Source organism: Nocardioides sp. Z22_16 (genome assembly GCF_058134365.1).
Window position 1 is genome coordinate 169408 of record NZ_JBYTTI010000004.1, and the last position, 111624, is coordinate 281031.

The following is a 111624-nucleotide window of genomic DNA, read 5'->3' on the forward strand; positions in this document are numbered from 1 at the left end:
CCCACACCCGCCGCACCGACGGCCAGGGAGGTGAGAGGACCCACCACCGCGATCCAGAACTCCTCGCGCGGCGTCCGGGCCTCCCGGTCGACGGCGGTCATCCCGCCCAGGAAGTGGAGGGTGATCGAGCTCACCGGGTAGCCCAGGCGACGGGCCATCAGGGCGTGCGAGGCCTCGTGCATGAGGATGGAGAGGTAGAAGACCACGGCGAAGGCCGCCCCTGCCACGTACTTCCACGGGCCGAGCCCCGGCTCCACCTGCTCCACCCGGGGGGCCACCATCACCGCGATCAGGGCCGCAATCACGAACCAGGACGTGCTGACCAACACGTCCGCACCGGCGACCGTGCCGATCCGGAGGGTGCCCCGGGGGCGTGTCCGGGCGCGCTCGTCCCCGTCGGGGCGGCCTGGGGAAGGGTCGTACACGTCCCGACCCTAGCCGAGGGGTCGACGACCCACGTCCTGTCGGAGCTCTCGCCTAGGGTCGAACCCATGACCAGCATCCCTCTCCGGCCGACGCCGGGAGGTGACGTCCCGACCCTGGTCGACGGCGTGCGGGTCCTGGGCACGCTCTCCCCCAGCCGCGCCGGCGACTTCACGTCCTGCCCGCTCCGCTACCGGTTCCGCACCGTCGACCGGCTCCCCGAGGAGCCGTCGGCGGAGGCGACCCGGGGCACGGTCGTGCACCGGGTTCTGGAGCTGCTCTTCGACCTCCCCCCGCAGGAGCGCACGCCCGCGCGGGCGACCGCGATGCTGGCGCCGGCCTGGTCGGAGCTGCGCGAGCAGGAGCCCGGGCTGGACGCCCTCTTCGGCCTGGAGCCCGGCTCGGAGTCCGGCCCGGCGCTCGAGGCGTGGCTCGAGAGCTGCGCCGAGGTCCTGTCCCGCTGGTTCCGGCTCGAGGACCCCCAGCGGCTGGAGCCGGCGGAGCGCGAGGCGTACGTCGAGACGGTGCTCGACTCCGGCCTCCTGCTGCGCGGCTACATCGACCGCCTCGACGTCTCCGCCGACGGGCGGATCCGGGTGGTGGACTACAAGACCGGTCGGGCCCCGGACGAGCGGTACGAGGCGTCGGCGCTGTTCCAGCTCAAGTTCTACGCGCTCGTGCTCTGGCGCGCCCGGGGGGTGCTGCCCAGCGTCCTCCAGCTGGTCTACCTCGGCGACGGCCAGATCCTGCGCTACCAGCCCGACGAGGCCGACCTGATCGCCACCGAGCGCAAGGTCCTCGCCGTCTGGCAGGCGATCCTGGAGGCGACCCGCACCGGCGACTGGCGTCCCCGTCGCGGACCCCTGTGCCGTTGGTGCAGCCACCAGGACCTCTGCCCCGAGTTCGGGGGCACGCCGCCACCCGTCCCGGTCGAGGCCCTCAGGAGATCGCAGCCTCCTCCGGGGTGACTCCGTGCGGCCGGATCGTCCCGGCCGCGATCTCCTCGGCGAAGTGACAGGCCACCTTGTGAGCGCGGCCGGTGCCCTCGACGACGCGCAGCAGCGGACGCTCGGTGTCGCAGCGGGTCTCCTGCCGGAAGGGGCACCGGGTGTGGAATCGGCACCCCGGGGGCGGGTCGGCCGGTGAGGGCAGGTCCCCTTGCAGCAGGATCCGCTCCCGGCTCGCCTCCACCGTCGGGTCCGGCACCGGGACCGCCGACATCAGCGCCTTGGTGTAGGGGTGCAGCGGCTCGTCGTAGAGCTCGTCGGAGGGCGCCTGCTCGACGATCCCGCCGAGGTACATCACGGCCACCTCGTCCGAGACGTGCCGCACCACCGCGAGGTCGTGGGCGATCACCAGGTAGGTCAGACCGAGCTGCTCCTGGAGCTCCTCGAGGAGGTTGAGGACCTGGGCCTGGATGGAGACGTCGAGGGCCGAGACCGGCTCGTCGGCGATCACCAGCCGCGGCTCCAGAGCCACCGCCCGGGCGATCCCGATCCGCTGGCGCTGGCCCCCGGAGAACTCGTGGGGATACTTGCGGGCCGCGCTCGCCGGCAGGCCGACCTGGTCCAGCAGCTCACGCACCCGGGTCTTGGGGTCGAAGGCGATCGCGTGCGCGCGCAACGGCTCGGTCAGGATCGTCTCGACCGACTGTCGCGGGTTGAGGCTGGCCAGAGGGTCCTGGAAGACCATCTGCATGTCCTGACGGATCCGGCGCAGCCGCTCCCCCTTGAGGGAGGCCACGTCGGTGCCGTCGAAGAGGACGCGCCCCTCGGTCACCGGCGCCAGCCGGAGGATCGCCCGGCCCAGCGTCGACTTCCCGCAGCCGGACTCGCCCACCAGCCCGAGGGTGCGCCCCGAGGCGATCTCGAGGTCGACGCCGTCGACGGCCTTCACGGCACCGACCTGGCGGTTGAGGAGCAGCCCGTCCCGGATCGGGAAGTGCACCTTGAGCCCTTCCACACGGAGCAGCGGCTCGCTCATCGGATCTCCTCCTCGGCCGGTGCGGAGAGTGGGTTGTAGCAGCGCAGCAGCCGGTCCTCGGTGGCGAGCAGGGGCGGCGGCTCCGCCGTGCACCGTTCCACCCGGTTCTGGCAGCGCGGGGCGAAGGCACACCCCTCCGACCAGGGGATGGTCTGGGTCGGAGACCCCGGGATCGGCTGCAGGCGCGCGCCTCGGGGCGAGTCCAGCCTGGGGATGCTGGCGAGCAGCCCGCCCGTGTAGGGGTGGCGCGGCCGGGCGAAGAGCGGCGACCGCTCCGCCGACTCGACGATGCGACCGGAGTACATCACGTTGACCTGGTCGCAGAGTCCGGCCACGACACCGAGGTCGTGGGTGATCATCAGCAGGGCCGCGTCGGTCTCGGAGACCAGCTCCTTGAGCACCTCCAGCACCTGGGCCTGGATGGTCACGTCCAGGGCGGTGGTGGGCTCGTCGGCGATCAGCAGCTTGGGACCGCAGGCGAGGGCGATCGCGATGAGCACCCGCTGCCGCATCCCCCCGGAGAGCTGGTGGGGGTACTCCCCCACCCGCCGGGCCGGGTCGGGGATGCCGACCTGCTCCAGCAGCTCGACGGCCCGGGTCCGGGCCGTCCTGCGGCTCAGGTCCTGGTGCCGGCGGATCACCTCGGTCAGCTGGAGGCCGACCGGGATCACCGGGTTGAGGGAGGTCATCGGGTCCTGGAAGACCATCGCGATCTCCCGCCCGCGCAGGTGGGAGAGCTGCCGCTGCGACTGGGTGAGGAGGTTCTCGCCCTGGTAGAGCACCTCACCGCTGACGTGGACTCCTCGCGACGGCAGCAGCCCCATGACGGCCAGGGAGGTCACGGACTTGCCACTGCCGGACTCCCCCACCAGGCCGACGTGCTCGCCGGCGTGGATCTCGAAGGAGACCTCGTCGACCGCGCGGACCCGCTTCTGCCCCTTGAGGCCGAACTCGACGCTGAGGTTGCGCACCTGAAGCAGCGGCTGCTCGCCACCGGCGCGACGGGCTCCGGTCGGACGGGGGGCGGTGGTCGTGCTCATCGACGGCTCCTGGGGTCGAGTGCCTCGCGCAAGGCCTCACCGAAGAGGGTGAAGCCGAGCGCGGTGATCGCGATCGCGGCTCCGGGGAGGATCGCGAGCAGCGGCGCCACCTGGAACCTGTCCTGGGCCGCCACGAGCATCCGTCCCCACTCCGCCACCGCGGGGTCGGGCTGGCCGAGGCCGAGGAACGAGAGGGCAGCGACCTCGATGATGGCGGTGGCCAGGTTGAGGGTGGCCTGGACGATGGTCGGGCCCAGGGAGTTGGGGAGGACGTGCCCCATCACGATGCGGCGTCGCCGCAACCCGAGCGCGGAGGCGGCCAGCACGTAGTCGGAGCGGCCCTGGGCCAGCATCGACCCGCGCAGCAGACGCGCGAAGATCGGCACCTGGGCGACGCCGATCGCGATCATCACCGCGTAGGGGTTCTGCCCCAGGACGGCGGCGATGCTGACGGCGAGCAGCAGGCTGGGCACCGAGAGCATGATGTCGACCAGGCGCATCACGAAGGTGTCGATCCACCCGCCCACGCGTCCGCCCACCGACGCGGCCCCGCCGGCCAGGATGCCGAGCGCGGCACCGAAGACCAGACCGATCGCGGTGGCCACGATCCCGTAGAGGAGGGACTGCCGGGCTCCGTAGAGCATCTGGGTGTAGAGGTCGGACCCGAAACGGTCGAGGCCCAGGAGGTGGTCGTCGCTCGGGCCGGGCACGCTGGAGGGCGTCACCTGCCCGGACCACTGCGCGGTGCCGGGCTGGTACTTGGTCAGCAGCGGAGCGGCCAGCGCCACCACCACGAACGCCAGCACGATGACGGCACCCACGATCGCGCTGGGGTTGCGGCGTAGCCGTCGCCAGGCCGCGACCCAGAGGCCGACGCCGGGCTCGTCGTCGACCGCCACCAGGACGTCGTGGGTCGGCTCGGCGGGAGGGATGGGAATGGTCATTGCACACGCACCCGGGGGTCGATCACGCCGTAGGCGACGTCCACGGCGAGGTTGATCAAGGCGTAGATGACGGCGATGAAGAGGATGTAGCCCTGCAGCACCGGGTAGTCACGCTGCCCGATCGCCTCGAAGAGGTACTTTCCGATGCCGTTCCAGGCGAAGACGGTCTCGGTCAGCACCGCTCCGCTGAAGAGGAGGCCGGCCTGGAGGCCGATGGTGGTCACCACCGGCAGCAGGGCGTTGCGCAGCACGTGCCGGCGCGAGACCACCAGGGAGGCCAGGCCCTTGCTGTTCGCGGTGCGCACGTAGTCCTCGCTGAGCACGTCGGCCACGGCCGCCCGGGTGATCCGCACGATGATCGCCAGCGGGATCGTGCCCAGGGCGATCGCGGGCAGCAGGAGGTGGAGCACCGCGTCCCAGGCGGCGTCCCACTCCTGGGTCATGATCCCGTCGAGCACGTAGAAGTTGGTGATGTGGGTCGCCTCCATCCGGGCGTCCTGACGCAGGCTGGTGGGCAGGATCCCCAGCCAGTTGGCGAAGACCAGCTTGAGCAGGATGGCCAGGAAGAAGACGGGCGTGACGACGCCGACCAGCGAGCCGGAGACGATCGCGGTGTCCAGGAACCTGCCCTGGTGCCGGGCCGCGTAGTAGCCCAGCGGGATCCCGAGCACGACGGCCAGGAGCAGGGCCGCCAGGCCGAGCTCCAGGGTGCCCGGGAACTTCTCCAGGAAGCTCTCGACGACCGGCTGGCCGGTCTTGATCGAGCGCCCGAAGTCGCCGGTGAGCAGCGCCTTGACGTAGGTCAGGTACTGCTGGAGGAGCGGCTCCTCGAAGCCGTAGAGCTCGTTGACGCGCGCGATGCCCTCCGGCGTTGCTCGTTGGCCGAGCAGCGCCCGCGCGGGGTCCCCGGGCAGTGCCCGGACCCACGCGAAGAGCAGGATCGAGAGTCCGACGAGCACTGGCACCATCAGGGCCAGCCGCCGGAGGACAAAGCGCAGCATCACTCAGCCTTCCGCCCCGCAGAGCGGGGGCCAGGTGTTGTTCGTCAGTCGTCAGTCGTCAGTCGACGGTGACGGTGTTCCAGACCTCGTCGTTGACGGGGCTCTGCTGGTATCCCTCGACGTCGGCGCCGAAGGCCAGGGACGGAGCCGGGTGCGCGATCGGGATGGCCGGCAGGTACTCCATCACGTCGGCGTTGATCTCCTCGTAGAGGGGAGTCTGGTCCTCCACGGTGGGGATGCCCCGCGCCTCGGTGAGCTTGTCGAAGAGCTCCTGGTTCTTGAAGCCGAACTCGTCGCTCTCGGAGCCGAAGAAGACGCCGACGAAGTTGTCGGTGTCGTTGTAGTCGCCGGTCCAGCCGAGCAGGTGCAGCCCGTGGTTGGACGTGCCCTGGACCTTGTCGAGGTAGTCGGGGGTCCAGATGTCCGCCACCGGCTTGACCTTCAGGCCGACGGCCTCGAGCTGCGAGCGCAGGACGTTGAACGTGTCCTCCGGAGCCGGCATGTAGGGCCGCGAGACGCTCGTCGGGTAGTTGAACTCGATCGTGGTGCCGGTGGCGCCGGCATCCTCCAGGAGCTGCTCGGCCTTGTCCGGGTCGTACTCGTACTCGGTGACCTCGTCGTTCCACCCGTTCACGCTCTGCGGGATGAACTGGGTGGCGATCTCGGAGCCCTCGGGCAGCGAGGCCGCCGCGACGGCCTCCTTGTCGATCGCGTGCGCGATCGCCTGGCGGACCCGGATGTCGTCGAAGGGCTTCTGCTTCTGGTTGATGCCCAGGTAGAGGATGGTGAAGGGGTCGCGGGGCATGACCTGCATGCCCGCCTCCTCCAGCGGCTCGATGTCGGCGGGACCGATCAGGTCGGCGCCGTCCACGTCACCGTTCTGCACCGCGGTCGCGCGGGCCGCCGGGTCGTCGATCGCGACCACCTGGACGGTGTCGACCTTGGCCGTCTCGCCCCAGTAGTCGTCGTTGCGCTTGAGCGTGATGCGGTTGCCGCGGTCCCAGGAGTCGAAGACGAACGGACCGGTGCCGGTCGGGTGCGCGGTGGAGTACTCCGTGGTGTTGACGTTGGCGGCCGCGTCGTCCTGGTACTTCTCCAGGGCGGTGGGGCTCTGCATCGAGAACGCGGGCAGCGACAGGGCGGCGGTGAAGCCGGCGAACGGCTCCGTCAGCCTGACCTTGGCCTCGAGGTCGTCGGACGCCTCGCAGGACTCGTAGATCCCCTCGCCCTTCTTGTCGCCGGTCGCGAAGCCGCGGAAGAGCTTGGCGTAGTAGTAGGCGAAGTCGTCGGTCTGCACCGCCGCGGGGAAGTTGTACCAGCGGTCGAAGTTGGCGCAGACGGCCTCGGCGTTGAAGTCGGTGCCGTCGTGGAAGGTGACGCCGTCGCGGAGCTGGAAGGTGTACTCCAGCCCGTCCTCGGTGTTCTCCCAGCTCTCCGCCAGCAGCGGGGCGGGGTCCGGCGTGCCGGGCTCGGTGCCGACGAGACCCTCGAAGATCTGGCGGGCCACCCGGAAGGTCTCACCGTCCGAGGCGAAGGCGGGGTCGAGCAGCTTGGGCTCGGCCGCCCCGGCGAAGACGAAGGTGCCGCCGCCGCTTCCCTCGTTGCTCTCGTCGTCCGAGCGCTCGCTCTCGGCGCACCCCGTCAGCACCAGTGCCGCCGTCGCCAGCCCCACGGTCGCCAACCGCATTCTTCCCATGGATCTCATCTGCAACTCATCACCCTTCGCAAGTCGCGCCGGCCGAGCGGCCAGGCAGGGTCGCGACATTACTCAGAGCTGTGCGCGGCGTCACGCGGTGAAACACGCACCTGACGCAACGTTTCCAAACCGATATCAGCCAGCGAGTCCGCGAAGGTCCGTCCGGGCCCCGCCAGGATCGGCACGTGGTTGGGGACGCAGAGCACCCGGCACCCGGCGGCGACCGCGGAGCGGGCTCCGGTGTTGGAGTCCTCGATGGCCACGCAGTCGGCCGGGTCGACGGCGAGGGCTGAGGCCGCCCGCAGGTAGGGCTCGGGATGGGGCTTGCCCTGGGTGACCACGTCGCCGGTGACCACGGCGGCGAAGGTGTTCCGTGGGAGCCGTGCCAGGACCGGATCGACGAACCGCCGGTAGGACATCGTCACCAGGGCACAGGGCACGTGCGCCTCGGAGAGCTCGAGGAGGAGCTCGCGGGCGCCGGGGCGCCACGGGACCTCCTGCTCGACCCGGGCCACCACCCCGTCGAGCAGCTCCTCGACGATCTGCGCCGGCTCGAGGTCGATCCCCATGTGGGTGCGGATGTAGCGGCCGGAGTCGAGCAGGTCGTTGCCGACCAGGTTGAGGGCGTGCTCCTGGGACCAGGTCCCCCCGTGCCGCTCGGCCAGCTCGAACTCGCTGGCGATCCAGTAGGGCTCGGTGTCGACCAGCGTGCCGTCCATGTCCCACAGGACAGCCGCCAGCCGGGGCTCTCCCCCCTCAGGTTCCTGACCTGCGAAAACACCAGAATGTCCGGTACTCAGAATGCCCTCCGAAGAACTCCATGCGACGTTCCATGCGACGAACCACCTTAGAACGAAGGGGCGCGACATGCGCCAACGTCACGGTGCGACAGGCACGTCCCGACCCGTCAGACCCGTTGGGCGACACGGTCGGCGCACCTCGTCCGGGCTCCCTCAGTCCCCTGCCCGGGTCAGCTCCGCAGGCGTCCACGTCGGCCACTTCGCGGCCCCGACCAGGCGCCCGTACTCGTAGGTCGCGACGATCCGGAACGGCTTGTCGAGGCTGGAGTTGTCGTAGAACACCGCCCGGTCGACCTGGCTCCTGGCTTCGGCGATCAGCGCCCACAGGCGGTGGTAGCGGCCCCGGACCTTCTCCTCCGGCACCTGGTGCCCACCGGCCTCGGTCCTGTCCTCGACCCGTGCGACCGCGAGGTCCTCGGGAACCATGATCACGTGCATCCAGACGATGTAGCCGGCCTTGACGGCGCGGGCGACGAGCTCGACCTTGCTGGGGTGGCTGAACACGGTCTCGGTGATGAACGACTCCCGGCGGTCCATGAGCCGAAGGCGCTCCTCGGCTGCCAACCCGGAGACGGTGAGGGCCCGGAGCTTCTGCTCGTCCCGGTCTCCGGGCCACAGCTGCTCGGCCATCTTGTCGGCGTTGACGAACGGCAGGTGCGTGCGCGGGACCAGGACCTTCTCGGCCAGGGTGGACTTCCCTGCCCCGTTGGAACCAGCCAGGAGGTGCAGGACCGGGGTGCTCACCCGGCGGCGGTCTTGCGCGCGCCGGCGGTTCGCCCCTCGGGGGTCTTCCGTCCGCGGGCCTTCTTCGTCACCTGCCCGCCCCGCTCGAGGCGACGCGGCTGCTCCGCAGAGTCGACCGGGTCCTGGTGGTGGACGACGACACTCCCGTCCGGGCCCAGCTCGGAGGCCCGGGTGCGCCCCTCGGCCTCGAAGTCGGCGCGCAGGTCCAGGTTCGAGATGTCCTCGTCGATCCCCTCTCGCCAGGCCGTGCGCACGGCCGCCTGGTCGGTGTCGCTCACTTGGTCGTAGGAGAGCTGACCGGCCAGGACCCGGCTGATGTCACGCTGGGACAGAGCGCCGGAAGCCTCCAGCTCCTGCCCGAGCCGGGCCCAGTGCGCCAGCTGCTGGGCGGCGCTGCGGTGGGACCGCTCCCCCGCAGCTTGAGCCTCGGCGAACATGCCGGCGTCGAAACGGGTCGGTGTCGTCGCACCCATGGCGCTACCTCCGGGAAGAACGAGAGAACGAAAGTGTAGCAGTCTGCTACACCACCGCGTCTCTGTCCGCCCCCTAGTCCTCCGGGTCGTAGCCGAGGTTCGGCGAGAGCCAGCGCTCCGCCTCCGCCAGGGTCCAGCCCTTGCGCTCGGCGTAGTCGGCGACCTGGTCGCGGCCCAGGCGCCCCACCACGAAGTACTGGGACTGGGGGTGGGAGAAGTACCAGCCCGAGACCGCCGCCCCGGGCCACATCGCCATCGACTCGGTCAGCTTGATGCCGGTCCGCGTCTCGACGTCGAGCAGGCGCCACAGCTCGGCCTTCTCGGTGTGGTCGGGGCATGCCGGGTAGCCGGGCGCGGGACGGATCCCGGTGTAGCGCTCGGCGATCAGGTCCTCGTTGCTCAGCGACTCCGCCGGCTCGTGGCCCCAGAACTCGGTGCGGACCCGCTGGTGCAGCCGCTCGGCGAAGGCTTCGGCCAGCCGGTCGGCCAACGCCTCCAGCATGATGGCGGAGTAGTCGTCCAGCTCCTCCTTGAAGGCGAGGATGCGCTCGGCGACCCCGTGGCCGGTCGTCACCGCGAAGCCGCCGACGTGGTCGGCGAGGCCGGTCTCGCGAGGCGCCACGAAGTCGGAGAGCGCCCGGTTGGGCACCCCGCCGCGGTGCTCGCCCTGCTGCCGCAGGTGGTGCAGCACCGACAGCACCTCGGTGCGGGAGCCGTCGGTGTAGAGCTCGATGTCGTCGCCGACCGCGTTGGCAGGGAAGAAGCCGTAGACCGCGTGGGCGGTCAGCCACCCCTCCCCCACGATCCGGTCGAGCATCGTCTGCGCGTCGTCGTAGAGCCTGCGGGCGACCTCGCCGGTGGTGGGGTTGTTGAGGATGTCGGGGAACTTCCCCTTCATCTCCCAGGCGTTGAAGAACGGCTGCCAGTCGATGTACTCGCGCAGCTCGCCGAGGTCGTAGTCCTCCAGCACGTGGATGCCGGGCTGGGCCGGGGCGGGCGGCTGGTAGCCGTCCCACTCCACCGGGGTCCGGTTCGCCCGGGCCGCCTCGAGCGCCACCATCGGGCGGTCGTGCTTGGTCGCGTGGCGGGCCCGCAGCGAGTCGTAGTCGGCGGTGACCTCGGCCATCAGACGTTCACGCTGCTCGGGGTGGAGCAGCGCGGCCGCGGTGGGCACCGAGCGCGAGGCGTCCTTCACCCACACCACGGGGCCGTCGTACTTCTTGTCGACCTTGACTGCGGTGTGCGCCCGCGAGGTGGTGGCGCCGCCGATCATCAGCGGGATCTCGAAGCCGCGGCGCTGCATCTCGCCCGCGACCGTGACCATCTCGTCGAGCGAGGGGGTGATCAGGCCGGAGAGGCCGATCATGTCGGCGCCGATCTCCTCGGCGGTGTCGAGGATCTTCTGGGCCGGGACCATCACGCCGAGGTCGATCACCTCGTAGTTGTTGCACTGCAGCACCACACCGACGATGTTCTTGCCGATGTCGTGCACGTCGCCCTTGACGGTCGCCATGACGATCGTGCCGTTGGTGTCCTTGACCGTCGCGAGCGCCGGGTTGTCCAGCTTCTCCTGCTCGATGAAGGGGATCAGGTGGGCCACGGCCTTCTTCATCACCCGGGCCGACTTCACCACCTGGGGCAGGAACATCTTGCCGGCGCCGAAGAGGTCGCCGACGACGTTCATCCCGTCCATCAGCGGCCCCTCGATCACCTCGATGGGGCGTCCGCCGCGGGCGGCGATCTCCTGCCGAAGCTCCTCGGTGTCGCTCTCGGCGTAGGCGTCGATGCCCTTCACCAGGGCGTGCGTGATCCGCTCGCCCACCGGAAGGCCGCGCCACTCCTCGGCGGCCGCCTCGACCTGGTCGCCCTGCCGGTTGTGCTCCTCGGCGATCTCGAGGAGCCGCTCGGCCGCGTCGGGCCGGCGGTTGAGGACCACGTCCTCGATGCGCTCGCGCAGCTCCGGCTCGACCTGGTCGTAGACGATCAGGGCGCCGGCGTTGACGATGCCCATGTCGAGGCCAGCCTCGATGGCGTGGAGGAGGAAGACCGCGTGGATCGCCTCCCGGACCGGGTTGTTGCCGCGGAAGGAGAAGGAGACGTTGGAGATGCCCCCGGAGACGAGCGCCTGCGGCAGGGACTCCTTGATCCACCGGGCGGCCTCGATGAAGTCCAGGCCGTAGGAGGCGTGCTCCTCGATGCCGGTCGCCACGGCGAAGACGTTGGGGTCGAAGATGATGTCCTCGGGCGGGAACCCGACCTCGTCGACCAGGATCCGGTAGGCGCGCTCGCAGATCGCCTTGCGCCGGTCGAGGTTGTCGGCCTGCCCGTCCTCGTCGAAGGCCATCACGACCACGGCCGCGCCGTACTTGCGGCAGGCGCGGGCCTGCTCGACGAACGGCTCCACGCCCTCCTTCATGGAGATCGAGTTGACGATCGGCTTGCCCTGCACGCACTTGAGGCCGGCCTCGATCACCTCCCACTTCGAGGAGTCGACCATCACCGGGACCCTGCTGATGTCCGGCTCGGCGGCGAGCAGCTTGAGGAAGCGGTCCATCGCCGCGACGCCGTCGATCATCCCCTCGTCCATGTTGACGTCGATGACCTGCGCGCCGTTCTCCACCTGCTGCAGGGCCACCGACAGGGCAGTGTCGTAGTCGCCGTCCTTGATCAGCTTGCGGAAGCGCGCCGAGCCGGTGATGTTGGTGCGCTCGCCGACGTTGACGAAGAGGCTCTCGCGGGTGATCGTGAAGGGCTCCAGACCGGAGAGCCGCATCGCCGGCGCGATCTCGGGGACGACCCGCGGGGCCACCCCCTCCACCGCTGCGGAGATCGCCGCGATGTGCGCCGGTGTGGTGCCGCAGCAGCCGCCCACCAGGTTGACCAGGCCGGCCTCGGCGAACTCGCCCACCACCGCCGCGGTCTCGGCGGCCGCCTCGTCGTACTCACCGAACGCGTTGGGCAGTCCCGCGTTGGGGTAGGCCGAGACGAAGGTGTCCGCGATCCGGCTCAGCTCGGCGACGTAGGGCCGCATCTCCTTGGCACCCAGCGCGCAGTTGAGCCCGACCAGGAGCGGCTTGGCGTGCCGGACGGAGTGCCAGAACGCCTCGGTCGTCTGACCGGTCAGGGTGCGGCCGGAGGCGTCGGTGATGGTGCCCGAGATGACGACCGGCCAACGGCGTCCCTGCTCCTCGAAGAGGGTCTCCACGGCGAAGATGGCGGCCTTGGCGTTGAGCGTGTCGAAGATGGTCTCGATGAAGAGCAGGTCGGCGCCGCCGTCCAGCAGGCCCCGGGCGGCCGTGGTGTACGCCGCGACCAGCTGGTCGAAGCTGATGTTGCGCGCCCCGGGGTCGTTGACGTCCGGCGAGATCGACGCGGTACGGGTGGTCGGGCCCAGGGCTCCGGCGACGTAGCGCGGCCGACCCGGGTCGGCCGCGGTCACCGCGTCCACCGCCTCGCGGGCCAACCGGGCCGAGGCGTGGTTGAGCTCGTAGGCCAGCTCCTCCATGCCGTAGTCGCCGAGGGAGACGGCGTTGGCGTTGAAGGTGTTGGTCTCGATGATGTCGGCGCCGGCCTCGAGGTACTCACGGTGGATGGCGGCGATGAGCTCGGGCCGGGTCAGGGTGAGCAGGTCGTTGTTGCCCTGGACGTCGCAGGGCCAGTCCGCGAAGCGCTCACCCCGGTAGCCGGCCTCGTCCGGGCGGTCGCGCTGGATCGCGGTGCCCATCGCCCCGTCGACGACGAGGATCCGCTCGGTCATCGCCACCCGGAGCTCGTCGGTGGCGTCAGGGCGGTGCTGGACGAGCAGGTCTTCGGGCACGGTGCTCCTCGCGTCAGGCTTGCCGGTAGACGATCCACAGTATGGCGCGGTCCGCGGGCCGGACAGGTGTTCCGCATCCTGACATCCGCCGTGGGAGCGGGCGAAATCAGCGTCACCGCCTAGGCTGGGTGACGTGATCGAGATCGACGCCCTGACCGACCTGGTCGACCCCGTGGTGATTGCCGCCTTCGAAGGATGGAACGACGCGGGCGAGGCCGCCTCGGCGGTGGTGGCGCATCTCATCGAGGCGTGGGAGGCGACCGTCGTGGGCGCCATCGACCCGGAGGACTTCTACGACTTCCAGGTCAACCGGCCGGTCGTCGGCACGGACGAGAAGGGTCACCGCCAGCTCACCTGGCCCACCACCCGGATCGCGGTGGCCTCGCCCCCGGACCTCGAGCGTGACGTCATCCTGATCCACGGCATCGAGCCGAACATGCGCTGGCGGCAGTTCTGCGCCGAGCTGCTGGCGGCCTGCGACGACCTCGGCGGCCAGCTCGTCGTGACCCTGGGGGCCCTGCTCGCGGACACCCCCCACACGCGTCCGATCCCGGTCACCGGCACGGCCACGGAGCCCGAGCTGGTGGACCGCCTCCACCTGGAGCAGTCGTCCTACGAGGGACCGACCGGCATCGTGGGCGTCTTCCAGGACGCATGCTCCCGGCTCGACATCCCCTCGGTCTCCTACTGGGCGGCGGTGCCGCACTACGTCGCCCAGCCGCCGTGCCCCAAGGCCACGCTCGCGCTGATCGGCCAGCTCGAGGACCTGCTGGAGACCCGCATCCCGCTCGGCGACCTCCCCGAGGACGCCCGGGCCTGGGAGCGCGGGGTCGACGAGCTCGCGGAGGAGGACGAGGACATCGCCGACTACGTCCGCTCGCTGGAGGAGACCAGGGACACCACGGACCTCCCGGAGGCGTCGGGCGAGGCGATCGCGCGGGAGTTCGAGCGCTACCTCAAGCGACGCGACGACTCGGGCTGAGGCGCGCCGACCACAGCGCGAGACGGCTAGAGCGAGAGACCCAGCGCCGCGTCGAGCAGCTGGTGGACCGTGGTCGCCGCCGAGTCGTCGGTGGCGTCCGCGAGGCCGGCGGTGCCGAGGGTCGAGGAGACCCACTCGTCCACGAGCCGCACCGCCGTGGGGGCGTCCAGGTCGTGCGCCAAGGCCGCCAGGACGGCCTCGACCACGGGTGCGGCCGGCGCGCCGGCCCCCAGGGCGAGGGCCCGGCGCCAGCGCTCCAGGGTGTCCACCGCGTCCCACAGCTCGGTGTCGGTCCACTCCCAGTCGCTGCGGTAGTGGTGGCGCAGCAGCACCAGCCGGATGGCCATCGGGTCGACGTCGCTGTTGCGCAGGTGCGAGACGAAGACCAGGTTGCCGCGCGACTTCGACATCTTCTCGCCGTCGTAGGCGACCATGCCCGCGTGCGCGTAGACCTGAGCGAAGGGCTGACCCGTCGCCACGTGGGCCTCGCTGGCGCACATCTCGTGGTGGGGGAAGACCAGGTCGGAGCCGCCGGCCTGGACGTCGAACTGGCCCCCGAGGTACTCCTGCGCGATCGCGGTGCACTCGATGTGCCATCCGGGGCGCCCGGGACCGAAGGGGCTCTCCCAGGAGGGCTCGCCGGGGCGCTCGGCCAGCCAGAGCACGCAGTCGAGGGGGTCCTTCTTCCCCGGGCGCTCGGGGTCCCCGCCGCGCTCGGCGAAGGTCGTGAGCATCTCCGCGCGCTCCAGCCCCGAGACGCCCCCGAAGGCGGGGTCGGCGGTCACGGAGAAGTAGAGGTCGTCGTCGACCTGGTAGACCGAGCCGGTCCGGCGCAGCCGCTCCACGTAGTCGATGACCAGCGGGATGGACTCGACCGCGCCGACGTAGTGCTGGGGCGGCAGGACCCGGAGCGCCTCCATGTCGTGGCGGAAGAGGTCGGTCTCCCGCTCGGCCAGCGCCTGCCAGTCGATCTTGACCTTCTGCGCCCGCTCCAGGAGCGGGTCGTCGACGTCGGTGACGTTCTGCACGTAGGCGACGGGGTGACCCGCGGAGCGCCACGCCCGGTTGAGCAGGTCGAAGCCGACGTACGTCGCGGCGTGTCCCATGTGGGTCGCGTCGTAGGGGGTGATGCCGCAGACGTAGAGGCGGGCGGGCCCGTCGGGAGTGGTGGTGACCAGTGCGCCCGTGGCCGTGTCGTGCACCTGGACGGGTGGGCCCGTGACGGGCAGGACCGGAACCTCGGGGGCAGACCAGGCGCGCATGGCGGCAGCCTACCTAGAAGGGCGGCCACGGGATCGTCGGCCACCCCTCCTGGGGCAGGGGCATCGTGCCCGAGGCCAGGAGGCGGTCGGTCCGGCGGCAGGTCGCCTGCACCTCCTCGGCGGTCAGCAGGTCGAGCAACCGCTCGCCCAGGGCCCCGTCCAGCTCGTCGCGCAGGGCTGCCACCCGCTCCAGGTCGGGGCCGGGCACCGGGTCCCCTGCCCACCCCCACAGCACGGTGCGGAGCTTGTTCTCCACGTGGAAGCTGACCCCGTGGTCGACTCCGTAGCGGTGGCCCCCGGTCATGGCCAGCACGTGGCCGCCCTTGCGGTCGGCGTTGTTGATGACCACGTCGAAGATCGCCATCCGGCGCAGCGCGGTCGAGTCCTCGTGGACCAGGGAGACCGGGCGGTCGCGTCCGTCCACCCCGTCGAAGACGTGGAGGAAGCCCTCCGGCACGCGACTCTCCGGCACGATGTCGACCGCGTGCTGGTCCGGGTCCGGCTCCTGCCAGCGCTGGACCATGCCGGGCCCGTGGGGCCCGGAGCGCAGCAGGGTGTGCGGCACGACCTCCCAGCCCAGCGCGGTCGAGACGTCGTACGCCGCCACCTCACGGGCGGCCAGGGTGCCGTCGGGGAAGTCCCACAGCGGTCGCTCCCCGGCCACCGGCTTGTAGACGACGCGCACGCCGTCCACCTCGCCGACGAAGGTCGCGTTGGAGGCGGGCATCACCCGCCCGTGCAGGACGATCTCTCCCCCCTCCGGCACCAGGTCGGGTGGGTGGCCCGGAGGAGTCACGGTTCCCGGCGGCGGAACCCGTTGGCCCGGACGCAGAGGTGGCCGTCGGGGTCCACGGGGTTGCCGCAGAACGGGCACGGCGGCCGTCCGGCCTCCACCACCTGCCGGGCGCGGGCGCAGAAGGCGCGTGCCACTCCGCTGGCGATCCGGACCACGAGGAGCTCCTCCGGCTCGGGCTCCTCGAAGGACTCCTCGCCCAGTTCCTCGAGCTGTTCGGGCGAGACCACCGCGGCCTCGCTGAAGGGGAACACCTCGATCACGATGCGCTCGTCCCCCGGATCCCACGACAGCGTCATGGTGCCGGCCCGGAACTCCTCGTCGATCGGCTGCTCCAGCGGCTCGCTGTCCTCGAGGTCGACCGGCGCCACGGCCGGGATGACCGAGCCGCCGGCGGTGGCGGACATCAGCTCGTCCAGGAGCTCGTCGACGCGCTCGACCAGCGCCAGCAGCTGCTGCTTCTCCAGCGAGACGCTGACGAGCCGTGCACCCGCTCTGGCCTGGAGGAAGAAGGTCCGGTGACCGGGCTCACCGACCGTGCCGGAGACGAATCGCTCGGGAGGGTCGAAGGAGTGCACGACAGGCATGACCCCACCCTAGGGGCGGGCACCAGAGGGGGCCGACGGGCCCGCTCCCCCGCCCACCACGGCGTCCTCGGCGGGGACCTCCGCCGCGTCGCCGCGAGCCATCAGCCAGCCTAGGTCGCCGCCGTGGGTGTTGAGGCCCAGGGCGAAGGGCCGCCCCGCGGTGTAGCGCACCAGGCTCACCGAGGCCGGGTCCACGACGAGCCGCTGGAACTGGTCCAGGTGCATGCCCAGCGCATCGGCGAGGATCGCCTTGATCACGTCGCCGTGGCTCACCGCCGCCCACACGGCACCGGGCCCGTGCTCCCGCTCGACCGCGGCGTCGCGCTCACGGACCGCCGCGACGGCGCGGGCCGACATGGCCGCCATCGCCTCCCCACCGGGGAAGACCACGGCCGCCGGCTGGCGCTGGACGGTGCGCCACAGCTCCTCCTGGGCCAGCTCGGAGATCCGACGCCCCTGCCACTCGCCGTAGTCGCACTCGGTCAGGCGCTCCTCGTGGAGCAGGGCCGGCGGGCCACCCGGCGCCTCCGAGTCCTGGGTGCCCTCAGGGGCCGTCCGGGCCTGCGCGTGCGCGATCAGCTCCGCGGTCTGCACGCAGCGCTCCAGGGGGCTCGTCACGAGGGCGGCGAGCCGGACCCCCGCCAGTCGCCCGGCCGTGGCGAGCGCCTGCCGCTCGCCCTCCTCGTCGAGGCGGACGCCGGGGAGCCGACCCGCCAGCGTCCCGGAGACGTTTGCTGTGGTGCGACCGTGTCGCACCAGGATCACGGTGGCCATGGCTGGAGCCTAGTGGGGCTAGCCTCAGGGGTGTGATCGTGGACAACGCGGTGTATCGGGCGGGCCAGAGGATGGCGCACGACCTTGCGGTCGACGACGTCCTGGGTGTCGGCGCCGGCCGCCGCCCCGGAGACTTCCAGTGGGTCGGGCTCCACGAGCCCGACGACGCGGAGATGCAGAAGGTCGCCACCGCGTTCGGCCTCCATCCGCTCGCGGTGGAGGACGCGGTCAGCGCCCACCAGCGTCCCAAGCTGGAGCAGTACGAGAACATGCTCTTCCTGGTGCTCAAGACGTTGTGGTACGTCGACGAGCAGGACGCCGTGGAGACCGGCGAGATCGGGGTCTTCCTGGGTGCCGACTACGTCGTCACGGTGCGACACGGGGACGGCGCGGACCTCCAGGCCTCTCGACGCGACCTCGAGACCCGCGCCCAGGTCCTGGCCCACGGCCCCTCCGCGGTGATGTACGCGGTGTGCGACAAGGTGGTGGACGACTACGGGGCCGTCGCCTCGGAGCTGGAGATCGACGTCGACGAGGTGGAGGCGTCCGTCTTCTCCGAGGGACGGGCGGTGCGGGCAGAGGACGCGGCCCGGATCTACACGCTCAAGCGTGAGCTGGCCGAGGTGCGCCGCGCCGTCCTGCCGCTCCGGGAGCCGCTCCGTCAGCTCGCCGCCGGTCGCGTGCCGGGATTCCCGGAGGGCACGGCGCCCTACTTCCGCGACGTCGGCGACCACCTGCTCCGGGTCGGGGAGATCGTCGACACGCTCGACTCCCTGCTCTCGGGAGCGTTCGACGCCCATGTGGCCCGGATCTCGCTGCAGCAGAACGAGGACATGCGCAAGATCTCCGCGCTGGCGGCGCTGGTCGTGGTCCCGACCCTCGTGGCCGGGATCTACGGCATGAACTTCGAGCACATGCCCGAGCTGGGCTGGCGGTACGGCTACCCGCTCTCCCTGACGTTCATGCTCGTCGTCTCCACGGGACTGTTCGCCTGGTTCAAGCGCGTGGGCTGGCTGTGAGCCGTCCTCAGGGGGTGAGCACGCCCGTCGTCAGCAGGAGCAGGGTGGCTCCGCCGAGCAGCACCCGGTAGACCACGAACGGCGTGTAGGACCTCGTCGAGACGTAGCGGAGCAGCCAGGCGATGGCGGCGTAGCCGACCACGAACGAGACGACCGTGGCCAGGATGGTCGGCGCCCAGCCGTAGCTGTTGTGCCCGTGCGGGATCTCCTGGAGCTCGAAGATCCCCGCACCGACCACTGCGGGGATGGCGAGCAGGAAGGCGAACCGGGTGGCGGCCTCCCGCTCGAAGCCGAGGAAGCGGCCCATCGAGATGGTCGCCCCCGATCGCGAGACGCCGGGGATGAGGGCCAGGGCCTGGGCGCCGCCCATCAGCAGGGCGTCGCGCATGGTGAGGTTCTTGATCTTCTTGTCGTCCCGGCTGACCCGGTCGGCGATGCCCAGGATCACGCCCATCACGACGAGGGCGACACCGATGATCCACAGGTTGCGGAAGTCCCGCTCGATGACGTCCTTGAGGAGCACGCCGAGCACCACGATGGGCATGGAGCCGAAGATGATGAACCAGCCCATGCGGGTCTCGAGCGTGCCCCGGTGCTCGGGTTGGAAGATCGACCGCACCCAGCTGCTGCCGATGTTCCAGATGTCCTTGCGGAAGTAGATCAGCACGGCCAGCTCGGTGCCGATCTGGATGACGGCGGTGAAGGCCGCTCCCGGGTCGCCCCAGCCGAAGAGCTCGGGGAAGATCCTGAGGTGGGCGCTGCTCGAGATCGGGAGGAACTCGGTCAGCCCCTGGATGGTTCCGAGCACCACGGCCTTGAACAGATCCCACATGGAGGCACAGCCTAGGGCGCCGCTCCGTCCGGGCCCGCACCGCGTCCGGCGAGCCGCGCAGGCGGCCTCCCCGGGGCGTGACTAGCCTGTGCGCATGCAGCAGCGCTCGGTCGGTCGCACCGGCCTCCAGGTCTCCCGGCTCGGCCTCGGCACCATGACGTGGGGCCGCGACACCGACGAGCACGAGGCCCGCGACCAGCTCATCGCCTTCACCGAGGCCGGTGGGACCCTGCTCGACACCGCGGCCGGCTACGGCGACGGCGCGTCGGAGAGCCTGCTGGGGAGCCTGCTGGGCGACGTCGTGCGTCGCGACGAGGTGGTGCTGGCGACCAAGGCCGGCGTCTCCCGCCGCTCCGGGGAGCGCAACGTCGACACCTCCCGGGGTGCCCTGCTGACGACCCTGGACGCCTCGCTCCGACGTCTCGGCGTCGACCACGTCGATCTGTGGCAGGTCCACGTGTGGAGCGACGCCGCCCCCCTGGAGGAGACGCTGAGCGCCCTGGACACCGCGGTCTCCTCGGGCCGCGCCTCCTACGTCGGCATCTCCAACTACAACGGGTGGCAGAGCGCCCAGGCCGTCACCTGGCAGCGGGCGTGGCCCGGCCGGGCCCCGGTGGTCTCCACCCAGGTGGAGTACTCCCTGATGAGCCGCGACGTCGAGTTCGAGGTCCTGCCGGCGGCCCAGGCCCTCGGGCTCGGGGTCTTCCCCTGGTCTCCGCTGGGACGCGGTGTCCTGACCGGCAAGTACCGCACGGGCATCCCCGCCGACTCGGCCGGCGCGACCCCGCACTTCGCGGACCGGGTCGGCTCCTACCTCGACGAGCGCGGCCGTGGCATCGTCGAGGCGGTGGTCAGGGCCGGTGAGGGTCTCGGCTGGAGCCCCCTGGAGGTGGCTCTCGTCTGGGTGCGGGACCGCCCGGGCGTCACCGCCCCCTTGGTCGGTGCTCGCACCGCCGCGCAGCTCCACGACGTGCTGGGCACCGAGGAGCTGGCGTTGCCGCCCGAGATCGTCGCCGCGCTCGACGACGTGTCGGCGGACTGATGAGCCGCGCGCTGCGTCGCCCGCCACGCCCGGGGGTGGAGTGGGAGTTCGAGAGCCGGACCTACCCGCCGGAGGTCTCCCGCAACGCGGTACGACGGCTGCTGGTGGAGCGAGCCGAGCACGGCGGGTGGGAGCTGATGCGGGTCCGGATGACCCCCGACGGGACCCGCCGGGTGCTGCTGCGGCGCAAGATCATTCGTCAGGTCCGCCCGACCTTCTGGTGACGCCCACCGGCTTCGCGACGACCACCCGGTACTTCGTGTAGTGGAAGCGTCCGTTGGGGTAGACCACCCGGTCGGTGCAGCTGATCAGCACGAGCCGATGAGCACCGGTGGTGCGGAAGAAGCGCTGGGGCAGCTTGCCGGCCCGGTCGTACTTCTTCGTCTCCGACAGCTCGTACCGGTAGGTCTTCCCGCCGCTGCGCACGCTCAGGGCCTGCCCCTGCTCGGCACGGCGCAGTCCCCACAGGGCACCGGGTCGGTCGTACCAGTCCGACACGTGACCGGCGACCACGGTGGTCCCGATGGCGTCGCCGTAGCCCGCGGAACGGCGTAGCCAGGCGGTCAGCCGGACGTCGGCGGGCAGCTCCATGCGCCCGCGCGAGAGACCGGTCGGGACGACCTGCGCGCGCAGTCCGAAGCCGGACGCACGGATCGAGGCCTTCGAGACTCGTGCCGACTCCGGGTCCAGGAGGGTGCCGGAGAATCCACTGGGCACGACGGGCGGCTGGTACGACGGCTTGGCGACGGTCGTCGTCTCGGACTTCAGCCCGCACCGGGTCGTCGCCGACTCGTTGGCCGCCGTCGCCTGGGTGGTCACCTTCCAGGTGTAGACGCCGGGCGCCGCCACGCTCACCTTCGGGGTCTTCGTCCAGCCGGCGCGTGCCCGCCACGTGACGGTGCTCGCCAGGTTCGCCCGGCGGCAGGAGGCCGCCGCGCGGGAGGTGAAGGGTCCGTAGAGCCGGGCGACCGCGGGGACCGTGGTCCCGGCCGCCAGCCCCGTGACCCGGACCCGGTCGTGGAACCTCTCCCGCGGCTCGACGCGGCGCTCGGACGTCCGGGTCCGGACCCGCGGTTGGGCGGGTGCTCCGGCGTCCACCTGGACCACGGCACCGTCAGGCGGCGAGGACGTCGGGCCCCCGGTGACGTCCGCGCCCGTCGCGCGAGCCGTGTTCCGCAGGCCACCGCCCCGGAGGTCCGCGGCCGTGACCGTGTAGACGCTCGTGCAGACCACGCTGGCTCCCGGCGCGAGCTGGGTTGCCGCCTCGGGGCACGTCGGGGTCGGCAGGTCGCCGGTCCCCGTGAAGGCGTCCTCGGCGATCCCCACGCCGCTGATCGGGACATTCCCCGTGTTGGTGATGGTGAACGAGTAGGTCACCTGCTGCCCGGCCGTGGCGACGGTCGCGGGGCTGGCGGTCTTCTCCAGCACCAGCCCGGGGCTCTGGCCGGCGGTCACCGACACCGTGCTGGTGTTGTTGGTGAGGTCGGGGTCGCGGGGGAAGGAGCCGCTCCGGTCCGAGGTGGCGGTGTTGGCGAAGGTGCCTGCCTCGGGCACCCGCGCGGTGATGCGCAGCGTCGCCTGGACACCGGTCGTGGGCAGGTTGACGGGGGTCAGGTCGCCGATCGTCCAGGTGCCGGTGGTCGGGTCGTAGGCGCCCTGGGTGGCCGTGCTGTCGACATAGCTGAGTCCTGCCGGCAGCTGATCGGCGAGGCTCACGGCCTCGGCGGTGTCAGGGCCCAGGTTGCGGACACCGACGGTGAACGTCACTGTCCCGCCCACCACTGGGTTGGGATTGTCGACGGTCTTCTCCACCGCGACGTCGGCGACCGGCACGAAGAGCTCGGCGTCGTCGACGTTGTTGCCTGACTCCGGGTCCTCGACCCGGGACCCCTGGATCACGACCAGGTTGCGGTAGTGGCCCGCGGCACCGGTACTGGGCCGCACGGAGACGCGCAACGTCGCTGTCTCACCGGACTCCAGCCGCGGGATCGCCCAGATCCGCAGCCCTTCGTCGAAGGTGCCGACGTCGGCAGAGCTGTCCACGATGGTGGCGGAGATGATCGCCGGATCAGCCGCCGTGATGTCGTCGGTGGCGTTGGGGCCGTCGTTGGTCACCGTGACCGTGTAGAGCACGGTGTCCCCGGGCTGGGCCACCGCAGGCTGGACGTCCTTGTCGATCACGAGGTCGGCCTGCTCGACGAACGAGGGGGACGCGGAGTCGGAGTTGTTGGTCGGGTCCGTGTCGCGCTGGTCGAGGGCGCTCAAGGCGATCGTGTTGGTGCGCTGACCCACCTGGGTGCCGGTCGCACGGACCGTACGGGTGACGGTTGCCCCGACCGGGATGGAGTCGACGCTCCAGGTCCCGGTTGCCGGGTCGAACGTACCGTCGCCGTCGGAGGAGACGAACGTCAGCCCGTCCTCCAGCACCTCGGCGAAGACGGCGTTCGTCACGGCGGTGGCGGGCTGGTCCGCGACGGGGTTGTTGGTCGCGGTGAGGGTGAAGACGACGTCCTGTCCCAGCGGGATGTCTGTGGTCGAGCCTGGGCCCTCCGCGCGGTCCACGGACTTCGTCACGCCTACGTCGACGGCCGGGGCCAGGGTGCTCACGCTGGCGGTGGACTCGTTGTCTTCGGGGTTGGCGTCGTCCAGGTAGAGCGCGTCGACGACGGCCACGTTGATCTTCGTGCCCACCGTCTCGACACGCGCGGTGATCACGAGCTCCGCGCTGCCGCCGACCGCGAGGGTCCCCACGTCCCACCGGAGGGCCTGCACGTCCACCGTGCCCTGGGACGGCTCGGTGTCGAGGACGGTCACCCCCTCGACGCCAGTGTCGGTGACATAGACGTCCGGCACAGGGTCGGGGCCCCGGTTGGTGACGGTGACCGAGTAGGTGACGGTCTCCCCCACGACGGCTTCCTGCGGCGAGACCCCCTTCACGATCGCGAGATCCGCCTCGGGCTCGCGCACCACCACGCTGGTCGAGGCGGAGTTGTTGGCGCTGTTGACGTCGGTCGGCGAGACGGTGGCCAGGCTGGCCACGTTGGTGAACGTCCCCGGCGCGGTCGTGTCGAGCACGAAGTCGAACGTCGCGGAGCCTCCGACGGCGAGTGCCCCGACGTCCCACGTGTCGGTGGCCGGCGAGTAGGTGCCGGTACCGCCTGAGTCGGCCGGGCGGTAGAGCAGCCCCTGGGGCAAGGGATCGGAGAGGGTGATCCCGGTGCCCGGACGGGGGCCCAGATTGGTGACCGTCACGCGGAAGGTGACCGGCTCCCCAGCGGCCACCTGGTTGCGTCCCACCACCTGCTTGGTCACCGCGAGATCGAGCGCCTGGGGGTTCAAGGTCACGGTGGCGCTGTTGTTGGACTCGTCAGTGTCGAGCTGGACGAGCTCGGTCAGGCTCGCGGTGTTGGACACCGTGCTGTTGGTGTCGACCCGGGCCGTGATGGTCAGGGTGACGGCGTTCCCGACCGCCAGGGCAGGGATCGACCACCTTCCGGTGGCGGCGGAGTATGTGGAGGCCTGGGACCCCGCTGTCGACGAGGACACCAGGGTCAGCCGTCCGGCGGGCAGCTGGTCCTCGATGACGACCTCGGTCGCCGCCACCGGACCGTTGTTGGTCGCGGTGACCGTGAAGGTCACGGTGTCCCCCACCTCCGGGGCGGGGTCGTCGATCGTCTTCGTGACCGCGATGTCGGTGTTGACCCCGATCAAGGCCTGAGCCTCGGGCGACTCGACGTCCTGGCCGATCGGCGTGACACCGGTGGCGACGGCGGTGTTGACGATGTTGCCGGTCGGGCCGGCCCCCCCGGTGTCCACCCGGTAGCTTCCCGTGCAGCTCGTCGACTCACCCGGGGCCAGCACGTTCGACTCGCAGACCAGGTCGGCCGAGGCGATCAGGTCGTCGGTGACGGCGATGTTGGTCACCGTGGAGCCACCGGTGTTGGAGACGGTGTAGGAGTACTCGACCACCTGGCCGGCACTGTACGGCGGGTCCGTCACGACGTCCTTCGCCAGCGCGAGCCGGGACTCCAGCGGGACGGTCACCGTGGCCTCGGGCGAGGTGACGTCGTTCCCGCCTGGACTGACGGCGGTGGCCGTGGCGGTGTTGACCACCTCACCGGCCTCGGCATCGGCCGCGGTGACGGTGTAGGTGCCGCGGCAGACCGTGGTCGAACCCGGCGCCGGGGCGGGTGGCAGCGTGCTGCTCTCGCAGGTGATCGGTGCGGGGATACGGTCGTCGACGATCGAGAGCGTCGACAGCGTCTCGGTTCCGGCATTGGTCACCGTGTACTGGTAGGGGATCTGCGTGCCCACGGAGATCACGGCGGGCAGCGGGTCTCCGGTCCGGTCGACCTGCTTCTCGAGCTGAAGCGTGGGCAGCGGGTTGACGGTCTGCACCACGGCGTTGCGGATCAGGTGCACGTCGTTCTGGCCGCCGGTCGAACCGGAGAGACCGAACTTGTAGGTGGTGGGCAGGTCGCTCGGAGCCGGGATGTCGAGCTCGGTGATCCACGGCGAGGCAGGGTTTGACGGGTTGTACCGCACCTGGACGATCACTCGGGGGTCGGGCGCGGGGGTGACCTGGACGTTCACCTGACGCCACGAGGCCGCCAGCGTCCGTGCGCGCAGCGTCCCTCGGAGGGTGGTGCCCGGCCTGTCCGGGTCACTGGGGTTGGCCGGCGTGGTGGAGGCGAGATAGCAGTATCCCGTGGAGTCCTCCCCCGGACCCCGGACGGTGATCACGTTGGGAGCCACGGCACCCTCGGCGGTGGACGGAGAACGCTGATCGGCGGGACAACCCGCGCCGCGGTCCTCGCCGTCGTCGTAGTAGTTGCCGAAGGCGTCCAGCCCCACCCCGAGGATGCCGCCGACGATCCCGGGCTCGACCCCGGCCTCGGGTGTTCTGCGCTGGGCGTAGCCGAGGCTGCCGCCGGCACCGCCCGGATCGGTCAGGTCGGTGGAGCCGTCGACCAGGAAGAAACCGATCCCGTCGGCCCCCGTTCCCCCGTACTGGAACATGTCGAAGGTGATGGACACCCCGGCCGTCGCGGGGACCGGACTGTTGTAGAGGATGCTGCCGGCGCTCTGCAGACTCTCGTCCGTGAGCTGCAGGTAGCCGGGCGTGCCGATCGGTGGCACGCTGCCGACTCGCTGCCCCGAGCAGGTCGGTATCTGGGCGGCGCCCGACGGGGGGGCCGCCGTGGCGCCGGTGAGACAGGTCTCGCCCTGAACCGTCCAGGACGGATCGGACACTGACGAGCCGGTGAACGTCTCCGAGGCGATCGTGGTCCCGCCGGTGGGCGGGTCCGCCACCGCTGGCGTCCGCATCGCGGTGGGGGCGAGCGCCATCGCCACGGCCGTGATCACACAACTCATGGTCAGGGCGGTAGCTCGACGCAGGCGCGACATGGATCCTCCTCGGTCGGCGTCGTGCCGCCCTGTGGCGACTCGACGCGCCCTCCGAGTGTGCGGGGCAGAACCGCCCAGGGCCTAGGGCAATCCGGCCCGGGAGTCGACGACGTTCGGCCCTTGTCCCGCCGGTGCTCAGACCTCGTCGAGGAACCGGTCGAAGACGCGGGCCCCGAACTCGAGGGCGTCGACCGGGACTCGCTCGTCCACCCCGTGGAAGAGCGAGCCGAAGTCGAGGTCGGCCGGCAGCCGCAGCGGAGCGAAGCCGTAGGAGGACATGCCCAGCTTGCGGAAGTGCTTGGCGTCGGTGCCGCCACTCATCAGGTACGGCGCGACGATGCCGTCCGGGTCCTCGGCCAGGATCGACCGGGTCATCGCGTCCATCAACCGGCTCTCGGTGGGCGACTCCCAGGGCTGCTGGTGGCTGACGAACTCGCGGGTGACGTGCGGGCCGCACAGCTCGTCGAGGGTCGCGAAGAACTCGTCCTCGTAGCCGGGGAGGAACCGTCCGTCGACGTGCGCCGTGGCCTCGGTGGGGATGACGTTGACCTTGTAGCCGGCGTCGAGCATCGTCGGGTTCGCGGTGTTCCGGATCACCGCGCCGAGCATCCGGGTCGAGCTCTCGAACTCCTCGACGAGCGCCTCCGCGTTCTCCGGCGTCGCCTCGGTCCCCGCGATGTGGGCGACCGAGGCCAGCAGCACCTCCATGGCGGGGGTGAGCCGGACCGGCCACTGGTGGGCGCCGATCCGCGCGACCGCTCCTGCCAGCTCGGTGACCGCGTTGTCGTGGTTGACCATCGACCCGTGGCCCGCCGTGCCGCGGGCGCGCAGCCGCATCCAGGCCATCCCCTTCTCGGCGGCCTCGATCAGGTAGATCCGCTGCCCGCGCACCGTGGTGGTGAAGCCGCCGACCTCGCCGACCGCCTCGGTGACGCCCTCGAAGAGCTCGGGGCGGTCCCGGACCAGCACCTCCGCGCCCTGGTGACCGCCCGCCTCCTCGTCCGCGGTGAAGGCGAGCACGATCGGCCGTTCCGGGATCCGACCGGCCCGGACCCGGGCGCGCACCACGGAGAGGAGCATGGCGTCGAAGTCCTTCATGTCCACCGTGCCCCGACCCCACAGGTAGCCGTCGGCGATCTCGCCGGCGAACGGGTCGTGCGTCCAGTCCTCCGCGGCCGCCGGGACGACGTCCAGGTGGCCGTGGAGCAGCAGGGCGTCACCCTCCGAGCCGCCCCACCGGGCGACCAGCGACGTGCGCCCCGGCGCACCCTCGACGACCTCGCACGAGATGCCCACCTCGTCCAGAAGCGTGGCGACGTGCTCGGCGGCCTTCCGCTCCCCCGGCCCGGAGTCGTCCCCGTAGTTGGAGGTGTCGATCCGGACCAGGTCACGGCAGAGGTCGACCACCTCCGCGGCGGGATCGTGGTGCCGGTCCTCGTGCTGGTGCTCCTCGGGGCTGCGCATGGGCCCATCCTGACCGGCAGCCGGTCACGGACGTCAAGCCCGACCCCGATTGGGGCGATCGCAGCAGGTGTTGCTAATGTTTCCACGCACTCGTCCGGGTGGCGGAATTGGCAGACGCGCTAGCTTGAGGTGCTAGTGCCCGTATTAGGGCGTGGGGGTTCAAGTCCCCCCTCGGACACACAGGATGGGGAAGTTTCCCCGGACTTCTCGACGCGGAGGGCGGCCCACGGGCCGCCCTCATCCGTTTCCCCAAGAAAGTTGTCTGGACCACCGGGTGCAGCGACTGCGCCAGTGGAATCGACCAGCACGGTCCCCGGCGTGTCCAGCCAAGCAACTGCCGTCGGGGTGTCCATCGCACGCCGACGGGACAACCTCACCGCGTCCCTTCCGCGACTCGGAGCGGTGTCCGACGGGTCCGCGCTCGTGCGCCGCGTCGACATCGCTCCTCTGCCCGCTCCGCTTCCCGCTAACGCCGCGGGGGTGCGGTTTTCTTCCGCCCGCGTCGACAGCCACGCGCGGCTCACGGAGGCGCGGCTCTTCGCCCTTCTTGGGTGGGAGCCGAACGCGACGCTGGGCGCCCGGGTCGAAGCGCCCGGGCGCGTGGCCCTGTCCTTGGAGACGACCGGAGCGCCAACCATCGTCGCCCTCGATGACCGACGTCGGCTCTGCCTGTCCGTGGCGCTGAGGGAAGTGCTCGGCGCGGAACCAGGCTCCTCCGTCCTCATCCTGCCCTCCACCACCCCGGGCACCGCCGTCCTCGTCGGCGCCTCCGCCCTCCTCAACGCCTTAGGAGCCCCTCATGCAGCCGCATAGCCCCGACCATGTCGCCGCCATCCAGCAGATGATGGCGACGCTGCACGTGTCCCTCGCCGACCTCTCGGACGCCCTTCCGCCGCAACTGCAGGTCAACCGACCGACCATCTCGACCGTCAAGGAGTTCCACGCGGTCGTCCTGGGCCTGGCGACCGAGGGCCAGAAGCGCACTTACGGGAACCACTGGCGGAGCCTCGTAGAGGCGTACGGCGAGCGCCTCGTGCATGACCTTCGCAAGACCGAACTCGAAGGGCTGGTGCAGGCCGCCAAGAAGACCGCCCGTCGTCGAGCCAACTCCCGCGACGGACGAGGCGCCCAGGAGAACTGCGTCGCCGCCCTGCGGCACTTCTTCAAGAAGGCGGTTGACGATGAGTTGCTGCGCGACAACCCCGCGCTCAAACTGACCAAGCCGCGTCGGCACGCGAGCGACCGCAGGCCCCTCAAGCCAACTGAAATTGAGCAACTGCACCAGGTTTGCGCTACCACCGGCAACGACCCAAGCCTGGACACGTTGCTCTTCCGCTTCCACCTCGAGACCGGAGCACGGCGTGGCGGCGGGTTGGCTCTGCGGCTCATGGACCTGAACCACGAAGAGCAGACCGTGCTCCTCCGGGAGAAGGGCGAGACCCAGCGCTGGGTTCCGGTGTCCAGGACCCTTCTGCTGGCCCTGGTCGAGCACGCGCAGACACGCGGTGCGACAGACCCAGAGGACGTGGTGTTCCGCTACAAGCCCACACGGGGGGAGAACGTCGGCAAGCCGCTCACCTACCGCCGCTACGACAACCTCTACGCCCGTTGGCAGGCCGCCCTCCCCTGGGCCGACAAGGTCCACGTCTCCGGACACTGGCTTCGCCACACCGCGGTCGCGGAGGTTGAGCGCCTCGCTGGCTTCGGCGCCGCGCGCCGGTTCGCCGGTCATCGGGACGAGAGCGCTGCAACCACCCTGACCTACATCAGGTCGGACGAAGAGGCCGTGGCCGCCACCACAGCAATTCGCACGGGTGAGCCGCATCCGCTGGCACCGAAGGCCCTGCCGAGCATCCCCTCCACCCCGAACGCAGGCGAAGAGGATGCTCAGTAGAGGACTGGCGTGACCTAGGCATGGCCCCACTCGTCGGGGTCGTAGTCCGCGCGGTCCCACGGCCATGGCGGGCCCTCGGGAACGGCGGCGGCTGCGTCAAGAACTGCTCCGGCGGCCAGCGCAACCAGCACAGGCGCCCCTAGCGTCGCCTCTTGGGCGAGAAGCTGCACCGAACGCCTGACCCCGAGGTGTGCAGCGTGCTCAGGAGGCAACCGGCGCAACTCGGCCAGCAACCACATGGCAGCGGCGACGAGGGCCCCGGGCGGCACCGCAGTCGAGGTGAGCCCCGAGAGGGGGACACCCGATGCCGCTGGAGTCAGGTCGAAGGCAGGCACGTCTGCACGGTCCGGGTCCGCGAACTCGGGCTGGTCGTCGTTGTTCATCGGGCACCTTCCTGGAGACGCAGCGGCCACCACGGCGGTGTTGAGGGGAATTGCTCCGGCGGGTCCCCGCCCAGGCCCACCTGGGCCGCTGCCACGAGCAACTGGCGACCACCAGGACGCCCCACGCCCAGGGCCACCAAGTCCCGGGCCACCGTGGCCGACACAACGACCCACACCACCGCGTGGGCAGCACCAAGGCCGATGGCGCCTTCGGCCCGTTCGACCTTCCACCGCAGTGGGTCGCCCTTGCGCGCTCGCTCTACCTCAAGCAGCACGGTTTGCTCGGCTACGTCTTCCGGTCCCGCGGGGGTGACCCCCCAGGCCCCCTTGTAGGCCTCAGAGGAGGCCCAACGCTCCACGAGCAGGGCGTCAGGACGGAGGCCGTTGGTCAGGAGCCCCAGGGTCCCAGATGCATCCCCTGAACCGGACTGGATGCGGCTCCACGCGAGACCTCGCACCCGTTCGCTCCAAGCCTCGCAAGCAGCGCCGGTCGCGACCGAGAGCCGCAAGTCCGGCCATGGGGCAAGACGTCGCGCGAGCCACGCCGCGAGGTCCATCGGGGCGGCGGCATGGGCCGCACTCTCCGCGCTTGGGGAACGCTCCCGGCGGCTGGTGTGTCCAGCAGCGGCCCAACCGGTGGTGGTCAGGTGCAGCATGGGCTGTCCCCCAACGATGGTCAGCCGCGCTCGCGGCTTCCGGCGCCGGTCCTCCGGGTCCTCGGCTGCGGCGGCCGCGAGGGCGTCGTCAGGGAAGCCTTCCGCCCGGAGGGTGGCAACGAGCGCCGAGCCGTCACCGCTCGCGAGGCGCTTGACGACGGTGCCGACGGCCCCGCCATCCGCCTTCTTTGCAGACGCCACGCGTGCCGCCTGGATGAGGGCGTTCAAGTCGGGAGCGGGCGTCGTTCTCTGCGGTTCCGGGAACAGCGCCGGTTGGTTCTCGGTGCTGCTTGGCTGGTCGTTCAACTCGCCTCCTGGGCGTGTAGTGGGGAGACCCGTAGGCCCCGCTGGGGGTCTCGGGGGGCCTGCCCCCTGAGCCGTTGGGGCGGAGCTGGTGGCCAGGGGCCCGCTGCTGCGTCGCGAGGAACGAGCGCGCGGGAGCGGGGAGGCCACGAGCTGCGCCCCAACGGAGGCGGCCCGGCACACAAGAAGGTCCGTCGTGAGGAACGAGCGTCAACCATCTGTGCTGGGGTAGTCAGGGGGGTCCACTCACGTTGTTCCGAGCGAAGTGAGACGTGAGGGGGCGTCCCTGACTACCCCGGCGCAGCCGGGCCGCCCGGGGGTCCAGGGGGCTGCCCTCCTGGCGTCGCATGCGGCGGTAGCGGGGGATGCGGGGCAGCCAGCCCCGCCACAACCGGCCCAGGTTGTGAGGCGTGTGAGCGATGTGAACGGGGTTGGTTGACGAACTTCGTTGGGGCGTCACGGTCCGGCAGGCACCGCGACGTGGTGCCCGATGCCGACAAACGAAGTGAAGGGGCATCGGTCCCGAACAAGGAAGAACCGATGACCACCTCTGCACCCTCGCCCCTGATGACCCACACCGCCGCGGACTTGATGGCCGAAGACCTCCCGCCCGTTCCGATGGTGGTGGGCAACGTCATCCCCGCCGGACTGCTCCTCCTTGCCGGAGACCCGAAGGCCGGGAAGTCCCTGCTGCTGCAGGACCTGGCCCTCGCAGTCTCATCGGGCTCGGACGCATGGGGGTCTCTCGAGGTTGAGGAAGGAGACGCGCTCTACGTGGCCAACGAGGGCGGGAAGCACTCGTTCCGTGCGCGGCTGTCCACCATGCTTGGCGGTGAACCTGCGCCATCCCGGTTGCACATCGCCTACGAGAGTCGGTCGCTAGGTGGCGACCTGGAGAACCAACTTCGCACCTGGCTCAGCTCACAGGAGAGCCCACGGCTGGTCGTCATCGACACCTACGCCTCCGTGGCCCCGACCCTCCGCGGCGTGGACCGGCATCAGGAGGACTACAAGGCTCTTGCCGGTCTGGCGAGCCTGGCTCAGGAGTTCCCTGGCGTGCTCATCGTCCTGGTCCACCACACGCGGAAGGCTGAGGGTGAGGACGTGATGCACCGCATCAGCGGTAGCAATGGGATGACGGCTGCAACCGACGGCAACGCGGTCCTCAGCCGCCACACGGCCGCGCGACAGTGCGTGCTGGCCGTCCGTCCCCGGAACGCTGAGGAGTCCGACCTGACCTTGGAACGCGGCGACGACCTCCGCTGGAACGTCGTGGGAACCAACGAGCGCGCACGTCTGAGCGGCGGTCGGCAGCAGGTGCTGGACTATCTGGAACGTCAGGACCGTCCCGTGGGCCCCAAGCAGCTCGCAGCGGCTCTCGACCTCAGCGACGTGAGCGCGAGGCAATACCTCAGTCAAATGGCCGGCGTGGGACAGATAGGCAAGGCCGGGCACGGGCTCTACACCGCGTTGTGACCCGCTGAGAGGACATGACCACCGAGGTCCTCACAAGCCTCACAACCCTCACAGGGTGACGAATCTCGTCGTAGTCTCCTGGAGGTGACCAAGACTCGTCCCGAGGACCGCAACCTCGCCCCAGAGCAGTTCCCCGAGATGAACCATCGGTTCTACAGCGGCGTGATGGCTCCGCACGACTACCTCGACCGTCGGTTGCGAGGGCTGTTCTTGGCTGCGCAAGGGCCAGACCGCTTGCCAAGCTCCTTCAACGAGGAACTCGCTATCGGCGTGGTCAAGGCCAAGTGGAAGACACCGGAGGACGATGACGGCGACGAGACCCGTGACTACATCACCGCGGAGTCCACGGTGTTGCTCCATCACACCGCTGAGGCGCTCTTCCGCTTGTATCTGGCACATGTCGGTCACCCTGCCTGCCCTTGGTTAGAAGTGGCTCGTGTCCGGACGCCGGGCGAGTTCAAGGGAAAGGTCGAAAGGTTCCTCACGACACGCGGGAGCGAAGAGACGTCCGAAGCGCTCATGGACGTCTTCACCGGTCGGCCTCGACTGACTTCCTCTTCGCCAGATGAACAGTGGACCGCGGTGCAGCAAGGGGCATCGTCACTGATGGGGCACTTGGGGCGTCTTCTTCTCGACGATGGCCCCCTCTACAACTCGGCCAAGCACGGCTTGGCGGTTCGGCCAGGGGCAGCCGCGATGGCGTTCGGGGACCAGCAGACGGAACTGCCCATCAAGGCAGACGGACCCTCCATCACGCATCTGACCACTGGGGACAGCGACCGCGGCAAGCGGTGGTATGAGACGACGACCTGGGTCAACGCGGAGCAGAACCTTTCCCTAACCAGTCTGGCCCTCACGCAACTTCGGGCGCTGTGGGCGGTGGCGCGTTTCCGTTACGCCCAACAGCCCTGGGTGCCGTCCGAGGTTCGTTGGGTGACCGGGCACGCCGTCGAGGCAGTCTTGGCTCATCCACAGAAGCCGGGAGAGGTGCGCCTCACCGTTCCCTCGATGAGCATGCAACTCCTCTATCACGTGCCCACACCGAAGCGGTGAAGCGCAGTTCCGCTTAACGAAGGTGGATACAGGTAGGATGCATGGCATGACCAACCACCACGTTGGTCCGGGGAAACTTCCCCATCCAGAGTGTGTTTCTCCCCCCTCGGACACCCAAGTCATCCCCCCTCCAAGTAGATCCGGAGGGGGGATTGCTGCTTTCCGGGGCGAGACGCACCGCGGGGTCTGGCCGCGTAACGCTCAGTCACGAATCCATGGTGTCGCATGCCGAGGGTGCCTAGGAGTGTCCCCAAGGCCCGGAGCCGCTCGACGTGATCCCTGTAGGGGCCTGCTGACCCAGTTGCCGATATCGGCCGTCAGGCGGATTCGGCCTCCGTGGCTCGTAAGCGCCGCTACATTCACGCCATGAGATCTCTCCGCGCGCTGGTCGTCGCACCCTTGCTGCTCGCCGTCCTGGTCGCGTGCGGAGCCACTGACACCGGCGAGAAGGCTGACACCACTCCGAGCGACGAGCCGTCCAAGACAACCGCTGATGAAGAGCCCGACGAGGACACGGCCATCGTCAGCCAGTACGCCTCGATCGTGGCCAAGAACGAGACAGACCTTCGAGAGCAATTGTCGACCATGGGTGACTGTGACTGGTCGAGCGCCGGGTCTCTGGATCCCGAGCCCGACGGCATCGTGTGCGCCATGGGGCTACTCACCCTCTCCTACGGGGCGGAGGCCCTGAGCGTCTCGCTCGAAGGGGCGCAGAAGCCAGATGCACCCGACTACGTCGGTGCGGTGCCTAGCGAGATCGGGTCGCTCGTCGCGGACACCATCGAGTCCTCCACCACACTGGCCGAGGCCGCGAAGGCGGCCAATGACGATAGGTGCGCGCTGACCGGTGCCGGCAAGTGCATAGACCTCCGAAACCAGACCCGGCTCGCCATGGATGACGTTGTAGGTCAGTTGGACGCCTGGGGGCCGCACACCGGCTGACGCAGGTCCGTCACCGTGGCCGTGCAGGCCGGTGGAACTCAACTACGTCCAAGCCCGTACCCGCCGATGAGTCGACGCCCGGCTACGAACCGCCTCACAGCGCGACGGCAGGAACCCCGGCCACCGTGAGGCCCGCCGGGACGTCACGGATCACCGTCGCGCCCATCGCGACGGTGGCCCCTTCGGCCACGGTCACCCCCTGCCTGACGGTCGCCCCGCTGCCGACGGTCGACGCCTCGCCGAGCCGCACGTTGCCGGAGACGGCGGCATTGGGGTAGATGCTGACGTAGGGGTCGAGCACGGTGTCGTGACCCACGGCGACGCCCCGACCGACGTGCACGTGCCGCCCCACCCGGATGTTGGTCGTCACCGTCGCTCCGGCGAAGACGACGGCGCCCGGCTCCAGCGTCACGTCGACGCCGACCGTGGCGTCCGGGTGGACCAGCGTGAACGGCTCCAGGCCGACCGCGCCGGCCCGTTGGTCGACCTCGCGACGACCCGCCCCCGAGCCGAGGCCGACGAGGTAGCGCGTCGTCGGCGGCAGCGAGGCGAGCTCGGCGAACGGCCCCAGCCAGGCGGCCCCGAGCCGCGCCAGCAGGTCGGCCTCGGGCTCACGGTCGTCCAGGAACCCGCCGAAGGTCACCTTCTGAGGGTGCTCGCCCGGCACGGTGCCCCAGTCGAGACGGTGCGCCTCGAGGGCCTCGAGGAGCTCGCGGCCGTGCCCGCCCGCCCCGATGATGACTACCTGGCCCACGCCGAGGCAGTCTAGCCCCGAGTGCGCGCCGCCCTTGCCCGTCCGTGGCCCCGCAGCGGCTGACCATCGTGCCCGGGCGCACCCGTGAAAGGCTGTGGGCATGACCTTGCGTGTCGCCTTCGTGCCCGGAGCCACCCCAGACAAGTGGGCGCGGGCATGGCGGGAGCGCAGCCGTGAGCGCCTCGAGCTGATCCCGGTCGAGGAGGACGACCAGCGTGCCGTCCTCGACGACGGGAGGGCCGACATGGTCCTGGCCCGGCTGCCGGTGCCGGGGTCGGCCGACGACCTCTTCTGCATCCCCCTCTACGAGGAGCTGCCTGTCGTGGTGGTGGGCGTCGAGCACCCCGCCTCCCTCTACGAGGAGCTGACCGCCGCGGACCTCGCCGACGAGCAGTTCGTCCTCGGGGTGCCGGACGGGGTCCCGGCCACGGCCGAGCAGCTGTCGTTCCCGCCGATGACGGCCAAGGAGGCGGTCGAGGTCGCGGCGAGCGGCACGGGGGTCGTCGTTCTCCCGATGTCGGTCGCCAGGCTCCACCACCGCAAGGACGTCGTGCACCGGGTGGTCACGGACCTGCCCACGACCCGGATGGGGCTGGCGTGGCTCCGCGCGCGGGACGACGAGACCACCCAGGCGTTCGTCGGGGTGGTCCGGGGCCGCACGTCGAGGAGCTCGCGCGGCTGACTCCGCCGAAGCGCGCGCGACGCCCCACGCCGGGTCCGGGCGGCGGCATGGGCCACCATGGAGCCATGAGCGACCTACCCCGCTGGTTCACCGACACCAAGGACTCCCACTCGAAGTGGTACGTCGAGCGCTTCCGGACCATGGCCGCCGAGGGCGCGGACCTCGAGGGTGAGGCCCGACTGGTCGACGCCATGGTGCCCCGCGGCGCCCGGGTGCTGGATGCCGGCTGCGGACCTGGCCGGTTGGCCGGGGCACTCGCCCAGCGGGGCCACGTGGTCTGGGGCGTCGACGTCGACCCGGTGCTGATCGAGGCGGCCGAGGAGGACCACCCCGGCCCCACCTACCGGGTCGCCGACCTCTCCACCCTCGACCTCGGGACCGAGCCCTTCGACCTCGCCGTCTGCGCGGGCAACGTCATGCTCTTCCTCGCCCCCGGCACCGAGCGCGCCGTCCTGGAGCGGTTGCGCGCGCACCTGCGACCCGGGGGCCGGCTCGTGCTCGGCTTCCGGCGCGACCCCGACGCCTACACGTGGGACCGTCTCGACGCCGACGCGGCGGAGGTCGGGTTCACGGTCGACCACCGGTTCGGCACGTGGGACCTCGCACCGTGGACGGACGAGTCCGACTTCGCCGTCACCGTCCTGCGCCGGGTCTGACTGCCTGTGGCAGGTGAGCTGGCCCGGTTGCGACCCGAGCAGCGCGATCTGCTCGCACGCTGGCTCCCGGACGCGAGGGTTCTCGCTGATCTCAGCTGGGGTCTCGCGGAGACCAGGGTGCTCGACCTGGCCGGCGAGCACGGCCGTCTCATCGCGAAAGCAGGCGGGGTCGCGGATCACCACATCGGCCGGGAGCTCCGTGCTCACCGGGAGTGGCTGGGTCCATGGGTCGCCACCGGGCACGCCCCTTCGCTGCTGTTCGGCGACGAGAGCGCGAAGATGCTGGTCACCCGCTACCTGCCGGGCACCCTGGTGGAGGGGACCGGCGCACAGGACCGCCCCGAGACCTACCGGCAGGCGGGCTCGCTGCTCGCCGCCCTCCACGGCCAGCTCTCGGTCGTCGACCCCGAGTGGAACGACCGGTTCCGTCAGCGCACAGAACGGCACCTCGCGCGGCCTCACCGCATCGACCCCGCGATCGTCAGGAGCGTGCACGCCGAGGTGTCGACCTGGCCCGGTGGCGGTGCCCGCGTCGTGCCGACCCACGGCGACTGGCAGCCGCGCAACTGGCTGATCGACGACGGCGTCGTCAGAGTCATCGACTTCGGACGCGCCGACCTGCGCCCACCGACCGAGGACTTCGTCCGTCTCGCGAGCCAGGACTTCACCCGCGACCGCGAGCTCGAGGCGGCATTCCTCGCGGGGTACGGCAGCGACCCACGCGAACCGGAGGAATGGCGGCGCACGCGGGTGGGTGAAGCGGTGAGCACAGCGGTCTGGGCGTACGGAGTCGGCGACGAGAGGTTCGAGCGCTTCGGTCACCGACTACTGGCAGGGCTCTACGCCTAGTCGGCTCGACTCCGGGTGCCCGCCCGGAGGGACACCCGGTGAGACCTCAGGCGCGGGCCTTGATCGAGTGGGGCACGGAGAGGGTCCGCGAGATGCGCTCCTCGTCGAACCGCTCCCCCAGCCACTCGAAGAGACCGCGGAGCGCGCCCGGATCGTCGCGGTAGTCGTCGTAGTGAACCCGGTAGGCGGCGTCCCCCAGCTCGTCGGCGACCCCCAGCATCCGCTCCTCGATCACCTCGAGGCGCCCGAGCGGGTCGTCCTTGTGCCGCCAGAACGCGCTGGCCGCGACGTCGGGCAGGTGACGGGTGTTGACCACGAAGCGCGCCCCGGGGAAGACCTGGCGCAGGAAGTCGACGTACTTGGCGAGGTCCTGATCGTACCAGCGGATCTCCTTGAACCCGGTCACCCGGGTGCGCGGCTCGGGGCGCAGCAGCGTGTCCAGGACCAGGCGCCTGACGTCGCGGAGGGAGGCGTCCTCGTCGAACCCGTGGATCCCGAACCACGGGTGGGTCGACGCCTGGGCGTTGCGCGGGTTGACCCGGGCCTTCTCGACCAGCCCGCTGCGGTGGAACTCGTAGAGGTGCCGCACCGCGTGCCGGTTCTCACCGCGGATCAGGTAGCCGGGGATGGAGTTGAGGATCCCCATCAGCAGGGTCGACCCGGAGCGCCCGTAGGTCATCACGAAGACGTAGTCGAGCTGCTCGCCGTCGGCGACCCGTCTCCTCAGCCTCACGACCGCGATCCTATCCGTCGCCGTCGAGCTGCTCCTCGACCCACCGGCCGAGCACCCGGGCACTGGCCTCGACGAGGCTCGGCCACTCCGTCGCGGACTCGTCGGCGTGGTCCGAGACGTGCTTGGCCAGCCGGACCGGGACGCCCATGGCCAGCGCCGTCCAGGCCACCGCGTACCCCTCCATGTCGACGAGGTGGGCGCGCTCCGCCAGCCGGTCCCGGACCCTCGGGTCGGTGACGAAGAGGTCTCCCGTGGCCAGCACCGTCTCCCCCGGACCCACCACCAGCCGTTCCTGCGGGTCGTAGCCCAGGGCTCGCACCGCTTCTGCGTTGATCTCGTGGTTGAGGACCACACCGGGCTCGTGGAGGCCCTCCAGGCCGGGCCGCAGCGCGCCGGCGGTGCCGACGTTGAGCACGGTGAGGCCGTCGAGGTCGTCCATCCGCGACAGGGCCTGCGCGGTCCGCGCAGCGGCCGCGGTCTTGCCCAGCCCGGTCACCACGAGGGGCAGGCCCGCCGGCAGGTACGCCGCCTCCGCTCGCGTGGCAGCGACCACCAGGAACCGGCGGGCGCTCGGCGAGGAGGTCACCAGCTGCTCGTGAGGGGGCGTCCCTCGTGGAAGCCGGCGGCCGACTGCACCCCGACCACCACGCGCTCGTGCAGCTCCTCGAGCGTGCGGGCACCGGCGTAGGTGCACGCGGAACGGACTCCGCTGCAGATCTCGTCGATCAGGTCCTCGACCCCCGGACGCGCGGGGTCCAGGTACATCCGGGAGGAGGAGATCCCCTCCTCGTAGAGACCCTTGCGGGCGCGGTCGAACGCGGACTCGTGGGCGGTGCGGTGGGCCACCGCGCGCGCGGACGCCATCCCGAACGACTGCTTGAAGAGCCTGCCCTCCGCATCCTGGAGCAGGTCGCCGGGCGACTCGTGGGTCCCGGCGAACCAGGAGCCGATCATCACCGCCGAGGCCCCCGCCGCCAGGGCCAGGGCGACGTCGCGGGGGTGGCGCACGCCCCCGTCGGCCCAGACGTGCCCGCCACGTGCCCGGGCGGTCGCCGCACACTCCACCACCGCGGAGAACTGCGGCCGGCCGACGCCGGTCATCATCCTGGTCGTGCACATCGCGCCCGGGCCGACGCCGACCTTCACGATGTCGGCGCCGGCGTCGAGGAGGGCCGTGGTCCCCTCCGCCGAGACGACGTTGCCGGCGACCACGGGCACCTCGGGGCCCAGCGCGCGTACCGCCCGGAGCGCGTCCAGCATGCGCTCCTGGTGACCGTGCGCGGTGTCCACGACGAGACAGTCCACCCCCGCGGCCAGCAGGCCGGAGGCCTTCTCGGCGACGTCACCGTTGACCCCGACCGCGGCGGCCACCCGCAGCCGACCGGCGTCGTCCAGGGCCGGCGTGTAGAGGGTCGAGCGCAAGGCCCCCAGCTGGGTGACGACGCCCAGGAGCTCTCCCCGGTCGTCGACGGCCACGGCCAGCGGGGCGCGGGCGTGCTCGAGATGGTCGAAGACCTCGCGCGGGTCGGTGCCCTTCTCGACGCGCACCAGGTCGGTGCCCATCACGTCACGGACCTGGGTGAACCGGTCGACCCCGGTGCAGTCGTCCTCGACGACCACGCCGACCGGGCGCCGCCCCTCGACCACCACCGCGGCCCGGTGCGCCCGCTTGGGGATCAGCGAGAGCGCCTCGCCGACCGTCTGCTCCGGGGTCAGCTCGATCGCCGTCTCGAAGATCTGGTGACGGCTCTTGATCCAGGAGACCACCTCCGCCACGACGGGCAGCGGGATGTCCTGGGGCAGGACGGTCAGGCCGCCTCGGCGCGCCACGGTCTCGGCCATCCGGCGTCCGGCGATCGCCGTCATGTTGGAGACGACGAGCGGCAGCGTGGCGCCGGTGCCGTCGACGGTGGCGAGGTCGACGTCGAAACGGCTGGCGACCGAGGAGGCGCGGGGCACCATGAAGACGTCGCCGTAGGTCAGGTCGTGGGCCGGCGTGCGGTCGTCAAGGAATCTCACGCCGCCAAACTACCCGGATCCGGGCACTCCCCTAGGCTCCTCGCCATGCTCACCCAGCTTCCTGCCGACCTGGCGCGGCCGGTGCAGCAGCGGTTCCGGGACCTCTTCGGGCGGAGCGCCACGGTGGTGGCGCGGGCTCCCGGGCGGGTCAACCTGATCGGGGAGCACACCGACTACCACGGCGGGCTCTGCCTGCCGATCGCGCTGGAGCACGCCACCTGGGTGGCCCTGGCCCCGCGTGACGACGACCAGGTCCGCCTCCACAGCACCGCCTCGCCCGAGCCGTGGAGCGGCACGGCCGGGGACCCTGCGACCGGGTGGGCGAGCTACGTGACGAGTGCCCTGGCGGCGGTGGGAGCCGAGGGTGGTCTGGACCTCCTGGTGGACAGCTCCGTCCCGGTGGGGGCGGGGCTGTCCAGCTCGGCGGCACTGATCTGTGCGGTGGCCACCGCGCTCAGCCCCGCCCCACCCGAGGACCTGGTCGCGGGCTGCGTCGCCGCCGAGGTCGACGGGGTCGGTGCTCCCACCGGTGGGCTCGACCAGAGCGTCGTCCTGCTCGCCCGGCCGGGCCACGCCCTGCTGCTCGACTTCGGGGACGGCTCCCGGCGCCATGTGCCGTGGCGCCCCGAGCGGGCCGGCCTGGAGCTCCTGGTGGTCGACACCCGCACCCGTCACGCGCACGCCGACGGTGGCTACCGGACCCGGCGGGCGGAGGCCGAGGTGGCTCTCGCCGCCGATGACCCGCAGTCCCTCGCCGAGACCGGACGGCGCCGACGCCGGCACGTGCAGAGTGAGAACGACCGGGTGAGCCGGGTGGCGGCGGCGCTGGAGGACGAGGAGTGGGCGGAGGTGGGCCGGCTCTTCACCGCCTCCCACACCAGCCTCCGCGACGACTACGAGGTCTCCTGCCCGGAGCTGGACGAGGCGGTCGCGCGGGCACTCGCCGGGGGCGCCTGGGGTGCCCGCATGACCGGGGGCGGCTTCGGCGGCTGCGCCCTGGTCCTGTCGCCCACCGGCGCGCGGAGCCGGGTGCTGGACGAGGTGTCGGCCGGCTTCGCCGCACGGGGGTGGCAGCCGCCCCGGTGGCTCCTGGCCCACGCCTCAGGTGCCGCGGCGCGGGTGCCGCTCGCTGCCCCCTGATCAGGCACCGTTCAGGCGCTCTGGGCATCGGCCAGGCGTACCAGCGCCTCCCAGGTCCGCAGGACGTCGTCCTCACCGGTGCGCCAGCTCCCGACCGCGAGCCGGATGGCCACCCTGTCTTCGACCCGGGTGTGGCTCAGGTAGGCCTCCCCCGAGTCGTTGAGCTCCTCCATCACCCGCAGCGTCGCCTCGTCACCGGCCACCAACCGGAAGACCACGAGGCCCAGCACCGGCTCGGTGACCACCTCGAACCGCTCGTCCCCCGCCACCAGGGCCGCGAATCGGGCGGCGAGCCCCACGCCCGAGCGGATGTGCGCCTGCAAGCCTGCGCGCCCGTAGGTGCGGAGGACAGCCATCAGCTTCAGGGCGCGGAACCTGCGGCCGAGCTGGGGGTGCCAGTCCCGCAGGTCAGCCACACCCCCGGCCTCGCTCGCCGGGTTCCTCAGGTACTCGGGAAGCAGGCTGAGCGCACCGGTCAGGGCGCTCCGGTCCCGCACCCAGAAGGCGCTGCAGTCGAAGGTGGTGAGCAGCCACTTGTGGGGATTGGTGACGTAGGAGTCGGCATGCTCGCCGACGCCGGCGTGGATCCACCGGTGCTCGGGACAGACCGCCGCGACGCCCGCCCAGGCGGCGTCCACGTGCAGCCAGGCACCGTGCTCCGCGGCCACCTGCCCGACGGCCGCCACGTCGTCGACCGCGCCCGTCGAGGTGGTGCCGACGGCCGCCTGCACCATGGCCGGTACCAGACCGGCCGCGGCGTCCTCGGCCATCAGCCGGCGTAGGTCCTGGATGTCGAGCGCCTGGGTGGCGGGGTCGACCTGGACCGTGCGCAGCGACGCCTCGCCCAGACCGCTCATCATCACGGCCTTGTGCAGGGAGGAGTGCGCCTGGCTCGAGCCGTAGACCCGCAACCGGGAGCCGACCCCGTCGGAGCGCGCCGCTCCCCCGGTCGCCCGGTGCAGGGCCGCGAGCAGGGCGGTGAAGGTGGCGGTGGACGCGGTGTCCTGGATGACCCCGCCCCCGGGGCCGTCCGAGCGGAAGTCACCGGGCAGGCCCAGCGCCTCGGCCAGCCAGTCGAGGACCACCTGCTCGGCCTCGGTGAGTGCCGGGCTGGTGGCCCAGAGCATCCCCTGGGCGCCGATCCCGCTGGAGAGCAGGTCGCCCAGGACCGCGGCCGGGGAGGAGTTGGCCGGGAAGTAGGCGAAGAAGCGGGGGTGCTGCCAGTGGGTCAGGCCGGGGACCAGCACCCGGTCGAGGTCGTGCATCACCTCGGCAAAGTCCTCCCCCGTCTCGGGGAGGGAGGACGGCAGCCGGGAGGCGACCTCCCCAGGCGCGACCTGGGAGCGCACCGGGCGCCCGTCCAGGCCCTGCCAGTAGTCCGCGATCCAGTCGATCACCTCGTGACCGTGACGACGGAACTCCTCGGGAGTCATGTGCGGACTGCTCATGGCCGCAACCTAGCCTCCGCGGACGCCGTCCCGGGAGATGCACGTGCCGCCCCCCTGGCACCGGCCCCGGCACGCACACCGGGACGGGTACGGATACTCACCCGACATGCGTACCGGCCACGGTCCCGGACGGCTCCGTGCCGAGGCAGCCTGGGGGGCATGAGCAACCACACCAACGGCACGCCCCTGAAGAACACCAACGCCTTCTTCATCCAGTCCGGCATCGCCTTCGCGGTCGCGCTGGGCACGCTGGTGGGGGCGATCCTCTACCTGCCGGTCGATCCCTGGATCCGCGCCTTCCTCTGGATGGCCACCATGTTCCTGACCACCTCGACCTTCACGCTCGCCAAGTGCGTGCGCGACGCCCAAGAGTCGCAGAGCGTGGCCAGCCGGCTCGACCAGGCGCGGGTCGAGCGCATCCTGGCCGAGCACGACCCGTTCCGGGCCGTGAGCTGAGCGGCGCGTCCGGCTCGGCTACTTCAGCTCCGCGCTGGAGAGCCCGAGCACCCGACGGGCCACGATGAGCTGCTGGATCTGCTGGGTCCCCTCGAAGATGTCCAGGATCTTGGAGTCCCGGGACCACTTCTCCAGCAGCTCGGCCTCGCTGTAGCCCAGGGTGCCGGCCAGCTCGACGCAGGAGAGCGTGATGTCGGACCCGACCCGACCGGCCTTCGCCTTGGCCATCGAGGCCTCGAGCGAGTTGGGCTTGCGGTTGTCCGCCATCCACGCGGCCTGCATGGCGAGCAGGCGCGCGCCCTCCAGGTCGGCCTCCATCTGCAGGAACTTGGCCGCCGCCGCGCTCTGCACCTGGGCCGGCCGGTCGTAGTCGATGGTGATGCCGGCCTGCTCGAGGAGGTCGCGGGTCAGGTCCAGGGACGCCCGGGCGCACCCGATCGCCATCGCGGCGACCATCGGCCGGGTGTTGTCGAAGGTGGCCATCGCGCCACCGAAGCCGGCCTTCACGTCGATCTCGGGCGAGCCGAGCAGGTTCTCGGCGGGCACCCGGCAGTCGGTGAAGGTGATCACCGCGGTGTCGGAGGCCCGGATCCCCAGCTTGTGCTCGAGCCGCTCCACCCGCATCCCGGGCGTGCCCTTCTCGACGACGAACGACTTGATCGCCGCCCGGCCGAGGCTCTTGTCGAGGGTGGCCCAGACGACCACGGCCCCGGCACGCTCGCCGGAGGTGACGAAGATCTTCTCGCCGTTGAGGACGTAGTGGTCGCCGTCCAGCGTGGCGGTGGTGGTGAGGGCGGCGGAGTCGGAGCCCATGCCCGGCTCGGTGATGGCCATCGCCGCCCAGAGGCCCTTGAAGCGCTCCTGCTGCTCGGGGCTGGCCACCGAGGCGATGGCCGCGTTGCCGAGGCCCTGGCGCGGCATCGAGAGGAGAAGGGCGGTGTCGCCCCAACACATCTCGGCGATCGAGAGGATCGAGGCCAGGTTGGCGCCGTTGCGGACGCCGCCCTCCTCGTCGCCCTTCTTCTTCGCGGGGCGCGCCTCCTGGCTCACCCCCGTGGCACCGGCCCCCTCGGCCGTCCCCGACTCGGAGAGGCCGTCGATCATGGCCGCCAGCATGTCGAGCTCCTTGGGGTAGGCGTGCTCGGCGGCGTCGTACTTGCGTGAGATGGGGCGCAGCATGTTCATCGCGACCTGGTGTGCCTGGTCGATGAGCATGCGGTGCTTGCGGGGGGTCTCGAGGTTGATCATTGCGGTGCCTCGTCCTCAGACGAGGACGCCTCCTTCCATGACGCCCAGGGCCCTCAGGTCGCGGTACCACCGCTCCACCGGGTGCTCCTTGACGAAGCCGTGTCCACCGAGCAGCTGGACGCCGTCGAGGCCGATCCTCATGCCCTTCTCCGCGCAGAGGCGACGGGCCAGCGCGACCTCGCGGGCGAACTCCTTGCCCTGGGCCGCCCGCGACGCCGCACGCCAGGTCACCAGCCTCATGGCCTGGAGCTCGATCGCGATGTCGGCGACCATGAAGGCCACCGACTGCCGGTGTGCCACCGGCTCGCCGAACGCCTCCCGCTCCTTGACGTAGGGGGTCACGTAGTCCAGCACCGCCTGAGCGGTGCCCACGGCCAGCGCGCACCACGCCAGTCGGGAGAGACGGACGCACTCGGCATAGGTCGAGCCGTCCGCCTCGCCGAGGAGCTCGGCGGGGGTCTCGGTCAGCTGGAGCCGGGTCAGGCCGGCGGCTCGGACGCCCATCGACGGGTCGGCCACCACCTCGATGCCCGCGGCGCCGGACTCGACCAGGAAGAGGGCGGGCTTCCCGTCCAGCGCGGCACCCACCACGAAGAGCTCGGCCTCGGCACCCCGCGGGACCGCGGACTTCAGGCCGGTCAGCACGTAGCCCTCGCCGTCGCGCCTGGCCGTGGTCAGCGGGGCCAGGGCGTCGAAGAGGACGCGAGGCTCGGCGAGTGCCAGGGCCGCGGCTGGAACATCGTCACCGGTGAACGCCGGGAGGTAGGTCTGCTGCTGCTCCTCGCTGCCCCACAGCGACAGCGCGGTGGCGACGGCTCCGGAGGCCAGGCTCGCGACCGCGAGTCCCATGTCGCCCTTAGCGAGCGCCTCAGCGACCAGGGTCCCGGCCATCGCCGAGCGCTCCTCGGTGATACCACCCAGCGACTCCGGGACGCCCAGGATCGGCAGGCCGATCTCCAGGCTCGACCGCAGCACCCCCTCCGGCGCCGCGCACGCGTCGTCCGCGTCGGCCGCGGCGGGGCGCAGCACCTCGGAGGCGAACTCCGAGACGACGTCGACGAGCATCTGCTCGTCCTCGGTCGGGGTGAGGTCGAACCGCCCTGAGGACTGGGCGCTCGGAGGGCGCAGGCCGGCGCCCTTGCGCCCCTTGCGCGCGAAGGTGCGACCGGCGGCCGCGGCGGTCCGGAACCCCCCACGGGTGGCCGTGTAGACAGCCTGCTCGGCCGTCCGACGCAGACCCACCCGGTCCAGCAGATCGCTCTGCGCCAGCCGGCTGAGAGCGGCCACGGCGTAGCCGAGCGGCGCCCGCGTCTCGCGGGACGCCAGCCCGTTCCTGCCGCCCGGTCCGAGAACTGAGGGGACTGAGGGGAATGAGGCCATGGCGCTTACTGTAACTCCCAGTTACACACTGCGCCACAGTGCGGTGCGTGTCGCAGGTCACACGTGGGCGCTCGCTAGCATGAACGCCATGTCGCAGGCTCCGCACACTCCCCCTGGTCCGCTGCCCACAGGGGGGCGGGTCCGCCCGATCACCCGGTGGGGGGCCGAGGTGATGCACCGCCCGCAGGCGCAGGTGACGGAGTTCGACGACGCCCTGCGGGAGCTGGCCGCCGACATGGTGGCCACGATGTACGCCGCGGACGGCGTCGGGCTGGCGGCATGTCAGATCGGCGAGGACGTGGCGATGTTCGTCTTCGACTGTCCCGACGACTCGGGCGAGCACACCGCTGGCGTCGTCTGCAACCCGCGGATCACCCTGCCCGAGGGCAAGGACCGACGACTCGACGACGGGGACGAAGGCTGCCTGTCGTTCCCCGGCGCGTTCGTCGAGTGCCCACGCCCCGACTGGGCCCGGGTCGACGGCTACGGGCTCGACGGGGAGCCGGTCACCTTCGAGGGCGACGGTCTCCTCGCCCGCTGCCTGCAGCACGAGACGGACCACACCCTCGGCACCGTCTTCGGCGACCGGTTGCCCACCAAGCAACGCAAGAAGCTCCAGAAGGCGCACGACAAGGCCGCCGCGGAGTACCCCGAGGACTGGCCCGCCGAAGCCTCCTGACGCGGCCGGCAGGCCGGCTCCCGCTCGCACCCGGGCGTAAGTCCTCAAGGGACCGGGCCGAGCCCCGGCCGGCCCCCGCGAATGGGTCATTCGGCAGCGCCGGGCGACTCGGACGACGATCATGTGCGCATGGAAATGCGGCGCCGGGTCTTCGCGCGCATGTGGGCGGTGGCGGCCCTCGCCCACCTCGCCGGCAACTTCGACGACGGCGGGCTGTGGCCCTCCCCCGACCTGCTCGGCGTCTCGCTCACCCTGCTGGGGGCGGCGGCGACCGCCGTGCTGCTCGACCCGCGGGCGAAGCGGGTCCTCCTGCTCATGGGCATGGCGGTGGTCACGGCCGTGCTCGAGGCACCCGTGCTGGGCAACCACTGGCTGCTCGCGGCACTCGTCTCGGTCGGCTACCTGCTGACCGCCGGCCGCCCGGACCGGTTCGAGCCCCTGGCACGGACGGTGCTCCTCCTCTTCTACTCGTTCGCGGCCTTCGCCAAGATCAACACCGGGTTCCTCGATCCCGTCACCAGCTGTGGGACCTTCCACCTGGACGAGGCCCTGGGAGCCTTCGGGCTCCCGTCGGCCGGAACCACCGGCGCCCTGCCGCTCATGGCCGTCTGGGTCCCGGTGGCGGTGGAGGTGGCGGTCCCGCTCCTCCTGCTGATCCCCCGGACGCGACGCTTCGGCGTCCTCCTCGCCATGGCGTTCCACACGGCCCTCTCCTTCGACCTCGGCCAGCACTTCTACGACTTCACCGCGGTCCTCCTCCCGCTCTTCGCCCTGTTCCTGGCCGACCCCTTCTTCGAGCGCCTCGGCTCGGTGGGTCGTCTCCTGGGCCGGCGGCGTCGGCGCGCGCTACGGGCGGGGGCGCTCCTGGTCGGCGTCTCGGTGACCGCGGCCAACGTGCTGCCGCAGACCTCCGCCTCGCACGCCTGGCTCTCGTCGGGCAGCTTCTTGTGGTGGCTGCCCTACGTGGTACTGGTCGGCTGGGGGGCGATCGCCGCGGGACCTTCACTCCGTCCACACTGGCGGCTCGGGCCCGCGGGGATCGCGCTCGTCGCCCTGGTGGTGGCCAACGGGCTCACTCCCTACCTGGAGCTCAAGTCCGCCTACGGGTGGCACATGTACTCGAACCTCGTCCTGGTGGACGGGGAGTCCAACCACCTGCTGGTCCCCCGCAGCCTGCCCCTGCGCGACTCGCACGAGGGCATGGTCCGGGTCCTCGCCAGCAGCGACGCCGGCCTCGCCTCCTACGTCGACTCCGACTACCGACTGCCTTGGCCGTCCTTCCGGGCCTACACGCACCAGCGGCCCGAGCTCGCGGTCACCTACGAGCGCGCTGGCGGCACCGTGATCGTCCCCCGGGTGGGCGACTCCGCCCTGGCCGAGCCGATCCCCTGGTGGTGGCGGTGGATGCCGCTGCGGTCGGTCGACACCCGAGTCCCCGAGACCTGCCAGGACTCCTTCCTGCCCGCGCTCTGACTGCTGCCCCCTCCCGGAGAGGCCGGCGTGCGCCTCAGCGCTGCGCTGCCACGTAGCAGGCCACCGCGCTGGCCGCGGCGACGTTGAGCGAGTCGATCCCGGCCTGCATCGGGATGATCGCGCGGCGGTCGGCGGTGCGCTGCCAGCGCTCGGAGAGCCCCGGTCCCTCCGAGCCGAGGACCAGGGCGATCCGGTCCACCCCGGCCACGGCCTCGGGCACCGGTACGGCGTCCTCGGCGAGAGTGAGCGCGACCGTGGTGAAGCCGCGGCGCGACAGGGAGGGCAGCGCGTCGTACCAGTCGTCGAGGCGGGTCCACGGAAGGCTGAAGACTGCGCCCATGGCCACCTTCACCGCCCGGCGGTAGAACGGGTCCGCGCACCGGGGCGAGAGCAGGGCGGCGTCGAACCCCATGGCGGCGCCGGAGCGGAAGATGGCGCCGACGTTGGCGTGGTCGACCACGTCCTCCAGCACGAGAACCGAGCGGGCTCCGTGCAGCACCTCCTCGACGCTGGGCAGCGGGCGGCGGTGGAGCGAGGCGAGCGCCCCTCGGTGCACGTGGAACCCCGTGACCTGCTCGGCCAGGCGCTCGTCGACCACGTAGCAGGGCGCGGTGGAGGTGGCGAGCACGTCGCTGAGCCCGTCGAGCCACCGCGGGGCCATCAGGAACGAGCGGGGCTCGAAGCCGCCCTCCACGGCCCGGCGCACGACCTTCTCGCCCTCGGCGAGGAAGAGCCCGTGCTCGGCCTCTAGGCTCTTGCGGAGCTGGACGTCACGCAGGTCGCGGTAGTCGGCCAGTCTGGGGTCCTCCGCGGAGTCGATCTCGATCAGGGTCGCCACGGCCCTACTCTGCCGTGTGGCTCTCGGCGGCCGGATAGCGGTCGGGGTGTGCGACCGCGACCACGTCGCCGACGACGATGATCGCGGGTGGGCGGACGCCGTGGGTCGCCAGGTCGGCGGCCAGGTCCTGCAGGGTCGTGAGCACCGTGCGCTCCGCCGGCATGGTGCCCTCGACGACCACCGCGACGGGGGTGCCGGCCGGGCGGCCGCCGGCGACCAGGGCGGCCGCGATGGCTCCGGCGTTCTCCACCGCCATCAGCAGCACCACGGTGCCGCGCAGCCCGGCCACGGCGGACCACTCCACGAGCGACTCGGGGTGCCCGGGGGGCAGGTGCCCGCTGATCACCGTGAACTCGTGCGCCACCCCCCGGTGGGTCACCGGGATCTGCGAGACCCCGGGCACGGTCACCGAGGAGGAGAGCCCCGGGATCACCGTGACGGGGACGCCGGCCTCCCGGCAGGCCAGCACCTCCTCGAAGCCCCGGCCGAAGACGAAGCTGTCACCGCCCTTGAACCTGACGACCCGCTTGCCCTGCCGGGCGCGGTCGATCAGCAGCTCGTTGATCTGGTCCTGGCGGGCGCTGCGCCCGCGCGGCAGCTTCGCGACGTCGACCAGCTCGACGTGGGAACCCAGCTCGTCCAGCAGGGCACGAGGGGCCAGCCGGTCCGCCACCACGACGTCGGCGGAGGCGAGGGCGTGACGGGCCGCGATCGTGACCAGCTCGGGGTCGCCCGGGCCGCCGCCGACCAGCACCACGCCGGGGGTGCGATCCAGGGCGCCGGTGGTGTTGAGCCTGCCGTCGCGGAGCGCGTTGACGATGTCGTCGCGCAGCGCCGCGGACTGGCGGGGCTCGCGGTTCCCCAGGACGGCGACGGTCACGCTGCCGTGCCGGCCGGTCGCAGGGGTCCAGGCGGTCGCCGCCGAGGCGTCGTCGCTGCGCACGCAGAAGATCCGGCGCTCCTCCGCGGCGGCCGAGACCTGCTCGTTGGCGTGCGGGTCGTTGGTCGCGGCGATGACGTACCAGGCCTCGTCGAGGTCGGAGGGCTGGAACCGTCGCAGCTCCAAGGTGAGCTCGCCCGCCATGCCCTCGATGGCCGGCGTGACCTGCGGCGAGACGACGGTGACCAGGGCTCCCGCCCCGAGGAGGGACGGCACGCGGCGCTGGGCGACGTGTCCGCCGCCTACGACGACGACCTTCCGTCCAGTGAGGCGGAGTCCGGCGGGATATGGGGGAAAGTCGTTCACCGCCCCATTGTCCCCGTGTAGGAAGGACCGCCTCGGGTTACAGTCCGAGGCATGAGCATCGAGCGACCGATCGCCCCGAACCCGTATGACTACCTTCCCCCGGTGCCGTCCTTCACGGTCACGAGCGCCGACGTGACGGACGGAGAGCCCCTCAAGGACGACCAGGTGGCACACCTGGGCAACACGTCCCCGCAGCTGGCCTGGGAGGGCGCCCCCGAGGGCACCCGGTCCTACGTGGTGACCTGCTTCGACCCGGACGCGCCGACCCCGTCGGGCTTCTGGCACTGGGCCCTGGTCGACATCCCGGGCGACGTGACCTCCCTGGAGTCGGGCGCGGCGGGCGGCGTGCTGCCCGGCCAGTCGTTCCAGCTGCGCAACGACGGGGGCGAGGTCGGGTTCATGGGAGCCGCGCCCCCCGAGGGCGACCACCCGCACCGCTACTTCTTCGCGGTGCACGCCGTGGGTGAGGAGTCGCTGGGGATCGACGCCGACGCCTCCAACGCCGTGATGAGCTTCAACCTGGCCTTCAAGAGCCTGGGACGGGCGCTCATCCACGGGACCTACCAGCGCTGAGCCCGGCGGGACCCCGGCACGGGGATCGTGCTGGCTCAGATCCCGGAGAGGAGCTCCTCGAAGGGCGTCGGGTCCGCCAGCCGCTCCTCGACCGAACGCCCCCGACCCACCGCTGCCGGCGTACCGGCGCCCAGCACGGAGGCCAGCTCCGCGGCGGCGCGCTCGATCCGGCCTGCCAGCTGCCCTCCCGCGCCGTCGCCGAAGTCCTCGGTCGCCGCGAAGACCGCGGTGGGGACCGGCACGGCCCGCAGGTAGGAGAAGAGCGGGCGGACGGCGTGCTCGAGCACCAGCGAGTGGCGCGCGGTGCCCGCGGTGGCGCCCATCAGCACGGGCGTCCCGGTGAGCATCCCGGGCTCCAGCACGTCGAAGAAGGTCTTGAACAGCCCCGCATAGGAGGCCGAGAAGACCGGGGTGACCGCGATCAGCGCGTCCGATCCCCGGACCTTCTCGATCGCCTCTGCCAATGGCCCCGTCGCGAACCCGGTGAGCAGGTTGTCGGCGAGCGGGTGCGCCAGGTCGCGCAGCTCCACGACCTCGACCTCGGCCCCGACACCCGCCGCGGCCAAGGCCCGCGTCGTGGCCTCCGAGAGGCGGTCGGCCAGCAGCCGGGTGCTCGAGGGGACGGAGAGCCCCGCGGTGACCACCGTGATCCGGCGCGTCATGAGCGCACCGCCGCCGCCCTCGGGGAGCGGCCCGTGACGTCGTCCGCGGCCGCGTGCACGGTGGAGTCCCGGCCACCGCCCGCCGCCTGCACGCGGGAGGCGTGGGTGGGAGCGTCCGGCACGTGGTCCGGCTTGAGCGCTGCGAACTCCTTGCGAAGCACCGGCACGACCTCCTCGCCGAGCAGGTCGAGCTGCTCGAGCACCGTCTTCAGCGGGAGCCCGGCGTGGTCCATCAGCCACAGCTGGCGCTGGTAGTCGCCGGCGTACTCCCGGAACCCCAGGGTCCGCTCGATCACCTGCTGGGGGGACCCCACGGTCAACGGGGTCTGGCTGGTGAAGTCCTCCAGCGACGGGCCGTGGCCGTAGACCGGCGCGTTGTCGAAGTACGGGCGGAACTCGCGGACGGCGTCCTGGCTGTTCCTGCGCATGAAGGCCTGACCGCCCAGCCCCACGATCGCCTGGTCGGCCGACCCGTGACCGTAGTGCTCGAAGCGCCGACGGTAGAGGCCGACCATCTGGGCGGTGTGGGAGGAGGGCCAGAAGATGTGGTTGTGGAAGAAGCCGTCGCCGTAGTACGCGGCCTGCTCGGCGATCTCAGGGCTGCGGATGGACCCGTGCCAGACGAAGGGGGCCACCCCGTCGAGCGGACGCGGCGTGGAGGTGAAGCCCTGCAGCGGGGTGCGGTGCTTGCCCTCCCAGGTCACCACGTCCTCGTGCCAGAGCCGGCGCAGCAGCGCGTAGTTCTCGATGGCGAGCTCGATGCCGTCCCGGATGTCCTTGCCGAACCAGGGGTAGACCGGCCCGGTGTTGCCCCGCCCGAGCATCAGGTCCATCCGGCCGTCGGCCAGGTGCTGCAGCTGGGCGTAGTCCTCGGCGATGCGCACGGGGTCCGTGGTGGTGATCAGGGTGGTCGACGTCGAGAGGATCAGCCGCTCGGTCAGGGCCGCCACGTAGGCCATGGTGGTGGTCGGCGAGGAGGCGGCGAAGGGCGGGTTGTGGTGTTGACCGAAGGCCATCACGTCCAGCCCGACCTCCTCGGCCTTGCGGGCGATGGCCACCGTGGCCTTGATCCGCTCGTGCTCGCTGGGGCTGCGCCCCGTGGTCGGGTCCGTCGTGACGTCGCCGACGGTGAAGATGCCGAACTGCATCGCTGCTCCCTTAGTTGAATGTCGAACTAGATCGCACAACGGATGCGACACCCGGTTTGTTCCGCCGGCGCGCCGCTGGCGACGACTCCCCCAGGTCCGCACACCTCGCGCCGCGCCGGATGGGAGACTCCCGGCATGCACGCCGTACCCCCGGGACCTGCCGTCGACATCCTCGGCCATCCCTACGAGGTGGAGACCCTCGAGCTGGGTCACGACGACGAGGGACCGGTCGTGGCCACGCTGGTCAAGCGCCCCACCCACGGCCCCACCAACTGCGCCGTGCTCCACCTCCACGGGTTCGCCGACTACTTCTTCCAGACCGAGTACGCCGAGTGGTGGACCGAGCGGGGCTACACCTTCTACGCCCTCGACCTGCGCAAGTACGGCCGGTCCCTGCAGGGACACCAGACCCCCAACTACGTCAGCGACCTGGCCGAGTACTTCCCGGAGGTGGACGAGGCCTTCCGCCGCATCACCGAGCGCGACGGCCACGCGGCGGTGGTCGGCTCGGCCCACTCGACCGGCGGCCTCACGCTCCCCCTGTGGGCCCATGAGCGCCGGCCCCGTCTCGCGGGCATGGTGCTCAACTCACCGTGGCTCGACCTCCAGGGACCGTGGTGGATGCGCACCCTCGGGACCGAGGTCGTCCGCCGGCTCGGAGAGGTCGTCCCCCGGGTCGTCGTGCCCCGGACGGTCAGCGGCCTCTATGCCCGCTCCCTCCACCTGGACCACGACGGCGACTGGTCGTTCGACCTCACCTGGAAGCCGCTCGAGTCCTGGCCGGTGCGGACCGGGTGGCTGCGGGCGATCCGTGAGGGTCACGCCGCCGTCCACCGCGGCCTGGACGTCGGGTGCCCCACGCTGGTGATCTCCTCGGCGCGGACCGGTCGCGCCCTGGTGATGGACGAGGAGGTGCACACCACCGACATCGTCCTCGACGTGGAGCAGATCCGCCGCTGGGCCCCCGCGCTCGGCACCCACGTGACCAGCGTGGCCGTGGAGGGCGCCCGGCACGACGTCGTGCTCTCCCGCCCCGGTCCCCGGGCCGAGGTCTACCGGACCCTGGACACCTGGCTCGGCGCCTGGGTGGAGGCCGCGGCCGAGGGGCCCTCCGCCTAGCGCCTCCTCGCCCCGCGGGAGGCCGGGCCGTTCCGGGCTCAGCGCAGCAGGAAGACGCCCAGCGCGACCAGGCCGACCACCACGATGGTGGCCCGCAACCACAGGTCGGGCAGCCGGCGGCCGATTCCCGCCCCGAGCTGCCCGCCGACCACGGAGCCCGCCGCGATCAGCGCCACCACCTGCCAGTCGACCGGCGCGACGACGGCGAAGACCAGGCCTGACACCCCGTTGACCAGGGCACCGAGGATGTTCTTGATGCCGTTGAGGGTCTGCAGCGCCTCGTCCATGCCGATGCCGAGGATGGCCATCAGCAGGACGCCCTGCGCCGCACCGAAGTAGCCCCCGTAGACCCCGGCGAGCGCGATCGCGGGCCAGACCCACCAGGCCCCGTGGTGAGGGAGCCCACCGGTCGCGACGTGACGCGCAGCGACCCGCCGCGAGATCCTCGGACCCAGGACGACCAGCACGATGCCGAGCAGCACCAGGGCGGGCACGATCGCCTCGAATGCCCCCTCCGGCAGGAGCAGCAGCAGCACCGCACCCAGCACCCCGCCGACGGCCGAGGCGGAGGCGAGGCGGAGCACGCGGGCGCGCTGCCCCACGAGCTCCCGGCGGTAGCCCACGGCGCCCGAGATCGAGCCGGGCACCAGCCCGATGGTGTTCGAGACGTTCGCGGTGACCGGAGGGACACCGAACGCCAGGAGGGTCGGGAACGTGATGAGCGTTCCCGACCCCACCAGCGTGTTGATGGTTCCGGCGCAGACGCCGGCGACGGCGACCAGCACCGCCTCGAGGAGCGTCACCTCGCCGGCGGCTCCTGCGCCGGGTCGGCACCGGTGCCAGGCGCGGGGCCTGTCTGTCCGGCGCCGGTCGGCGTCGTGGACGCCTCCTGGGCGGCGGCGATCGCCTCCTCCACGGCGCGGCTCGAGGAGCTCGCCCCGGTCTCGGCACTGGAGCGTGGCAGCTGCGGCTCGGTGGGGCCCATGTCGACCCGCTTGGTCGGGGTCGCGTCGCGCGGGATGCCCGCCATGTCCGTCATCGTCGAGCCCAGGCCCTCGAGGGCCTTGCCGATCTCGGACGGGACGATCCAGACCTTGTTGGCGTCGCCCTCGGCGATCTTGGGCATCATCTGCAGGTACTGGTAGGCCAGCAGCGACTGGTCGGGGCGGCCGTCGTGGATGGCCTGGAAGACCGTCTGGATGGCCTGGCCCTCACCCTGCGCGCGCAGGATGGCGGCCTCGCGGTCGGCCTGGGCACGGAGGATCTGCGACTCTCGGTCACCCTCGGCCGAGAGGATGGACGCCTGCTTGGACCCCTCGGCGGTGAGGATCGCCGACTGGCGCTCCCCCTCGGCGGTGAGGATGGCGGCCCGCTTGTCGCGGTCGGCGCGCATCTGCTTCTCCATCGAGTCCTTGATGGAGGGCGGCGGGTCGATCCCCTTGATCTCGACCCGACCGACCCGGATGCCCCAGCGGCCGGTGGCCTCGTCGAGGACCCCGCGCAGACCCGAGTTGATCTGCTCGCGGCTGGTCAGCGTCTCCTCGAGGTCCATGCCACCCACGATGTTGCGCAGGGTGGTCATGGTCAGCTGCTCCACGGCCTGGATGTAGTTGGCGATCTCGTAGGTCGCCGCGACCGGATCGGTGACCTGGAAGTAGATGACGGTGTCGATGGAGACCACGAGGTTGTCCTCCGTGATCACCGGCTGCGGCGGGAAGCTCACCACCTGCTCGCGCAGGTCGATCAGGTAGCGGACCCGGTCGATGAAGGGGACCACGATGTTGAGACCGGCCGGCAGCGTCTGCTTGTACTTGCCGAACCGCTCCACGATGCCGGCGCGCGCCTGCGGCACGATGCGCACCGTCTTGGCGAGCACCACGACCACGAAGACGAGCAGCAGTGCGAGCAGGACGAGGAAGATCTCCATCGGCCCTCCGTTCCGAAGTAGGGATGCGGGTGTGTCAGGGGTCGAGCCGGGGAACCGGGTGGACGAAGGCGGTGGCCCCTCGGATCTCGAGGACCTCGACCGTCTCCCCGGCAGGGATGGTGAGGGTGTCGTCGTAGGGGGAGGCGGACCAGATCTCTCCCCCGACCTTGATCCTGCCCACCCGGAGGCCCGAGATCTCCTCGGTCACCTCGGCCTGACGGCCCACCAGCTTGCCGTGCCCCAGCTGCAGCTCGGGTCCGCCGTGGACCCGGGCGACGAGCGAGGGGCGCAGCAGCAGCAGGGCGGCCAAGGAGGTCGCGGCGGCCGCGATCACCTGGATCGCGACGTGCAGGTCGAGGACGGCGGCCAGCATGCCGACCAGCGCACCCGTCGCCAGCATGATGAGGATGAGGTCCAGGCTGAACATCTCGGCGACGCCGAGCAGCACGGCGACCCCCAGCCACGTCTCCCACGCGTGCTCGCGCAACCAGTCCATGCGGCGATCCTATCGGTCGCAGGACCGTCAGGTGGCCAGTCCGGGCGGCCTCCCACCGCTTGTCGCCGAGCCAGAGGCCCGTCGAGATGGCAGCATCCCCCCATGACGACTGCTCCCTACCTCCGTTCCCGCCGCTCGCTGCGGCCCGCCGGACTCGCCGCCCTCGCTCTGACGGCCGGGCTGCTGCTCGCCGGCTGCGGCGACGAGGACCCTGCCGACGAGACCGCCGCGACCGACTCCGCCTCCCCCAGCCCCTCCGCCAGCCCCACCCCCAGCGAGGAGCCGAGCGAGACCGCCGACGCCAGCCCCTCGGACCTCGCGTTCAGCTACTTCGTCGTGGAGACGCGTGCCGGTCTGCGGCTGGCCGGCGAGTCGCAGCCGGCTGACGGGGACCCCGCCGTCGCCGCACTCGAGGCCATGGTCGCCGGCCCCCTGGACCCCGACTACGCCACCACGTGGAACCCCGCCACCCAGGTGCTGGCGGCCTCCTTGGGCGCCGATGGCGTGATCACGGTCGACCTCTCGGCCGAGGCGCGGGAAGCGGACGTCGGCGCCCCCGGAGCCGCCGCCATGGCCCAGCAGCTGGTCTGGACCGCCACCGAGGCGTTGGCCCCCGAGGCGTCCGTACGCCTCCTGATCGACGGCGAGCCGGCCGGGGAGCTGTGGGGATCGGTCTCCTGGGACGAGCCGGTCGCCCGGGCGGCCGACGAGGACGTCAGGGCGCCGGTCAGCATCGTCTCGCCGGTCGAGGGCGCCACGGTGCCCTCGCCGGCCTCCGTCAACGGGGAGGCCAGCGCCGTCGAGGCCAACGTCCCGTGGCGGGTGCTCGACGCGCAGGGCAAGGAGGTCGAGTCCGGGTTCACCACCGCGGAGGAGGCGATGACCTTCGCGCCCTTCTACTTCGACGTGAAGCTGAGGCCCGGCACCTACGTCGTGGAGGTCTCCGAGGACGACCCGTCCGGGGGCGAGGGCGGCGAGCCGTACCGGGAGACCAAGACCATCACCGTGGAGTAGCCGTTCAGAGACTGCGACGGGCGGCGCGCCGGCGCGCGGCGTACCGCCCGTCCTCGACCCGCAGGACCAGGGGCATGCCGTAGGTCTCCGAGAGCGCCTCGGCGGTCACGACCCGCTCCAGCGGGCCCTGCGCCACGACCCGGCCCTCGCGCAGCATGAGCGCGTGGGTGAAACCGGGGGGGATCTCCTCCACGTGGTGGGAGACGAGCACGGTGGCCGGGGAGTCCGGGTCCATCGCCAACGACGAGAGCGTCGAGACGAGGTCCTCGCGGCCACCCAGGTCCAGCCCGGCCGCCGGCTCGTCCAGCAGCAGCAGCTCGGGATCGGTCATCAGCGCCCGGGCGATCTGGACGCGCTTGCGCTCGCCCTCGCTCAGGGTGCCGAAGGTCCGCTCGGCCAGGTGGCGTGCCCCGACCTCGTCGAGGAGCGAGCCGGCCCGGTCGTGGTCCAGCTCCTCGTAGGACTCGCGCCAGCGTCCGAGGACGCCGTACGACGCGGAGACCACCACGTCACGCACCAGCTCGCCCCGCGGGACCCGGTCGGCCAGAGCGGCACTGGTCAACCCGATACGGGTGCGGAGCTCGAAGACGTCGACGGTGCCCAGCACCTCCTCCAGGATGCCGGCGACCCCCGACGTGGGGTGCATCTGCGCGGCCGCGACCTGCAACAAGGTGGTCTTGCCCGCCCCGTTCGGCCCGAGGACGACCCAGCGCTCGTCCTCCTCCACCGACCAGGTCACCCCGTCGAGCAGGGTGGCGGAGCCACGCCGCACCGAGACGTCGGCGAACTCCAGCACGGCAACCATGCCGCTCACCCTATCCAGAGCGTTCGCAGGCCCGGCGGTAGCCTCACTGCCCGTGAGCAACCCCCTCCCGGAGTCCGCCGTCCTGGCCTGGTGGGGCACGGCCTGGCTGCGTGGGGAGGTGCTGACCGACCACCTCCTCGACGCCATGGCCGCCCAGGGCTCGGCGCACACCGTGGTGACCGGCCCGGGCCCGGACGCCCCCGACCACGTGGGCCCCGGGCCGCTCGACCTGCTCGCGGCGCTGCGCCGCGCCGGCGCCACCCAGCTCGGGCTCGCGCTCCCGATCGACGGTGACCCGCTCGGCCTGGGGGGTCCCCCGTCGTTCAACTTCGCGGCGCTCGAGGCCGGGGAGGCCGTGGTCGCCCCGCAGGCGGGGCTGGGGGCCGTGCCGCACGTCGTCGGCTCGGGCGTGACCTGGACGGTCGTCCCGGCCTCCCGCCGTTCACTGCCGGACGTCGGCGAGGCCGACCGAGGACTCCGTCGCGCGGTGCTCGAGGTCGCGCAGGCGCTCGCAGAGCTCGACGTGGCCAGGTGGCGGCCCGAGGTGGCGGACGCGATCATGGACCTGCACCACGTCCCGGCCCTCGAGCCGCCCCCCGGGGTGCCGCCGCGCTGCGCCGGCCTCGCGGCCCGGGCGCTGCAGTGCTCGGCGATCGTCGAGCTGGCCGCTGACGACCACGGGGCCTCGGTGAGCGCGGCCGAGATGGTCCGCCGGGAGACCGCCCTGGAGCCGCTCGAGCGGGCGGCTCGTCGCGCCCTCGTCGCCGCCTGCTCCCCGGAGGTCTGGCCCGAGGGCTGATCCCGGCAGGCCGCCCGGGCGCGCGGCGCAGTAGCCTCGGCACTGCCATGGACCAGGACGCCCCGAAGACCCTGCTCATCACCCTCACCGGCAAGGACCGGCCCGGCGTGACCGCGGCCGTCTTCTCCCGTCTCGCCCAGGCCGGGGTCGAGGTCCTGGACGTCGAGCAGATCGTGCTGCGCCGCCGTCTCGTGCTCGGGCTCCTGGTGACCGCCCCCCACGACTGGCGGAGGGTCAGCGACCAGGTGCACCGCATCGGCGAGGAGCTCGACGTCCAGGTGGAGGTCGAGCGGGGCACCGGCGACAACCGGGTGCGCGCCGCCGGGCGCAGCCACGTCACCGTCATCGGCTCGCCGTTGCGCGCTGCTGCGATGGCGGCGATCACCGGGCGGATCGCCGACAGCGGTGCCAACATCGACCGCATCGAGCGGATGGCCCGCTACCCCGTCACCGCGATCGACCTCCACGTCTCGGGGGTCTCCCCGGACCGACTGCGGAGCCTGCTGGCCATCGAGGCCGCGAGCCAGGGAGTGGACGTCGCCGTCCAGCCCGCCAACCTGCTGCGGCGCAGCATGCGCCTGATCGTCATGGACGTCGACTCCACCCTCGTGCAGGGCGAGGTGATCGAGATGCTGGCGGCACACGCGGGCGTCGAGGACGAGGTGGCGCGGGTCACGGAGTCGGCGATGCGCGGCGAGATCGACTTCGCCGAGTCGCTGCACCACCGGGTGGCCCTGCTGGAGGGGCTGCCCGCCAGCGCCCTGGACGACGTGTACCGGGACCTGGTGCTCGCCCCGGGCGCCCGCACCATGGTGCGGACGCTGAGGCGTCTGGGCTATCGCTTCGCGATCGTGTCGGGCGGGTTCAGCCAGGTCACCGACCGGCTCGCCGCCGACCTCGACATCGACTTCGCGCGGGCCAACGAGCTGGAGATCGTCGACGGCCGCCTGACCGGTCGGATCGTGGGTCCGGTGGTCGACCGGGCCGGCAAGGCCGCGGCGCTGCGTGAGTTCGCCGCCTCGTGCGGGGTGCCCCAGGAGGCGGTCATCGCCATCGGCGACGGGGCCAACGACCTCGACATGCTCAACGAGGCCGGCCTGGGGATCGCCTACAACGCCAAGCCCGTGGTGCGGGACGCGGCCGACACCTCCGTCAACGTCCCCTACCTGGACGCCATCATCTACCTGCTGGGCATCTCACGCGAGGAGGTCGAGGCCGCCGACGCGGAGGCCGGGATCGTCACGCCGGCGCCCCCCGTCTGAGGTCAGCGACCCGGGCCGCGGGCCCGGCGGCCGACCACGCAGGTGGCGTCCAGCACGTCGTCCAGCACGATCTCGGGTGCGAACCCGCGCCAGAGCATCCGGGCAGCGGTCTGCTCCGCCTCGGCGCGGCTCGCCTCCACGATCACCACCCCGGTGGGCGAGAGCAGCGGGACGGCCGCCGCCACCACCCGGTCCTGCACCCGGGTGCCGTCGGGCCCGCCGTCCAGCGCCAGGACAGGCTCGTGCAGGCGGGCCTCGACCGGCATCATCGCCAGCTGCGAGGTGGGCACGTACGGCGCGTTGGCGACCACCACGTCGACCCTGCCGACCAGCTGGTCCGGGACCCCGGAGGCGACGTCGCCCACGGTCACCTGGCCGCCGTAGCGCTCGAGGTTCTCCCGGGCACAGGAGACGGCCCGCTCGTCCACGTCCGAGGCGAGCACCGAGACGTCCGCGCGTCCGGCGGCCACCGCGGTGGCCACGGCCGCCGCCCCGCAGCACAGCTCGACCAGCAGGCCGTGGCGCGGCAGGTGCGCCAGGGCCTGCTCGAGGAGGAGCTGGGTGCGTCGCCGCGGGACGAAGACCCCCGGGTGGACCGCGACACGCAGCCCGGCGAACTCCGCCCAGCCGAGGATGTGCTCGAGCGGCTCCCCGGCCATCCGGTCCATCACCGCCATCTCCAGCTCGTCTCCCGACAGCTGGGCGAGGAGCAGCTCGGCCTCCTCCTCCGCGAAGACCGACCCCGAGGAGCGCAGGAGGGCGGCGATCTCGTCCCGCGAGGTCGCCTCAGGACCGTCCGGCACGGAACCCGACCAGACCAGCGCCCGCCACGTCGAGACCCGACCACTCCCCGGGCACCGCGAAGACGGTGGCCGTGGCAGGGGGGTAGCCGCGGGCCATCTCCCGGGTGAGCCCCGGGTCGGCGACCCCGTCCGAGAGCACCTGAGCCAGGTAGGCGACGGTCGGGTTGTGGCCCAGGACCAGCAAGGACCTCGTGCCGGGCGGCACCCCCCGGACGAGGTCGAGCGTGGTCTCCGGTCCTGCGGCGTAGAGCGAGTCGTCGTACTCCGGCTCGAGGGACCACTGCGCCGCGGCTGCCGTCGCCGCCCAGGTCTGCCTGGTGCGCACGACGCCGGAGACGAGGGCGTGATCGGGGGCGAAGCCCTGCTCCGCCAGCCATCGACCCGCCTGCTCGGCCTCGGCCCGGCCCCGGGAGGTCAGCTCCCTCGCGGCATCGGAGGGCCCGGTCTGCTCCGCGGTGGCGTGCCGCATCAGCACCAGGCGCCTCGATTCGCTGTTCACCCGCCCACCCTGTCAGCCGGATCCGACCGGCGCCAGCGCGGGGGCGAGCCGGTGCGAGGAAGCCCCAGCGGCGCCGTCACATGCCCATGGCATGGAAGCCTCCGTCGACGTGGACGATCTCCCCCGTGGTGGCCGGGAAGAAGTCCGAGAGGAGCGCCACGACCGCCCGCGCCGTCGGGGTGTGGTCCGACTCGTCCCATCCGAGCGGCGCCCGGTCCTTCCACGCCGACTCGAGGTCGCCGAAGCCGGGGATCGCCCTGGCCGCGAGCGTCTTGAGCGGGCCTGCCGCCACCAGGTTGCACCTGATCCCCTCGGGGCCCAGGTCCCGGGCCAGGTAGCGCGAGGTCGACTCCAGCCCGGCCTTCGCCACCCCCATCCAGTCGTAGGCCGGCCACGCGGTGGTGGCGTCGAAGGTGAGGCCGACCAGCGAGGAGCCGGCACCCATGAGCGGTCGGCAGGCGACCGCCAGCGACTTCAGGGAGTACGCCGAGACCTGGACGGCCTGCGCGACGTCCTCCCACGGACCGTCGAGGAAGCGACCCCCGAGCAGGGTCTCCGGGTTCCCGTAGGCGATCGAGTGGACCACGCCGTCCAGGCCGTCCACGTGCTCGCGCACCTGTGCCTCGAGTCCGGCCAGGTGCCCGGGGTCGGTCACGTCGAGCTCGAGCACCGGAGGCTTGGTGGGCAGCCGGCCGGCGATCCGCCGGGTGATCCCCAGCGCCCGGCCGAAGTTGGAGATCAGGACCGTGGCCCCCTGCTCCTGGGCCACCCTGGCCGTCGCGAACCCGATGGAGCTCTCCATGGTGACTCCCGCCACCAGGATCCGCTTGCCGTCCAGGATGCCCATCACGTCCACCTCATGTCTCGTCGCTGTCTGTCTCCGGTGCGCGGGAGATGCGCTCAGTGCCCCATGCCCAGTCCGCCGTCGACCGGGATGACCGCGCCGGTCACGTACGCCGCGCCCGGCGAGGCCAGCCACGTCACCGCGGACGCGACCTCCTCCGGCGTGGCGTAGCGACCCAGGGGCACCTGGGCCCGGATCGCCTCCCGCTGGTCCTCGGAGAGGGACGCCGTCATGTCGGTCTCCACGAAACCCGGCGCCACCACGTTGGTGGTGATGCCACGGCTGCCGAGCTCACGCGCCAGGGAACGGGCCAGTCCGACGAGCCCGGCCTTGGAGGCCGCGTAGTTGGTCTGCCCCGCCGAGCCCAGGAGCCCCACCACCGACGAGATCAGCACGATGCGCCCGCGGCGCATCCGGAGCATGCCCTTGGCTGCACGCTTGGCCAGCCGGAAGGAGCCGGTGAGGTTGGTCTCGATGACCGAGGACCAGTCGTCCTCGCTCATGCGCAGGAGGAGGGTGTCCGCCGTGATGCCGGCGTTGGCGACGAGCACCTCCACCGGGCCATGGGCCTGCTCGACCGCCGCGAACGCGGCCTCCACCGCGGCCGGGTCGGTGATGTCGCAGCGCACGTCGAGGGCGCCGACGGGCGCCCCGCCGCTTCGCGTCGTCACGGCGACCCGGTCGCCGGCGGCGAGGAACGCCTCGGCGACGGCTCGGCCGATGCCGCGATTTCCGCCGGTGACCAGCACCGACCTGGGTTCGAGGGACTCAGGGCTCACGTGCCCCGACGCTAGTGATTACCGCGGGGTACGCGAAAAGTCCTACTCGTCCTCGAGCCGGAAGCCGACCTTGAGGCCCACCTGGAAGTGCTCGACCTGACCGTCCTTGGCCTGGCCGCGGACCTGGGTCACCTCGAACCAGTCGATGTGCCGCAGCGTCTTGCCGGCCCGCTCGATGCCGTTGCGGATGGCTGCGTCGATCCCCTCGGGAGAGGTGCCGACGATCTCGGTGACTCGGTAGGTGCGATTCGACATGGCGCGACTGTAGCCCTGACCGGGCGTGCCTGGCGCCACCCAGCCCGACGTAGGATCGTCCCCATGGCCACGCGCAAGGACCCCTCCGGCCAGGGTCCCGTCCGGATCACCACCGCTGCCGCGAGCCGCGACGCGGACATCTCCGCCCGGCAGCGGCGCTACGTGATCTCGATGGCCATCAGGGTGGTCTGCTTCCTGGCCGCGGTCGCCGTCGGTCCCGGCTGGGTGCGCTGGGTGCTGGTCGCCGCCGCCGTGCTCCTCCCCTACGTGGCGGTGGTCCTGGCCAACGCCACCGACACCCGTGACGACACCTTCGCCCTCGACACCGCCCGACCCCAGCACGAGCTGCCCCCGGGCAAGGGCGCTCCCGGTCCCGGCGGGACCGAGGAGGGCTCCGGATGAGCGCGGTCGACACCTGCTCCGCCAAGGGGTGCGCCGAGGCGGCCGTCTGGTCCCTGGAGTGGAACAACCCCCGGCTGCACACTCCCGAGCGCCGCAAGACATGGCTGGCCTGCGAGGCGCACCGCGAGCACCTCTCCACCTTCCTGGGGGCCCGCTCCTTCCTGCGCGACGTGGTGCCGCACCGGCCGGCCCCGGCCGGCTCCGGGGACTGATCAGCCGCCGATCGCCGACATGGGGCGGTCGGGCTGGAGGAACGTCGGGTCGTCGATCCCGTGCCCGGGACGCTTGCCCCGCACCGCCTCGATCCAGCGGAGCGCGATCTCCTCGTCGTCCGCGCCGTCGCGCAGGGCCTTGCGGAGGTCCGACTCCTCGCGTGCGAAGAGGCAGTTGCGGACCTGGCCGTCAGCGGTGAGCCGGACCCGGTCGCAGTCGCCGCAGAACGGACGGGTCACCGACGCGATCACCCCGACGGTCGCAGGACCGCCGTCGACCCGGAACAGCTCGGCGGGCGCACTGCCGCGGGGCTCGACGGCGGGCTCGAGGTCGAACTCCGCCTCCAGGGCGGCGAGGATCTCGTCGGCGGTCACCATCGAGTCGCGGTGCCAGCCGTGCTGGGCGTCCAGGGGCATCTGCTCGATGAACCGCAGCGCGTAGCCCTGGTCCAGGCACCAGCGCAACAGCTCCGGCGCCTGGTCGTCGTTGACCCCGCGCAGCAGCACGGCGTTGATCTTCACCGGCACGAGTCCCGCCGCGTGGGCAGCTGTCAGCCCCGACAGCACGTCGTCGAGCCGGTCCCGCCTGGTGATCTGGTGGAACGTCTCGGGACGCACGCTGTCCAGGCTCACGTTCACCCGGTCGAGCCCGGCCTCCGCCAGGGCCGGGGCCACCCGCTGCAGGCCCAGCCCGTTGGTGGTGAGCGAGGTCTCCACCCCGCCGAGCGCGTGGGTCCGGCGGACGATGTCGACCAGACCCCGGCGGATCAGCGGCTCGCCACCGGTGAACCTGACCGACCTGATCCCGAGCCGCCGGACTCCGACGGTGATCAGCCGGACCATCTCGTCGTCGGTGAGCGTCTCCTCGGTGGGCATCCAGTCGAGGCCCTCGGCCGGCATGCAGTAGGTGCACCGCAGGTTGCACCGGTCGGTCAGCGAGACGCGCAGGTCGGTGGCCACGCGACCGTGGAGGTCCTGCAGTACCTGCACCATTCACCCAGCATAGGGCCAGCCCCCCTCGGCGTTTCGCCCGCCGGATAACCTCGGGGCGTGAGTCGTTGGGGTTTCGTGGCCAGCCGACGGTGGGCCGTCTTCTTTCTCGCCGTGCTGATCCTCTCCTGGTTGGCCTGGCAGCTGGGCCAGTGGCAGTTCAACCGCCTCGAGGACCGCCGGGACCGCAACGAGATCATCGAGCGCAACGAGAGCCTGCCCCCGGCGCCGGTGCAGGACGTGCTGAAGGTCGGCAGCGCACCGGCAGCGAGTGAGGAGTGGCGCCTCGTGGAGGCGACCGGCACCTACGCCGAGCAGGACACGGTGATCGTGCGCTACCGCACCCGTGACGGGGCCTCCGGGGTCAACGCGGTGGTGCCCCTGGTGCTCTCCGACGGCACCGCGCTCCTGGTCGACCGGGGCTGGTGGCCGACGCCCAACCGTGGCGAGGTGCCCGACGACCTCCCGAGTCCCCCCTCGGGCGAGGTGACCATCACCGGCTGGGTCCGCCAGGACGCCTCCGGGGACAGCGCCCGGGTGACGGAGCAGCGGACCAGGGCGATCAGCAGCTCGGAGATCGGCGCCGCGCTCGACCTCGACGTCCTGGGTGGGTTCGTCGCCCTCGACGAGGAGACTCCCCCGCCGGACGAGCCGCTCCACCCGACCGAGCTGCCCGAGCTCGACGACGGCCCGCACTTCTTCTACGGCCTGCAGTGGTGGTTCTTCGGAGGCCTGGCCATCTTCGGCTTCTTCTACCTGATGTACGACGAGTGGCGCGACCGTCGACGTCCCGCGCGTGGCTCCGGGCCCTCCCCCGCGGAGCGGCAGCCCGACTCCCCCGAGGGTGTGAAGGCCGAGGTCTGACCCCGGTCTCCTCGGCTCCGAGCCGCTCGGCCTCGGTGTGGCCGCGCGCTCACCGACGGGCGCGCACCTTGACCCTCGCCCTGGTCCGGGAAGCCCTCTCCGCCACCAGCTCGGACACCTCGCCCCCGGCGTAGCGGAAGATGAGCACACCGGGGCGTCTGGGCCGCCAGGTCAGGCGACCGACGTGACTCCCGCCGTCGCGTGGACGCAGCCACACGGTCCCGACCTTCCGAGTCCGCTTCGCGCCCGCGGCGCGGAAGGTGGCCGTCACCAGGCGGCGCGTCCCGGACTGGGTTCCGCTGAGCCTGACCCGCCAGGTCCTCATGCGGGTGGGGATCTGTGGCTTCGCCGGTCCCGTCGCCTTCAGCCGCGTCCGGTACGTCGCGGCCGTGGGAGGCGGCGTGGGAGCAGGGCTGTGAGGCGGGGAGGCAGACGGGGCGCTCGTGGGGATGACGGTGGGGATGACGGTGGGGGCGGCAGACGGGGAGGCCGGCTCAGACGGCACAGGGACGCCCCGGGTCCACAGGGCGACCGTGTCGCGGTCGAACGAGGAGAAGACGAGCTCGGGCGCGCCGTCGCCGTCGAGGTCCTCCACGACGCCCCCTCCGGACTGGCCGAACTCCTCACCCGGCGCCGTCAGCGTGTGCAGGACGGTGTCCTGGGCCGCGCCGGGACGCTGCTCGATCCAGAACAGCCGGCGATCGCCGTCGCCCGAGACCGCGAGGTCGATGTCCCCGTCCCCGTCCACGTCTCCGTACCCGAAGACGCCCGGGGCGGCCTGCCCAGCGGCCGACCTCGAGGTGATGTGGTCGGTCGGGTGGATCGCCACGGGCGAGTTGCGGACGTTGAAGGCGGGGTCGCAGCCGGTCGGGTCGGCCGCCGGAGTCTCCGGGACGGAAAGCTCCTTGACCGTCCAGGGAGCCGTGAGGTCGGCCCCCGGCACGAACTCCATCACCTTCTCCGGGACATCGATCGCGCCCGGGATCACCGTGGCGAGGAACCGTTGGACGAAGCACCGGCCCTGGTGGTTGGTCCCGATCCAGGAGACCTCGCCGGGCCTTCGGAACCCCGGCACCGGACGGATCTGGAAGCCGAAGCCGGCCTGACCGAACGTCGCGATCGGGTGCTTGGTGAAGTGGGACGCGGTCAGGCCCGAGGAGGCGTCCCCGGACTGGCGGAACCACATGAAGGAGGCGGCGTCGCCGTCGGTGTAGCTGAGATTGAAGTACTGGGAGGAGACGATGTCCTGGCGCCCGTCGCCGTCGACGTCGGCCACGGTGGGAAGACTGCCGCCGGACCCTTCGGCCAGGGTCACGGGGGCGGCGAAGCGCGCCTCGCCGAGACCGCGGAGGTACTGCAGGCGCACCGTGTCGTCGCCCTGGTCGTCGGCGACCATCCCCGCCTCGGCCGTGGTCACCAGGTCGCGCACGCCGTCGCCGTCGAGGTCGACCACCTCCACACCGTGGTACGACGGCCCCTGCCCCGTCACCAGGTCGTGACGGGTGAAGCCTCGCGCGTTCCCTGCCGCATCGACTCCGAGGTTCTTCCACCAGGTGATGGCACTGCGCGCCTGTGCACCACCGTCGTTGCCCGGGTTGGTGTCGAAGAAGTAGCCCGAGGGGACCACCAGGTCGTTGAGCCCGTCGCCGTCGACGTCAGCGACCGTCGGGCGGTTGGGGAAGATGATCTCCTCGTCCTCGCCGAAGACCTCCACCTTGTGCCACTGCGCCAGGTCCCTCCCCGGCCGGTAGACCTGGAGCGTGCCACCCCCGGCGGGGACGCCGTTCGCGAGCTCTCCGTAGCCGGCGGTGACGATGTTCCGCTCGCCGGGGAACACCTCACCGACGGAGGTGAACGCCGCGCCCCTCACCCCGGTGTCCACGTCATGACGGACGAAGGTCGGGCCGCTCGTACCGGCCCGCGCCTCGAGCGGCAGGAGCGGCAGGGCCACGACCGTGGCCGCCCCCAGTGCCATGACGGCGGTGAGGGCAAGGCCTCGGGTTGCTGAACTCATCACGGATCCTCCCCTGGGGGAGACGCGGCGCGCACCGCGTCCGCGCGAGAATATATCCTATCGTCAGCACGCGCCTGGCTCGACGGCTCAGGAGGCGGCAGGCGCGCCCCGCTCCGAGAAGTACTGGGTCCGGTAGAGGTCCGCGTAGAGCCCTCCGGCCGTGAGCAGCTCCTCGTGGGTGCCGGCGGCCACCACCTGTCCGTCGTCGACGACCAGGATCTGGTCCGCCTCCCGCACGGTCGAGAGCCGGTGGGCGATGACCAGGGAGGTGCGGCCCTCCAGCGCCACTTGGAGGGCGCGCTGCACGGCGGCCTCGGACTCGCTGTCGAGGTGGGCGGTGGCCTCGTCCAGCACCACGATCGAGGGGGCCTTGAGCAGCAGCCGGGCGATCGCCAGGCGCTGGCGCTCGCCACCGGAGAGCCGGTAGCCCCGGTCCCCCACCACGGTGTCGAGCCCTTCGGGAAGGCTGCGCACCAGCGTCTGAACCTGGGCCGCGGCCAGCGCGTCCCACAGCTGCCGGTCGTCGGCGCCCGGGCGGGCGTAGAGGAGGTTGGCCCGGATGGTGTCGTGGAACATGTGGGAGTCCTGGGTGACGTAGCCGACCGCGTCCTCGAGGGACTCCAGGGTGACGTCGCGGACGTCGTGGCCGCCCACCCGGACGGCTCCCGAGGTGACGTCGTAGAGCCGGGCGACCAGGTGCGTGATGGTGGTCTTGCCCGCACCCGACGGCCCGACGAGCGCCACCATCTGGCCCGGCTCCGCGGTGAACGAGACGCCCTTGAGCACCAGCGACCCGGCGGGCCCCTCGGCGCGGGCCACACCCTCCAGCGAGGCGAGGGAGACCTCCTCCGCGCGCGGGTAGCGGAAGGTCACGTCGTCGAACTCGACGCGGGCCGCGCTCGCCGGCAGCGCCACCGCGTCCGGCTTCTCCTGGATCGTGGAGGGCAGGTCCAGCACCTCCAGCACCCGGTCGAAGGAGACCAGGGCCGTCATCACGTCGACGCGCACGTTGCTGAGGCTCTGCAGCGGCCCCAGCAGACGCAGGAGCAGCGTGGCCAGGGCCAGCACGGTGCCGATGCTCAGCGTCCCCGAGATGGCCAGCCGACCGCCCACGCCGTAGACCAGGGCGGTGGCCAGCGCGGGGACCAGGAGCATCACGGCGACGAAGACCCGGGTGACCAGCGAGATCCGGATCCCGAGGTCGCGGACCCGGGCCGCCCTGTCGGCGAAGAGCCGGTCCTCGTCCGACCGGCGGCCGAAGAGCTTGAGGAGCATCGCGCCGCCGACGTTGAACCGCTCGGTCATCGCGTTCCCCATCTCGGCGTTGCCGTCCATCTGCTCACGCGTCAGTCCGGCGAGGCGGTTCCCGACCCACCTGGAGGCGCCGAGCAGGAGGGGGAAGAGCAGCAGGCAGAGCAGGGTGACCTGCCAGCTGAGTGCCAGCATGGCCACGCTGACCACGACGACCGAGACCGAGCTGGAGACCACGGTCGAGAGCGTGGAGGTGAAGGCGCGCTGGGCGCCGATCACGTCGTTGTTGAGGCGGGAGACGAGCGCCCCCGTCTGCGTGCGGGTGAAGAAGGCGAGCGACTGCCGCTGGACGTGCCCGAAGACCTGGGTACGCAGGTCGTAGATCAGCCCCTCGCCGATCCGCGAGGAGAGGTAGCCGCCGACCACCGAGAGGACCGCCCCCACGACCGCCACCCCCGCCATCGCCAGCGCGAGCCAGCCCACCAGCGAGGCGTCGCCCCGGGTGATGCCGTCGTCGACGAGCTTGCGGACCAGCAGCGGGGTGGCCACGACCAGGGCGGCGTCCACGGAGGTGACCGCGAGGAAGAACCCGATCGTCCGGGCGTGCGGGCGTGCGAAGCCGAGGATCCGCCGCATCGTCCGGCGGTCGACCTGCTGGCTCGCCACACTCCGGTCGCTGCGCATGTGGCGCCACGCCGGGCCCATCCCCATCTGCAAGGACACCGTGGTCCTCCTCTCCTGTCCGGGCGCCATCGGCGCCCACCGCCGGGGTCAGGCTCCGCCGGCGACCTCACGGAAGCGCCGTACCTGTGCCTCGCGCTCGAGCCGACGCTGCTCCTCCAGCGACCGTCCGGCGGCGCCCTGGAGGAGTGCCTTCGTCTCCCGCACGGCACCGACCATCGGTGCCGTCAGCGAGCCCACCAGCTGCTCCACGGTGTCGTCCAGCCGGTCCCCCGGGACGACGGCCTGGGCCAAGCCGATCCGGGCGGCCTCCTGGGCGTCCACCATCCGTGCCGTGGCGCAGATCTCGAGGGCCCTGCCGTACCCAACCGCCTCGACCAGCGGCTTTGTTCCCGTCAGGTCCGGGACGAGGCCCAGTGCCGACTCCTTCATGCAGAACTGGGCGTCGTCGGCGGCGACGATCAGGTCGCACGAGAGCGCGAGCTGGAAGCCGGCGCCCACGGCGTAGCCGCGCACCTTGGCCACCGAGACGAACCGCGGGTCGCGCAGGAAGGTGAAGCCCTCCTGGTAGGCCCCGATGGTGTCGGCGACCTCCTGGTCCGAGAGGGCCAGCAGCCCGGCCACCGTCTCGTCCCCCGCCCCCGCGGCACGCGGGTCGAGCATCGCGCGGTCCAGGCCGGCGGAGAAGGTCGCTCCCGCCCCCGTCACCACGACGACGCGCACCTCGTCGGGGAGCGACCTGCCCAGGTCGCCCAGTGCCCGCCACATCGCCGGGGTCTGCGCGTTGCGCACCTCGGGTCGGTCCAGCGTGATGGTCGCCAGGGCGCCGTCCAGGTCGTAGCGGAGGCCCACGGCGCGCAAATCGTCTGAAGTCATGCCCTGATCCTAGGTTACTCACCGGTACAGGGGTTCGAATGCTCGTTCCTCCTCGCGCCCGTCCCGCACGACGAGGCAGGTGGCCTCCGGGATCTCGCGCCAGGCGCCCACCAGATCCTCCAGCGGCTCGGAGACCACGATCCGCGCGTCCTCGGAGAGCTCGTGCAGGATGGGATGGTCGGGGTACTGCCGCTGGAGAGTGGCGATGTCGGCGCTGTGGAACAGCGTCCGGGACCTGCCCTCGCTGGAGTAGCGGAACGCCCAGAGGGTCTCTCCATCGGTGGTCGCCACGGTCATCTGGACCGGGTGCTGGACGCCCCTGCGTCTCGCCGTCTCCTCGATGAGGCCCACCGCTCTCGCCACGGCGCTCGGTGGGTCCTGCTCCAGGCCCAGGGTGAGGGCGAGGTAGAAGAAGAGCTCGGAGTCGGTGGACCCGGCGATCAGCCCGAACAGGTCAGGCTCGACGGCGAGGGTCAGGTCGCGCTTGAGCGCCCCGAACTCCGCGATCCTCCCGTTGTGCATCCACAGCCACCGCCCGTGGCGGAACGGGTGGCAGTTGGTCTGCTGGACCGGGCTTCCGCTGGTGGCACGGACGTGGGCGAACATCCGCCCCGACTCCACCTGGGCGGCGAGCTCGCGCAGGTTCAGGTCGTTCCAGGCCGGCTCCGTGCTGCGATACCGCCCCGGGGTCCCGCGAGCGCCGTACCAGCCGATCCCGAACCCGTCCCCGTTGACCGACTCCGCGCCCATCCGGGAGTGCTTGCTCTGCACCACCAGGGAGTTCTCGGGCTTGAAGAGCAGGTCCTCCACGAGCAGCGGAGAACCGGTGTACGCGAGCCAACGACACATCTCTGCTCCTCACGGTACGGCCATGCCTGCCACCCACCATGCCGTCTGTGGAGTCGCAGCGCACCACCGCGCACGAGTGGACCGCCGGCTCGGCACCTCCCTCGCGGCGGCGACCGGACGACGTCAGGCGAGCGCGACGAGGTCGGCGTAGCCGTCGTTCCAGAGGTCCTCGTCGCCGTCGGGCAGCAGGAGCACGCGGTCCGGCTCGAGGGCCCGGACCGCACCCTCGTCGTGGGTGACCAGGACGATGGCGCCCTCGTAGGAGCGGATCGCCGCCAGCACCTCCTCGCGGGAGGCCGGGTCGAGGTTGTTGGTCGGTTCGTCGAGCAGCAGCACGTTGGCGCTGGAGACCACCAGGCTGGCCAGCGCCAGCCGGGTCTTCTCCCCGCCCGAGAGCACCTTGGCCGGCTTGTGCGCGTCCTCACCGGAGAAGAGGAAGGAGCCCAGCACCGAGCGGGCCTCCACGTCGGTCAGCTGCGGGGCGGCCGACTGCATGTTCTCCAGCACCGTCCGCTCGGTGTCCAGGGTCTCGTGCTCCTGGGCGTAGTAGCCGATCTTCAGGCCGTGCCCGGGGAGGAGCTCCCCGGTGTCGGAGGCGTCGACCCCGGCCAGGATGCGCAGCATCGTGGTCTTGCCCGCGCCGTTGAGCCCCAGGATGACGACCCGCGACCCCTTGTCGATCGCCAGGTCGACATCGGTGAAGACCTCCAGCGAGCCGTAGGACTTCGAGAGCTCCCGGGCCATGAGCGGCGTCTTGCCGCACGGGGCCGGGGCCGGGAACTTGATCCGCGCGACCTTGTCGGACTGCCGCTCGCCCTCGAGACCGGCGACCATCTTCTCGGCCCGCTTGAGCATCGACTGGGCGGCGCTGGCCTTGCTCGCCTTGGCGCGCATCCGGTTGGCCTGGTCGGTGAGCGTCTTCGCCTTCGACTCCGCGTTGGCGCGCTCGCGCTTGCGGCGCCGCTCATCGGTCTCGCGCTGGGTCAGGTAGGCCTTCCAGCCCATGTTGTAGACGTCGATGGTGGCCCGGTTGGCGTCCAGGTGGAGCACCTTGTTGACGCAGGCCTCGAGCAGCTCGTTGTCGTGGCTGATCACGATCAGGCCGCCCTTGTGGGCCTTGAGGAACTCGCGCAGCCAGACGATCGAGTCGGCGTCGAGGTGGTTGGTCGGCTCGTCGAGGAGCAGGGTCTCGGCCCCGGAGAAGAGGATGCGGGCGAGCTCGACCCGCCGGCGCTGTCCACCGCTGAGCGTCTTGAGCGGCTGGGCGAGGATCCGCTCCTCGATCCCCAGGCTGCTCGCGATGGTGGCCGCCTCGGACTCCGCGGCGTAGCCCCCGCCCGCGTGGAGCTCGTTGTCGGCTCGCGAGTAGCGCTTCATCGCCCGCTCACGCACCGCGTCGTCGTCGCTGCCCATCTCCTCCTCGGCGCTCCGGAGACGCCGTACGACGTCGTCGAGGCCGCGCGCCGAGAGGATGCGGTCCCGCGCCAGCACCTCGGGGTCGCCGATCCTCGGATCCTGGGGGAGGTAGCCCACCTCGCCGGTGGTGTGGACGCTGCCCGAGGCCGGCTGCGCCTCCCCCGCGAGGATCTTGGTGAGGGTGGTCTTGCCGGCGCCGTTGCGTCCGACGAGGCCGACCTTGTCGCCGGTCGCGACCCTGAAGCTGACGTCCTCCATGAGGAGCCGCGCGCCGGCGCGCACCTCGAGGTGTTGGGCGTTGATCATGAGGGTAGTAAGTGTACGGAGCCGAGCCGGTTCAGCGTGAGTCGGCGCCGTTGCGCTGCCCTGAGGAAGGACCCCCGCCATGCGTTTCAACCCCAAGGCCGACATCAGCCGCGGCTCCGTCAGGGACGCCGGCGGCAGGTCCGGGGGCAGGTCCGGCGGCGGCAGCTCCATGCGGCTCCCCATGCCGGGCGGCGCCAAGGCGGGTGGCGGCATCGGGGGCCTGCTGGTCGTCGTGCTCTTCCTGGTGCTGACCCAGTGCGTCGGTGGCGACCCCCAGGGCGGGACCGGCGGCACCGCCTTCGACACCGGGACCGGGTCCCAGGGCCTGCCTGCCGGGCTCGAGTCCGACAGCGACCGCTACGACGACTGCCGCACCGGCGCCGATGCGGAGAACGACGTCGACTGCGCCCGCAAGGCGGTGGCGCTCTCGCTGGAGCAGTACTGGACCGCCGCTCTGCCCGAGCAGGCAGGCACGGCACTGGCCCCTGCCCGGATCAACACCTTCAGCGGGGCCGTCAGCACCGCCTGCGGCCAGGCCTCCTCGCAGGTCGGGCCCTTCTACTGCCCCGCCGACCAGCAGATCTACCTCGACACCACCTTCTTCGACGACGTCCTCGAAGGGCAGCTCGGCGGGCAGGGCGGCGACTTCGTGGAGCCCTACGTGCTGGCCCACGAGTACGGTCACCACATCCAGAACCTGCTCGGCACCATGGGGCGGGTCCGCACCCAGCAGGGCCCCCGCAGCGACGCGGTCCGGCTGGAGCTCCAGGCGGACTGCTACGCAGGCATGTGGACCCGTGCGGCCGAAGGCACCAGCGACGACAGCGGCGTCGCCATCTTCGCCGAGGTCGACGACGACGACGTCGCGGAGGCGCTGGACTCCGCCAAGGCCGTGGGCGACGACCGGATCCAGCAGCGCTCCGGCGGACGAGTCGACCCCGAGGGCTGGACCCACGGCTCGGCCGAGCAGCGGCAGCGCTGGTTCCGCGTGGGCTACGAGGGCGGCGACCTGAAGGCGTGCGACACCTTCGCCACCGACGACCTCTGAGCCGGCGACCGGCCCGTCCTCAGCGTGCGCCCTCCTCCAGCAGCGCCTCGACCTGCACCAGCTGGCGCTGCATGGCCCTCAGGTACGGCGCGACGCTCGGGTGGCGGTACTTCCCCGCCAGCGCGCCCTCGCCGCCCGCGACCCGGGCGAGCGCCCAGTCCGCGCGGGTGAGGACGGTGTACACCGAGGTCACCCGCGCCCCGAGCAGCACCTGCTCGCGGCTGGCCAGCCCCGGAGGCAGACCCGCCACGTAGGCCTCGAGCAACGGCTCGAACGCCTCACGCGTCGAGAGGGAGAGATATCCCAGGTCCGCCCCGACCGGCCCCCGACCCAGGGTGGACCAGTCGATGGCGAGCACGTGGTCGTCCACGTGTCCCAGCAGGTTCGACGGGACGGGGTCACCGTGCTGCAGCACCTGGGGAAGGGCGCCGACCCGCTCGACCAGTGCCTCCCGGCGACGCCAGAGGTGGTCGGTGAGGTCGGCCACCGGCGTACGCGCGAGGGTCGTCCAGCCGCCGCGCCGGGCGACCTCGTCGAGCCGGGCTGAGAGCTGCGCGCGCGCCAGCCACGGCAGCGCCGAGGCGCTCGCCGCGGCGAACCTGCCCAGGCACCGCGCCAGGTAGAGCCCCGAGGTGCCGGCGTCCTCGACCCGGCGGTGCACCAGCGTCACCCCCTCCTCGTCCTCCTCCACCCGGACGACCTCCGGCTCCCTCAGCCCGGGGGTGCGCCTCACGACACCGGAGACCGCCACCTCGGCGGCGCGACGCCAGTAGGCCGGGTGATCGGGGCGCAGGCAGGCCGGCGGGTCGTGGGGCGTGGGCGCGACCAACCGCTTGACCACGACGTCCTGCCCGTCCTCGTGCGCCGCCCACACGCCGTACGTCGACGGACCGGCTCCGGGGAGGCGCTGCCACCCGGGCTCGGGTTGCCACATGGCGCCATCCTGGCAGAGCGAGGCCCCGGGCTCAGGCGTTCCGCACCGTCACGCGCGCCGCGGACGCGTCCACGAGGGCCTGGTCGAGCACCGCACGGCGGGGGTCGGGCACGGGGAGCCACTCCCCCACCACCCGCAGACCTGCGAGCCGCGGGTCGGCGAGGACCTGCGCGACGGCCTCACGGTCGCCCCCGACCACCACCGGGGCCGGCCGGAGGATCCTGGCGGCGTGGTCCGCGGCGGCCTCGTAGGCGGCGCGGGCCTGGTTGTCACGGCGGCGGGCGAAGCGCTGCTGGCTCTGTCCACCGGCCTTCGTCCGCCCCTGCACGTGCCGCTGCCCGATCTTGTGCTCCACCATCGTGGAGCCTGCCACCCGGGCGACGGCGAAGCCGCCCTTGCGCACCAGGAGGACCCCCCACTCCTCCGGCGGCCGCAGCCTGGCCACGAAGGCGTCGACCGCGGCCGGACCCTCGAAGCGGCGGGAGAACGGCAGCGACGCCTCGAAGAGCGAGCCGTCTCCTCCGGTGCCGGCGAGGACGCCGTCGGTGGCGGTGAGGCTCACGCCGTCGTGCCGCTGCGCGAAGTTGTCGACCCACTTGGCCACGCGTGCGGGTGGCACCGACACGACAGGCACGACGTGCACTCTATCCGGACCAATTTGCCCGGTTTCCGAGGTACGCACCGTTCGGCGTCACTAACGTGCCCGATGTCTCCCCCGCGAGCCTCCTGAGGACCCCATGAGCCCGGCAACGCACTCGGTCGCCACGGCGGCGCCCCCGTCGTCCGGGGCGGTCACTGCGCACCGCCTCACGACCGTCCTGTTCGCGCTCACGTCCTTCACCGGCGCGGCCCTGCTCTTCGTGGTCCAGCCGATGGTGGCCAGGCTGGTGCTGCCCAGCTTCGGCGGCTCCGCGTCCGTCTGGAGCACCAGCAGCCTCTTCTTCCAGGTCCTCCTGCTCCTGGGCTACCTCTACGTCCACGTATCGACCGGACGGCTCGGCTCCCGCCGCCAGCCGCTGCTCCACCTCGGGGTGCTCCTCCTCCCCGTCGTCGCCCTGCCCGTCGCCCTGCCCGCCGATGCCGCCCCCGACGCGGACGTGGCGCCGGCGCTCTGGCTGCTGTGGGTGCTCCTGCTGGTGGTGGGCCTTCCCTTCGCCGTCATCTCGACCACCGGCCCGCTGCTCCAGCGGTGGTACTCCTGGACCGGCGCGGCCCGTGCCGAGGACCCCTACTTCCTCTTCGCCACCAGCAACCTGGGCAGCTTCGGCGGCCTCCTGGCCTACCCCTTCGTGGTCGAGCCGCTGCTCACCCTGCGGGAGCAGCGGCTCGGCTGGTCAGGCGCCTTCCTGGCGTTCATCCTGCTCATGGGGCTGTGCGGCGTCGTGGCCTGGCGGAGCAACCGCGAAGCGGGTGTCCGCCCAGTCGCGGCGACCGACGCCGACGTCTCGACACCGACCCGCGAGGTGGCTACCGAGGTCGCGGGCCCGGACGAGGCGGGGGTCCGGGTGCTGTCGGCGGGGACGGTGCTGATCTGGCTGGCCCTCGCCTTCCTGCCGTCCACCCTGATGCTGGGCGTGACGGCACACATCTCCACCGACGTGGCGGCCATCCCGTTGATGTGGGTGGTGCCCCTGGCCATCTACCTGGCCACCTTCGTCATCGCCTTCGCGAAGTCGGGCCGATCGCCGAGCGCCGTCGCCACCACCCTCGCGACCGCAGCCGCCACCTTCGCCGCAGTGCTCCACGTCACGCCCACCAGCAGCCACCCGATGTGGCTCCTCCTGACGGTCGACCTGGTCCTGCTCGGCGCGGCTGCCTACGCCGCCCACCGGGCGTTGGCGGCCCGCCGGCCCCATCCTCGTCTGCTCACCCACTTCTACCTGGTGGTCGCGGGAGGGGGCGCCCTGGGCGGCCTGCTCAACGGACTGGTCGCGCCGATGTACTTCTCCCGCGTCTGGGAGTACCCGCTGGTCCTGCTGGGCGTGCTGCTCCTCGGCGCGAGACGGGTGCGCGCCTACCCCCACACGCTCCGGCGCTTCGGCGCCCCGATCCTGCTGACGCTGGAGGTCGTGCTGTTCCTGCTCCTGGTGCTGGTCGGGGTGGGGCTGGGCGCCGACTGGGTGGCACGGGGAGGGGCCCTGGCGATCGCAGCAGGAGTCCTGTGGGTCTTCCTCTCCCTGCTGGGCGGGCGCCGTCCACTGGCGATGGTGACGGCCCTGGGGCTCACCCTCGCCAGCGTCTCTCTCCTGGCGGAGGATCCGCTCTACCAGGACCGGACCTTCTACGGCAGCTACCGCGTCGTCGAGGCCGACGACCAGCACGTCTTCAGCCACGGGACCACCGTGCACGGGACCCAGTTCACCGACGACCGGCGACGGGAGCCGACCAGCTACTACTCCCGCCAGGGACCGGTCGGCGACGTCTTCAGCCTCGGCGCCCCGCAGCACACCGGCGTCGTCGGCCTGGGGGTCGGCACGATGGCGGCCCACGTGGCACGCGGGCAGCGGATGACCTTCGTCGAGATCGACGAGGAGGTCGTGCGGGTGGCGCAGGACCCCGAGCTCTTCACCTACCTCGCCGACACCACCGCCGAGGTCGAGACGCTGGTGGACGACGGACGTCTCGCGCTCGCCCGGATGGAGCCGGGGACCTTCAACACCCTGGTCCTGGACGCCTTCTCCTCCGACGCCATCCCGGTCCACCTGCTCACCGAGGAGGCCTTCGAGCTCTACGGCCGGGTCCTGGCCGACGACGGCGTGCTGCTGGTGCACATCTCCAACCGGGTCTTCGACCTCGAGCCCGTCGTCGCACACAACGCAGCCCAGCTGGGCTGGGAGGTCGCCGTCGGGACCGGCGAGGGAAGCGACGACGCGACCGGGGTCTCCTCGGTGTGGATGGCGCTGAGCCCGGACGAGGCCCCGATCGGCGAGCTGCTCTCGATGCCCCGCTGGCGGAGCGCCGGTCCTGACCGTCAGGCCTGGACGGACGACTTCTCCTCAGTCCTCACTGTCCTGCAGTGAGCTCGCCCGCTGGGATCCCTCGGCGGTGTGCAGCACCGTGAGGTGCTCGACCACCTCGGTCTCCGAGACGTCGACCCGGCTGGTCACCACGAGCGCCCGCGGAGCACCGCGACCGTCGAGAACGATGCCCAGCGCACCCGCCTCGGGCACCGGCTCCTCGGAGTCCCGGAAGACTTCGACCGGCGTCCGCAGTGAGGTGGCCGAGCCGTCGAGGAGGCCGGCGAGGCCGGCGTCGGCCTCGTCGGGGGTCTCCCCCAGACTCCAGACCGGCGGCGGCACCGAGGCGAGCACCGTGGGCCCGAAGTAGCCGGGCAGGTGGGTCAGCTTCGCGTGGAACCGTGCGACGTTCCAGAAGTCCTCGACGCCGAGGTCCCGCTTGCCGACGGCCGGCTCGACGTACTCGTCCACGTCGTCGTCCTCAGACGTTGAAGCCGAGGGCGCGGAGCTGCTCACGACCGTCGTCGGTGATCTTGTCGGGGCCCCACGGCGGCATCCAGACCCAGTTGATGGCGACGTCGCTGACCAGGCCCTCCAGCGCCTGTCGGGTCTGGTCCTGGATGACGTCGGTGAGCGGGCAGGCCGCGGAGGTGAGCGTCATGTCGATCACGCAGTTGGAGCCCTCGTCGACGTGCACGCCGTAGACGAGCCCCAGGTCGACCACGTTGATGCCGAGCTCGGGGTCGACCACGTCCTTCATCGCCTCGGTCACGTCCTCGACCGACGCGGCGGTGGTGCCGGAGGCGAGGCCCGCGACGTCGACCTCGGGGAGGTCGGAGTGGGCGGTGTGCTGCTCGTTCATGCTGTCTCCTGAGCGTTGTGGTTGCCGAGCACCTGGGTGGTCGCGTCCTTCCAGGCCATCCATGAGAGGAGCGCGCACTTGACGCGCGCCGGGAACTTCGCGACCCCGGCAAAGGCGATCCCGTCCTCGAGGACCTCCTCGTCGGGCTCGACCTGCCCCTTGCCCTGCATCAGGGCGAGGAACTCCTGGTGGACGGTCATCGCCTCCTCGACCGGGCGTCCGATCACCAGGTCGGTCATCACCGAGGTCGAGGCCTGGGAGATGGAGCATCCCAGGGCGTCGTACGAGACGTCGGCGACACGGCCGTCCTCGAGGTGGACCCGCAGGGTCACCTCGTCGCCGCAGGTCGGGTTGACGTGGTGCACCTCGGCCTCGAAGGGCTCCCTGAGGCCGGCGTGGTGCGGGTTCTTGTAGTGGTCCAGGATGATCTCCTGGTAGAGCGAGTCGAGCTCCGCGGACACGTGGATCACCCCACCTTGAAGTACGAACGGGTGTAGTGGAGGCCCTCCACCAGGGCGTCGATCTCGGCCGGTGTCGTGTAGAGGTACGACGACATCCGGGTCGAGCTCTGCACGCCGAAGCGGGCGTGCGCCGGCTTGGCGCAGTGGTGCCCGGCCCGCACCGCGATGCCACGGGTGTCCAGGACCTGGGCGACGTCGTGCGGATGCACCCCGGCCAGCTCGAAGGCGACGGCCCCGCCCCGGGAGACGGCGTCCTGGGGACCCAGCACGGTGAGACCGGGAACCGAGAGGAGACCCTCGAGGGCATAGCCGGTGATCGCCTGCTCGTGGGCGTGGATCGCCTCCATGCCCACCGCGCCCAGGTACTCCACCGCCGCCCCCAGGCCGACCGCCTCGACGATCGGCGGCGTGCCGGCCTCGAACTTGGCCGGGATGGGCGCGTAGGTGGAGCGTTCCATGCTGACGGTGGCGATCATCTCGCCGCCGCCGAGGAACGGCGGCAGGCTCTCCAGCACCTCGCGACGACCCCAGAGCACGCCGATGCCGGTCGGCCCCACGACCTTGTGGCCGGTGAAGGCGACGAAGTCGGCGCCGGAGGCCACGACGTCCACAGGCAGCTGCGGGGCCGCCTGGGAGGCGTCGACCACCACCAGGGCGCCCACCGCCTTGGCCCGGGCCGCGATCTCGGCGACCGGGTTGATGGTGCCGAGCATGTTGGAGACCCAGGTGAGGGAGACCACCTTGGTCCGCTCGGTGATCAGGTCGTCGATCCCCGTCAGGTCGAGACGGCCGTCGTCGGTCAGGCCGAACCACCGCAGGGTGGCGCCGGTCCGCTCGGCGAGCAGCTGCCAGGGCACGATGTTGGAGTGGTGCTCCATCTCGGTGATCACGATCTCGTCACCCTCGCCGACCGTCAGCGGGCCCCTCGCCCAGGCCAGCGTGTTGGCCACCAGGTTGAGAGCCTCGGAGGCGTTCTTGGTGAAGATCACCTCGTCGCGCGACGGCGCCTTGATGAAGGCCGCCACCTTGTCCCGCGCGCCCTCGAAGGCCTCGGTGGACTCGGCGCCCAGCTCGTGCATGGCGCGGGAGATGTTCGCGTTGTGCCGCTCGAGGTGGTCGACCATCGTGTCGATGACGACCTGCGGCTTCTGCGAGGTGTTGGCGCTGTCGAGGTAGACCAGCGGCTGCCCACCCGCGACCGTGCGCTCGAGGATCGGGAAGTCCTTCCGGATGACCTCGAGCTCGGGGAGCAGACCGGGAAGCGTCATGCTCAGACCGCGGCCTTCGTGTACTTGTCGTAGCCCTCGGCCTCGAGCTGGTCGGCCAGCTCCGGACCGCCCTGCTCCGCGATCCGGCCCGCCACGAAGACGTGCACGAAGTCGGGCTTGATGTAGCGCAGGATCCGCGTGTAGTGGGTGATCAGCAGGACGCCCTTGTCACCCTTGGCGGAGAAGCGGTTGACCCCGTCCGAGACGACCTTGAGGGCGTCGATGTCGAGGCCGGAGTCGGTCTCGTCGAGCACCGCCACCTTGGGGTCGAGCAGCTCCAGCTGCGCGATCTCGTGCCGCTTCTTCTCGCCGCCCGAGAAGCCCTCGTTGACCGAGCGCGAGGCGAAGGACGGGTCGAGGTCGAGCGCCTTCAGCGAGGCGTTGACGTCCTTCACCCAGGTCCTCAGCTTCGGGGCCTCGCCGTCGATGGCCGTCTTGGCGGTGCGCAGGAAGTTCGACACCGAGACGCCCGGCACCTCCACGGGGTACTGCATGGCCAGGAAGAGCCCGGCGCGAGCCCGCTCGTCGACCGACATGCTCAGCACGTCGTCGCCGTCGAGGGTCACGGTGCCCCCGGTGACGGTGTACTTGGGGTGCCCGGCGATCGAGTACGCCAGGGTCGACTTTCCGGAGCCGTTCGGTCCCATGATCGCGTGCGTCTCGCCGTCGTTGATCGTCAGCGTGACGCCCTTGAGGATCTCCTTGGGACCGTCCTCGGTCTCCACGGAGACGTGCAGGTCCTTGATCACCAGTGTGCTCATCGTGTGTGTCTCTCTACTCTCTGCGGAAGTCGGTGGGGTCAAGACGGCGTGACGCCGTTGAGGGGGGTGGTCACGTCCACGTAGAGGTCGTCGCCGCGGACCTCGACCGGGAACGTGGAGACCGGCTCGCTGGCCGGCGGCACGGTGGGCTTCCCCGTGCGCAGGTCGAAGGAGGAGCCGTGCAGCCAGCACTCGATCGCGCAGTCCGCCACCTCCCCCTCGGAGAGGGCGACGTGTCCGTGGGAGCAGACGTCCTGGATCGCGAAGAACTCCTCGCCCTGCCGGACCACGGCCACCTCGACGTCGTCGAGCGTCACGGCCAGCGCGCGGTCCTGCTCGACCTCGGCGACGGCGCAGGCGCGCTCGAAGGTCATCAGAAGTGCTTCCCGGTGACGTTCTTGGCGAGCTCGGCCTCGACGATGGCGACGAGCCGCTCCTCGATCTCGGGGACGTCGACCTTGCGGATCAGGTCGTTGAAGAACCCGTGGACGACCAGGCGCCGGGCCTCGGACTCCTCGATCCCGCGCGAGCGCAGGTAGAAGAGCTGGTTGTCGTCGAAGCGACCGGTGGCCGACGCGTGACCGGCGCCCTCGATCTCGCCGGTCTCGATCTCCAGGTTGGGCACCGAGTCGGCCTGACAGCCGTCGGTGAGCACCAGGTTGCGGTTCTCCTCGTAGGTCTCGATCCCCTCGGCGACCTTGCGGATCAGCACGTTGCCCACCCAGACCGTGTGCGCCTTGGCGCCCTGGAGCGCACCCTTGTAGACCACGTTGCTCTTGGTGCGGGGCGCGGTGTGGTCGGCGAAGAGCCGGTGCTCGAGGTGCTGGCCGGCATCGGCGAAGTAGAGGCCGAGCATCTCCGCGGAGCCGCCGGGGCCGTCGTAGGTGACGTTGGCGTCCATCCGGACGACGTCGCCGCCGAACGTCAGGGCGGCGTGCTTGTAGGAGGCGTCGCGGCCCACCCGCGCCTGGGTGTGGGTGAGGTGGACGGCGTCGTCGGCCCAGTCCTGGACCGAGACGACGGTGACCTGGGCACCGTCACCGACGACGACCTCGACGACCTGCGCCAGCGCCGCGCTGCCGCTGTGGTTGAGCACGACCGTGGCACGCGAGTGCCGGCCGAAGCGGAGGGCGACGTGAGCGGCGTCCTGCCCCTCGACACCGGTGCCACGCACCTGCACCACGACGGGCTCGGAGACCTCGGCCTCGGCGGGGACGTCGACGAGCAGGGTCCGCGGGACCTCCGCCAGCACGCGCGCCGTGAAGCGGCTGTTCGGCACCAGTCCGGAGGCGCCCCGCAGGTCGCGGGCCTCCTGACCCTCCACCAGCTCGACCCGGACGGGGGCCGGGGCGTTCCACTCGGTGGCGGTGGTGGGCGCGGCGAACACGGCGTCGCCGTGCAGGTCGCGCAGTCGCTTCAGCGGGGTGAAGCGCCAGATCTCCTCGCGCCCGGTCGGCACGGGGTGGTCGGACACATCGAAGGAGCCCTCGGGGTGCAGGTGGCTCTCCACCTTCTCCATCTCGAGGGCGGACGCCACCCCTTCTCGGGCGGTCTCGGTCACGGTCACAGGTCTGCTTTCTACGTCGGTGCGGGATCAGGCGGGAGGGGGGGCGGTCAGCCGACCGCGCCCTCCATCTGCAGCTCGATCAGGCGGTTGAGCTCCAGGGCGTACTCCATCGGAAGCTCCTTGGCGATGGGCTCGACGAAGCCGCGGACGATCATCGCCATGGCCTCGTCCTGCTCCATGCCTCGCGACATCAGGTAGAAGAGCTGGTCGTCGGAGACCTTGGAGACGCTCGCCTCGTGGCCCATCGAGACGTCGTCCTCGCGGATGTCGACGTAGGGATAGGTGTCGGAGCGGCTGATCTGGTCGACCAGCAGCGCGTCACACAGCACGTTGGACTTCGAGCCGTGCGCGCCCTCGTTGATCTGGATCAGGCCGCGGTACGACGTCCGGCCACCGCCACGGGCCACCGACTTGCTGAGGATGGAGCTGGAGGTGTTGGGCGCGGCGTGGACCATCTTGGCCCCGGCGTCCTGGTGCTGACCCTCGCCCGCGAACGCGATCGAGAGGGTCTCGCCCTTCGCGTGCTCGCCCATCAGGTAGATGGCCGGGTACTTCATCGTCACCTTCGAGCCGATGTTGCCGTCGACCCACTCCATCGTGGCGCCGGCCTCGCAGGTGGCGCGCTTGGTGACGAGGTTGTAGACGTTGTTCGACCAGTTCTGGATGGTCGTGTAGCGGCAGCGGCCACCCTTCTTGACGATGATCTCCACGACGGCGGAGTGCAGCGAGTCCGAGCTGTAGATCGGCGCCGTGCAGCCCTCGACGTAGTGCACGTAGGCGTCCTCGTCGACGATGATGAGGGTCCGCTCGAACTGGCCCATGTTCTCGGTGTTGATCCGGAAGTAGGCCTGCAGCGGGATGTCGACGTGCACGCCCTTCGGCACGTAGATGAAGGAGCCGCCGGACCACACCGAGGTGTTGAGGGCGGAGAACTTGTTGTCGCCGACCGGGATGACGGTGCCGAAGTACTCCCGGAAGAGCTCCTCGTGCTCGCGCAGCGCGGTGTCGGTGTCGACGAAGATGACGCCCTGCTCCTCGAGGTCCTCGCGGATCGAGTGGTAGACCACCTCGGACTCGTACTGGGCGGCCACGCCGGAGACCAGGCGCTGCTTCTCCGCCTCGGGGATGCCGAGCTTGTCGTAGGTGTTCTTGATGTCCTCGGGCAGGTCGTCCCAGGTGGCGGCCTGCTTCTCGCTGGAGCGGACGAAGTACTTGATGTTGTCGAAGTCGATGGTCGACAGGTCGGAGCCCCAGGTCGGCATCGGCTTGCGGTGGAAGAGCTTGAGGCCCTTCAGGCGCTGGTCGAGCATCCACTGCGGCTCGGACTTCTTGGCCGAGATGTCGCGCACGACGTCCTCGTTGAGGCCCCTTCTGGCGGTCGAGCCGGCGGCGTCGCTGTCGGCCCAGCCGAACTCGTAGCGCCCGATGCCCTTCAGCTCGGGGTTGAGCTCTTCGATGGAGGTCATGTCAGCCTTCCTTGCTCTTGGGGATGCAGGTGGTGCAGACACCGTCGCCGTGCGCGATGGTGGCAAGTCTCTGGACGTGCGTGCCGAGGACCTTGCTGATCGCCTCGGTCTCGGCCTCGCACAGCTGGGGGAACTCGTGGGCCACGTGGGCCACCGGGCAGTGCTGCTGGCACAGCTGGTCGCCCGAGCCCGCCATGGGCAGCTCGCGGACGTTGGCGGCGTACCCCTCGGCGGAGAAGACCCTGGCGAGGGCCTCAGCCGGCCTCAGTCCCGGCTCCGCGGTGACCACGGCCTGGTAGCCGCGCTCGATGAACCCGGCACGCCGGCGGGCGAAGTCCCGGACCGCCCCGTCGCCGCCGGTCTCCGCCAGGTAGCGGAGGGCCTGGGCTGCGAGGTCGTCGTACTGCTGGTCGAACTGGTCGCGTCCACTCTCGGTCAACACGAAGAAGCGCGCAGGTCTTCCCCGACCCCGCTGCCCACCGGACCGCGGCTGGCGGGTCTCGACGACGCCCTCCTGGACGAGCTGGTCCAGGTGGCGCCGGACGGCGGCGGGGGTGAGCTCCAGCCTGGCCGCCAACGAGGCCGCGGTGGACGGACCGTCCTCGAGGATCGACCGGATCACCCGGGCCCGGGTGGGCGCGTCCGTCACGCCGCCGGAGGCCGGGAGCAGGGCGCGGTCGAATTCCACAACGCAATTGTTACGTTATTGCTGAGACGCTTTCAAAGAAGGTCACCCTAAGTGACCCCCGCCACACCGCCGGCTCCGCCAGCGCCCACCCGGGCGGGCCCGCGGGTCCAGGGCTCCCCCGGGCCGAAAGGCCCGTGCTCCGGAGCGGAAACGGGCTGGTCCCCGGCCGCCGACTCGTCCACCATGAAAGCTGGGTGAGAGGGAGAGGCCCATGGCGGACGACCGCGCGACACCTTCCCGGGAACCGCTCCGGTGACCCGCGCCTCCCTGCTCTGGGTCGCGCAGCAGGCCGCCTTGGTCACCTGCGGCGTGCTGGTCTACTTCGCGGTCCGCGGGCTCACCGCGGGGGCCGTGCAGGAGGCCGACGCCAACGCCTACGACATCCTCGCGCTCGAGGAGCGCCTCGGGCTCCACGTCGAGGCCCGCCTGCAGGACCTGGTCGCCCCCTGGGCCTCGGTGCGGGCGCTTGCCAACTGGGTCTACATCTGGGGGCACTGGCCCGTCATCGTCCTCACGATGATCTGGCTGGCCTTCCGGCACCGCGGCGTCTTCCTGCGCCTGCGCGACGGGATGCTGATCTCCGGTGCCCTCGGGATGGTGGTCGTCGCCCTCCACCCCGTCACGCCGCCGCGGCTGCTCAACCTCGGCATGGCGGACACGGTGACCGAGGAGTCCCGGGCGTACCGGGTCCTCCAGCCGCCGGCCTTCACCAACCAGTACGCCGCCATGCCCAGCCTGCACTCGGGCTGGGACCTGCTGGTCGGCATCGCCATCGTGACGGCGGGCACCACGCTGTGGCTGCGGGGCATCGGGTTCGCCCTGCCGGTCCTGATGGGCCTGGCCGTGGTCGCCACCGCCAACCACTACGTGCTCGACGTGGTGGCGGGGGTGACGCTCGCGCTCCTCGGGCACGGCGCCGCGCTCAGGCTGGAGGGACGCCGACATCGCCGACGGACCCAGCCGGTGGAGGCGAGCACGTGAGACGCCCGGTCGGCCACGCCCGGGGGCCCCGGCCGACCCGCACGTGCCCCGCCCGCGGGTCGCTTCCTAGACTGGACGAGTGCCCCCCTCCTCCCCCGCTGTCGAGGTCGACGGCCTGGTCATGAGGTATGGCGACAAGACGGCCGTCGACGGCCTGTCGCTCCGGGTGGAGCGCGGGACCATCACAGCCGTGCTCGGACCCAACGGCGCCGGCAAGACCACGACCCTCGAGACCTGCGAGGGCTACCGGCGCGCGCAGGAGGGACGGGTCCGCGTGCTGGGCCTGGACCCCTACCGGGACCGGCGGGAGCTGCTCCCGCGCATCGGGGTGATGCTCCAGTCCGGCGGGGCCTGGTCCGGGGTGCGTGCCATGGAGATGCTGCGCCACGTCGCCGCGCTGCACCGGGACCCGATGGACGTCGAGGCGCTCGCCGAGCGGGTCGGCCTCGGTGACTGCGGCCGCACGCCGTACCGACGCCTCTCCGGTGGTCAGCAGCAGCGCCTCGGCCTGGCCATGGCCCTGGTGGGGCGGCCCGAGCTCGTCTTCGTCGACGAGCCGACGGCCGGCATGGACCCGCAGGCGCGGCGCAACACCTGGGACCTGCTGGACGAGCTGAGGGCGCAGGGGGTCACGGTCGTGCTGACCACCCACCACATGGAGGAGGCCGAGCACCTCGCCGACCAGGTGCACATCGTCGACCGGGGCGTCCTGGTCTCCTCCGGGAGCCCCCTGGAGCTGATGCGCGGCGGCCGCACGACCATCCGGCTGGTGGTCACCCGTCCCTTCCCGGACGGCGCGCCGGAGTCGCTCCGCAACGAGCTCGGCACGGAGACCGACGTGCGCCAGCTCGGGCCCTTGAGCATGTCCGTCTCGGGCACCGCCGACTCGCGCACGCTCGGCGTGGTGGCGCGCTGGTGCGAGACCCACGAGGTGCTCCCCGAGTCCCTGACCCTGGGCCAGCGCACCTTGGAGGACGTCTTCCTCGAGCTGACCGGGCGGGGGCTCACCTGATGAGCACCCTCGACCTCCGTCCTGCCCCGGGGGCGGCACCCCTGTGGCGCCAGGTCCTCGCCCAGGCGCGGATGGAGTCGCGCCTCATGCTGCGCAACGGCGAGCAGCTGCTGCTGGCCCTGGTGATCCCGATCCTGGTCCTGGTGGGCGGGGTCCGCGCCGCCGGCCGGTTCGACCTGGACTTCGACGGTCCGGTCATCGACGTGCTCACCCCCGGGGTGCTCGCCCTCGCCGTCATGTCCACCTCCTTCACCTCGGTGGCCATCGCCACCGGGTTCGAACGGCGCTACGGGCTGATCAAGCGCCTCGGCGCCTCCCCGCTCCCCCGGCACGGCCTGCTGCTGGGCAAGGTCGGGGCGGTGCTCCTGGTCCAGGCCCTGCAGCTGATCGTCCTGGTCGCGGTCGCGCTGGGCATCGGCTGGGAGCCCGACCTGTCGCGGTGGTGGGCGGCCCTGCTGCTCCTCCTCCTGGGCACCGCGGCCTTCACCTCGCTGGGCCTGCTGGTGGCCGGCACCCTCCGCGCCGAGGCCACCCTGGCGGCGGCCAACCTGATCTACCTGCTGCTGCTCACCGGGGGTGCCGTCCTCCTTCCGGCCGCCACGTACGGTGGATTCGGCCAGGTGGCCTCGTGGCTGCCCTCCGGGGCACTCGGCGAGGGGATGCGCGCCGCCCTCGTGGACGGCCGTGCGGACGCCTCGGCCATGCTCGTCCTGGTGGCCTGGGCGGCGTTGGGCGCCGCGGCCACCGCACGCACCTTCAAGTGGGAGTGACCGAATGATCCTGGGCCGTCTCGCCCCCTGGCTGTGGCCGCTGGCGATCGCCAACCTGCTGGCCAACATCGGCATCGTCGTCACCGGGGCTGCCGTGCGCCTGACCGGCTCCGGGCTGGGCTGCCCCACCTGGCCGCGCTGCACCGACGACTCCTACGTCGCCCACGGCGAGCTGGGCCTGCACGGCGCCATCGAGTTCGGCAACCGACTGCTCACGTTCGTGCTCGCCGCGGTGGCGGTGCTGACCTTCCTCGCCGCCCTCGGCGCCGGCCAGCGCCGCGCCACCCGGCTCTCCTTCGTCGTCGGTCTCTCCATCCCCCTGCAGGCGGTGATCGGCGGGATCACCGTGCTCACCGACCTCAACCCGTGGGTCGTCTCGTTCCACTTCCTCGCCTCGATGCTCATCATCATGCTCTGCGTCGCCCTGCTCGACGAGCTGCGCAGCCCGGCACGCGGCCTGGCGCCGTTGCCGCTGCGGGTGCTCGCCCTGGCCAACCTCGCCGTGGGATGGGTGGTGCTCTACCTCGGCACCGTGGTCACCGGTGCCGGCCCGCACGCCGGCGACGACGCGGCGCGGCGCAACGGGCTGGACCCCGCGGCGGCGTCCCAGTGGCACGCCGTCTCGGTCTATCTGCTGGTCGCGCTCACCGTCGCCCTCCTGGTCGCCGCCTGGCGGAGCGGCAACCGGTGGCTGACCCTGGTCACCGGTCTGGTCCTCGTCATCGAGGCCGCTCAGGGAGTGCTCGGCTGGGTGCAGTACTGGCTGGACCTGCCCATCGCGCTGGTGGCGCTGCACATGCTGGGTGCCGGCCTGCTGGCCGCCGGCCTCGCCCGCGTGGCCCTCGGGGTGCTGCCGCACCACGCGTCGGCCGAGCCCGACCCGGAGGCCGGCCGGCAGACCGAGCCCGCCACGCGCCTCGGCTGAACCCGGCGCGGCGGGCCCGGTGACAGTGACGGAGCGAGCGTCAGCCGAGCAGCGGGTCGAGCGCCACCGCGACGAAGAGCAGCGACAGGTAGAGGTTGGAGTTGTGGAACAGCCGCATCGGTGAGATGTCGGTGAGCCGGTCGGAGACCTTGGCCCGGTTCCACATCCGGTGCGCCTCGAGGAGGAAGACCCCTCCGAGCACCCCCGCGACGACGGGGTAGACCACTCCGGTCCCGGCCACCGGCCACAGCAGCAGCGAGGTCGCCACCATCACCCAGCTGTAGAGGACGATCTGACGACCGACCTCGGCGGCCGGCTTGACCACCGGGAGCATGGGCACGTCGACGTTCGCGTAGTCCTCGCGGTAGCGCAGCGCCAGCGCCCACGTGTGGGGCGGCGTCCAGAAGAAGACGACCATGAAGAGCACCACCGGCGCCCAGGCGAGCTCGCCGGTGACCGCGGTCCAGCCGATGATGGTCGGGAAGCAGCCGGCGATCCCGCCCCAGACGATGTTCTGGGTGGTGCGCCGCTTGAGGATCATCGTGTAGACGATCACGTAGAAGGCGTTGGCCAGCAGGGAGAGCCCCGCGGAGAGCCAGTTGACCCAGGTGGCGAGGACGACCGTGGAGAGCGCCGCGAGCACGGTCGCGAAGACCAGCGCGGCGCCCGGCGTCACCACGTGCCTGGGGAGCGCCCGGCGCCGGGTCCGGCGCATCTGCTCGTCGATGTCGCGGTCGTACACGCAGTTGTAGGCCGACGCCGAGCCTGCGCTCAGCGCGCCGCCGACGACCGTCGCCAGGACCAGCCCCAGCGGAGGGACCCCCCGGGCCGCGAAGAACATCACCGGCACGGTGGTGAGCAGCAGGAGCTCGATCACCCGCGGCTTGGTGAGGCCCACGTAGGCGGCCACCACGTCCCGGATGCCGGCGCGGGACGGGTGCGGGTCCTCGGTGGGGCCGTCCGGCCCCGTCGTCTCCCGCCCTGGCCCGACGGGGTCAGCACCGTCGCCGGTGGCGCCGCCGACCGTGAGGCCGTCGGTCGCTGGGGGTCCGGACTGCTCGGCGGAGGCCGAGTGGCCAACGTGCGTCACGGAGATGAACCTCGAAACAGTGGGGTACAGGCGACGTGGAGTCTATCTCGCCCGCTGAGTAGGCTCACCCTTGGCCGTCGATGCGCAAGAGATCGTGAAGGGATGGATGTGACCACACCGACCAGGAGATCCGCCACGCTGGAGTGGACCGAGACAGACCAGAGGGCCGTGGACACCGTCCGGGTGCTGGCCATGGACGCGGTCCAGAAGGTGGGGAACGGTCACCCCGGCACGGCGTTGAGCCTCGCCCCCGTCGCCTACCTCCTCTTCCAGAAGGTCATGCGCCACGACCCCGCGGACCCCGACTGGGTGGCGCGCGACCGCTTCATCCTCTCCTGTGGGCACACCAGCCTGACCCTCTACATCCAGCTCTACCTGGCGGGCTTCGGGCTGGAGCTCGACGACCTCAAGGCGCTGCGCACCTGGGGCTCCAAGACCCCCGGCCACCCGGAGTTCGGCCACACCGCCGGTGTCGAGACCACCACCGGCCCGCTCGGCCAGGGCGTCGCCAACGCGGTCGGGATGGCGATGGCCGCTCGACGTCAGCGCGGCATGCTCGACCCGGAGGCACCGGAGGGCGAGTCGCTCTTCGACCACCACATCTACTGCCTCGCCTCCGACGGCGACCTCCAGGAAGGCGTCTCCGCCGAGGCCTCCTCGATCGCCGGCCACCAGCGGCTGGGCAACCTCACGCTGATCTGGGACGACAACCAGATCTCCATCGAGGACGACACCGACATCGCGTTCACCGAGGACGTCGCCGCCAGGTACGAGGCCTACGGCTGGCACGTCCAGACCGTCGACTGGGCGGGCGACCGCGCCGACACCGACGCCTACACCGAGGACGTGCAGGCCCTCCACGACGCGCTGATGGCAGCACGCGAGGTGACCGACCGCCCGTCCTTCATCCGGCTGCGCACCATGATCGCCTGGCCGGCACCGAAGGCCCGCGGCACCGGAGCCGCCCACGGCTCCGCGCTGGGCCTGGAGGAGGTCGCGGCGACCAAGGAGATCCTCGGGTTCGACCCGGCGAAGACGTTCGAGGTCCCCGAGGAGGTGCTCGCCCACACCCGCCGGGCGCTGGAGCGTGGCAAGGCCGCCGGCCACGAGTGGGACGAGAAGTACGCCACGTGGTCCGAGGCCAACCCGGAGCGTGCCGCCCTGCTGCACCGCACCAAGGGGCGAGCCCTGCCCGAGGGCTGGGACGCCGACCTGCCGACCTTCCCGGCCGACGAGAAGGGTGTCGCCACCCGGAAGGCCTCCGGCGAGGTGATCAACGCGATCGCCGGCGCCCTCCCCGAGCTGTGGGGCGGCTCGGCCGACCTGGCCGAGTCCAACAACACCACCATCAAGGGCGCGGACTCCTTCGTCCCGGCCGAGCACAGCACCAGCACCTGGGCCGGCAACCCCTACGGCCGGGTGCTCCACTTCGGCATCCGTGAGCACGCCATGGGCGCGATCATGAACGGCATCACCCTGCACGGCGGGACCCGCGTCTTCGGCGGCACCTTCCTGCAGTTCGCCGACTACATGCGCCCCGCGGTCCGGCTCGCCGCCCTGATGCAGGCGCCGGTCATCTACGTCTGGACCCACGACTCCATCGGTCTCGGCGAGGACGGCCCCACCCACCAGCCCGTGGAGCACCTCGCGGCGCTGCGCGCCATCCCCGGCCTGGACGTCGTCCGCCCGGCGGACGCCAACGAGACGGCCGCAGCCTGGAAAGCCGTGCTGGAGCAGACCGACCGGCCGGCCGGCCTCTGCCTCTCCCGCCAGAACGTCCCGACGTTCCCCCGCGGCGAGGAAGCCGGGTCGGGCGTGCGCTGGGGCTCCACCGACGACGTCGCCAAGGGCGGCTACGTGCTGCTGGACGCGGAGGGCGGAGAGCCCGACGTGGTGCTCGTCGGCACCGGGTCCGAGGTGCAGCTGGCGGTGCGGGCTCGCGAGCTCCTCGCCGAGCAGGGCGTGCGGGCCCGGGTCGTCTCGATGCCGTGCCTGGAGTGGTTCAACGCCCAGACGCAGGCCTACCGGGACCAGGTCATCCCGCCGATCGTCAAGGCACGGGTGAGCGTCGAGGCCGGCATCGCGCAGGGCTGGCGCGAGGTCGTCGGCGACGCGGGCCGCATCGTCTCGGTCGAGCAGTACGGCGCCAGCGCCGACTACGCCCGTATCTTCGAGGAGTACGGCATCACGGCCCGGGCCGTGGTCACCGCCGCGCTCGACAGCATCGCCGCCGCAGGGGCCTGACAGCTCTGACACCCCGGCACGGACCAGCGACCACGCACTGGAGGCACATCACATGTCCGAACGTCTGAAGTCACTCGCCGAGGCCGGGGTGTCGATCTGGCTCGACGACCTCTCCCGGGAGCGTCTCGAGACCGGGACCCTGGCCGCCCTGGTCAAGGAGTCCTCGGTCACCGGGGTCACCACCAACCCGTCCATCTTCGCGACCGCGCTGGCGGACGGCCAGCGCTACGACGACGCCGTCCGGCGGCTGGCCGCCGACGGGGCCGACGTGGAGGCGGCCGTCTTCGCCCTCACCACCGGGGACGTGCGGGACGCCTGCGACGTGCTGCACCCCGCCTGGGAGGCCAGCGACGGGGTGGACGGGCGGGTCTCCATCGAGGTCTCACCCACCCTGGCGTTCGACACCGACGCCACCGTGGCCTCGGCCAAGGAGCTGTGGAGCGAGATCGACCGGGAGAACCTCCTGGTCAAGATCCCCGCCACCACCGAGGGCGGCCCGGCGATCACCGCCGTGCTGGGCGAGGGCATCAGCGTCAACGTGACGCTGATCTTCGGCCTCTCCCGCTACCAGGACGTGATGGAGGCCTACGTCTCCGGGCTCGAGCTCGCCCGGGACAACGGCCACGACCTGTCCCGGATCCACTCGGTCGCCTCCTTCTTCGTCTCCCGGGTCGACACCGAGATCGACAAGCGGCTGGAGGCCTCGGGAGCCGACGCCTCGCTCGCCGGCCGGGCCGGGGTGGCCAACGCGCGGCTCGCCTTCAAGGCCTACCAGGAGTTCTTCAGCGGTGAGCGCTGGGCCGCCCTGGAGGCCGCCGGGGCGCGCCCGCAGCGTCCCCTCTGGGCGTCCACGGGCGTGAAGAACCCCGACTACCGCGACACCATGTACGTCACCGACCTCGTGGTCTCCGGCACCGTCAACACCATGCCGGAGAAGACGATGCTGGCCTTCGCCGACCACGGCGAGGTGCACGGCGACCAGGTGACGACCCGCTACGAGGACGCCGAGGCCACCATGGCCGCCCTCGCGGAGGCGGGGATCGACTACGACGACGTGATCTCGGTGTTGGAGCAGGAGGGCGTCGACAAGTTCGTCGCCTCGTGGCAGGAGCTGCTGGACACGGTCCGGGGTCAGCTCGACGAGGCTGGTCGAGCGTGACGGGCGGCGCCGGCGGTGACGCGGTGATCTCGCTCGGCCTCGAGCTGGCCCACCCCGAGGCGTTCGACGCGGTCCTCGGCGACCTCGTCGCCGGCAAGGTGGCCAGTCGCCTCGCCGCTCAGGACCCGACCCTGTGGGGGGAGGCTGCCGAGGAGGAGGCGGCCAAGCGCCTCGCCTGGGTGGACCTGCCGGTCACCTCGCGTCCGGTCGTCGCCGAGGTGGAGGCGCTCCGCGACGAGCTGCGCGGCCGCGGGGTCGACCGGGTGGTCCTGTGCGGCATGGGCGGCTCGTCACTGGCCCCCGAGGTGATCTGCGCCGCCGCCGGCGTCGACCTCACGGTCGTGGACTCCTCCGACCCCGACTTCGTCCGTCGCGCCCTGGAGACCGACATCGGGCGCACCGTCGTCGTGGTCAGCTCCAAGTCGGGCGGGACGGTCGAGACCGACAGCCAGCGGCGAGCATTCGAGAAGGCCTTCGAGGACGCAGGGATCGACCCGGCCGAGCGCATGGTCGTGGTGACCGACCCCGGCTCTCCCCTCGACCTCGCCTCCGCCGAGGCCGGCTACCGGGTCTTCCGCGCCGATCCGGACGTGGGCGGCCGCTTCTCGGCGCTGACGGCCTTCGGACTGGTGCCGAGCGCCCTCGCGGGCGCCGACGTCGGCTCGCTGCTGGCCGAGGCCGCGGCGCTGCGTCCCGAGCTCGCGACCGACGACCCTGCCAACCCGGCGCTTCGCCTGGGCGCCCTCCTGGGTCTGACCGCGACGCGCGGGGTGGACAAGCTGGTCCTCGCCGACGGGGGCTCCTCCTACCCGGGCTTCGGCGACTGGGCCGAGCAGCTGGTGGCCGAGTCGACCGGCAAGGACGGGAAGGGGATCCTCCCGGTGGTGGTGGAGGGGAGGCAGGCCCCCAACTGGGTGCCGTCGACCGAGGACTCGCTGCTGGTCGGCTTCGGCCCCGCGCCGGCTGAGTCGTCCCCGGCCTCCGGGTGGTCGGCCTCCGTCGACGGGCCGTTGGGCGCCCAGCTGCTGCTGTGGGAGTCCGCCACCGCCGTGGCCGGCGGGGTGCTCGGGATCAACCCCTTCGACCAGCCCGACGTGGAGAGTGCCAAGTCGGCTGCGCGCGAGATGCTCGAGGGCTCCTCGGACTCCCCCGCGCCCGTCTTCGTGGCAGGGCCGGTGACGGTCTTCGCCTCCCCGGGATGGCTGCCGGAGGGGACCAGCACGGTGTCCGAGGCGGTGAGCGCGCTGCTCGACCGGGTGGATCCCGAGCACGGCTACCTGGCCGTCCAGGCCTACCTGGATCGCCACCGCGACGGCGTCCTCCTCCCCGTGCGCCCCGCGCTGGCGACCCGGACCGGCCGCCCTGTGACCTTCGGCTGGGGTCCGCGCTTCCTGCACTCCACCGGGCAGTACCACAAGGGCGGACCGGCCACCGGGGCCTTCCTCCAGATCACGGCCCAGCCCGAGGCCGACCTGTCGGTGCCGGGACGGCCCTTCACCTTCCACGAGTTCCTGCTCGCGCAGGCGGTCGGCGACGGGCAGGTGCTCGCCGGCAAGGGCTCCCCGGTGCTCCGTCTGCACCTGGCCTCCCCCGCGGAGCTCGACTCCCTGGTGAGCGAGCTGGCACCGTCGTGAGCACGGAGCGGCGCAACCCGCTGCGTGACCCACGAGACCGGAGGCTCCCGCGGATCGCCGGACCGTGCAGCATGGTGCTCTTCGGCGTCACCGGCGACCTGTCGCGCAAGAAGATCATGCCGGCGGTCTACGACCTGGCCAACCGCGGGCTCCTGCCTCCCGGCTTCAGCCTCGTGGGCTTCGCGCGCCGCGAGTGGGAGGACCAGGACTTCGCCCAGATCGTCCGGGACGCGGTCCGCCAGCACGCCCGCACGGAGTTCCGTCAGGAGGTGTGGGACCAGCTCGCCGACGGCTTCCGCTTCGTCCCCGGCGAGTTCGACGACGACGTGGCCTTCGACCTCCTGCGCAACACCCTCCAGCAGCTCGACCAGGAGCGCGGGACGGGCGGCAACCACGCCTTCTACCTCGCGATCCCCCCCAGCCTCTTCGGCGACGTCGTCGCCCAGCTGCAGGAGCACGGGCTCGCCGAGAGCACGAGCTCGTGGCGCCGGGTGGTGGTGGAGAAGCCGTTCGGTCATGACCTCGACTCAGCCCGTGAGCTCAACGACGTGCTCGACGGCGTCTTCCCGTCCGGCTCGATCTTCCGCATCGACCACTACCTGGGCAAGGAGACCGTCCAGAACATCCTGGCCATGCGGTTCGCCAACGCGATGTTCGAGCCGCTGTGGAACTCCCACTACGTCGACCACGTGCAGATCACCATGGCCGAGGACATCGGGATCGGTGGCCGGGCGGGCTACTACGACGGGATCGGCGCAGCACGCGACGTCATCCAGAACCACCTCCTCCAGCTCATGGCCCTGGTCGCGATGGAGGAGCCGAACTCGTTCGAGGCGGAGTCCCTGCGGATCGAGAAGGAGAAGCTGCTGGCCTCGGTCGTCCTGCCCGACTCGCTGGCCCGCTCCACCGCCCGGGGACAGTACGTCGAGGGCTGGGCCGGTGGGGAGAAGGTCCGAGGCTTCCTGGAGGAGGACGGCATCCCCCCGGACTCGACCACGGAGACCTACGCGGCCGTCACGCTGCACGTGGAGAACCGTCGCTGGGCCGGGGTCCCGTTCTACCTGCGGGCGGGCAAGCGGCTCGGACGGCGGGTGACCGAGGTGGCCGTGGTCTTCAAGGGAGTGCCGCACGTGCCCTTCGGCCAGGACTCCAGCGAGGAGCTGACCCAGAACGCCCTGGTCATCCGGGTGCAGCCGGACGAGGGCCTGACGGTCCGCTTCGGCTCCAAGGTCCCCGGGACGTCGATGGAGATCCGCGACGTGTCCATGGACTTCGCCTACGGAGGCACGTTCACCGAGTCCTCGCCCGAGGCCTACGAGCGACTGATCCTCGACGTCCTGCTCGGCGATCCCCCGCTCTTCCCCCGTCACGAGGAGGTCGAGCTGTCGTGGAAGATCCTGGACCCGATCATCCGGTCCTGGGCCCGCAAGGGCGCTCCCGAGCCGTACGAGTCGGGGACCTGGGGCCCGCACTCGGCGGACGAGATGCTGGCGCGTGACGGACGAACCTGGAGGCGACCGTGATCGAGCTCGAGGAGACCACCGCGTCCGCCATCTCCGCGGAGCTCATGCGCCAGCGCGCCCGATCGGGGAGCCCGGCCATGGGCATGGTGATGACCCTGATCGTGGTGGCCCCGGAGGACCACGCCGAGCAGGCGATGAAGGACGCCCAGCAGGCCTCCCACGAGCACCCCGCACGGGTGCTGGGCATGATCCTCGGGAGCACCCGTGGTCCCTCCCGGGTCGACGCCCGGCTGGGCGTCGGTGCCGGGTGGAGCGGGGAGACGGCGTTGATCCGCCTCTCCGGTGAGGTCGTGGAGCACGACGAGTCGGTGGTGCTGCCCCTCCTCCTCCCGGACTCCCCCGTAGCCGTGTGGTGGCCCGTCGACGCGCCGTCCGACCCGGCGGGCGACCGGCTCGGGGCCCTCGCCCAGCGCCGGATCACCGACGCCGCCGCGGTGAGCCGGGGCAAGCAGCGCGCCCTCGCCGAGCAGTGCGCCGCCTACACGCGCGGCAACACCGACCTCGCGTGGACCAGGCTCACACCGTGGCGGGCGCTGCTGGCCGCCGCCCTGGACCAGTTCCCGGCGACGGTCACCGCGGCGTCGGTGACCTCCGAGAGGATCAGCCCCTCGGCCGACCTGATGGCCGCCTGGCTCTCGAGCCGGCTCAAGGTCGACGTCAGCCGCCACCGGTCCCAGGGACCCGGGATCACCGAGGTCGTGCTGGAGACGCGCCAGGGCGCCGTGCGGATCACCCGGCCCGACGGCAAGCACGGCACGCTCTCCTCGCCCGGCTCCCCCGACCGGCCCGTCGCGCTCCCGCTGCGTCCGGTGCCGGAGCTGCTCGCCGAGGAGCTGCGCAGGCTCGACGAGGACGAGGTCTACGCCGAGACGGTGGCCCATCTCGTGGAGAAGGAGGCCCGGAGGTGACCTCGCACGAGGAGGTGGTGGTGGCCGACGACGCCGCCTCGCTGGCCGGAGAGGTGGCGAGCCGGCTGCTCGCCCGGCTCGAGGAGCTGCAGGCAGCCGGACGCGAGCCGCAGGTGTGCCTGACGGGGGGCGGCATCGCCGACCTGGTCCACCGTGAGGTGGCACGGCGGGCCGACGCCCCGGTCGACTGGCCCCGGGTCTCGTTCTGGTGGGGAGACGAGAGGTTCGTCGCGAGCGGGTCGGAGGACCGCAACGTCCTCCAGGCGCGCCACGCCATGCTCGACCACCTCCCCGTCGATCCACGGCGGGTGCACGCGGTCCCGTCCGCCGACGACGTCCCCGACGCGGGCGGCGCGGCCGACGCCTACGCCGCCGTGCTCGACCAGCTCGGCCCGGAGGGCTTCGACCTGGTGATGCTGGGGGTGGGACCTGACGGCCACGTCGCGTCGCTCTTCCCGGGCCACCAGAGCCTGGGGTCCCGGGGGCGCAGCACCGTGCCGGTCACCGACTCCCCCAAGCCGCCGCCGCAGCGGGTCTCCCTCACCTTCGAGGCGCTCAACCGCGCGGACGCGGTCTGGTTCCTGGCCAACGGGGAGTCGAAGGCCGAGGCCGTGGCTGCGGCCCGGCGCCCGGGTCCGCTGGCCGAGTGCCCCGCCCGTGGCGTGCGGGGACGTGCGGAGACGCTGTGGATGCTGGACGCGGCCGCGGCGGCCTCGCTCGGCTGAGTCCCGTCCTGCGCCGAGCCACCCTGCGCGCCGGCCCACCCCGGCCGGCGGACGGGAGGGACCGGGCGACTGCGGTCAGAAGATGACGTCGCCGGACTTGCGTCGGCTGCGCAACAGCTGGACGGCCTCGTTGAGGATGTCGGCGGCCTCCGCGTCGGAACGCCGCTCCTTCACGTAGGCGAGGTGGGTCTTGTAGGGCTCGATCTTGGGCGCGGGCGGCGGGTTGTCCCGGTCCATGCTGGCGGGCAGCCCGCACTTGGGGCAGTCCCATGCCTCGGGCGCGATCGCCTCGACGGCGAAGGTCACCACCGAGCGGTGGCCGTGCGAGCAGAAGTACGTGACCGCCTGGCGCGGCGCAGCCTCCCCCCGCTCGGCCTCTCCCATCGGCCCTGCCCCGACCCGACTACCCCGGATCGCGCTTCCTCCACCAGCCATCTCTGTCCCTCCCAGAAAAGAAATGAAGACCTTTTTTACATTCTCAGGATCCGTACGCCATGAGCAACCCGAGCGCCACGATGCAGGCGAACCAGACGACGCCGACACCGACGGTGAACCGGTCCAGGTTCCGCTCGGCGACCGACGAGCCGCCGAGAGTGCTGGACATGCCGCCCCCGAACATGTCGGAGAGGCCGCCCCCACGCCCCTTGTGCAGCAGCACCAGGAGGATGAGGATCAGGCTCGTCAGGATGAGCAGGGACTGAAAGAGCAGAATCACGAGGGCAGCCTACGTCACGTCGGGGGTGGTCAGAGGACTGGCATGTCGTGGAAACGGCAGATGCCGCCGAACTCGTCGGCCTGCAGGCTCGCCCCACCGACCAGGGCACCGTCCACGTCGGGCTTCTCCATGATGCCGGCCACGTTGGCCGCCTTCACCGATCCCCCGTAGAGGATCCGGCAGCCGTCCGCAGCCTCGTCCCCGTGGTGCCCGCGGATCCAGCCGCGGATGGCCCCGCAGACCTCCTGGGCGTCCTCGGGCGTGGCCACCTCGCCGGTCCCGATGGCCCAGACGGGCTCGTAGGCCACGACGAGACCGGCGACCTGCTCGGCGGTGAGCCCGGCGAGCGACCCCTCCACCTGGCCGAGCGTGTGCTCGACCTGCCGGCCCGCCTGCCGGACCTCGAGCCCCTCGCCGACGCAGACGATGGGCGTCATCCCCGCCTCCAGCGCCCGGTGGGCCTTCGCGTTGACGATCTCGTCGGACTCGTGGTGGTCCGCTCGACGCTCCGAGTGGCCGACCACGACGTAGGAGCAGCCCAGCTTGGCCAGCATCCCCGCCGAGATGTCCCCGGTGTGGGCACCGCTCTCGTGGACCGAGACGTCCTGGGCGCCGTACTTGACCAGCAGCCGGTCGCCGTCCACCAGGGTCTGCACGGAGCGCAGATCGGTGAAGGGCGGGACCACGACGACCTCGACCCGAGCGAAGTCGTGCTTCTTGTCCGACAGGGTCCAGGCGAGCTTCTGGACCAGGACCACCGCCTCCTGGTGGTTGAGGTTCATCTTCCAGTTCCCCGCCATGAGCGGGGTGCGGGTGGGAGCCATCAGCTGTGGGGTTCCTTCTCGTCGGTCAGCGTTCGAGCACGGAGATGCCGGGGAGCTCCTTGCCCTCGAGGTACTCGAGGCTGGCCCCCCCGCCGGTGGAGATGTGGCCGAAGGCGCTCTCGTCGAAGCCCAGGGCGCGGACGGCGGCGGCGGAGTCGCCGCCGCCGACGACCGAGAGGCCGTCGACCCTGGTGAGCGCCTCGGCCACCGTGCGGGTCCCCTCGGCGAAGGCCGGCACCTCGAAGACGCCCATGGGACCGTTCCAGAAGACCGTCCGCGCGTCGGCCAGCGCCGCGGCGAAGGCCGCCGCGGACTCCGGACCGATGTCGAGGCCCAACGCGTCGGCCGGGATCCCGGAGGCCGGCACCACGACCGGCTGGGGCTCACGGTCGCCGGAGGGGAAGGCGGTGTCCACCACGATGTCGGTGGGCAGCAGGATCTCGACCCCGCGGTCGGCGGCCTCGGCGAGATAGCGCCGGCAGGTGTCGAGCTGGTCCTCCTCCAGCAGGCTCTTGCCGACCTCGTGGCCCTGGGCCTTGAGGAAGGTGAAGACCATGCCGCCACCGATCAGCAGCTTGTCGGCCTTGCCGAGGAGGTTCGCGATGACGCCCAGCTTGTCCGAGACCTTGGACCCGCCCAGCACGACCACGTAGGGACGCGCGGGCTCCACGGTCAGCCTGCGCAGCACCTCGATCTCGGCTTCCACCAGCCCGCCCATGGCGCTCGGCAGACGGGTCGCGACGTCGTAGACGCTCGCCTGCTTGCGGTGCACCACCCCGAAGCCGTCCGAGACGAAGGCGTCCGCCAGGCTCGCGAGCTCGTCGGCGAAGCCGCCGCGGACCGCGTCGTCCTTGCTGGTCTCGCCCTCGTTGAACCGGATGTTCTCCAGCAGGGCCACGTCGCCGTCACCGAGCGAGGCGACCACGCGCCGCGCGCTCGGGCCGACCGTGTCCTCGGCGAAGGAGACGGTCCGGCCGAGCAGTTCGCCCAGCCTGGTGGCCACCGGAGCCAGCGAGTACGCCGGGTCGGGCGCCCCCTTGGGACGGCCGAGGTGCGCCACCACCACGACCCGTGCCCCGGCGTCGGAGAGCTTGCGGATCGTGGGCACGCTGGCCCGGATCCGGCCGTCGTCGGCGATCCGTCCTCCGTCGAGGGGGACGTTGAGGTCCGAACGGACCAGAACCCGTCTGCCTCGCAGGTCGCCCAGCGTCTCGAGTCCCGACACGGTCAGAGGGTGCTGCCGACGTGGTCGATCAGGTCGACGAGCCGGTTGGAGTAGCCCCACTCGTTGTCGTACCAGCCGATCACCTTGACCTGGTTGCCGATGACCTTGGTCAGGGGCGCGTCGAAGATGCACGAGGCCGGGTCGGTGACGATGTCCGAGGAGACGATCGGATCGGTGGAGTAGCGAAGGTAGCGCCCGTCGGCAGCCTTCTGGATCGCGGCGTTGACCTCCTCGACGCTGGTCTCGCGGCCGGCCTCGAAGGTCAGGTCGGTGGCCGAGCCGGTCGGGACCGGGACGCGCAGCGCGAAGCCGTCGAGCTTGCCCTTCAGCTCGGGCAGCACCAGGGCGATCGCCTTGGCGGCACCGGTCGAGGTCGGGACGATGTTGAGCGCGGCGGCACGGGCGCGACGCAGGTCCTTGTGGATGTTGTCCTGCAGGTTCTGGTCGGCCGTGTAGGCGTGGATCGTGGTCATCAGGCCCTTGACGATGCCGAACTCCTCGTGGAGCGCCTTGGCCATCGGGGCGAGGCAGTTGGTCGTGCACGAGGCGTTGGAGATCACGTGGTGCTTGGCACCGTCGTAGTCCTCATGGTTGACGCCCATCACGACGGTGATGTCCTCGTTCTTGGCGGGCGCCGAGATGATGACCTTCTTGGCGCCGGCGTCGATGTGCGCCCTGGCCTGCGTGGCGTCGGTGAAGAACCCGGTGGACTCCACGACGACGTCCACCCCGAGGTCGCCCCACTTCAGGTCGGCGGGGTTCCGCTCGGCGAAGGCGGCGATCTCCTGGTCGCCCACGTGGATGGCGGACTCCGAGGAGGAGACGTCGGCGTCCAGCCGGCCGAGGATGGAGTCGTACTTGAGCAGGTGCGCGAGCGAGGCGTTGTCCGTCAGGTCGTTGACACCGACGATCTCGATGTCGGCACCCGAGGCGCGCACGGCGCGGAAGAAGTTGCGGCCGATCCGGCCGAAGCCGTTGATTCCCACACGGACAGTCACGATTGACTCCTGGAGTAGCGATGGTCGACGAGCGTCCTCGACCCTATCGCGACCCCACCAGCCGCCTCCCAGGGCCATCCCCGGTGGACCGTGCTACTCCCCCGTGACGCCCCGCGGCCCCGGGGCAGGACTCGGTGGGTGACGCCTCAGACTTCCTCGGCCAGCATGTCGGGGGTCAGGGATGCCTCGGTGTCGGGGATGCCCAGCTCCTCGGCACGCTTGTCGGCCATCGCCAGGAGCCGCCGGATCCTGCCGGCGATCGCGTCCTTGGTCAGCACCGGCTCGTGCAGCTGGCCGAGCTCCTCCAAGGACGCCTGCTTGTGCTCGAGGCGCAGGTGACCGGCCAGCTTCAGGTGGTCGGGCACCTCGTCCCCGAGGATCTCCAGGGCCCGCTCCACCCGGGCGCCGGCGGCGACGGCGGCGCGTGCCGAGCGGCGCAGGTTGGCGTCGTCGAAGTTCGCCAGCCGGTTGGCGGTCGCGCGGACCTCCCGGCGCATGCGCCGCTCCTCCCACGCCATCAGCGTCTCGTGGGCGCCCAGCCGGGTGAGCAGGGCGCCGATGGCGTCGCCGTCACGGATCACCACACGGTCCACCCCACGGACCTCGCGCGCCTTGGCGGAGATGCCGAGCCTCCGGGCCACCCCCACCAGGGCCAGGGCGGCCTCGGGGCCCGGGCAGGTGACCTCGAGCGAGGAGGAACGACCCGGCTCGGTGAGGGACCCGTGCGCCAGGAAGGCACCGCGCCACGCCGCGACCGCGTCGCAGCCGCCGCCGGAGACCACCGCGGGAGGAAGGCCCCGGACCGGTCGGCCGCGCGGGTCGAGCAACCCCGTCTGCCTGGCCAGCGCCTCGCCGTCCTTCACCACGCGCACCAGGTAGCGGCTGCCCTTGCGGAGGCCGTTGCCCTGGACCATCACCACGTCCGACTGGTGGCCGTAGACCTCGGAGACGTCGCGGCGCAGCCGGCGGGCGGCCGCACCGGTGTCGAGCTCCGCCTCGACCACGATCCTCCCGCTGACGATGTGGAGGCCACCGGCGAACCTCAGCATCGAGGCCACCTCGGCCTTGCGACAGCAGGTCTTGGTGATCGAGGTGTTGGCCAGCTCCGCCTTCACCTGTGCCGTCATCGCCATGGCCCTGATCCTGCCACGTGGGTCAACGACGCGTCGGCGACTCCCCCACTCAGGCCAGCACCGCGCGCAGCGCCTCCGCGAGGCGCACGGGGTCGTGTGCGCTGCTCCCGGGTGCCGAGGCGACGTCCGCGACCACCAGCTCACCGCCCAGGGCGCGCACCGCCTCGGCGAGGTCCTGGCCCGACGAGCGGACCGCGGACGTGTCGGCCAGCACGGTGTGGACGCGCAGCTCGGGAGCCAGGTCGCGCAGCACCGAGAGGTGGTCGGCAGGGCTGAAGCCGCCGGTCTCCCCCACCTGGGCCTCCAGATTGAGCACCACGACCAGGCGCGCTCCCCGCGAGACGATCGCCCGGCGCAGCTCGGGCAGGAGCAGGTGCGGGATCACCGAGGTGAACCAGGAGCCCGGCCCCAGCACCACCCAGTCGGCGTCCTCGACGGCACGCAGCGCCTCGGGACAGGCCGGGGGCTCCGGCGGCGTCAGCGCCACGGAGCTGATCCTTCCGCGAGCCGTGGCGACCTCGACCTGCCCCGTGGCGACCTCCGGGCCCGAAGGCCCCTCGACCTTGGCCGTGATGTCGATCGGGACGGTCGACATCGGCAGCACCCGCCCCCGGGCGCCGAGGAGGCGCCCCACCATGTCCAGGCCCGCGACGGCGTCGCCGAGCAGGTCCCACAGGCCGACGATCAGCAGGTTGCCGAGCGCGTGGCCGCCCAGCTCGCCCTCCCCGGCGAAGCGGTGCTGGAGGACCCGCATCCAGGTGCGCCCCCAGTCGTCGTCCCCGCACAGGGCGGAGAGGGCCATCCGCAGGTCGCCGGGCGGCAGGACGTCGAACTCACGGCGCAGCCGCCCCGAGGAGCCCCCGTCGTCGGCGACGGTGACGACCGCCGTCACCTCGCGTGCCACCTCCCGCAGCGCCGAGAGACTCGCGTGCAGCCCGTGTCCACCGCCCAGGGCGACGACGGAGGTGTCGAGCCGCACCTCACTCCCGCCCGAGGTCACGGTGCATGGCCCGGACGTCGTACCCGGCCGCCGAGAGCCGGGCGACCACCTCCTCGGTCATGGCCACGCTGCGGTGCTTGCCGCCGGTGCAGCCGACCGCGATGGTCATGAACCGCTTCCCCTCGCGCTGGTAGCCGGTCGCGGCGATCTCCAGCACCGGCAGGTAGCCGGCCAGGAACTCGGCCGCCCCGGGCTGGTTGCGCACGAAGTCGGCGACCGGCGCGTCGCGCCCGTTCTGCGGCCGCAGCTCGGGGATCCAGTGCGGGTTGGGCAGGAACCGCATGTCGGCGACGAAGTCGGCGTCGACCGGGATGCCGTACTTGAAGCCGAAGCTCACCACCTGCACCTTCAGCCGCCGCGCCTCCGGGGAGCCGAAGTGCCCGGCGATCCGGTCGGTCAGCTGATGCACGTTGAGGGCGGTGGTGTCGATGACGAGGTCCGCCCCGCCGCGGATCTCCTCCAGCACCTTCCGCTCGCGGCTCAGCCCGTCGATCAGCCGGCCGCTCCCCTGCAGCGGGTGCGGGCGCCGGACCGCCTCCTGGCGCCGCACCAGCACGTCGTCGCTGGCGTCCAGGTAGACCAGGCTGGTCGGCCGTCCGGTGGCCTGCTGGTGCCGGTTGGCGGCGAGGCTGGTGAAGAACGACCCCGACCGGACGTCGACCACGACGGCGATCGGCTGACTGGTGCCCCGGCTGTCGTCGACCAGCCGCACCACGTCGCGGACCAGGGTGGGAGGGAGGTTGTCGACCACGAAGTAACCGAGGTCCTCCAGCTCCTTGGCCGCGGTGCTGCGCCCTGCGCCCGTCATGCCGGTGATGATCACCAGCTCGGCTGGCTGCTTCATCAGTCCTCCTCGATCTCGCCGGTGGCCGTGTTGATCCGTGGTCCCGCGCTGCGTCCCGGCGCCGCCGCGACGGCCTCCTTGATCGCCGTGGCGGTCGCCGGGCCGATCCCGGGCACCTGGGCGATCTGTCCCACGTCGGCCTCGCGCAGCTTCTTCAACGAGCCGAAGTGTCGCAGCAGCGCCTTGCGGCGCACCTCTCCGAGCCCGGGGACGTCGTCGAGGACACTCTCCACCATCGTCGCGGACCGTCGTGCCCGGTGGTGGGTGATGGCGAACCGGTGCGCCTCGTCCCGGATCCGCTGCAGCAGGTAGAGGCCCTCGCTGGTGCGCGGCAGGATCAGCGGGTCCTCCTCGTTCGGGACCCAGACCTCCTCGAGGCGTTTGGCGAGGCCGCAGACCGGGATGTCGTCGATGCCGAGCTCGGCCAGCGCCTGCTGGGCGGCGCTCACCTGCGGTGGACCGCCGTCGACGACCACCAGTCCGGGCGTGTACGCGAACTTGCGAGGACGGCCGGTGTCGGGGTCCACCAGCATCGGCCCGGAGTCGGTCACCACCTCCGTGGAGCGCGCCTGCTCGTCGAGGAGCCGGCGGAACCGGCGGGTGATCACCTCGTGCATGGAGGCCACGTCGTTCTGCCCCTCGACGCCGCGGATCACGAACCGGCGGTACTCCCCCTTGCGCGGCAGCCCGTCCTCGAAGACCACCATCGAGGCGACCACCTCGGTCCCCTGCAGGTTGGAGACGTCGTAGCACTCGATCCGCAGCGGGGCCTCGTCCAGCCCGAGGGCCTTCTGGATCTCTTCCAGGGCCAGGTTGCGGGTCGTCAGGTCGCTGGCCCGCTTCGTCTTGTGCAGGGCCAGGGACTGGGCGGCGTTGCGGGCCACGGTCTCCATCAGCGACCTCTTGTCGCCGCGCTGCGGCACCCGCACGCTGACCCGGCTGCCGCGCAGCGAGCTCAGCAGCTCCTCCATGGTCGCCGCGTCCTCCGGCAGCTCGGGGACCAGGACCTCGCGCGGGATCGACTCCGAATCCCCTCCGTAGAGCTGGAGGAGGAACTCCTCGACCAGATGGGCGGTGTCGCCCTCCGCCATCCGGTCCGCCACCCAGCCGCGCTGGCCGCGGATGCGACCGCCCCGCACGTGGAAGACCTGGACGGCGACCTCGAGGGGGTCCTCCGCCAGCGCGACCACGTCGGCGTCGGTGCCGTCGCCCAGCACGACGGCCTGCTTCTCCAGTGCCTTGTTGAGGGCACCCAGGTCGTCACGCAGGCGTGCCGCCTTCTCGAAGTCCATGGCCTCGGAGGCGGCGTACATCTCCCTCTCGACCCGCTTGACGAAGGCCGTCGTGCTGCCGGCCATGAAGTCGCAGAAGTCGTCGACGATGCGGCGGTGCTCCTCGGCACTGACCGCGCCCACGCACGGCGCGCTGCACTTGTCGATGTAGCCCAGCAGGCACGGCCTGCCGATCTGGGCGGACCTCTTGAAGACCCCGGCACTGCACGAGCGCATCGGGAAGACCCGGAGCAGCAGGTCCACGGTCTCCCGGATCGCCCAGGCATGCCCGTAGGGACCGAAGTAGCGGGTCCCCTTCCGTTTCGCGCCCCGACCCACCATCACCCGGGGGTACTCCTCCCCCACGGTGACGGCCAACCAGGGGTAGGACTTGTCGTCGCGGTACTTCACGTTGAACCGCGGGTCGAACTCCTTGATCCAGGAGTACTCCAGCTGGAGCGCCTCGACCTCGGTGCGAACCACCGTCCAGTCGACGCTCGCCCCGGTGGTCACCATCGAGGCGGTGCGCGGATGGAGGTTGCCGATGTCCTGGAAGTAGGAGGAGAGCCGCGACCGGAGGTTCTTGGCCTTGCCGACGTAGATCACGCGGCCACGCTTGTCCCGGAACCGGTAGACCCCCGGCTGCGTCGGGATCGTCCCCGTCGCGGGACGGTACGACGCGGGTTGAGCCATGCGCCAAGCCTACGGTCAGGCCATGGTGATGGTGTCCCCGGTGACGGTGATCGCCACCTCGGGCAGGGCGGTCTTGGCGGGCCCGTCGAGCACGGAGCCGTCCTCGAGCGAGAAGCTGCTGCCGTGGCAGGTGCACGGGATGTGTCCGTCGCTGCTCGAGGAGACCTCGCAGCCCTGGTGGGGGCAGACCGACGAGAAGCACTTGAAGGTGCCCTCGGTGGGCTGCGTGACCACGACCTTGCGGTCGGGGAAGACGGCGCAGGCGCCGACCGCCACGTCGGCGGTGGCAGCGATGACCTCCCCTGTCTCCGCCTTCGGCGCCGCGACGACGGGCTCGTCGCCGGAGTCGTCCCCGCACGCCGCCAGCAACGGGACCCCCACGCCGGCGACCACGGCGCCGGTGAGTGCGCGACGTCTGCTGAGACCTTCGGTGCTCAAGGCGGCTCCTGGGGGACGGGGAAGAGGGCACTGGGAGGGTAGCGCCGCCGGAAAAACGAGTCGGGGCGAGGAGGCGACGCGGCGAGATCCTCGGCCTGCTCCCCTACTAATGTCGAGTGAGTTACTCTCCTTTCATGCCGTGTCACGACCCCTTCGGGCTCACCCTCACCACGAGCCCCGAGGCTGCCGCCGCCTGGTCCGACGGCCTGCTGCGCCTGCTCAAGCTGGAGCAGGGCGGCGCCGAGCTGGTCTCGCAGTCCCTGGCGCTCGACCCCACCTTCGCGCTGGCCCACTCGACCCTGGCGCTGCTCGGCCACGAGATGTGCCTGCCCGTCGACCTGCCGGCCCGGCTCCGGGACGCCGAGCTGCACGCGCGCCGGGCCACCGACCGGGAGCGCTCGCACGTCCACAGCGTGCTGCAGCACGTCTCCGGCAACCCCGCCCCGCTGGTCCGCCACCTCTCGGAGCACCCCCGGGACGCGCTGCTCCTCAGCTCCGCGGTCCCCACGATCGCCTTCGCCGGGGTGACCGAGGTGCCCGCCGAGGCCTGGGCCCTGGTGGAGGACGCCGCTCCGGCGTACGGCGACCACTGGTGGAGCCAGGGCCTGCTCGCGTTCGTGCGGCAGGAGCAGCGCCGTTTCGACGAGGCGATGGAGCTCGCCTGCAGCTCGCTGGCCGTGGAGCCGTCGGCCGGCCACTCGGCACACGCCCGGGCCCACGCCCACTACGAGACCGGCGACCACCGCGACGGACTCGCCTGGATGGACGCCTGGGTCTCGGGCCCCGGGACCGGCGCGGTCGGGCTGAGTCACTTCTCGTGGCACGCGGCCCTGCACGAGCTCAGCCTCGGCGACCTCGCGGCGGTGCGCCGCCGGCACGACACGCAGCTGGGCCCGGACCGGACCCTGGGATGCCGCGCCCTGGTCGACACCGGCTCGCTCCTCTTCCGGTGGGCCCTGACCGCCGAGGGCGAGGCGGTGCCCGGGCTGGACGACGTCGTCGCCTCGGTCGGCCACGACATGCTCCGGCGACCCCCCACCCCCTTCGTGGCCATGCACGCGGCCGTCGTGCTGCTCGCCACCGAGGACGTTGCCGGGCTCCGCGCGCTCGCCCGGCACAGCGAGCGCCACGCGCACCCGGTCCACCGCGAGGTGGTGGCCCCGGTGGCGCACGCGCTCGTGGTCCTCGCCAGAGGTCTGCCCGGGCTCGCCGCCGACTGTCTCGAGGCCGTCTCGGACCGCACGTGGCGCCTCGGCGGCTCGGACGCCCAGCGGGAGGTCCTCGAGGAGATCAGGATCGCCGCCCTCCTGAAGGCCGGCCGCCTCGAGGAGGCCGGCCAGGTACTGGACGCCCGCCTGGACCGGCGGGAGTCCCCCCGGGACCGGGCGTGGCGGAGCCGGTGCCTGCGCCCGGGTGTCCCCCGCGCCGCCGCACCCGCCTGAGGCTCGGCCCCGCACCCTGAGATCGGGCGCCTGAGCCTCCTCAGCGACGCAGGACGCCCTCCAGCAGGGGGGCCAGGAACCGCCCGGTGTGACTCTCCGGGTTGGCGGCCACGTCCTCCGGGGTGCCCTCGGCCACCACGATCCCCCCGCGGGAGCCGCCCTCGGGACCCATGTCGACGATCCAGTCGGCGGTCTTGATCACGTCGAGGTTGTGCTCGATGACCAGGACGCTGTTGCCCTGGTCGACGAGGCGGCCCAGCACCAGCAGCAGCTTGCGGATGTCCTCGAAGTGGAGACCCGTGGTGGGTTCGTCGAGGACGTAGAGGGTGCGACCCGTGGAGCGCTTCTGCAGCTCGCTGGCCAGCTTGACCCGCTGCGCCTCGCCACCGGAGAGCGTGGTCGCCGGCTGCCCCAGGCGCACGTAGCCGAGCCCCACCTCGGTCAGCGTCTTCATGTGCCGGGCGATCGGGGGCACCGCCGCGAAGAACTCCGAGGCCTCCTCGATCGGCATGTCGAGCACGTCGGCGATCGTCTTGCCCTTGTAGTGCACCTCCAGCGTCTCCCGGTTGTAGCGGGCGCCGTGGCACACCTCGCAGGGCACGTAGACGTCGGGGAGGAAGTTCATCTCGATCTTGATCGTGCCGTCGCCCTGGCACGCCTCGCAGCGCCCACCCTTGACGTTGAAGGAGAAGCGCCCCTGGAGGTAGCCGCGCATCTTGGCCTCCGGGGTCTGCGCGAAGAGCTTCCGCACGTGGTCGAAGACTCCCGTGTAGGTGGCCGGGTTGCTGCGCGGGGTGCGCCCGATCGGCGACTGGTCGACGTGGATGACCTTGTCGACCTGGTCGACCCCGGTGATCGTGCGGTGACGCCCCGGGACGGTCCGGGCGTTGTAGATCTGCTTGGCCAGCGACGTGTAGAGGATGTCGTTGACCAGGGTCGACTTCCCTGAGCCGGAGACGCCGGTGACGGCCACGAACATGCCGAGCGGGAAGGCGACGTCGACGTTGCGGAGGTTGTTCTCCTTCGCTCCCTTCACGACGAGCTCGCGTCCCTTGGTGCGGGGTCGCCGGACGTCGGGGACGGGGATCTCCCGCCGACCGGAGAGGTACGCCCCGGTCGAGGAGTCGGGGTGGGTGAGGAGGTCGGCGACCGAGCCCGAGTGGACCACCTGGCCACCGTGCTCACCGGCCCCGGGACCGATGTCGACCACCCAGTCGGCCGCCCTGATGGTGTCCTCGTCGTGCTCCACCACGATCAGGGTGTTGCCGAGGTCGCGGAGCCGGACCAGCGTCTCGATCAGCCGCATGTTGTCGCGCTGGTGCAGGCCGATGGAGGGCTCGTCGAGAACGTAGAGCACGCCCACCAGGCCGGCGCCGATCTGGGTGGCGAGCCGGATGCGCTGCGCCTCCCCGCCCGAGAGCGAGCCGGAGGGGCGGCTCAGCGAGAGGTAGTCGAGCCCCACGTCCAGCAGGAACTGGAGGCGCTCCTGGATCTCCTTGAGCACCCGCTCGGCGATCTGGCGCTCGCGCTCGCTCAGCTCGACCGAGCGGAGGAAGTCGGCGGTCTCGTTGATCGGCAGGGCGCAGAGATCGGCGATCGAGAGTCCGCCCACCGTCACCGCCATCGAGACCGGCTTGAGCCGGCTGCCCTGGCACGCCGGGCACGGCACCTCGCGCATGAAGCCCTCGAAGCGCTCGCGGCTGGTGTCGGTCTCCGCGTCCTGGTGGCGCCGCTCGATGTACTGGCCGACGCCCTCGAACTCGGCGTAGTAGGAGCGCTGGCGCCCGTAGCGGTTGCGGGTCACCACGTGCACCTTGGTCGGGTGCCCGCGGAGGATCGCCTTGCGCGCCTTGGCCGGCAGCTCCTCCCACGGCGTGTTGAGGTCGAAGCCGAGCTCGTCGCCCAGGGCCCCCATCAGCCGCAGGAAGTAGTCGGCCACGTGGGCGCCGCTCCACGGCTGGATGGCCCCCTCCCCCAGGGTGGCCTGCGGGTCGGGCACCACCAGCTCGGGGTCGACCTCCATCCGGGTGCCGATGCCGTGGCACTCCGGGCAGGCGCCGAAGGGCGAGTTGAAGGAGAAGGAGCGCGGCTGGAGGTCGTCGGTGTCGATGGCGTGGTCGTTGGGGCAGGCCATCCGCTCCGAGAAGCGGACCTCACGCTCGGGGTCCTTCTCGTCGAGGTCGACGAAGTCGAGCACCACCAGGCCGTCGGCGAGCTGGAGGGCGGTCTCCACCGAGTCGGTCAGCCGTCGCTTGGAGGACTCCTTGACGGCGAGCCGGTCGATGACCACCTCGATGTTGTGCTTGCGCTGCTTGTCGAGCGTGGGGGGCGCGTCGAGCGGGTGGGTCTCCCCGTCCACCCGGGCACGGCTGAAGCCCTGGGACTGCAGGGCGCGGAAGAGCTCGACGTACTCGCCCTTGCGACCACGGACGACCGGGGCCAGGACCTGGAACCGGCGGCCCTCCTCCATGGCGAGCACCCGGTCCACGATCTGCTGCGGGGTCTGCCGCTCGATCGGCGCCCCGCAGGTGGGGCAGTGCGGGCGCCCTGCCCGCGCGTAGAGGAGCCGGAGGTAGTCGTAGACCTCCGTGATCGTGCCGACCGTCGACCGCGGGTTCTTGGAGGTCGACTTCTGGTCGATCGAGACCGCGGGCGAGAGCCCCTCGATGAAGTCGACGTCCGGCTTGTCCATCTGCCCGAGGAACTGCCGGGCATAGGCGGAGAGCGACTCGACGTAGCGCCGTTGCCCCTCGGCGAAGATCGTGTCGAACGCCAGGGACGACTTCCCGGAGCCGGAGAGACCCGTGAAGACGATCAGGGAGTCGCGCGGGAGATCCAGCGAGACGTCCTTGAGGTTGTGCTCCCGGGCACCCCGGATGATGAGCTGGTCGGTCACAGAAGGATCCCCACACGTCGTTCGAACACGTGTTCGCCATGTTACCAAGCGGGGCCAAGCGCGGGCAGGCGTGGCCGCCCCTGGGTGTTCAATGTCACCATGACCGCGCTGGAGCTCCTGCAGGACGAGACCGTCGCCCTCGTGCGCACCGTCGACTCGCTCGAGGGGCGGGCGCTGGCGGAGCCGTCCGCGCTGCCCGGCTGGAGCCGGGCGCACGTGGTCGCGCACCTCGCGCTCAACGCCGAGGGGCTCGCCCGCGCGGTCGAGGGGATCAGGCGGGGGCAGGCCGTCCCGCAGTACGCCTCGTCCGCGGCGCGGGACGCGGAGATCGACGAGCTCGCCCCGGGACCTCCCGCCGAGCTGCGCGAACGGTTCCTGGCCAGCATCACCGTGCTGGCAGACGCGCTCGAGGCGGTCCGCGGGGACGAGCACGAGGCGGAGCTGGAGTGGGCCCCCGGAGGCCCCAGGTTCACCGTGGCGCAGGTACCGGCGAAGCGGCTCACCGAGGTGGCCCTCCACCACGTGGACCTGGCCGCGGGCCGCGATCCGGGGGACGTCCCGGTCGAGGTGGCGGGGGCGATCGTCGACGTGCTGGTGCCGCGCCTGCGCCGGCTCGCGCCCCTGACGGTCCGGGCCACCGACCTCGACCGCAGCTGGTCGGCGGGCCAGGGCGGTCAGGTCGTCTCCGGGAGGGCCGCGGAGCTGACGTGGTGGCTGAGCGGACGCGGGGCCGGCGAGGGGCTCTCCGCCCCCGACGGCCTGCCTCCCCTGCCACCCTGGTGACCACCGCTGACACATCGACCCAGGAGGAACCATGGACCACTCCCCCGGCACGCGCCCCGAGGCCGAGTACACCGGCCAGGTGGCTCCCGGCGGTCCCCCGCAGACCCGGGAGCTCAGGCACCTGTCGATCACCAAGGTGG

107 protein-coding genes and 1 tRNA gene (2 of these 108 cut by a window edge) are annotated in these 111624 nt (G+C 71.7%); 40 read left to right on the forward strand and 68 right to left on the reverse strand.

Translation table 11 applies throughout. The annotated features are described in order from the left end of the window. A protein-coding gene (locus tag AC3X7R_RS12955; protein WP_489966083.1) for a site-2 protease family protein crosses the window boundary here: on the reverse strand, nt 1-425 show its 5' end (the start). The gene continues 739 nt to the left of window position 1, outside the view; 425 of the gene's 1164 nt are visible here — the first part of the coding sequence; it begins with the start codon at nt 423-425; its stop codon lies beyond the left edge, outside the window. A 66-nt stretch (nt 426-491) separates the two neighbouring features. Here AC3X7R_RS12955 and AC3X7R_RS12960 point away from each other — a divergent pair, with 66 nt between their 5' ends. Then, complete coding sequence (locus AC3X7R_RS12960) at nt 492-1391, forward strand: RecB family exonuclease (RefSeq protein ID WP_489966084.1); 900 nt, start codon at nt 492-494, stop codon at nt 1389-1391. Here the strand turns inward: AC3X7R_RS12960 and AC3X7R_RS12965 are convergent. The 9 genes from AC3X7R_RS12965 to metH form a co-directional block, all read right to left on the reverse strand. Beyond that, entirely contained in the window at nt 1363-2406 is a 1044-nt protein-coding gene (locus tag AC3X7R_RS12965) for an ABC transporter ATP-binding protein (protein WP_489966085.1), read from the reverse strand. The genes AC3X7R_RS12960 and AC3X7R_RS12965 overlap by 29 nt on opposite strands. Beyond that, nucleotides 2403-3446: an ABC transporter ATP-binding protein gene (locus AC3X7R_RS12970; RefSeq protein WP_489966086.1), complete on the reverse strand. Its 1044-nt coding sequence runs from the start codon at nt 3444-3446 to the stop codon at nt 2403-2405. The genes AC3X7R_RS12965 and AC3X7R_RS12970 overlap by 4 nt, the downstream gene beginning before the upstream one ends. Then, nucleotides 3443-4390: an ABC transporter permease gene (locus tag AC3X7R_RS12975; protein WP_489966087.1), complete on the reverse strand. Its 948-nt coding sequence runs from the start codon at nt 4388-4390 to the stop codon at nt 3443-3445. Before AC3X7R_RS12975 ends, AC3X7R_RS12970 begins: the two co-directional genes overlap by 4 nt. Continuing rightward, nucleotides 4387-5391, reverse strand: coding sequence for an ABC transporter permease (locus AC3X7R_RS12980; protein WP_489966088.1), 1005 nt, complete (start codon nt 5389-5391; stop codon nt 4387-4389). Before AC3X7R_RS12980 ends, AC3X7R_RS12975 begins: the two co-directional genes overlap by 4 nt. Before the next feature lie 58 nt (nt 5392-5449). Beyond that, the gene (locus AC3X7R_RS12985) at nt 5450-7096 is read right to left on the reverse strand and encodes an ABC transporter substrate-binding protein (RefSeq protein ID WP_489966089.1); all 1647 of its coding nucleotides are present in this window, start codon (nt 7094-7096) and stop codon (nt 5450-5452) included. 59 nt (nt 7097-7155) lie between these two features. Beyond that, nucleotides 7156-7890, reverse strand: a complete 735-nt coding sequence (locus AC3X7R_RS12990) for an HAD family hydrolase (protein WP_489966490.1) — start codon at nt 7888-7890, stop codon at nt 7156-7158. Between the two features lie 150 nt (nt 7891-8040). Then, nucleotides 8041-8631 (reverse strand): ATPase, encoded by a 591-nt coding sequence (locus tag AC3X7R_RS12995; RefSeq protein WP_489966090.1) that lies wholly within the window; start codon nt 8629-8631, stop codon nt 8041-8043. Beyond that, nucleotides 8628-9104, reverse strand: a complete 477-nt coding sequence (locus AC3X7R_RS13000) for a TA system antitoxin ParD family protein (RefSeq protein ID WP_489966091.1) — start codon at nt 9102-9104, stop codon at nt 8628-8630. Before AC3X7R_RS13000 ends, AC3X7R_RS12995 begins: the two co-directional genes overlap by 4 nt. Nucleotides 9105-9177: 73 nt before the next feature. Beyond that, nucleotides 9178-12861 (reverse strand): methionine synthase, encoded by a 3684-nt coding sequence (gene metH / locus AC3X7R_RS13005; RefSeq protein WP_489966491.1) that lies wholly within the window; start codon nt 12859-12861, stop codon nt 9178-9180. 193 nt (nt 12862-13054) lie between these two features. On the opposite strand from metH, the gene AC3X7R_RS13010 reads away from it, so the two are divergent. Beyond that, nucleotides 13055-13903, forward strand: coding sequence for a PAC2 family protein (locus tag AC3X7R_RS13010; RefSeq protein WP_489966092.1), 849 nt, complete (start codon nt 13055-13057; stop codon nt 13901-13903). A gap of 26 nt (nt 13904-13929) precedes the next feature. Here AC3X7R_RS13010 and mshC read toward each other — a convergent pair whose 3' ends face one another. The 4 genes from mshC to AC3X7R_RS13030 are packed head-to-tail and all read right to left on the reverse strand — an operon-like array spanning nt 13930 to nt 17319. Then, nucleotides 13930-15165 carry a cysteine--1-D-myo-inosityl 2-amino-2-deoxy-alpha-D-glucopyranoside ligase gene (gene mshC, locus AC3X7R_RS13015; protein WP_489966093.1) on the reverse strand — a complete coding sequence of 412 codons (1236 nt, stop codon included), beginning with the start codon at nt 15163-15165 and terminating at the stop codon, nt 13930-13932. Nucleotides 15166-15178: 13 nt separating this feature from the next. Continuing rightward, nucleotides 15179-15961 carry an SCO1664 family protein gene (locus AC3X7R_RS13020; protein ID WP_489966094.1) on the reverse strand — a complete coding sequence of 261 codons (783 nt, stop codon included), beginning with the start codon at nt 15959-15961 and terminating at the stop codon, nt 15179-15181. Beyond that, nucleotides 15958-16545 carry a DUF3090 family protein gene (locus AC3X7R_RS13025; protein WP_489966095.1) on the reverse strand — a complete coding sequence of 196 codons (588 nt, stop codon included), beginning with the start codon at nt 16543-16545 and terminating at the stop codon, nt 15958-15960. The genes AC3X7R_RS13020 and AC3X7R_RS13025 overlap by 4 nt, the downstream gene beginning before the upstream one ends. A 9-nt stretch (nt 16546-16554) precedes the next feature. Then, entirely contained in the window at nt 16555-17319 is a 765-nt protein-coding gene (locus AC3X7R_RS13030; RefSeq protein WP_489966096.1) for an MSMEG_4193 family putative phosphomutase, read from the reverse strand. 32 nt (nt 17320-17351) lie between these two features. On the opposite strand from AC3X7R_RS13030, the gene corA reads away from it, so the two are divergent. Beyond that, on the forward strand, nt 17352-18338 hold the full coding sequence (gene corA, locus AC3X7R_RS13035) for a magnesium/cobalt transporter CorA (RefSeq protein ID WP_489966097.1): 987 nt from the start codon (nt 17352-17354) through the stop codon (nt 18336-18338). 7 nt (nt 18339-18345) lie between these two features. On the opposite strand, the gene AC3X7R_RS13040 is transcribed toward corA, so the two are convergent. Beyond that, nucleotides 18346-19170 carry an undecaprenyl-diphosphate phosphatase gene (locus AC3X7R_RS13040; RefSeq protein ID WP_489966098.1) on the reverse strand — a complete coding sequence of 275 codons (825 nt, stop codon included), beginning with the start codon at nt 19168-19170 and terminating at the stop codon, nt 18346-18348. A 94-nt stretch (nt 19171-19264) separates the two neighbouring features. Here AC3X7R_RS13040 and AC3X7R_RS13045 point away from each other — a divergent pair, with 94 nt between their 5' ends. Together AC3X7R_RS13045 and AC3X7R_RS13050 are read left to right on the forward strand one after the other, a co-directional pair. Further along, nucleotides 19265-20212: an aldo/keto reductase gene (locus tag AC3X7R_RS13045; RefSeq protein ID WP_489966099.1), complete on the forward strand. Its 948-nt coding sequence runs from the start codon at nt 19265-19267 to the stop codon at nt 20210-20212. Continuing rightward, on the forward strand, nt 20212-20436 hold the full coding sequence (locus AC3X7R_RS13050) for a DUF5703 family protein (protein WP_489966100.1): 225 nt from the start codon (nt 20212-20214) through the stop codon (nt 20434-20436). The genes AC3X7R_RS13045 and AC3X7R_RS13050 overlap by 1 nt, the downstream gene beginning before the upstream one ends. Here the strand turns inward: AC3X7R_RS13050 and AC3X7R_RS13055 are convergent. Both AC3X7R_RS13055 and AC3X7R_RS13060 read right to left on the reverse strand, forming a co-directional pair. After that, complete coding sequence (locus tag AC3X7R_RS13055; protein WP_489966101.1) at nt 20405-25588, reverse strand: DUF7507 domain-containing protein; 5184 nt, start codon at nt 25586-25588, stop codon at nt 20405-20407. The two genes, AC3X7R_RS13050 and AC3X7R_RS13055, sit on opposite strands and share 32 nt — an antisense overlap. Nucleotides 25589-25756: 168 nt before the next feature. After that, nucleotides 25757-27085, reverse strand: a complete 1329-nt coding sequence (locus AC3X7R_RS13060; RefSeq protein ID WP_489966102.1) for a M20/M25/M40 family metallo-hydrolase — start codon at nt 27083-27085, stop codon at nt 25757-25759. 92 nt (nt 27086-27177) lie between these two features. Here AC3X7R_RS13060 and AC3X7R_RS13065 point away from each other — a divergent pair. Both AC3X7R_RS13065 and AC3X7R_RS13070 read left to right on the forward strand, forming a co-directional pair. Continuing rightward, nucleotides 27178-27263: transfer RNA gene (locus AC3X7R_RS13065), tRNA-Leu, on the forward strand. A 621-nt stretch (nt 27264-27884) separates the two neighbouring features. Continuing rightward, complete coding sequence (locus AC3X7R_RS13070; protein WP_489966103.1) at nt 27885-28979, forward strand: tyrosine-type recombinase/integrase; 1095 nt, start codon at nt 27885-27887, stop codon at nt 28977-28979. A gap of 14 nt (nt 28980-28993) precedes the next feature. Here AC3X7R_RS13070 and AC3X7R_RS13075 read toward each other — a convergent pair whose 3' ends face one another. Both AC3X7R_RS13075 and AC3X7R_RS13080 read right to left on the reverse strand, forming a co-directional pair. Beyond that, nucleotides 28994-29362, reverse strand: coding sequence for a hypothetical protein (locus AC3X7R_RS13075; RefSeq protein WP_489966104.1), 369 nt, complete (start codon nt 29360-29362; stop codon nt 28994-28996). Beyond that, nucleotides 29359-30324 carry a hypothetical protein gene (locus AC3X7R_RS13080; protein WP_489966105.1) on the reverse strand — a complete coding sequence of 322 codons (966 nt, stop codon included), beginning with the start codon at nt 30322-30324 and terminating at the stop codon, nt 29359-29361. Before AC3X7R_RS13080 ends, AC3X7R_RS13075 begins: the two co-directional genes overlap by 4 nt. 537 nt (nt 30325-30861) lie before the next feature. On the opposite strand from AC3X7R_RS13080, the gene AC3X7R_RS13085 reads away from it, so the two are divergent. The 3 genes from AC3X7R_RS13085 (at nt 30862) to AC3X7R_RS13095 (ending at nt 33792) form a co-directional block, all read left to right on the forward strand. After that, nucleotides 30862-31797, forward strand: coding sequence for an AAA family ATPase (locus AC3X7R_RS13085; RefSeq protein ID WP_489966106.1), 936 nt, complete (start codon nt 30862-30864; stop codon nt 31795-31797). Nucleotides 31798-31881: 84 nt separating this feature from the next. Beyond that, nucleotides 31882-32850, forward strand: coding sequence for a hypothetical protein (locus AC3X7R_RS13090; RefSeq protein WP_489966107.1), 969 nt, complete (start codon nt 31882-31884; stop codon nt 32848-32850). A 366-nt stretch (nt 32851-33216) separates the two neighbouring features. After that, nucleotides 33217-33792, forward strand: a complete 576-nt coding sequence (locus AC3X7R_RS13095; RefSeq protein ID WP_489966108.1) for a hypothetical protein — start codon at nt 33217-33219, stop codon at nt 33790-33792. Nucleotides 33793-33886: 94 nt separating this feature from the next. On the opposite strand, the gene AC3X7R_RS13100 is transcribed toward AC3X7R_RS13095, so the two are convergent. Beyond that, the gene (locus AC3X7R_RS13100) at nt 33887-34546 is read right to left on the reverse strand and encodes an acetyltransferase (RefSeq protein ID WP_489966109.1); all 660 of its coding nucleotides are present in this window, start codon (nt 34544-34546) and stop codon (nt 33887-33889) included. 100 nt (nt 34547-34646) lie between these two features. On the opposite strand from AC3X7R_RS13100, the gene AC3X7R_RS13105 reads away from it, so the two are divergent. The 3 genes from AC3X7R_RS13105 to AC3X7R_RS13115 all read left to right on the forward strand — a co-directional run bounded on the left by AC3X7R_RS13105 (nt 34647) and on the right by AC3X7R_RS13115 (nt 36733). Beyond that, complete coding sequence (locus tag AC3X7R_RS13105; protein ID WP_489966110.1) at nt 34647-35228, forward strand: LysR substrate-binding domain-containing protein; 582 nt, start codon at nt 34647-34649, stop codon at nt 35226-35228. Nucleotides 35229-35293: 65 nt separating this feature from the next. Next, entirely contained in the window at nt 35294-35884 is a 591-nt protein-coding gene (locus tag AC3X7R_RS13110; protein WP_489966111.1) for a class I SAM-dependent methyltransferase, read from the forward strand. 6 nt (nt 35885-35890) lie between these two features. After that, complete coding sequence (locus AC3X7R_RS13115; protein WP_489966112.1) at nt 35891-36733, forward strand: phosphotransferase; 843 nt, start codon at nt 35891-35893, stop codon at nt 36731-36733. A gap of 46 nt (nt 36734-36779) precedes the next feature. On the opposite strand, the gene AC3X7R_RS13120 is transcribed toward AC3X7R_RS13115, so the two are convergent. Genes AC3X7R_RS13120 through AC3X7R_RS13130 form a run of 3 tightly spaced genes read right to left on the reverse strand, consistent with a single transcriptional unit; the run spans nt 36780 to nt 39485 of the window. Next, nucleotides 36780-37466 carry a sulfotransferase gene (locus AC3X7R_RS13120; protein WP_489966113.1) on the reverse strand — a complete coding sequence of 229 codons (687 nt, stop codon included), beginning with the start codon at nt 37464-37466 and terminating at the stop codon, nt 36780-36782. 10 nt (nt 37467-37476) lie between these two features. Then, nucleotides 37477-38052 (reverse strand): nucleosidase, encoded by a 576-nt coding sequence (locus AC3X7R_RS13125; protein WP_489966114.1) that lies wholly within the window; start codon nt 38050-38052, stop codon nt 37477-37479. Beyond that, a complete protein-coding gene (locus tag AC3X7R_RS13130; RefSeq protein ID WP_489966115.1) occupies nt 38049-39485 on the reverse strand; it encodes a GuaB1 family IMP dehydrogenase-related protein in 1437 nt (478 codons plus the stop codon). The genes AC3X7R_RS13125 and AC3X7R_RS13130 overlap by 4 nt, the downstream gene beginning before the upstream one ends. A gap of 45 nt (nt 39486-39530) precedes the next feature. On the opposite strand from AC3X7R_RS13130, the gene AC3X7R_RS13135 reads away from it, so the two are divergent. Further along, on the forward strand, nt 39531-40625 hold the full coding sequence (locus tag AC3X7R_RS13135; protein ID WP_489966116.1) for a galactokinase: 1095 nt from the start codon (nt 39531-39533) through the stop codon (nt 40623-40625). Nucleotides 40626-40636: 11 nt separating this feature from the next. Here AC3X7R_RS13135 and AC3X7R_RS13140 read toward each other — a convergent pair whose 3' ends face one another. After that, the gene (locus AC3X7R_RS13140; protein WP_489966117.1) at nt 40637-42073 is read right to left on the reverse strand and encodes a pyridoxal phosphate-dependent decarboxylase family protein; all 1437 of its coding nucleotides are present in this window, start codon (nt 42071-42073) and stop codon (nt 40637-40639) included. A gap of 159 nt (nt 42074-42232) precedes the next feature. Between AC3X7R_RS13140 and AC3X7R_RS13145 the strand changes: the two genes are divergently transcribed. Further along, entirely contained in the window at nt 42233-42529 is a 297-nt protein-coding gene (locus AC3X7R_RS13145) for a YiaA/YiaB family inner membrane protein (protein ID WP_489966118.1), read from the forward strand. An 18-nt stretch (nt 42530-42547) separates the two neighbouring features. Here the strand turns inward: AC3X7R_RS13145 and AC3X7R_RS13150 are convergent, their stop codons facing one another. Together AC3X7R_RS13150 and AC3X7R_RS13155 are read right to left on the reverse strand one after the other, a co-directional pair. Continuing rightward, a complete protein-coding gene (locus tag AC3X7R_RS13150) occupies nt 42548-43777 on the reverse strand; it encodes an acyl-CoA dehydrogenase family protein (protein WP_489966119.1) in 1230 nt (409 codons plus the stop codon). 15 nt (nt 43778-43792) lie between these two features. After that, nucleotides 43793-45157: an acyl-CoA dehydrogenase family protein gene (locus AC3X7R_RS13155; RefSeq protein ID WP_489966120.1), complete on the reverse strand. Its 1365-nt coding sequence runs from the start codon at nt 45155-45157 to the stop codon at nt 43793-43795. 88 nt (nt 45158-45245) lie between these two features. On the opposite strand from AC3X7R_RS13155, the gene def reads away from it, so the two are divergent. Together def and AC3X7R_RS13165 are read left to right on the forward strand one after the other, a co-directional pair. Then, on the forward strand, nt 45246-45836 hold the full coding sequence (def, locus tag AC3X7R_RS13160) for a peptide deformylase (RefSeq protein WP_489966121.1): 591 nt from the start codon (nt 45246-45248) through the stop codon (nt 45834-45836). 129 nt (nt 45837-45965) lie between these two features. Beyond that, complete coding sequence (locus AC3X7R_RS13165) at nt 45966-47309, forward strand: hypothetical protein (protein ID WP_489966122.1); 1344 nt, start codon at nt 45966-45968, stop codon at nt 47307-47309. A 34-nt stretch (nt 47310-47343) separates the two neighbouring features. On the opposite strand, the gene AC3X7R_RS13170 is transcribed toward AC3X7R_RS13165, so the two are convergent. Further along, on the reverse strand, nt 47344-48147 hold the full coding sequence (locus AC3X7R_RS13170; protein ID WP_489966123.1) for a TrmH family RNA methyltransferase: 804 nt from the start codon (nt 48145-48147) through the stop codon (nt 47344-47346). A 4-nt stretch (nt 48148-48151) separates the two neighbouring features. Then, nucleotides 48152-49393, reverse strand: coding sequence for a uroporphyrinogen-III C-methyltransferase (gene cobA, locus AC3X7R_RS13175; protein ID WP_489966124.1), 1242 nt, complete (start codon nt 49391-49393; stop codon nt 48152-48154). Between the two features lie 51 nt (nt 49394-49444). Here cobA and AC3X7R_RS13180 point away from each other — a divergent pair, with 51 nt between their 5' ends. Continuing rightward, on the forward strand, nt 49445-49966 hold the full coding sequence (locus tag AC3X7R_RS13180) for a YbhB/YbcL family Raf kinase inhibitor-like protein (RefSeq protein WP_489966125.1): 522 nt from the start codon (nt 49445-49447) through the stop codon (nt 49964-49966). Between the two features lie 35 nt (nt 49967-50001). On the opposite strand, the gene AC3X7R_RS13185 is transcribed toward AC3X7R_RS13180, so the two are convergent. Both AC3X7R_RS13185 and AC3X7R_RS13190 read right to left on the reverse strand, forming a co-directional pair. Beyond that, entirely contained in the window at nt 50002-50628 is a 627-nt protein-coding gene (locus tag AC3X7R_RS13185) for an FMN reductase (RefSeq protein WP_489966126.1), read from the reverse strand. Beyond that, on the reverse strand, nt 50625-51776 hold the full coding sequence (locus tag AC3X7R_RS13190; protein ID WP_489966127.1) for an LLM class flavin-dependent oxidoreductase: 1152 nt from the start codon (nt 51774-51776) through the stop codon (nt 50625-50627). The genes AC3X7R_RS13185 and AC3X7R_RS13190 overlap by 4 nt, the downstream gene beginning before the upstream one ends. 135 nt (nt 51777-51911) lie before the next feature. Between AC3X7R_RS13190 and AC3X7R_RS13195 the strand changes: the two genes are divergently transcribed. After that, nucleotides 51912-52895 (forward strand): alpha/beta hydrolase, encoded by a 984-nt coding sequence (locus tag AC3X7R_RS13195; protein WP_489966128.1) that lies wholly within the window; start codon nt 51912-51914, stop codon nt 52893-52895. A gap of 38 nt (nt 52896-52933) precedes the next feature. On the opposite strand, the gene AC3X7R_RS13200 is transcribed toward AC3X7R_RS13195, so the two are convergent. From AC3X7R_RS13200 to AC3X7R_RS13210, 3 genes are read right to left on the reverse strand one after another with little or no spacing between them, the layout of a single operon-like run. Continuing rightward, a complete protein-coding gene (locus AC3X7R_RS13200; protein WP_489966129.1) occupies nt 52934-53698 on the reverse strand; it encodes a sulfite exporter TauE/SafE family protein in 765 nt (254 codons plus the stop codon). Then, complete coding sequence (locus AC3X7R_RS13205; protein ID WP_489966130.1) at nt 53695-54822, reverse strand: SPFH domain-containing protein; 1128 nt, start codon at nt 54820-54822, stop codon at nt 53695-53697. Before AC3X7R_RS13205 ends, AC3X7R_RS13200 begins: the two co-directional genes overlap by 4 nt. A 34-nt stretch (nt 54823-54856) precedes the next feature. Beyond that, a complete protein-coding gene (locus tag AC3X7R_RS13210; protein ID WP_489966131.1) occupies nt 54857-55318 on the reverse strand; it encodes an NfeD family protein in 462 nt (153 codons plus the stop codon). A 102-nt stretch (nt 55319-55420) separates the two neighbouring features. Here AC3X7R_RS13210 and AC3X7R_RS13215 point away from each other — a divergent pair, with 102 nt between their 5' ends. Further along, the gene (locus AC3X7R_RS13215; RefSeq protein WP_489966132.1) at nt 55421-56332 is read left to right on the forward strand and encodes a Gmad2 immunoglobulin-like domain-containing protein; all 912 of its coding nucleotides are present in this window, start codon (nt 55421-55423) and stop codon (nt 56330-56332) included. A 4-nt stretch (nt 56333-56336) separates the two neighbouring features. On the opposite strand, the gene AC3X7R_RS13220 is transcribed toward AC3X7R_RS13215, so the two are convergent. Continuing rightward, entirely contained in the window at nt 56337-57137 is an 801-nt protein-coding gene (locus AC3X7R_RS13220; RefSeq protein WP_489966133.1) for an ABC transporter ATP-binding protein, read from the reverse strand. Nucleotides 57138-57189: 52 nt separating this feature from the next. Here AC3X7R_RS13220 and AC3X7R_RS13225 point away from each other — a divergent pair, with 52 nt between their 5' ends. Further along, nucleotides 57190-57936: an Rv1486c family protein gene (locus tag AC3X7R_RS13225; RefSeq protein ID WP_489966134.1), complete on the forward strand. Its 747-nt coding sequence runs from the start codon at nt 57190-57192 to the stop codon at nt 57934-57936. Nucleotides 57937-57983: 47 nt separating this feature from the next. Next, entirely contained in the window at nt 57984-59198 is a 1215-nt protein-coding gene (gene serB, locus AC3X7R_RS13230) for a phosphoserine phosphatase SerB (protein ID WP_489966135.1), read from the forward strand. A gap of 2 nt (nt 59199-59200) precedes the next feature. On the opposite strand, the gene AC3X7R_RS13235 is transcribed toward serB, so the two are convergent. The 5 genes from AC3X7R_RS13235 to AC3X7R_RS13255 form a co-directional block, all read right to left on the reverse strand. Then, nucleotides 59201-60001, reverse strand: coding sequence for a putative protein N(5)-glutamine methyltransferase (locus AC3X7R_RS13235; RefSeq protein ID WP_489966136.1), 801 nt, complete (start codon nt 59999-60001; stop codon nt 59201-59203). Then, nucleotides 59985-60500 carry a SixA phosphatase family protein gene (locus AC3X7R_RS13240; RefSeq protein ID WP_489966137.1) on the reverse strand — a complete coding sequence of 172 codons (516 nt, stop codon included), beginning with the start codon at nt 60498-60500 and terminating at the stop codon, nt 59985-59987. Before AC3X7R_RS13240 ends, AC3X7R_RS13235 begins: the two co-directional genes overlap by 17 nt. Before the next feature lie 76 nt (nt 60501-60576). Beyond that, nucleotides 60577-61347 (reverse strand): enoyl-ACP reductase FabI, encoded by a 771-nt coding sequence (gene fabI, locus AC3X7R_RS13245; protein ID WP_489966138.1) that lies wholly within the window; start codon nt 61345-61347, stop codon nt 60577-60579. A gap of 53 nt (nt 61348-61400) precedes the next feature. After that, on the reverse strand, nt 61401-62123 hold the full coding sequence (gene fabG / locus AC3X7R_RS13250) for a 3-oxoacyl-ACP reductase FabG (RefSeq protein WP_489966139.1): 723 nt from the start codon (nt 62121-62123) through the stop codon (nt 61401-61403). 42 nt (nt 62124-62165) lie between these two features. Beyond that, nucleotides 62166-62378: a dodecin gene (locus tag AC3X7R_RS13255; RefSeq protein ID WP_489966140.1), complete on the reverse strand. Its 213-nt coding sequence runs from the start codon at nt 62376-62378 to the stop codon at nt 62166-62168. Nucleotides 62379-62441: 63 nt separating this feature from the next. Here AC3X7R_RS13255 and AC3X7R_RS13260 point away from each other — a divergent pair, with 63 nt between their 5' ends. Together AC3X7R_RS13260 and AC3X7R_RS13265 are read left to right on the forward strand one after the other, a co-directional pair. Next, complete coding sequence (locus AC3X7R_RS13260; RefSeq protein WP_489966141.1) at nt 62442-62780, forward strand: DUF3099 domain-containing protein; 339 nt, start codon at nt 62442-62444, stop codon at nt 62778-62780. Continuing rightward, on the forward strand, nt 62777-62992 hold the full coding sequence (locus AC3X7R_RS13265; RefSeq protein WP_489966142.1) for an acetone carboxylase: 216 nt from the start codon (nt 62777-62779) through the stop codon (nt 62990-62992). Before AC3X7R_RS13260 ends, AC3X7R_RS13265 begins: the two co-directional genes overlap by 4 nt. On the opposite strand, the gene moaA is transcribed toward AC3X7R_RS13265, so the two are convergent. After that, entirely contained in the window at nt 62993-63985 is a 993-nt protein-coding gene (gene moaA / locus AC3X7R_RS13270; protein ID WP_489966143.1) for a GTP 3',8-cyclase MoaA, read from the reverse strand. Nucleotides 63986-64042: 57 nt separating this feature from the next. Between moaA and AC3X7R_RS13275 the strand changes: the two genes are divergently transcribed. Next, complete coding sequence (locus AC3X7R_RS13275) at nt 64043-64846, forward strand: SURF1 family cytochrome oxidase biogenesis protein (RefSeq protein ID WP_489966144.1); 804 nt, start codon at nt 64043-64045, stop codon at nt 64844-64846. A gap of 49 nt (nt 64847-64895) precedes the next feature. On the opposite strand, the gene AC3X7R_RS13280 is transcribed toward AC3X7R_RS13275, so the two are convergent. The 5 genes from AC3X7R_RS13280 to AC3X7R_RS13300 form a co-directional block, all read right to left on the reverse strand. Further along, nucleotides 64896-66860: an FG-GAP repeat domain-containing protein gene (locus AC3X7R_RS13280; protein ID WP_489966145.1), complete on the reverse strand. Its 1965-nt coding sequence runs from the start codon at nt 66858-66860 to the stop codon at nt 64896-64898. Nucleotides 66861-66947: 87 nt separating this feature from the next. Continuing rightward, nucleotides 66948-68822, reverse strand: a complete 1875-nt coding sequence (locus tag AC3X7R_RS13285; RefSeq protein ID WP_489966492.1) for an ABC transporter ATP-binding protein — start codon at nt 68820-68822, stop codon at nt 66948-66950. Nucleotides 68823-68882: 60 nt separating this feature from the next. Further along, on the reverse strand, nt 68883-69668 hold the full coding sequence (locus AC3X7R_RS13290) for an enoyl-CoA hydratase/isomerase family protein (protein WP_489966146.1): 786 nt from the start codon (nt 69666-69668) through the stop codon (nt 68883-68885). A gap of 18 nt (nt 69669-69686) precedes the next feature. Next, on the reverse strand, nt 69687-70517 hold the full coding sequence (locus tag AC3X7R_RS13295; RefSeq protein WP_489966147.1) for a class II glutamine amidotransferase: 831 nt from the start codon (nt 70515-70517) through the stop codon (nt 69687-69689). 123 nt (nt 70518-70640) lie between these two features. Continuing rightward, entirely contained in the window at nt 70641-72239 is a 1599-nt protein-coding gene (locus tag AC3X7R_RS13300; protein ID WP_489966148.1) for an ABC-F family ATP-binding cassette domain-containing protein, read from the reverse strand. Between the two features lie 79 nt (nt 72240-72318). On the opposite strand from AC3X7R_RS13300, the gene ypfJ reads away from it, so the two are divergent. Continuing rightward, nucleotides 72319-73287 carry a KPN_02809 family neutral zinc metallopeptidase gene (ypfJ, locus tag AC3X7R_RS13305; protein WP_489966149.1) on the forward strand — a complete coding sequence of 323 codons (969 nt, stop codon included), beginning with the start codon at nt 72319-72321 and terminating at the stop codon, nt 73285-73287. 19 nt (nt 73288-73306) lie between these two features. On the opposite strand, the gene AC3X7R_RS13310 is transcribed toward ypfJ, so the two are convergent. Beyond that, nucleotides 73307-74221 carry a phosphotransferase gene (locus AC3X7R_RS13310; protein ID WP_489966150.1) on the reverse strand — a complete coding sequence of 305 codons (915 nt, stop codon included), beginning with the start codon at nt 74219-74221 and terminating at the stop codon, nt 73307-73309. A gap of 31 nt (nt 74222-74252) precedes the next feature. After that, nucleotides 74253-74855, reverse strand: coding sequence for an acVLRF1 family peptidyl-tRNA hydrolase (locus AC3X7R_RS13315; protein ID WP_489966151.1), 603 nt, complete (start codon nt 74853-74855; stop codon nt 74253-74255). A 103-nt stretch (nt 74856-74958) separates the two neighbouring features. Here AC3X7R_RS13315 and AC3X7R_RS13320 point away from each other — a divergent pair, with 103 nt between their 5' ends. Continuing rightward, a complete protein-coding gene (locus AC3X7R_RS13320) occupies nt 74959-77241 on the forward strand; it encodes a spermidine synthase (RefSeq protein ID WP_489966152.1) in 2283 nt (760 codons plus the stop codon). Here the strand turns inward: AC3X7R_RS13320 and AC3X7R_RS13325 are convergent. Genes AC3X7R_RS13325 through AC3X7R_RS13365 form a run of 9 tightly spaced genes read right to left on the reverse strand, consistent with a single transcriptional unit; the run spans nt 77218 to nt 84251 of the window. Next, a complete protein-coding gene (locus tag AC3X7R_RS13325; protein WP_489966153.1) occupies nt 77218-77649 on the reverse strand; it encodes a hypothetical protein in 432 nt (143 codons plus the stop codon). The genes AC3X7R_RS13320 and AC3X7R_RS13325 overlap by 24 nt on opposite strands. A 10-nt stretch (nt 77650-77659) precedes the next feature. Beyond that, complete coding sequence (locus AC3X7R_RS13330; protein WP_489966154.1) at nt 77660-78040, reverse strand: metal-sulfur cluster assembly factor; 381 nt, start codon at nt 78038-78040, stop codon at nt 77660-77662. Then, complete coding sequence (gene sufU / locus AC3X7R_RS13335; RefSeq protein ID WP_489966493.1) at nt 78037-78501, reverse strand: Fe-S cluster assembly sulfur transfer protein SufU; 465 nt, start codon at nt 78499-78501, stop codon at nt 78037-78039. The genes AC3X7R_RS13330 and sufU overlap by 4 nt, the downstream gene beginning before the upstream one ends. Nucleotides 78502-78506: 5 nt before the next feature. After that, nucleotides 78507-79769: a cysteine desulfurase gene (locus AC3X7R_RS13340; RefSeq protein ID WP_489966155.1), complete on the reverse strand. Its 1263-nt coding sequence runs from the start codon at nt 79767-79769 to the stop codon at nt 78507-78509. A 2-nt stretch (nt 79770-79771) separates the two neighbouring features. Next, entirely contained in the window at nt 79772-80530 is a 759-nt protein-coding gene (sufC, locus tag AC3X7R_RS13345) for a Fe-S cluster assembly ATPase SufC (RefSeq protein WP_489966156.1), read from the reverse strand. Between the two features lie 38 nt (nt 80531-80568). After that, complete coding sequence (locus AC3X7R_RS13350) at nt 80569-80904, reverse strand: non-heme iron oxygenase ferredoxin subunit (RefSeq protein ID WP_489966157.1); 336 nt, start codon at nt 80902-80904, stop codon at nt 80569-80571. Beyond that, nucleotides 80904-82097: a Fe-S cluster assembly protein SufD gene (gene sufD, locus AC3X7R_RS13355; RefSeq protein ID WP_489966158.1), complete on the reverse strand. Its 1194-nt coding sequence runs from the start codon at nt 82095-82097 to the stop codon at nt 80904-80906. The genes AC3X7R_RS13350 and sufD overlap by 1 nt, the downstream gene beginning before the upstream one ends. Nucleotides 82098-82144: 47 nt before the next feature. Then, nucleotides 82145-83563, reverse strand: a complete 1419-nt coding sequence (gene sufB, locus AC3X7R_RS13360) for a Fe-S cluster assembly protein SufB (RefSeq protein ID WP_489966159.1) — start codon at nt 83561-83563, stop codon at nt 82145-82147. 1 nt (nt 83564) lies between these two features. Next, the gene (locus AC3X7R_RS13365) at nt 83565-84251 is read right to left on the reverse strand and encodes a helix-turn-helix transcriptional regulator (protein ID WP_489966160.1); all 687 of its coding nucleotides are present in this window, start codon (nt 84249-84251) and stop codon (nt 83565-83567) included. Between the two features lie 252 nt (nt 84252-84503). Between AC3X7R_RS13365 and AC3X7R_RS13370 the strand changes: the two genes are divergently transcribed. The 4 genes from AC3X7R_RS13370 (at nt 84504) to AC3X7R_RS13385 (ending at nt 87939) form a co-directional block, all read left to right on the forward strand. Next, nucleotides 84504-85232 carry a phosphatase PAP2 family protein gene (locus AC3X7R_RS13370; RefSeq protein ID WP_489966161.1) on the forward strand — a complete coding sequence of 243 codons (729 nt, stop codon included), beginning with the start codon at nt 84504-84506 and terminating at the stop codon, nt 85230-85232. A 79-nt stretch (nt 85233-85311) separates the two neighbouring features. Beyond that, on the forward strand, nt 85312-86244 hold the full coding sequence (locus tag AC3X7R_RS13375; protein ID WP_489966162.1) for an ABC transporter ATP-binding protein: 933 nt from the start codon (nt 85312-85314) through the stop codon (nt 86242-86244). After that, nucleotides 86244-87014 carry an ABC transporter permease gene (locus AC3X7R_RS13380; RefSeq protein WP_489966163.1) on the forward strand — a complete coding sequence of 257 codons (771 nt, stop codon included), beginning with the start codon at nt 86244-86246 and terminating at the stop codon, nt 87012-87014. Before AC3X7R_RS13375 ends, AC3X7R_RS13380 begins: the two co-directional genes overlap by 1 nt. 4 nt (nt 87015-87018) lie before the next feature. Beyond that, entirely contained in the window at nt 87019-87939 is a 921-nt protein-coding gene (locus tag AC3X7R_RS13385) for a COX15/CtaA family protein (protein WP_489966164.1), read from the forward strand. A 40-nt stretch (nt 87940-87979) separates the two neighbouring features. On the opposite strand, the gene AC3X7R_RS13390 is transcribed toward AC3X7R_RS13385, so the two are convergent. Then, nucleotides 87980-88861 carry a heme o synthase gene (locus tag AC3X7R_RS13390; protein WP_489966494.1) on the reverse strand — a complete coding sequence of 294 codons (882 nt, stop codon included), beginning with the start codon at nt 88859-88861 and terminating at the stop codon, nt 87980-87982. 270 nt (nt 88862-89131) lie between these two features. On the opposite strand from AC3X7R_RS13390, the gene tkt reads away from it, so the two are divergent. The 6 genes from tkt to pgl are packed head-to-tail and all read left to right on the forward strand — an operon-like array spanning nt 89132 to nt 97222. Further along, nucleotides 89132-91273 (forward strand): transketolase, encoded by a 2142-nt coding sequence (tkt, locus tag AC3X7R_RS13395; protein WP_489966165.1) that lies wholly within the window; start codon nt 89132-89134, stop codon nt 91271-91273. A 52-nt stretch (nt 91274-91325) separates the two neighbouring features. Next, nucleotides 91326-92432 carry a transaldolase gene (gene tal, locus AC3X7R_RS13400; protein ID WP_489966166.1) on the forward strand — a complete coding sequence of 369 codons (1107 nt, stop codon included), beginning with the start codon at nt 91326-91328 and terminating at the stop codon, nt 92430-92432. Continuing rightward, on the forward strand, nt 92429-94066 hold the full coding sequence (locus tag AC3X7R_RS13405; protein WP_489966167.1) for a glucose-6-phosphate isomerase: 1638 nt from the start codon (nt 92429-92431) through the stop codon (nt 94064-94066). The genes tal and AC3X7R_RS13405 overlap by 4 nt, the downstream gene beginning before the upstream one ends. Next, nucleotides 94063-95589 carry a glucose-6-phosphate dehydrogenase gene (gene zwf / locus AC3X7R_RS13410; RefSeq protein WP_489966168.1) on the forward strand — a complete coding sequence of 509 codons (1527 nt, stop codon included), beginning with the start codon at nt 94063-94065 and terminating at the stop codon, nt 95587-95589. The genes AC3X7R_RS13405 and zwf overlap by 4 nt, the downstream gene beginning before the upstream one ends. Continuing rightward, nucleotides 95586-96497: a glucose-6-phosphate dehydrogenase assembly protein OpcA gene (locus AC3X7R_RS13415; RefSeq protein WP_489966169.1), complete on the forward strand. Its 912-nt coding sequence runs from the start codon at nt 95586-95588 to the stop codon at nt 96495-96497. Before zwf ends, AC3X7R_RS13415 begins: the two co-directional genes overlap by 4 nt. Continuing rightward, on the forward strand, nt 96494-97222 hold the full coding sequence (pgl, locus tag AC3X7R_RS13420; protein ID WP_489966170.1) for a 6-phosphogluconolactonase: 729 nt from the start codon (nt 96494-96496) through the stop codon (nt 97220-97222). The genes AC3X7R_RS13415 and pgl overlap by 4 nt, the downstream gene beginning before the upstream one ends. Nucleotides 97223-97297: 75 nt before the next feature. Here pgl and AC3X7R_RS13425 read toward each other — a convergent pair whose 3' ends face one another. The 10 genes from AC3X7R_RS13425 to AC3X7R_RS13470 form a co-directional block, all read right to left on the reverse strand. Then, nucleotides 97298-97657 (reverse strand): RNA polymerase-binding protein RbpA, encoded by a 360-nt coding sequence (locus AC3X7R_RS13425; protein ID WP_489966171.1) that lies wholly within the window; start codon nt 97655-97657, stop codon nt 97298-97300. Between the two features lie 43 nt (nt 97658-97700). Continuing rightward, entirely contained in the window at nt 97701-97937 is a 237-nt protein-coding gene (gene secG / locus AC3X7R_RS13430; protein ID WP_489966172.1) for a preprotein translocase subunit SecG, read from the reverse strand. A gap of 29 nt (nt 97938-97966) precedes the next feature. Beyond that, nucleotides 97967-98761 (reverse strand): triose-phosphate isomerase, encoded by a 795-nt coding sequence (gene tpiA, locus AC3X7R_RS13435; protein ID WP_489966173.1) that lies wholly within the window; start codon nt 98759-98761, stop codon nt 97967-97969. 25 nt (nt 98762-98786) lie between these two features. Further along, nucleotides 98787-99986, reverse strand: coding sequence for a phosphoglycerate kinase (locus AC3X7R_RS13440; protein ID WP_489966174.1), 1200 nt, complete (start codon nt 99984-99986; stop codon nt 98787-98789). Nucleotides 99987-99988: 2 nt separating this feature from the next. Continuing rightward, nucleotides 99989-100984, reverse strand: coding sequence for a type I glyceraldehyde-3-phosphate dehydrogenase (gene gap, locus AC3X7R_RS13445; RefSeq protein WP_489966175.1), 996 nt, complete (start codon nt 100982-100984; stop codon nt 99989-99991). Nucleotides 100985-101130: 146 nt separating this feature from the next. After that, entirely contained in the window at nt 101131-102117 is a 987-nt protein-coding gene (gene whiA, locus AC3X7R_RS13450; RefSeq protein WP_489966176.1) for a DNA-binding protein WhiA, read from the reverse strand. Nucleotides 102118-102166: 49 nt separating this feature from the next. After that, the gene (locus AC3X7R_RS13455; protein WP_489966177.1) at nt 102167-103096 is read right to left on the reverse strand and encodes a gluconeogenesis factor YvcK family protein; all 930 of its coding nucleotides are present in this window, start codon (nt 103094-103096) and stop codon (nt 102167-102169) included. A 1-nt stretch (nt 103097) separates the two neighbouring features. Beyond that, nucleotides 103098-103961, reverse strand: a complete 864-nt coding sequence (gene rapZ, locus AC3X7R_RS13460; RefSeq protein ID WP_489966178.1) for an RNase adapter RapZ — start codon at nt 103959-103961, stop codon at nt 103098-103100. Continuing rightward, complete coding sequence (uvrC, locus tag AC3X7R_RS13465) at nt 103961-105925, reverse strand: excinuclease ABC subunit UvrC (protein ID WP_489966179.1); 1965 nt, start codon at nt 105923-105925, stop codon at nt 103961-103963. The genes rapZ and uvrC overlap by 1 nt, the downstream gene beginning before the upstream one ends. A gap of 15 nt (nt 105926-105940) precedes the next feature. Continuing rightward, nucleotides 105941-106363 (reverse strand): Rieske (2Fe-2S) protein, encoded by a 423-nt coding sequence (locus AC3X7R_RS13470; protein ID WP_489966180.1) that lies wholly within the window; start codon nt 106361-106363, stop codon nt 105941-105943. A gap of 134 nt (nt 106364-106497) precedes the next feature. On the opposite strand from AC3X7R_RS13470, the gene AC3X7R_RS13475 reads away from it, so the two are divergent. Beyond that, nucleotides 106498-107805, forward strand: a complete 1308-nt coding sequence (locus AC3X7R_RS13475) for a tetratricopeptide repeat protein (RefSeq protein ID WP_489966181.1) — start codon at nt 106498-106500, stop codon at nt 107803-107805. A gap of 40 nt (nt 107806-107845) precedes the next feature. Here AC3X7R_RS13475 and uvrA read toward each other — a convergent pair whose 3' ends face one another. Then, nucleotides 107846-110701 (reverse strand): excinuclease ABC subunit UvrA, encoded by a 2856-nt coding sequence (uvrA, locus tag AC3X7R_RS13480; RefSeq protein ID WP_489966182.1) that lies wholly within the window; start codon nt 110699-110701, stop codon nt 107846-107848. Nucleotides 110702-110800: 99 nt separating this feature from the next. On the opposite strand from uvrA, the gene AC3X7R_RS13485 reads away from it, so the two are divergent. Both AC3X7R_RS13485 and AC3X7R_RS13490 read left to right on the forward strand, forming a co-directional pair. Further along, entirely contained in the window at nt 110801-111484 is a 684-nt protein-coding gene (locus tag AC3X7R_RS13485; protein WP_489966183.1) for a maleylpyruvate isomerase family mycothiol-dependent enzyme, read from the forward strand. A 31-nt stretch (nt 111485-111515) separates the two neighbouring features. Continuing rightward, nucleotides 111516-111624, forward strand: partial view of an MBL fold metallo-hydrolase gene (locus tag AC3X7R_RS13490; RefSeq protein ID WP_489966184.1) — the 5' end (the start) only. Its footprint extends 593 nt past the window's final position; 109 of the gene's 702 nt are visible here — the first part of the coding sequence; the start codon lies at nt 111516-111518; the stop codon falls past the right edge of the window.

Excerpts from the sequence above, each read along its gene's own strand:
- AC3X7R_RS12960 (WP_489966084.1), top strand. The coding sequence starts at position 492 with ATGACCAGCATCCCTCTCCGGCCGACGCCGGGAGGTGACGTCCCGACC.
- AC3X7R_RS12965 (WP_489966085.1), bottom strand. The coding sequence starts at position 2,406 with ATGAGCGAGCCGCTGCTCCGTGTGGAAGGGCTCAAGGTGCACTTCCCG.
- AC3X7R_RS12970 (WP_489966086.1), bottom strand. The coding sequence starts at position 3,446 with ATGAGCACGACCACCGCCCCCCGTCCGACCGGAGCCCGTCGCGCCGGT.
- AC3X7R_RS12975 (WP_489966087.1), bottom strand. The coding sequence starts at position 4,390 with ATGACCATTCCCATCCCTCCCGCCGAGCCGACCCACGACGTCCTGGTG.
- AC3X7R_RS12980 (WP_489966088.1), bottom strand. The coding sequence starts at position 5,391 with ATGCTGCGCTTTGTCCTCCGGCGGCTGGCCCTGATGGTGCCAGTGCTC.
- AC3X7R_RS12985 (WP_489966089.1), bottom strand. The coding sequence starts at position 7,096 with ATGAGATCCATGGGAAGAATGCGGTTGGCGACCGTGGGGCTGGCGACG.
- AC3X7R_RS13000 (WP_489966091.1), bottom strand. The coding sequence starts at position 9,104 with ATGGGTGCGACGACACCGACCCGTTTCGACGCCGGCATGTTCGCCGAG.
- metH (WP_489966491.1), bottom strand. The coding sequence starts at position 12,861 with ATGACCGAGCGGATCCTCGTCGTCGACGGGGCGATGGGCACCGCGATC.
- mshC (WP_489966093.1), bottom strand. The coding sequence starts at position 15,165 with ATGCGCGCCTGGTCTGCCCCCGAGGTTCCGGTCCTGCCCGTCACGGGC.
- AC3X7R_RS13025 (WP_489966095.1), bottom strand. The coding sequence starts at position 16,545 with ATGCCTGTCGTGCACTCCTTCGACCCTCCCGAGCGATTCGTCTCCGGC.
- AC3X7R_RS13030 (WP_489966096.1), bottom strand. The coding sequence starts at position 17,319 with ATGGCCACCGTGATCCTGGTGCGACACGGTCGCACCACAGCAAACGTC.
- AC3X7R_RS13040 (WP_489966098.1), bottom strand. The coding sequence starts at position 19,170 with ATGTGGGATCTGTTCAAGGCCGTGGTGCTCGGAACCATCCAGGGGCTG.
- AC3X7R_RS13045 (WP_489966099.1), top strand. The coding sequence starts at position 19,265 with ATGCAGCAGCGCTCGGTCGGTCGCACCGGCCTCCAGGTCTCCCGGCTC.
- AC3X7R_RS13050 (WP_489966100.1), top strand. The coding sequence starts at position 20,212 with ATGAGCCGCGCGCTGCGTCGCCCGCCACGCCCGGGGGTGGAGTGGGAG.
- AC3X7R_RS13055 (WP_489966101.1), bottom strand. The coding sequence starts at position 25,588 with ATGAGTTGTGTGATCACGGCCGTGGCGATGGCGCTCGCCCCCACCGCG.
- AC3X7R_RS13060 (WP_489966102.1), bottom strand. The coding sequence starts at position 27,085 with ATGCGCAGCCCCGAGGAGCACCAGCACGAGGACCGGCACCACGATCCC.
- AC3X7R_RS13070 (WP_489966103.1), top strand. The coding sequence starts at position 27,885 with ATGCAGCCGCATAGCCCCGACCATGTCGCCGCCATCCAGCAGATGATG.
- AC3X7R_RS13075 (WP_489966104.1), bottom strand. The coding sequence starts at position 29,362 with ATGAACAACGACGACCAGCCCGAGTTCGCGGACCCGGACCGTGCAGAC.
- AC3X7R_RS13085 (WP_489966106.1), top strand. The coding sequence starts at position 30,862 with ATGACCACCTCTGCACCCTCGCCCCTGATGACCCACACCGCCGCGGAC.
- AC3X7R_RS13095 (WP_489966108.1), top strand. The coding sequence starts at position 33,217 with ATGAGATCTCTCCGCGCGCTGGTCGTCGCACCCTTGCTGCTCGCCGTC.
- AC3X7R_RS13105 (WP_489966110.1), top strand. The coding sequence starts at position 34,647 with ATGACCTTGCGTGTCGCCTTCGTGCCCGGAGCCACCCCAGACAAGTGG.
- AC3X7R_RS13110 (WP_489966111.1), top strand. The coding sequence starts at position 35,294 with ATGAGCGACCTACCCCGCTGGTTCACCGACACCAAGGACTCCCACTCG.
- AC3X7R_RS13135 (WP_489966116.1), top strand. The coding sequence starts at position 39,531 with ATGCTCACCCAGCTTCCTGCCGACCTGGCGCGGCCGGTGCAGCAGCGG.
- AC3X7R_RS13140 (WP_489966117.1), bottom strand. The coding sequence starts at position 42,073 with ATGAGCAGTCCGCACATGACTCCCGAGGAGTTCCGTCGTCACGGTCAC.
- AC3X7R_RS13145 (WP_489966118.1), top strand. The coding sequence starts at position 42,233 with ATGAGCAACCACACCAACGGCACGCCCCTGAAGAACACCAACGCCTTC.
- AC3X7R_RS13150 (WP_489966119.1), bottom strand. The coding sequence starts at position 43,777 with ATGATCAACCTCGAGACCCCCCGCAAGCACCGCATGCTCATCGACCAG.
- AC3X7R_RS13155 (WP_489966120.1), bottom strand. The coding sequence starts at position 45,157 with ATGGCCTCATTCCCCTCAGTCCCCTCAGTTCTCGGACCGGGCGGCAGG.
- def (WP_489966121.1), top strand. The coding sequence starts at position 45,246 with ATGTCGCAGGCTCCGCACACTCCCCCTGGTCCGCTGCCCACAGGGGGG.
- AC3X7R_RS13165 (WP_489966122.1), top strand. The coding sequence starts at position 45,966 with ATGGAAATGCGGCGCCGGGTCTTCGCGCGCATGTGGGCGGTGGCGGCC.
- AC3X7R_RS13180 (WP_489966125.1), top strand. The coding sequence starts at position 49,445 with ATGAGCATCGAGCGACCGATCGCCCCGAACCCGTATGACTACCTTCCC.
- AC3X7R_RS13185 (WP_489966126.1), bottom strand. The coding sequence starts at position 50,628 with ATGACGCGCCGGATCACGGTGGTCACCGCGGGGCTCTCCGTCCCCTCG.
- AC3X7R_RS13190 (WP_489966127.1), bottom strand. The coding sequence starts at position 51,776 with ATGCAGTTCGGCATCTTCACCGTCGGCGACGTCACGACGGACCCGACC.
- AC3X7R_RS13195 (WP_489966128.1), top strand. The coding sequence starts at position 51,912 with ATGCACGCCGTACCCCCGGGACCTGCCGTCGACATCCTCGGCCATCCC.
- AC3X7R_RS13205 (WP_489966130.1), bottom strand. The coding sequence starts at position 54,822 with ATGGAGATCTTCCTCGTCCTGCTCGCACTGCTGCTCGTCTTCGTGGTC.
- AC3X7R_RS13210 (WP_489966131.1), bottom strand. The coding sequence starts at position 55,318 with ATGGACTGGTTGCGCGAGCACGCGTGGGAGACGTGGCTGGGGGTCGCC.
- AC3X7R_RS13215 (WP_489966132.1), top strand. The coding sequence starts at position 55,421 with ATGACGACTGCTCCCTACCTCCGTTCCCGCCGCTCGCTGCGGCCCGCC.
- AC3X7R_RS13220 (WP_489966133.1), bottom strand. The coding sequence starts at position 57,137 with ATGGTTGCCGTGCTGGAGTTCGCCGACGTCTCGGTGCGGCGTGGCTCC.
- serB (WP_489966135.1), top strand. The coding sequence starts at position 57,984 with ATGGACCAGGACGCCCCGAAGACCCTGCTCATCACCCTCACCGGCAAG.
- fabI (WP_489966138.1), bottom strand. The coding sequence starts at position 61,347 with ATGGGCATCCTGGACGGCAAGCGGATCCTGGTGGCGGGAGTCACCATG.
- AC3X7R_RS13255 (WP_489966140.1), bottom strand. The coding sequence starts at position 62,378 with ATGTCGAATCGCACCTACCGAGTCACCGAGATCGTCGGCACCTCTCCC.
- AC3X7R_RS13260 (WP_489966141.1), top strand. The coding sequence starts at position 62,442 with ATGGCCACGCGCAAGGACCCCTCCGGCCAGGGTCCCGTCCGGATCACC.
- AC3X7R_RS13265 (WP_489966142.1), top strand. The coding sequence starts at position 62,777 with ATGAGCGCGGTCGACACCTGCTCCGCCAAGGGGTGCGCCGAGGCGGCC.
- moaA (WP_489966143.1), bottom strand. The coding sequence starts at position 63,985 with ATGGTGCAGGTACTGCAGGACCTCCACGGTCGCGTGGCCACCGACCTG.
- AC3X7R_RS13280 (WP_489966145.1), bottom strand. The coding sequence starts at position 66,860 with ATGAGTTCAGCAACCCGAGGCCTTGCCCTCACCGCCGTCATGGCACTG.
- AC3X7R_RS13285 (WP_489966492.1), bottom strand. The coding sequence starts at position 68,822 with ATGGGGATGGGCCCGGCGTGGCGCCACATGCGCAGCGACCGGAGTGTG.
- AC3X7R_RS13290 (WP_489966146.1), bottom strand. The coding sequence starts at position 69,668 with ATGACTTCAGACGATTTGCGCGCCGTGGGCCTCCGCTACGACCTGGAC.
- AC3X7R_RS13295 (WP_489966147.1), bottom strand. The coding sequence starts at position 70,517 with ATGTGTCGTTGGCTCGCGTACACCGGTTCTCCGCTGCTCGTGGAGGAC.
- AC3X7R_RS13300 (WP_489966148.1), bottom strand. The coding sequence starts at position 72,239 with ATGATCAACGCCCAACACCTCGAGGTGCGCGCCGGCGCGCGGCTCCTC.
- ypfJ (WP_489966149.1), top strand. The coding sequence starts at position 72,319 with ATGCGTTTCAACCCCAAGGCCGACATCAGCCGCGGCTCCGTCAGGGAC.
- AC3X7R_RS13310 (WP_489966150.1), bottom strand. The coding sequence starts at position 74,221 with ATGTGGCAACCCGAGCCCGGGTGGCAGCGCCTCCCCGGAGCCGGTCCG.
- AC3X7R_RS13320 (WP_489966152.1), top strand. The coding sequence starts at position 74,959 with ATGAGCCCGGCAACGCACTCGGTCGCCACGGCGGCGCCCCCGTCGTCC.
- AC3X7R_RS13330 (WP_489966154.1), bottom strand. The coding sequence starts at position 78,040 with ATGAACGAGCAGCACACCGCCCACTCCGACCTCCCCGAGGTCGACGTC.
- AC3X7R_RS13340 (WP_489966155.1), bottom strand. The coding sequence starts at position 79,769 with ATGACGCTTCCCGGTCTGCTCCCCGAGCTCGAGGTCATCCGGAAGGAC.
- sufC (WP_489966156.1), bottom strand. The coding sequence starts at position 80,530 with ATGAGCACACTGGTGATCAAGGACCTGCACGTCTCCGTGGAGACCGAG.
- AC3X7R_RS13350 (WP_489966157.1), bottom strand. The coding sequence starts at position 80,904 with ATGACCTTCGAGCGCGCCTGCGCCGTCGCCGAGGTCGAGCAGGACCGC.
- sufB (WP_489966159.1), bottom strand. The coding sequence starts at position 83,563 with ATGACCTCCATCGAAGAGCTCAACCCCGAGCTGAAGGGCATCGGGCGC.
- AC3X7R_RS13380 (WP_489966163.1), top strand. The coding sequence starts at position 86,244 with ATGAGCACCCTCGACCTCCGTCCTGCCCCGGGGGCGGCACCCCTGTGG.
- AC3X7R_RS13385 (WP_489966164.1), top strand. The coding sequence starts at position 87,019 with ATGATCCTGGGCCGTCTCGCCCCCTGGCTGTGGCCGCTGGCGATCGCC.
- tkt (WP_489966165.1), top strand. The coding sequence starts at position 89,132 with ATGGATGTGACCACACCGACCAGGAGATCCGCCACGCTGGAGTGGACC.
- tal (WP_489966166.1), top strand. The coding sequence starts at position 91,326 with ATGTCCGAACGTCTGAAGTCACTCGCCGAGGCCGGGGTGTCGATCTGG.
- AC3X7R_RS13425 (WP_489966171.1), bottom strand. The coding sequence starts at position 97,657 with ATGGCTGGTGGAGGAAGCGCGATCCGGGGTAGTCGGGTCGGGGCAGGG.
- tpiA (WP_489966173.1), bottom strand. The coding sequence starts at position 98,761 with ATGGCTCCCACCCGCACCCCGCTCATGGCGGGGAACTGGAAGATGAAC.
- whiA (WP_489966176.1), bottom strand. The coding sequence starts at position 102,117 with ATGGCGATGACGGCACAGGTGAAGGCGGAGCTGGCCAACACCTCGATC.
- rapZ (WP_489966178.1), bottom strand. The coding sequence starts at position 103,961 with ATGAAGCAGCCAGCCGAGCTGGTGATCATCACCGGCATGACGGGCGCA.
- uvrC (WP_489966179.1), bottom strand. The coding sequence starts at position 105,925 with ATGGCTCAACCCGCGTCGTACCGTCCCGCGACGGGGACGATCCCGACG.
- AC3X7R_RS13475 (WP_489966181.1), top strand. The coding sequence starts at position 106,498 with ATGCCGTGTCACGACCCCTTCGGGCTCACCCTCACCACGAGCCCCGAG.
- AC3X7R_RS13485 (WP_489966183.1), top strand. The coding sequence starts at position 110,801 with ATGACCGCGCTGGAGCTCCTGCAGGACGAGACCGTCGCCCTCGTGCGC.